Origin of the sequence: Paenarthrobacter sp. MSM-2-10-13 (assembly GCF_011605365.1) — a bacterium.
In the GTDB taxonomy this organism is placed as follows: domain Bacteria; phylum Actinomycetota; class Actinomycetes; order Actinomycetales; family Micrococcaceae; genus Arthrobacter.
Genome location: NZ_JAAOXO010000008.1, coordinates 57,537 through 168,962 on the forward strand (window position 1 = coordinate 57,537; position 111,426 = coordinate 168,962).

General features: G+C 62.4%; 112 protein-coding genes and 1 pseudogene. 52 read left to right on the plus strand and 61 right to left on the minus strand.

All coding sequences use genetic code 11. The features are described 5' to 3' along the window. Window positions 1-192 precede the first annotated feature (192 nt). The 3 genes from HAV21_RS15280 to HAV21_RS22300 form a co-directional block, all read right to left on the minus strand. On the minus strand, window positions 193-888 hold the full coding sequence (locus tag HAV21_RS15280) for an EamA family transporter (RefSeq protein WP_208096941.1): 696 nt from the start codon (window positions 886-888) through the stop codon (window positions 193-195). 518 nt (window positions 889-1,406) lie between these two features. Continuing rightward, complete coding sequence (locus HAV21_RS22295; protein ID WP_243753320.1) at window positions 1,407-1,991, minus strand: hypothetical protein; 585 nt, start codon at window positions 1,989-1,991, stop codon at window positions 1,407-1,409. Between the two features lie 47 nt (window positions 1,992-2,038). Next, on the minus strand, window positions 2,039-2,476 hold the full coding sequence (locus HAV21_RS22300; protein ID WP_243753321.1) for a hypothetical protein: 438 nt from the start codon (window positions 2,474-2,476) through the stop codon (window positions 2,039-2,041). Between the two features lie 233 nt (window positions 2,477-2,709). On the opposite strand from HAV21_RS22300, the gene mpaB reads away from it, so the two are divergent. The 13 genes from mpaB to HAV21_RS15345 all read left to right on the plus strand — a co-directional run bounded on the left by mpaB (window position 2,710) and on the right by HAV21_RS15345 (window position 12,922). Beyond that, complete coding sequence (gene mpaB, locus HAV21_RS15290; RefSeq protein ID WP_166842331.1) at window positions 2,710-3,735, plus strand: daptide biosynthesis RiPP recognition protein; 1,026 nt, start codon at window positions 2,710-2,712, stop codon at window positions 3,733-3,735. Further along, window positions 3,732-5,021 carry a daptide-type RiPP biosynthesis aminotransferase gene (gene mpaD, locus HAV21_RS15295; protein ID WP_166842332.1) on the plus strand — a complete coding sequence of 430 codons (1,290 nt, stop codon included), beginning with the start codon at window positions 3,732-3,734 and terminating at the stop codon, window positions 5,019-5,021. The genes mpaB and mpaD overlap by 4 nt, the downstream gene beginning before the upstream one ends. Further along, window positions 5,018-6,202, plus strand: a complete 1,185-nt coding sequence (mpaC, locus tag HAV21_RS15300; protein ID WP_166842333.1) for a daptide-type RiPP biosynthesis dehydogenase — start codon at window positions 5,018-5,020, stop codon at window positions 6,200-6,202. The genes mpaD and mpaC overlap by 4 nt, the downstream gene beginning before the upstream one ends. Before the next feature lie 32 nt (window positions 6,203-6,234). Further along, window positions 6,235-6,375 (plus strand): daptide-type RiPP, encoded by a 141-nt coding sequence (locus tag HAV21_RS15305; RefSeq protein ID WP_160147628.1) that lies wholly within the window; start codon window positions 6,235-6,237, stop codon window positions 6,373-6,375. Between the two features lie 45 nt (window positions 6,376-6,420). Continuing rightward, on the plus strand, window positions 6,421-6,546 hold the full coding sequence (locus HAV21_RS22505; RefSeq protein ID WP_274595832.1) for a daptide-type RiPP: 126 nt from the start codon (window positions 6,421-6,423) through the stop codon (window positions 6,544-6,546). A gap of 59 nt (window positions 6,547-6,605) precedes the next feature. Then, window positions 6,606-6,743, plus strand: a complete 138-nt coding sequence (locus HAV21_RS15310; RefSeq protein WP_160147629.1) for a daptide-type RiPP — start codon at window positions 6,606-6,608, stop codon at window positions 6,741-6,743. An 83-nt stretch (window positions 6,744-6,826) separates the two neighbouring features. Further along, window positions 6,827-7,645, plus strand: coding sequence for a daptide-type RiPP biosynthesis methyltransferase (gene mpaM, locus HAV21_RS15315; RefSeq protein WP_166842334.1), 819 nt, complete (start codon window positions 6,827-6,829; stop codon window positions 7,643-7,645). Beyond that, window positions 7,642-8,889 (plus strand): YcaO-like family protein, encoded by a 1,248-nt coding sequence (locus HAV21_RS15320; protein ID WP_166842335.1) that lies wholly within the window; start codon window positions 7,642-7,644, stop codon window positions 8,887-8,889. The genes mpaM and HAV21_RS15320 overlap by 4 nt, the downstream gene beginning before the upstream one ends. Then, the gene (gene mpaP, locus HAV21_RS15325) at window positions 8,886-10,559 is read left to right on the plus strand and encodes a daptide biosynthesis intramembrane metalloprotease (protein ID WP_166842336.1); all 1,674 of its coding nucleotides are present in this window, start codon (window positions 8,886-8,888) and stop codon (window positions 10,557-10,559) included. Before HAV21_RS15320 ends, mpaP begins: the two co-directional genes overlap by 4 nt. Next, window positions 10,556-11,266, plus strand: a complete 711-nt coding sequence (locus HAV21_RS15330) for an ATP-binding cassette domain-containing protein (protein WP_166842337.1) — start codon at window positions 10,556-10,558, stop codon at window positions 11,264-11,266. The genes mpaP and HAV21_RS15330 overlap by 4 nt, the downstream gene beginning before the upstream one ends. Before the next feature lie 209 nt (window positions 11,267-11,475). Further along, window positions 11,476-12,012 carry a hypothetical protein gene (locus tag HAV21_RS15335; protein WP_243753322.1) on the plus strand — a complete coding sequence of 179 codons (537 nt, stop codon included), beginning with the start codon at window positions 11,476-11,478 and terminating at the stop codon, window positions 12,010-12,012. Next, window positions 12,013-12,705: a hypothetical protein gene (locus HAV21_RS15340; protein ID WP_166842339.1), complete on the plus strand. Its 693-nt coding sequence runs from the start codon at window positions 12,013-12,015 to the stop codon at window positions 12,703-12,705. 31 nt (window positions 12,706-12,736) lie between these two features. Next, the gene (locus tag HAV21_RS15345) at window positions 12,737-12,922 is read left to right on the plus strand and encodes a SoxR reducing system RseC family protein (protein ID WP_142937930.1); all 186 of its coding nucleotides are present in this window, start codon (window positions 12,737-12,739) and stop codon (window positions 12,920-12,922) included. Between the two features lie 21 nt (window positions 12,923-12,943). On the opposite strand, the gene ggt is transcribed toward HAV21_RS15345, so the two are convergent. Further along, a complete protein-coding gene (gene ggt, locus HAV21_RS15350; RefSeq protein ID WP_166842340.1) occupies window positions 12,944-14,785 on the minus strand; it encodes a gamma-glutamyltransferase in 1,842 nt (613 codons plus the stop codon). 206 nt (window positions 14,786-14,991) lie between these two features. Here ggt and HAV21_RS22045 point away from each other — a divergent pair, with 206 nt between their 5' ends. After that, the gene (locus tag HAV21_RS22045) at window positions 14,992-15,264 is read left to right on the plus strand and encodes a DUF6578 domain-containing protein (RefSeq protein WP_208096943.1); all 273 of its coding nucleotides are present in this window, start codon (window positions 14,992-14,994) and stop codon (window positions 15,262-15,264) included. On the opposite strand, the gene HAV21_RS15355 is transcribed toward HAV21_RS22045, so the two are convergent. Further along, window positions 15,251-16,072, minus strand: a complete 822-nt coding sequence (locus HAV21_RS15355; protein WP_243753323.1) for an SDR family NAD(P)-dependent oxidoreductase — start codon at window positions 16,070-16,072, stop codon at window positions 15,251-15,253. The two genes, HAV21_RS22045 and HAV21_RS15355, sit on opposite strands and share 14 nt — an antisense overlap. A 58-nt stretch (window positions 16,073-16,130) precedes the next feature. Between HAV21_RS15355 and HAV21_RS15360 the strand changes: the two genes are divergently transcribed. Then, a complete protein-coding gene (locus HAV21_RS15360) occupies window positions 16,131-16,712 on the plus strand; it encodes a TetR/AcrR family transcriptional regulator (protein ID WP_166842341.1) in 582 nt (193 codons plus the stop codon). A gap of 80 nt (window positions 16,713-16,792) precedes the next feature. Here HAV21_RS15360 and HAV21_RS22305 read toward each other — a convergent pair whose 3' ends face one another. Next, complete coding sequence (locus HAV21_RS22305) at window positions 16,793-17,251, minus strand: GyrI-like domain-containing protein (protein ID WP_238703347.1); 459 nt, start codon at window positions 17,249-17,251, stop codon at window positions 16,793-16,795. Window positions 17,252-17,443: 192 nt separating this feature from the next. Beyond that, window positions 17,444-17,596: pseudogene (locus HAV21_RS22310) on the minus strand (MerR family transcriptional regulator); the annotation flags it as partial. Between the two features lie 119 nt (window positions 17,597-17,715). Here HAV21_RS22310 and HAV21_RS15370 point away from each other — a divergent pair. Beyond that, the gene (locus HAV21_RS15370; RefSeq protein ID WP_142937934.1) at window positions 17,716-18,150 is read left to right on the plus strand and encodes a hypothetical protein; all 435 of its coding nucleotides are present in this window, start codon (window positions 17,716-17,718) and stop codon (window positions 18,148-18,150) included. 59 nt (window positions 18,151-18,209) lie between these two features. On the opposite strand, the gene HAV21_RS15375 is transcribed toward HAV21_RS15370, so the two are convergent. From HAV21_RS15375 to HAV21_RS15405, 7 genes are all read right to left on the minus strand, one after another. Further along, window positions 18,210-19,163: a hypothetical protein gene (locus HAV21_RS15375; RefSeq protein WP_347877661.1), complete on the minus strand. Its 954-nt coding sequence runs from the start codon at window positions 19,161-19,163 to the stop codon at window positions 18,210-18,212. A gap of 93 nt (window positions 19,164-19,256) precedes the next feature. Beyond that, on the minus strand, window positions 19,257-20,402 hold the full coding sequence (locus HAV21_RS15380) for a glycerate kinase (protein ID WP_166842342.1): 1,146 nt from the start codon (window positions 20,400-20,402) through the stop codon (window positions 19,257-19,259). 1 nt (window position 20,403) lies between these two features. Then, window positions 20,404-21,918 carry a C4-dicarboxylate transporter DctA gene (gene dctA / locus HAV21_RS15385; protein ID WP_166842343.1) on the minus strand — a complete coding sequence of 505 codons (1,515 nt, stop codon included), beginning with the start codon at window positions 21,916-21,918 and terminating at the stop codon, window positions 20,404-20,406. A gap of 96 nt (window positions 21,919-22,014) precedes the next feature. Beyond that, window positions 22,015-23,112 (minus strand): tartrate dehydrogenase, encoded by a 1,098-nt coding sequence (locus HAV21_RS15390; protein ID WP_142937937.1) that lies wholly within the window; start codon window positions 23,110-23,112, stop codon window positions 22,015-22,017. Between the two features lie 133 nt (window positions 23,113-23,245). Beyond that, window positions 23,246-24,154, minus strand: coding sequence for a LysR family transcriptional regulator (locus HAV21_RS15395; protein WP_142937938.1), 909 nt, complete (start codon window positions 24,152-24,154; stop codon window positions 23,246-23,248). A gap of 69 nt (window positions 24,155-24,223) precedes the next feature. Then, a complete protein-coding gene (locus HAV21_RS15400) occupies window positions 24,224-25,126 on the minus strand; it encodes an NAD(+)/NADH kinase (protein WP_166842344.1) in 903 nt (300 codons plus the stop codon). 9 nt (window positions 25,127-25,135) lie between these two features. Further along, window positions 25,136-26,155, minus strand: a complete 1,020-nt coding sequence (locus HAV21_RS15405) for an SPFH domain-containing protein (protein WP_166842345.1) — start codon at window positions 26,153-26,155, stop codon at window positions 25,136-25,138. 104 nt (window positions 26,156-26,259) lie between these two features. Between HAV21_RS15405 and HAV21_RS15410 the strand changes: the two genes are divergently transcribed. Continuing rightward, a complete protein-coding gene (locus HAV21_RS15410) occupies window positions 26,260-26,994 on the plus strand; it encodes an NUDIX domain-containing protein (protein ID WP_166842346.1) in 735 nt (244 codons plus the stop codon). 58 nt (window positions 26,995-27,052) lie between these two features. Here HAV21_RS15410 and HAV21_RS15415 read toward each other — a convergent pair whose 3' ends face one another. The 4 genes from HAV21_RS15415 to HAV21_RS15430 form a co-directional block, all read right to left on the minus strand. Further along, entirely contained in the window at window positions 27,053-27,508 is a 456-nt protein-coding gene (locus HAV21_RS15415) for a hypothetical protein (protein WP_166842347.1), read from the minus strand. Between the two features lie 164 nt (window positions 27,509-27,672). Next, the gene (locus tag HAV21_RS15420; protein WP_166842348.1) at window positions 27,673-28,266 is read right to left on the minus strand and encodes an AAA family ATPase; all 594 of its coding nucleotides are present in this window, start codon (window positions 28,264-28,266) and stop codon (window positions 27,673-27,675) included. 80 nt (window positions 28,267-28,346) lie between these two features. Then, entirely contained in the window at window positions 28,347-29,165 is an 819-nt protein-coding gene (locus HAV21_RS15425) for an enoyl-CoA hydratase/isomerase family protein (RefSeq protein ID WP_166842349.1), read from the minus strand. Further along, a complete protein-coding gene (locus tag HAV21_RS15430) occupies window positions 29,162-30,379 on the minus strand; it encodes a CoA transferase (protein ID WP_166842350.1) in 1,218 nt (405 codons plus the stop codon). The genes HAV21_RS15425 and HAV21_RS15430 overlap by 4 nt, the downstream gene beginning before the upstream one ends. Window positions 30,380-30,506: 127 nt before the next feature. On the opposite strand from HAV21_RS15430, the gene HAV21_RS15435 reads away from it, so the two are divergent. The 6 genes from HAV21_RS15435 (at window position 30,507) to HAV21_RS15465 (ending at window position 35,236) form a co-directional block, all read left to right on the plus strand. Continuing rightward, complete coding sequence (locus HAV21_RS15435) at window positions 30,507-31,271, plus strand: IclR family transcriptional regulator (RefSeq protein WP_142937946.1); 765 nt, start codon at window positions 30,507-30,509, stop codon at window positions 31,269-31,271. Between the two features lie 232 nt (window positions 31,272-31,503). Then, on the plus strand, window positions 31,504-31,662 hold the full coding sequence (locus tag HAV21_RS15440) for a hypothetical protein (RefSeq protein WP_018778776.1): 159 nt from the start codon (window positions 31,504-31,506) through the stop codon (window positions 31,660-31,662). Continuing rightward, on the plus strand, window positions 31,659-31,922 hold the full coding sequence (locus HAV21_RS15445; protein WP_142937947.1) for a hypothetical protein: 264 nt from the start codon (window positions 31,659-31,661) through the stop codon (window positions 31,920-31,922). Before HAV21_RS15440 ends, HAV21_RS15445 begins: the two co-directional genes overlap by 4 nt. Window positions 31,923-32,509: 587 nt before the next feature. After that, window positions 32,510-32,863 carry a hypothetical protein gene (locus HAV21_RS15455; protein WP_166842351.1) on the plus strand — a complete coding sequence of 118 codons (354 nt, stop codon included), beginning with the start codon at window positions 32,510-32,512 and terminating at the stop codon, window positions 32,861-32,863. 115 nt (window positions 32,864-32,978) lie between these two features. Continuing rightward, window positions 32,979-33,572 (plus strand): SRPBCC family protein, encoded by a 594-nt coding sequence (locus HAV21_RS15460; protein WP_166842352.1) that lies wholly within the window; start codon window positions 32,979-32,981, stop codon window positions 33,570-33,572. A 134-nt stretch (window positions 33,573-33,706) separates the two neighbouring features. Beyond that, entirely contained in the window at window positions 33,707-35,236 is a 1,530-nt protein-coding gene (locus tag HAV21_RS15465; protein WP_166842353.1) for a CYTH and CHAD domain-containing protein, read from the plus strand. 69 nt (window positions 35,237-35,305) lie between these two features. On the opposite strand, the gene HAV21_RS15470 is transcribed toward HAV21_RS15465, so the two are convergent. After that, window positions 35,306-36,142, minus strand: a complete 837-nt coding sequence (locus HAV21_RS15470) for an alpha/beta hydrolase (RefSeq protein WP_166842354.1) — start codon at window positions 36,140-36,142, stop codon at window positions 35,306-35,308. Window positions 36,143-36,215: 73 nt separating this feature from the next. Then, a complete protein-coding gene (locus tag HAV21_RS15475) occupies window positions 36,216-37,214 on the minus strand; it encodes an aldo/keto reductase (RefSeq protein WP_166842355.1) in 999 nt (332 codons plus the stop codon). A gap of 160 nt (window positions 37,215-37,374) precedes the next feature. Here HAV21_RS15475 and HAV21_RS15480 point away from each other — a divergent pair, with 160 nt between their 5' ends. After that, entirely contained in the window at window positions 37,375-39,108 is a 1,734-nt protein-coding gene (locus HAV21_RS15480; protein ID WP_166842356.1) for an ABC transporter ATP-binding protein, read from the plus strand. Further along, on the plus strand, window positions 39,105-41,072 hold the full coding sequence (locus tag HAV21_RS15485) for an ABC transporter ATP-binding protein (RefSeq protein WP_166842357.1): 1,968 nt from the start codon (window positions 39,105-39,107) through the stop codon (window positions 41,070-41,072). The genes HAV21_RS15480 and HAV21_RS15485 overlap by 4 nt, the downstream gene beginning before the upstream one ends. 125 nt (window positions 41,073-41,197) lie before the next feature. Here the strand turns inward: HAV21_RS15485 and HAV21_RS15490 are convergent, their stop codons facing one another. Continuing rightward, a complete protein-coding gene (locus tag HAV21_RS15490) occupies window positions 41,198-41,770 on the minus strand; it encodes an MOSC domain-containing protein (RefSeq protein WP_166842358.1) in 573 nt (190 codons plus the stop codon). Between the two features lie 64 nt (window positions 41,771-41,834). Here HAV21_RS15490 and HAV21_RS15495 point away from each other — a divergent pair, with 64 nt between their 5' ends. From HAV21_RS15495 to HAV21_RS15505, 3 genes are read left to right on the plus strand one after another with little or no spacing between them, the layout of a single operon-like run. After that, window positions 41,835-42,233, plus strand: a complete 399-nt coding sequence (locus HAV21_RS15495) for a hypothetical protein (protein WP_166842359.1) — start codon at window positions 41,835-41,837, stop codon at window positions 42,231-42,233. Between the two features lie 35 nt (window positions 42,234-42,268). Next, window positions 42,269-42,460 (plus strand): helix-turn-helix transcriptional regulator, encoded by a 192-nt coding sequence (locus HAV21_RS15500; RefSeq protein WP_166842360.1) that lies wholly within the window; start codon window positions 42,269-42,271, stop codon window positions 42,458-42,460. A gap of 54 nt (window positions 42,461-42,514) precedes the next feature. Next, complete coding sequence (locus HAV21_RS15505; protein ID WP_166842361.1) at window positions 42,515-43,297, plus strand: alpha/beta hydrolase; 783 nt, start codon at window positions 42,515-42,517, stop codon at window positions 43,295-43,297. Between the two features lie 24 nt (window positions 43,298-43,321). On the opposite strand, the gene HAV21_RS15510 is transcribed toward HAV21_RS15505, so the two are convergent. From HAV21_RS15510 to HAV21_RS15520, 3 genes are read right to left on the minus strand one after another with little or no spacing between them, the layout of a single operon-like run. Next, window positions 43,322-43,501: a hypothetical protein gene (locus HAV21_RS15510; protein WP_166842362.1), complete on the minus strand. Its 180-nt coding sequence runs from the start codon at window positions 43,499-43,501 to the stop codon at window positions 43,322-43,324. A 15-nt stretch (window positions 43,502-43,516) separates the two neighbouring features. Beyond that, window positions 43,517-43,888, minus strand: coding sequence for a hypothetical protein (locus HAV21_RS15515; protein WP_166842363.1), 372 nt, complete (start codon window positions 43,886-43,888; stop codon window positions 43,517-43,519). Beyond that, window positions 43,876-44,502: a TetR family transcriptional regulator gene (locus HAV21_RS15520; RefSeq protein WP_166842364.1), complete on the minus strand. Its 627-nt coding sequence runs from the start codon at window positions 44,500-44,502 to the stop codon at window positions 43,876-43,878. Before HAV21_RS15520 ends, HAV21_RS15515 begins: the two co-directional genes overlap by 13 nt. Before the next feature lie 80 nt (window positions 44,503-44,582). Here HAV21_RS15520 and HAV21_RS15525 point away from each other — a divergent pair, with 80 nt between their 5' ends. Next, window positions 44,583-45,362 carry an SDR family NAD(P)-dependent oxidoreductase gene (locus tag HAV21_RS15525; protein ID WP_166842429.1) on the plus strand — a complete coding sequence of 260 codons (780 nt, stop codon included), beginning with the start codon at window positions 44,583-44,585 and terminating at the stop codon, window positions 45,360-45,362. Here HAV21_RS15525 and HAV21_RS15530 read toward each other — a convergent pair. Beyond that, a complete protein-coding gene (locus HAV21_RS15530) occupies window positions 45,357-45,836 on the minus strand; it encodes an NUDIX domain-containing protein (protein ID WP_166842430.1) in 480 nt (159 codons plus the stop codon). The genes HAV21_RS15525 and HAV21_RS15530 overlap by 6 nt on opposite strands. A gap of 476 nt (window positions 45,837-46,312) precedes the next feature. Here HAV21_RS15530 and HAV21_RS15535 point away from each other — a divergent pair, with 476 nt between their 5' ends. After that, window positions 46,313-47,452: a hypothetical protein gene (locus HAV21_RS15535; protein WP_347877662.1), complete on the plus strand. Its 1,140-nt coding sequence runs from the start codon at window positions 46,313-46,315 to the stop codon at window positions 47,450-47,452. Between the two features lie 92 nt (window positions 47,453-47,544). On the opposite strand, the gene HAV21_RS15540 is transcribed toward HAV21_RS15535, so the two are convergent. The 6 genes from HAV21_RS15540 to HAV21_RS15565 form a co-directional block, all read right to left on the minus strand. Then, entirely contained in the window at window positions 47,545-47,721 is a 177-nt protein-coding gene (locus tag HAV21_RS15540) for a hypothetical protein (protein ID WP_165450171.1), read from the minus strand. A 7-nt stretch (window positions 47,722-47,728) separates the two neighbouring features. Continuing rightward, complete coding sequence (locus HAV21_RS15545) at window positions 47,729-48,868, minus strand: glycosyltransferase family 2 protein (RefSeq protein WP_166842365.1); 1,140 nt, start codon at window positions 48,866-48,868, stop codon at window positions 47,729-47,731. A 274-nt stretch (window positions 48,869-49,142) separates the two neighbouring features. Next, complete coding sequence (locus HAV21_RS15550; RefSeq protein ID WP_178994140.1) at window positions 49,143-49,313, minus strand: hypothetical protein; 171 nt, start codon at window positions 49,311-49,313, stop codon at window positions 49,143-49,145. A gap of 205 nt (window positions 49,314-49,518) precedes the next feature. Continuing rightward, window positions 49,519-50,061: a GNAT family N-acetyltransferase gene (locus HAV21_RS15555; protein ID WP_166842366.1), complete on the minus strand. Its 543-nt coding sequence runs from the start codon at window positions 50,059-50,061 to the stop codon at window positions 49,519-49,521. Then, window positions 50,058-51,407, minus strand: coding sequence for an LLM class flavin-dependent oxidoreductase (locus HAV21_RS15560; protein WP_208096947.1), 1,350 nt, complete (start codon window positions 51,405-51,407; stop codon window positions 50,058-50,060). Before HAV21_RS15560 ends, HAV21_RS15555 begins: the two co-directional genes overlap by 4 nt. A gap of 88 nt (window positions 51,408-51,495) precedes the next feature. Beyond that, on the minus strand, window positions 51,496-52,380 hold the full coding sequence (locus tag HAV21_RS15565) for a MetQ/NlpA family ABC transporter substrate-binding protein (RefSeq protein ID WP_166842367.1): 885 nt from the start codon (window positions 52,378-52,380) through the stop codon (window positions 51,496-51,498). Window positions 52,381-52,601: 221 nt separating this feature from the next. Between HAV21_RS15565 and HAV21_RS15570 the strand changes: the two genes are divergently transcribed. The 4 genes from HAV21_RS15570 (at window position 52,602) to HAV21_RS15585 (ending at window position 56,039) form a co-directional block, all read left to right on the plus strand. Then, window positions 52,602-53,705, plus strand: a complete 1,104-nt coding sequence (locus HAV21_RS15570; protein WP_166842368.1) for a methionine ABC transporter ATP-binding protein — start codon at window positions 52,602-52,604, stop codon at window positions 53,703-53,705. Between the two features lie 2 nt (window positions 53,706-53,707). Then, on the plus strand, window positions 53,708-54,367 hold the full coding sequence (locus tag HAV21_RS15575; RefSeq protein ID WP_011776065.1) for a methionine ABC transporter permease: 660 nt from the start codon (window positions 53,708-53,710) through the stop codon (window positions 54,365-54,367). A gap of 19 nt (window positions 54,368-54,386) precedes the next feature. Then, entirely contained in the window at window positions 54,387-55,547 is a 1,161-nt protein-coding gene (locus tag HAV21_RS15580) for an LLM class flavin-dependent oxidoreductase (protein ID WP_166842369.1), read from the plus strand. A gap of 291 nt (window positions 55,548-55,838) precedes the next feature. Continuing rightward, window positions 55,839-56,039, plus strand: coding sequence for a hypothetical protein (locus HAV21_RS15585; protein ID WP_243753325.1), 201 nt, complete (start codon window positions 55,839-55,841; stop codon window positions 56,037-56,039). On the opposite strand, the gene HAV21_RS15590 is transcribed toward HAV21_RS15585, so the two are convergent. From HAV21_RS15590 to HAV21_RS15600, 3 genes are all read right to left on the minus strand, one after another. After that, window positions 56,003-56,467 carry a rhodanese-like domain-containing protein gene (locus HAV21_RS15590; protein ID WP_166842370.1) on the minus strand — a complete coding sequence of 155 codons (465 nt, stop codon included), beginning with the start codon at window positions 56,465-56,467 and terminating at the stop codon, window positions 56,003-56,005. The genes HAV21_RS15585 and HAV21_RS15590 overlap by 37 nt on opposite strands. Window positions 56,468-56,508: 41 nt before the next feature. Beyond that, a complete protein-coding gene (locus HAV21_RS15595; RefSeq protein ID WP_166842371.1) occupies window positions 56,509-57,645 on the minus strand; it encodes an LLM class flavin-dependent oxidoreductase in 1,137 nt (378 codons plus the stop codon). A gap of 111 nt (window positions 57,646-57,756) precedes the next feature. Next, a complete protein-coding gene (locus HAV21_RS15600) occupies window positions 57,757-58,431 on the minus strand; it encodes an SRPBCC family protein (RefSeq protein WP_166842372.1) in 675 nt (224 codons plus the stop codon). Window positions 58,432-58,756: 325 nt separating this feature from the next. On the opposite strand from HAV21_RS15600, the gene HAV21_RS15605 reads away from it, so the two are divergent. From HAV21_RS15605 to HAV21_RS15615, 3 genes are all read left to right on the plus strand, one after another. Continuing rightward, on the plus strand, window positions 58,757-59,119 hold the full coding sequence (locus HAV21_RS15605; protein ID WP_166842373.1) for a metalloregulator ArsR/SmtB family transcription factor: 363 nt from the start codon (window positions 58,757-58,759) through the stop codon (window positions 59,117-59,119). After that, a complete protein-coding gene (locus tag HAV21_RS15610; protein ID WP_166842374.1) occupies window positions 59,116-59,604 on the plus strand; it encodes an SRPBCC domain-containing protein in 489 nt (162 codons plus the stop codon). The genes HAV21_RS15605 and HAV21_RS15610 overlap by 4 nt, the downstream gene beginning before the upstream one ends. Window positions 59,605-59,705: 101 nt before the next feature. Next, the gene (locus HAV21_RS15615; RefSeq protein WP_166842375.1) at window positions 59,706-60,284 is read left to right on the plus strand and encodes an adenylate kinase; all 579 of its coding nucleotides are present in this window, start codon (window positions 59,706-59,708) and stop codon (window positions 60,282-60,284) included. Window positions 60,285-60,294: 10 nt separating this feature from the next. Here the strand turns inward: HAV21_RS15615 and HAV21_RS15620 are convergent, their stop codons facing one another. The 4 genes from HAV21_RS15620 to HAV21_RS15635 form a co-directional block, all read right to left on the minus strand. Further along, window positions 60,295-61,038, minus strand: a complete 744-nt coding sequence (locus HAV21_RS15620) for a glycosyltransferase (protein ID WP_166842376.1) — start codon at window positions 61,036-61,038, stop codon at window positions 60,295-60,297. Between the two features lie 2 nt (window positions 61,039-61,040). Next, window positions 61,041-62,399: a PIG-L family deacetylase gene (locus HAV21_RS15625; RefSeq protein WP_166842377.1), complete on the minus strand. Its 1,359-nt coding sequence runs from the start codon at window positions 62,397-62,399 to the stop codon at window positions 61,041-61,043. Continuing rightward, window positions 62,393-63,478 carry an acyl-CoA dehydrogenase family protein gene (locus HAV21_RS15630; protein ID WP_166842378.1) on the minus strand — a complete coding sequence of 362 codons (1,086 nt, stop codon included), beginning with the start codon at window positions 63,476-63,478 and terminating at the stop codon, window positions 62,393-62,395. The genes HAV21_RS15625 and HAV21_RS15630 overlap by 7 nt, the downstream gene beginning before the upstream one ends. A 105-nt stretch (window positions 63,479-63,583) precedes the next feature. Then, window positions 63,584-65,596, minus strand: a complete 2,013-nt coding sequence (locus HAV21_RS15635) for an FG-GAP-like repeat-containing protein (RefSeq protein ID WP_166842379.1) — start codon at window positions 65,594-65,596, stop codon at window positions 63,584-63,586. Window positions 65,597-66,026: 430 nt separating this feature from the next. Between HAV21_RS15635 and HAV21_RS15640 the strand changes: the two genes are divergently transcribed. Further along, window positions 66,027-68,306, plus strand: a complete 2,280-nt coding sequence (locus HAV21_RS15640) for a bifunctional SulP family inorganic anion transporter/carbonic anhydrase (RefSeq protein ID WP_166842380.1) — start codon at window positions 66,027-66,029, stop codon at window positions 68,304-68,306. Window positions 68,307-68,508: 202 nt separating this feature from the next. Further along, a complete protein-coding gene (locus HAV21_RS15645; RefSeq protein WP_142937970.1) occupies window positions 68,509-69,105 on the plus strand; it encodes a DUF1992 domain-containing protein in 597 nt (198 codons plus the stop codon). 70 nt (window positions 69,106-69,175) lie between these two features. Here HAV21_RS15645 and HAV21_RS15650 read toward each other — a convergent pair whose 3' ends face one another. Together HAV21_RS15650 and HAV21_RS15655 are read right to left on the minus strand one after the other, a co-directional pair. Further along, the gene (locus HAV21_RS15650) at window positions 69,176-70,501 is read right to left on the minus strand and encodes an ammonium transporter (protein WP_166842381.1); all 1,326 of its coding nucleotides are present in this window, start codon (window positions 70,499-70,501) and stop codon (window positions 69,176-69,178) included. 140 nt (window positions 70,502-70,641) lie between these two features. Continuing rightward, the gene (locus tag HAV21_RS15655) at window positions 70,642-71,883 is read right to left on the minus strand and encodes an MFS transporter (protein WP_166842382.1); all 1,242 of its coding nucleotides are present in this window, start codon (window positions 71,881-71,883) and stop codon (window positions 70,642-70,644) included. 151 nt (window positions 71,884-72,034) lie between these two features. Between HAV21_RS15655 and HAV21_RS15660 the strand changes: the two genes are divergently transcribed. Then, window positions 72,035-72,766 (plus strand): glutamine amidotransferase, encoded by a 732-nt coding sequence (locus tag HAV21_RS15660; RefSeq protein WP_166842383.1) that lies wholly within the window; start codon window positions 72,035-72,037, stop codon window positions 72,764-72,766. A gap of 139 nt (window positions 72,767-72,905) precedes the next feature. Here the strand turns inward: HAV21_RS15660 and HAV21_RS15665 are convergent, their stop codons facing one another. The 4 genes from HAV21_RS15665 to HAV21_RS15680 all read right to left on the minus strand — a co-directional run bounded on the left by HAV21_RS15665 (window position 72,906) and on the right by HAV21_RS15680 (window position 76,925). After that, window positions 72,906-74,531, minus strand: a complete 1,626-nt coding sequence (locus tag HAV21_RS15665) for an FAD-dependent oxidoreductase (RefSeq protein WP_166842384.1) — start codon at window positions 74,529-74,531, stop codon at window positions 72,906-72,908. After that, complete coding sequence (locus tag HAV21_RS15670; protein WP_166842385.1) at window positions 74,528-75,589, minus strand: alcohol dehydrogenase catalytic domain-containing protein; 1,062 nt, start codon at window positions 75,587-75,589, stop codon at window positions 74,528-74,530. The genes HAV21_RS15665 and HAV21_RS15670 overlap by 4 nt, the downstream gene beginning before the upstream one ends. A gap of 9 nt (window positions 75,590-75,598) precedes the next feature. Then, window positions 75,599-75,916 carry a YciI family protein gene (locus HAV21_RS15675; protein ID WP_166842386.1) on the minus strand — a complete coding sequence of 106 codons (318 nt, stop codon included), beginning with the start codon at window positions 75,914-75,916 and terminating at the stop codon, window positions 75,599-75,601. 112 nt (window positions 75,917-76,028) lie between these two features. Next, entirely contained in the window at window positions 76,029-76,925 is an 897-nt protein-coding gene (locus HAV21_RS15680) for a LysR family transcriptional regulator (protein WP_166842387.1), read from the minus strand. 101 nt (window positions 76,926-77,026) lie between these two features. On the opposite strand from HAV21_RS15680, the gene HAV21_RS15685 reads away from it, so the two are divergent. From HAV21_RS15685 to HAV21_RS15710, 6 genes are all read left to right on the plus strand, one after another. Continuing rightward, window positions 77,027-77,827 carry an IclR family transcriptional regulator gene (locus HAV21_RS15685; protein WP_166842388.1) on the plus strand — a complete coding sequence of 267 codons (801 nt, stop codon included), beginning with the start codon at window positions 77,027-77,029 and terminating at the stop codon, window positions 77,825-77,827. Between the two features lie 240 nt (window positions 77,828-78,067). Next, on the plus strand, window positions 78,068-79,429 hold the full coding sequence (locus HAV21_RS15690) for an MFS transporter (protein ID WP_166842389.1): 1,362 nt from the start codon (window positions 78,068-78,070) through the stop codon (window positions 79,427-79,429). 133 nt (window positions 79,430-79,562) lie between these two features. Beyond that, window positions 79,563-80,702, plus strand: a complete 1,140-nt coding sequence (locus HAV21_RS15695; RefSeq protein WP_166842390.1) for a Gfo/Idh/MocA family oxidoreductase — start codon at window positions 79,563-79,565, stop codon at window positions 80,700-80,702. Window positions 80,703-80,704: 2 nt separating this feature from the next. Continuing rightward, on the plus strand, window positions 80,705-82,957 hold the full coding sequence (locus tag HAV21_RS15700) for an FAD-dependent oxidoreductase (RefSeq protein ID WP_166842391.1): 2,253 nt from the start codon (window positions 80,705-80,707) through the stop codon (window positions 82,955-82,957). After that, window positions 82,954-83,844 (plus strand): sugar phosphate isomerase/epimerase, encoded by an 891-nt coding sequence (locus HAV21_RS15705; protein WP_166842392.1) that lies wholly within the window; start codon window positions 82,954-82,956, stop codon window positions 83,842-83,844. Before HAV21_RS15700 ends, HAV21_RS15705 begins: the two co-directional genes overlap by 4 nt. Beyond that, complete coding sequence (locus HAV21_RS15710; protein ID WP_166842393.1) at window positions 83,841-85,601, plus strand: FAD-dependent oxidoreductase; 1,761 nt, start codon at window positions 83,841-83,843, stop codon at window positions 85,599-85,601. Before HAV21_RS15705 ends, HAV21_RS15710 begins: the two co-directional genes overlap by 4 nt. A gap of 96 nt (window positions 85,602-85,697) precedes the next feature. On the opposite strand, the gene HAV21_RS15715 is transcribed toward HAV21_RS15710, so the two are convergent. The 9 genes from HAV21_RS15715 to HAV21_RS15755 all read right to left on the minus strand — a co-directional run bounded on the left by HAV21_RS15715 (window position 85,698) and on the right by HAV21_RS15755 (window position 95,713). After that, window positions 85,698-87,878: a transglycosylase domain-containing protein gene (locus HAV21_RS15715; protein WP_166842394.1), complete on the minus strand. Its 2,181-nt coding sequence runs from the start codon at window positions 87,876-87,878 to the stop codon at window positions 85,698-85,700. A gap of 108 nt (window positions 87,879-87,986) precedes the next feature. Next, window positions 87,987-88,487 (minus strand): ATP-binding protein, encoded by a 501-nt coding sequence (locus tag HAV21_RS15720; RefSeq protein ID WP_165450172.1) that lies wholly within the window; start codon window positions 88,485-88,487, stop codon window positions 87,987-87,989. 195 nt (window positions 88,488-88,682) lie between these two features. After that, complete coding sequence (locus HAV21_RS15725) at window positions 88,683-89,648, minus strand: family 43 glycosylhydrolase (RefSeq protein WP_202979307.1); 966 nt, start codon at window positions 89,646-89,648, stop codon at window positions 88,683-88,685. 109 nt (window positions 89,649-89,757) lie between these two features. Next, a complete protein-coding gene (locus HAV21_RS15730; protein ID WP_166842395.1) occupies window positions 89,758-91,341 on the minus strand; it encodes a carbohydrate-binding domain-containing protein in 1,584 nt (527 codons plus the stop codon). Window positions 91,342-91,385: 44 nt separating this feature from the next. Next, on the minus strand, window positions 91,386-92,174 hold the full coding sequence (locus tag HAV21_RS15735; RefSeq protein WP_166842396.1) for a polyphosphate polymerase domain-containing protein: 789 nt from the start codon (window positions 92,172-92,174) through the stop codon (window positions 91,386-91,388). Then, the gene (locus tag HAV21_RS15740) at window positions 92,171-92,899 is read right to left on the minus strand and encodes a DUF4956 domain-containing protein (RefSeq protein ID WP_166842397.1); all 729 of its coding nucleotides are present in this window, start codon (window positions 92,897-92,899) and stop codon (window positions 92,171-92,173) included. The genes HAV21_RS15735 and HAV21_RS15740 overlap by 4 nt, the downstream gene beginning before the upstream one ends. Then, window positions 92,896-94,080, minus strand: a complete 1,185-nt coding sequence (locus tag HAV21_RS15745; RefSeq protein WP_166842398.1) for a bifunctional glycosyltransferase family 2/GtrA family protein — start codon at window positions 94,078-94,080, stop codon at window positions 92,896-92,898. The genes HAV21_RS15740 and HAV21_RS15745 overlap by 4 nt, the downstream gene beginning before the upstream one ends. After that, window positions 94,077-95,063, minus strand: a complete 987-nt coding sequence (locus tag HAV21_RS15750) for a phosphodiester glycosidase family protein (RefSeq protein ID WP_166842399.1) — start codon at window positions 95,061-95,063, stop codon at window positions 94,077-94,079. The genes HAV21_RS15745 and HAV21_RS15750 overlap by 4 nt, the downstream gene beginning before the upstream one ends. A 65-nt stretch (window positions 95,064-95,128) precedes the next feature. Further along, entirely contained in the window at window positions 95,129-95,713 is a 585-nt protein-coding gene (locus HAV21_RS15755; protein ID WP_166842400.1) for a DinB family protein, read from the minus strand. Window positions 95,714-95,882: 169 nt separating this feature from the next. Between HAV21_RS15755 and HAV21_RS15760 the strand changes: the two genes are divergently transcribed. Next, entirely contained in the window at window positions 95,883-96,197 is a 315-nt protein-coding gene (locus HAV21_RS15760) for an MmcQ/YjbR family DNA-binding protein (protein ID WP_142937988.1), read from the plus strand. A gap of 87 nt (window positions 96,198-96,284) precedes the next feature. Then, on the plus strand, window positions 96,285-96,593 hold the full coding sequence (locus HAV21_RS15765; protein ID WP_166842401.1) for a hypothetical protein: 309 nt from the start codon (window positions 96,285-96,287) through the stop codon (window positions 96,591-96,593). A gap of 72 nt (window positions 96,594-96,665) precedes the next feature. On the opposite strand, the gene HAV21_RS15770 is transcribed toward HAV21_RS15765, so the two are convergent. From HAV21_RS15770 to HAV21_RS15785, 4 genes are read right to left on the minus strand one after another with little or no spacing between them, the layout of a single operon-like run. Further along, window positions 96,666-97,478, minus strand: coding sequence for a bifunctional allantoicase/(S)-ureidoglycine aminohydrolase (locus HAV21_RS15770; protein ID WP_166842402.1), 813 nt, complete (start codon window positions 97,476-97,478; stop codon window positions 96,666-96,668). Window positions 97,479-97,492: 14 nt separating this feature from the next. Then, window positions 97,493-98,755 (minus strand): aldolase, encoded by a 1,263-nt coding sequence (locus HAV21_RS15775; protein ID WP_166842403.1) that lies wholly within the window; start codon window positions 98,753-98,755, stop codon window positions 97,493-97,495. Further along, window positions 98,755-100,353, minus strand: a complete 1,599-nt coding sequence (aceB, locus tag HAV21_RS15780) for a malate synthase A (protein ID WP_166842404.1) — start codon at window positions 100,351-100,353, stop codon at window positions 98,755-98,757. Before aceB ends, HAV21_RS15775 begins: the two co-directional genes overlap by 1 nt. Before the next feature lie 34 nt (window positions 100,354-100,387). Further along, window positions 100,388-101,788, minus strand: a complete 1,401-nt coding sequence (locus tag HAV21_RS15785; protein WP_142937992.1) for an NAD-dependent malic enzyme — start codon at window positions 101,786-101,788, stop codon at window positions 100,388-100,390. Between the two features lie 220 nt (window positions 101,789-102,008). Between HAV21_RS15785 and HAV21_RS15790 the strand changes: the two genes are divergently transcribed. Continuing rightward, complete coding sequence (locus HAV21_RS15790; RefSeq protein WP_166842405.1) at window positions 102,009-102,764, plus strand: IclR family transcriptional regulator; 756 nt, start codon at window positions 102,009-102,011, stop codon at window positions 102,762-102,764. Window positions 102,765-102,973: 209 nt separating this feature from the next. Here HAV21_RS15790 and HAV21_RS15795 read toward each other — a convergent pair whose 3' ends face one another. Both HAV21_RS15795 and pucL read right to left on the minus strand, forming a co-directional pair. Continuing rightward, window positions 102,974-104,491 (minus strand): nucleobase:cation symporter-2 family protein, encoded by a 1,518-nt coding sequence (locus tag HAV21_RS15795; protein WP_187697098.1) that lies wholly within the window; start codon window positions 104,489-104,491, stop codon window positions 102,974-102,976. A 176-nt stretch (window positions 104,492-104,667) separates the two neighbouring features. After that, a complete protein-coding gene (pucL, locus tag HAV21_RS15800) occupies window positions 104,668-105,582 on the minus strand; it encodes a factor-independent urate hydroxylase (RefSeq protein ID WP_208096951.1) in 915 nt (304 codons plus the stop codon). 369 nt (window positions 105,583-105,951) lie between these two features. Here pucL and HAV21_RS15805 point away from each other — a divergent pair, with 369 nt between their 5' ends. Beyond that, a complete protein-coding gene (locus tag HAV21_RS15805) occupies window positions 105,952-106,128 on the plus strand; it encodes a hypothetical protein (RefSeq protein ID WP_014922716.1) in 177 nt (58 codons plus the stop codon). 182 nt (window positions 106,129-106,310) lie between these two features. Here the strand turns inward: HAV21_RS15805 and HAV21_RS15810 are convergent, their stop codons facing one another. Further along, window positions 106,311-107,240, minus strand: coding sequence for a type IV toxin-antitoxin system AbiEi family antitoxin domain-containing protein (locus tag HAV21_RS15810; protein WP_166842407.1), 930 nt, complete (start codon window positions 107,238-107,240; stop codon window positions 106,311-106,313). A 153-nt stretch (window positions 107,241-107,393) separates the two neighbouring features. Next, entirely contained in the window at window positions 107,394-108,740 is a 1,347-nt protein-coding gene (locus tag HAV21_RS15815; protein ID WP_166842408.1) for an 8-oxoguanine deaminase, read from the minus strand. A 411-nt stretch (window positions 108,741-109,151) separates the two neighbouring features. On the opposite strand from HAV21_RS15815, the gene HAV21_RS15820 reads away from it, so the two are divergent. Together HAV21_RS15820 and HAV21_RS15825 are read left to right on the plus strand one after the other, a co-directional pair. Beyond that, the gene (locus HAV21_RS15820) at window positions 109,152-109,646 is read left to right on the plus strand and encodes a nucleoside deaminase (protein WP_142937997.1); all 495 of its coding nucleotides are present in this window, start codon (window positions 109,152-109,154) and stop codon (window positions 109,644-109,646) included. Between the two features lie 15 nt (window positions 109,647-109,661). After that, entirely contained in the window at window positions 109,662-111,218 is a 1,557-nt protein-coding gene (locus HAV21_RS15825) for an NCS2 family permease (RefSeq protein ID WP_208096952.1), read from the plus strand. The last annotated feature ends 208 nt before the right edge of the window (window positions 111,219-111,426 follow it).

The window sequence follows — 111,426 nt, forward strand, 5'->3', positions numbered from 1 at the left end:
ATAGGTGGGAAATATCACCTACCGGTCCGCTGCGAAAATGTTATCAACTGACAAATGCGGGGTTTGAAGAATTGGAGCACCGGCACGCAACGTGGAACCCACAGCAGCCACAAACGCATCCCTCTCAGTCCCGGCACGTGTGGAGGAACGAGTCAGACAAGGTGGGTGCCACAGCAATTCATTGGTTTCAACTTATGCTCCTCGTTTTTTAGATTTCAGTTGTCTGCTTGTTTGGGCGCGAGCATCCGTCCAGACGCTAAGTACGGCACACCCGGTGAGAACGATCAGCCCCGTGATCTGTCGGCCGTCCAAGTACTGGTTAAGGCCTAGTACGCCGACGATCGCAGCCAACGCGGGGTCCAAAGCCGACACCATTGCGAAGGGAAGCGCGCGAAGACGCTTCATGGCGAAAAGTTCCAGAGAAAATGGAATAGCTATGGTCAGCAGTGCCACGACAAGCGCCTGGCCCACCCACCGGTCTGCTGTCTGCAAGTCAGGAACTGGGGTTAGGATCTGCCCTGCTAGAACAACTAGGAACGCGACCCACAAAGCCTTGGATAACACTGCCAGCGGATGGGACGCAGTCGGCATAGTCGTCCCCACCTTGATATAAACGCTCAACAGAATCCCGGTAGCCACGGCCCACAGGATTCCCGCGGGATCCGGTCGGCTGGCGTAGTCCACAATGAGGAAAAGTCCTGCCACGGCGCCCAAAACCGCAAGCCGGACCGCCCGAGGGCGCGTACGCAGACAGCCGAGTACCAAGGGGACAATGAATTCAATGGAAACCGCTAGAGACAGCGAAATATGGGAAATTGCTTGATAGAAGCAAAGCTGCATCAATCCCAAAACGACACCATAGCCGACGATGCGGCGCAGGGATACCACAGCGGAGTATCTTACAAACCAGAGGGCAGGAAGGAGTGCCAAAGCTCCGATTCCTACTCTCAGGCACGTCGCAATTCCTGCGCCAGCAGCTCCAATGAGCCCAACGGCCATACCGTTACCGAGCTGAAGCGCGGCCAGGCTCACGGCCACGGCAGCCACACCCGCCGAGGAAGCCCTTGGCTTCCTCATGTAAACCGCGCGAACGACAAAACCACGGCTGCTGTCCCCCATGCCGCCATAGGCCTATATCCCCCAATACGTCGTACCATCTGCCTGCGTACAAGGGAGCCGCTGCTGTATCAGCACAGAAGTGCTGCGCCGACGGTCCGCCTGTAAACCGAACCCAAGATGTCTGAATGCGCTTACAGGGGCGCGTCGATGCTCCCACTATCGAGTGCGTGCAGCTTGGAGTTCGTGACGCAGCTATCCATGCAAACATGCGAGGACGCCGAAGCGTACAAGCTTCTAGGCCGTTTAGGTTTCATCTGACGGGACAACCACTGGCGTCGGCCGCGCAGTTATGTAGTAGAGGGCAGCCCCGCCGCAAACGCCTCTATCCGATCGAACACCTCGGTTTGAGCTAGCTGGGAGGCTCGCCAGTCTTCCGGGATTTGCAGGGAATGATCGGCCCCGGGCACCTCAAAGAACGTCCCGGCACTCTCAGACTTACGTCCGCCGTCCCACAGCTTGTCCAATGAACCGCCGATAAAGAGATCGTCCTTTGAAGACATGCTGATAGTACTTCTGACCCTCTCGTCTGTGAGCAGCGGCGTCAGCCAGATACCCGGGATGCGCTCTTCCTCGGCCCAAGGGATACACAGGGTGCTGAAGGACTTGGCGACAATCAATCGTTGATCGGCGTCTGGTGCGGCCGCGAAAGCCGTCTTAGCGGCAGCCGCCGCGAACTCTTGAGGGCCAGCACCGGGCAAATCGTCAGGAGTCCACCGGACAGCCTGAACATGCCAGCCCAGTGCTCCCAGCATTTCACCAACCCAGAAGAGGACTGGGCCCTCAACCGGGTACCCGGAACCGGGAAGCAGGACGGCTACCTTGGTTCGTGCCGAGTGATCAGTGGAGGGTTTAGCCCAGGTGAAGGATTCCATAAGGCATGCTAACCGGCGACCGATGACGCGAGCCTGACCGCCGGAGATCAGCCTGCGTGCTCCCTTTCCTGATTGAGCGAAAACTCGGGGGCACTCCGATGGAAGTGACCATAACGGCGTAGGCAAAGGTACGTGCCGACGAAGGTGGCAAAGCCCAGAAGTGGCCCGGCCCAGGCGACGATGGGTGAGCCGCGCAGGAACATCGCCACGATGGCAAATGCCGTGGCTGTGATGACGATCGCCGGTTTTTCCGGGGCGAGGTGGTACTGGACCTTCCGGCCGATCTGGCCGTAAAAGAACCCCACGATCAAGGGGAAGACGATGAAAACGCCGCCCACAATCAAAAGCCACGGCATCGCTGCCATGGTGGCGGCGCCGATGGTCAGCCCGTAACAGCCAGCCAGCGTCAGCCAATAGCTGTTGGCACTTTTACCGTGTTTCTTCTTCATGTTCAGACGTCCCCAAATCGGCGAGGGCCCCAGCATAGCGGCTCCCAAGCCGAGCCCGAAGTCATGCAATCAGACGCTGGCTCCGCACACCTAGGCCATCCCAAAACGCCACCTAGTTGCTCCAAATTGACCCCTAATTTCGGCCAAATCACCACCTAGTTTCGCCTTTCCGCCCTGTGGGCCCTGAACCCGCCCATAGTGTCCTTCTCAGAACGCAGCCCCGGATTAAATGCGGAGCTGCCGGTGAAGACAACTATGGGGTTGGGGAAATGAAGCTGAGTCAGCAACAGAGCATTGCCGCCGCTGTGGATCAGTGGATCACAGGGGTACCCGGACGGATACCGGGTCACGTTATTTTTGTAGAGAATCCCGAGCACGCCGATTACGCGAAGACTCTCGCCGGCGAAGGCTCTACGGTTCTGGTTCTGAACGGCGACAAAGCCGACGGCGGCATCGTCACGGCATCGGGGTCATTCGACGCCGCGGGGGAAGAGCTCCTGGTGGACGGCACCCTCAGCTTGGAGATTCAGGACTATGTGGCTATCCCGTTCGTCAATCTGGTGGGTGTGACGGTAGTCAGGATCACCACCAAGGAGGACTGGCAAGCCTTTTTCGACGATGCAGAAGAAGCTGTCCGCTCCGGCCATTTTGTCCAGCAACTCACTGAGGTCAACGCCGTCCTGGCGGAGCGCGGGTTGTTGAGCGGGGCCGCGAAGGACACCCTGTTGCTGACGCGGCTTCACATCACCTGGGATGGTTCCGTCAGGTCCGGTCCCTATGGAACCAAAATCGGCAAGGTAGGTGACTCGCTTCCGGACATCAGAGTCCGGGCCGTTTCTCTGAGGCCGGAGTCCGCCGTTGCCGCTGTCTACTACCCCTGGGCCATTCAGGACTCCCTTGAGGCCAGGACCTGGATCCCGCGCTACCTGGCCGCCTTGGATGCTTGGAAGTTCATTCCCCGTGAAGACCGGGCCACCACAAGCCTGGTCGGATTCGGCACCAGTCTCTACGGCGCCACTCTCAATGACGGCCTCCCGTCAGCGGACGCTCCTTTTATCCTCAAGCGGGCTGCCGAATACACCCTGCTGGACCCTAAGACGGGCCGGCTCTTCAAGATCGGCACGGACGCCGCCGCCATTATTGAGGCCGTCTCCACCATGCGAGACATCCAGGTTGCCGCCAGGGTGGTGGCACCCGCACTCAAGGTTTCAGCTGATGTGGCTGAGAGTGCCGCCAGAGCGGTGGTCACGCATTTTGAACAGCTGGGCATCGACATCATGGGTGCGGGCCGATGACTGTTGAGCCGGTCCTGCCAACCCCGCGGACACAACTTCCCCTCTGGGTTCCGCTAACCACCCAGCATGACTTCGACGAGGCCGGCTACACGGCGGTCAGCGCCAACGGCGTGCACGTCACCTTCGAGGACGGCCAGCAACGGATCTGCGCAAAGAGCGGCCTGTGGAACACCAATCTCGGTTACGGAAACCAACAAATAGCTGAAGCCGTGGCTACGGAACTTCACGCCGCCTCCTACCTTCCGCTGTTCCGCACGTCCCACCGGAAAGCGGTCGAGGCTTCAAGGGCCCTCCTGAGTCTGCCTGCACATGACTTCCAACGAGTGGTGTTCTCCACCTCTGGCGGTGCGGCCAATGACGCAGCGATGAAGCTCGCCCGCCAGTACTTTGTTTTGAACGGCCAGCCCGAGAGGAAGCTCATTGTTGGCCTGAGTGGCAGCTACCACGGGCTGACCTATGGAAGCCAAGCCCTCAGCGGTGATGAACTCGGACAGGCAGTTTACGGCGTGGACCGGCGCAATATCCGCCACATCAGATTCGACGACGACGGCGCGGAACTCACCCGGCTGATGCAAAGGGAAGGGCACAGGATCGCGGCCGTCATCATGGAACCGGTCCTGGGTTCAGGCGCGGAATCAGTGCCGGACGGCTTCATTGAGGAGGTCATCAAACACCGGGACCACCACGGCTACCTTGTGGTCGCCGATGAGGTTGCCACCGGCTTCGGCAGGGTAGAAGGCTGGTTCGCCTCAGATGCCTGGCCTCAACAGCCGGACATTATTATCTCGTCAAAGGGCCTGACCAATGGCACCAGCGCTTGCGCCGCCCTCTTGATAGCCCACCGCGTAACCCAACTCTTTGACGCATCAGAGTCCATCTTTGTTCACGGGGAAACCCAAGCTGGAACACCGGCAACATGTGCCGCGATCCTCAGCACCATCGCTGAGATGAAGCGCTTGGACCACCACACCCTGAACAAGCAGGTGGCTGAGGGTCTCAACACAGTCATTGAAGACCTTCAACACACCCCGGGAGTAGGTAACTCAACGGGTCGCGGCTGTATGCGCGGCCTCAAGCTTCACGCGAAAAACGGCATGCCGCTCTCTTCAGACGGCGTCCTGACTGTAGTGAGGAACATTCATCAAGCCGGTGCCATAGTCCAGCCGGGGCCTGGGCGGATCCAACTGCTGCCTGCCCTGACTTACACGGAGGACAACTTTGCAGAGCTCCGGGACGCCGTAAAGGCAGGCCTGCTCAGTGCCGAACGCGACGGAGTTTTCGAGTGATTGCCGATCACGGGTTGAGGACCCGTTGCGTCATTGCCGACGACGGGACGGCACCAAAGTACGTGGGCGGCCTCACTCGCGGCAGAACGGGCTTGGTAGTCGACCGCGACCTCAAAGTGCACCGAGACAAACTCCTTGAAGGTGACCTCAAAGGTTCAGCTGTCCTGGAACTGACTGCGGAGCCCGTCACCGTGGAAACGCTGAGGACCGTGGGCCGCTTCATCCGCGAAAACGGACTTCAGACGGTGGTGGGACTCGGCGGCGGTTCAGTCCTTGACGCGGTAAAGCTCGCCGCAATCTTTACCGCTGATCCCGCTTTGACCATATTCGCTGAGCGCCACGCCAAGCGCTCCGGACTGTTGGTGTTGCCGCCGATCACCAACCCCAACGATCGTCCCAAGACCATTCTCATGCCGTCCACGGTGGGTACCGGCGCTGAAGTCAGCGCTGTAGCGTGCCTGGACACCGCCGTCGGACGCCGCTTGATTGCCTCGCGTAACTTGGCGGGTGACGTGGCAATGCTCGACGCCGGGCATCTGGCCACCCTGCCCAAGTATCTGGTTTTCGAAGGCCTGCTTGAAGCTCTGCTGAGAGTGGCGGGCACCATGGTTGGCAGCCAGCACAGCATCTTTGACGACGACGGCCATGTCCTCATCCAACGGATGGTCCGGTTGGGAGAGCGGCTGACTCTTTACGATACGGCGGAACTCCGCCTAACTGCGGCCCGCCTCAGCATGGAGACGCACACCGGATGGGCCCTTATGGGCCGCAACCCCTACGGGGCAAGGCACTGGTACCTCGCAAACGAGCTCGCGTACGTGACAGGGGCGAGAAAAATGACGGCGACAGCGTCTGTGATCGGGCCTATCTGGGCCGAAATCACCAACGGTGCAGCAGCCTGGGGCGACCGCCGGAGGCTCCAACAACTGTGGTCCGTGGTCACCGATGCGGTCCCTGAGCTGGACCCGGATCCGGCTCCTGGTATCAACCACCTGATGCGGCGGTGGGGTATCGCCGGACTCGAGAACATCGGCGGCGAAACGCTTCACCTAACCACGGAAGCTGCAATCCGAAACTGGGGCGGATCACTGCCCATGCTCCGCGGCATCGACGCCGCGCAGATTCAGTACGTCCTCCATAGCGCGGCGAGGACACACAGTCTTGTCCGCCCAACCGGGTGATCTACGAGCGACAAGAGGAAGGAGGTGAGTACATGAACAGCACAGCACTCAAAGCCCTGGACCTCAACATCCAAGAGCTGGAGGCCATGGACGTTCCGGACGACTGGGACGAACGCATCAAGGGCATCACGGCAGGACTGGCATTGGTGGGCATCGCGGTGGCCATCACCTGATCGCGCAGCCAACTCAAAACGCGCACTGAAGGGAGGTGAAAACGAATGCAAAATCAGCTCAACATCTCCGTCCAGGAGATCGAGTCGATGGATACCCCGGACTTCAACAACTGGTTCATCGGTGTTTCCCAAGGAGTTGCCATCGGCCTGATCGCCGTCAGCATCACCTAATCAGGGGTCCGCTACACAAGCTCCGCTCCGTATCCAGAGACCTAAGAAAGGAGAAGTCAATGATCGCAGCCTCGAACCTTCAGCTGACCATCGAAGAGCTGGAAAACCTCGACACCCCGGACGATACACCGTGGTACATCCGCGTTGGTGACGTCATCATCATTGCCGGCGTCGTCGTCGGCCTCGCCGCTACCTAAGCAAGTCCACGCGGGTGGTGCCATCTTGGCCACCACCCGCGTGCACCCACACCACCACACCGACTCCCGGAGAGCACGAGCTGATGAACACCGCACCAGATGAGACCGCCGACGCCATTTTGCGGATCCTTGGACACGTCGATCCTCCTGAGGATTTGTATAGCGTTTCGGGATCGAGACTCTACGACCAGATCACCGCCAACGACCTCACCGAGCTTCCCGAGATCCTGGCCGCTGCGCGGAAAACCTCCGGGCCTATCTTGGAACTTGCGGCAGGATCCGGACGGATCACGCGACCCCTCCTTGCCTTGGGGCGTCCGCTCACCGCAGTCGATTCGTCACCGGAAATGTTGGCCATGCTGAAGGAGAAGACAGACACCAAAGCCTTCAACCCCCGCGATGTAAAGGTTGAACTGGTGGAGGCGGACATGTCCCGCTTTGAGATCGACGGCGGTTTCGGTTGTGTGGTTCTCGGTGCCAGTTCCATCACGCTCCTTGATCCGGCGGGGCGCTGGGAGCTGTTCCGCAGAGTGCGCGAATGTTTAACGCCGGACGGTCAATTCCTACTGACGGTCCTGAACGCGGACAACCACCAAGCCCCACTAGGCAGTGTAGGCCGCTGCACGGTTTCAGCTCTGGGGGACGATTCGTTCCTGATCACTGCGGAAGGCCGGGACGCTGCCAACGGAGCGCGTCACGTGACCATGATCCATGTCAGTTTTGGCTTGGACGGGACATATAGATCCTCCGCCTACGCAAGCGACGTCGCCTTCCTGAGCAACAGCCTCCTCGAGGAGGAGATCGCTGCAGAAGGACTCAAGATTATTGAGCGCCGCCCGGTACGGATAGCGTCGCCAAGCCCGGGTTTGAATGATGTGGAGCTATGGGTTTGCGGCAAATGAGCGTAGATCCCGTACGGACGCTGCACCCTTCCCTGGGGCTGGTGTCTGAAGCCTCCATCTATGTGCCCAATGACGTGGGGCTGTGGCGAACCGTGGGGCGATTAGCCAACAGCACACCGGGTGCTCGGATCGCCTCTGCAGTAGGGGCCTTTGATGTCACAAAGCGGGCGTCTCTGACGAGAGGTGCCGGCGAAGCGGTTGAACGATTCGCCCTGGTTCCCGTGCCGGAAGATTCCGAGTATCTGCTGGCCGGGAACGGCAGCCCCGGCACCAGGATTGACTTTGTCGGCGCCGGCCTGGGATGCGCCTCCGCCTTGCACTGGGACTTCCCTTGGTACCGTGCCATCGACTTGCTGACTGGCGAGCCCACGCTAGTTCCCGCCCCTGTTGTGGATTACTCCCCTGGATGCGGACAGACGAAACCGTGGGAAAGGTACTTCGATCCCTCGCCCAACGGTGCGGCGTCCGGACCCTCGGAATCCTTCGCCCAGCGCTCCGGGATCGCAGAAGTCATGGAACGCGACGCCTTTCTTACAGCGTGGCGTCAGAGGATCCCACTGGAAAAGTTCGACGCAGAGAGCATGCCCGTGATGGTGCGCCAGTCATCTGAAACCAGAGGACTTAGTCTGCTCCTTGTGGCTGCCCGGGCAGCCGGTGTTGAGCCCATCCTCGCCTTCATTCCGAGCAACGATGCTCCGCTGTTGACCGCCGTGTGCATCATTACTGAGGAAAACGGTTCAGCCGGATTCGGCGCTGTGGGACTCAAATCTGCCTCGGACCCAGTGGTGGCGTTGGGGGGAGCGCTTCAAGAAGGGCTCCAAATCCGGGAGTTGTTCCACACACGCATGCCTTCTGCCGGGCGGGTCCCAACCGGTTCGGATTCCGGCCGCTCGCCCACCGCAGGGACGTATGCACCCGTGACCGACGACGATTCCCGCGCTGACTTCTGGACGACTGCACCGGCGGTAACCGAATTGCGGCAGTGGGTTGGGTCCTTCATACCATCCAGCTTTCCTGGATGCCGGCCCATGCCCGACGTGGATGGTCTGGTGCAGTACCTGGCCGGACGAAACATTCGCACCCACTGGGTCAACCTCACGCATAGGCTTCCTCGAGCTATCCAAGAGCTGGGTTGGACGGCCGGCAAGACCATCTGCCCGGGGGCTGTTCCCTTGACCATGGACGAGACCAAGGAGCTGTTCGTGATGCCGGGCTGCCCTGCAACGCCTCATCCGTTGATATGAGCAGGCCCGGGAAGGCTGTACATGGCGGGCTCGAGTGGCCGGTGCAGCTCGCGTCGGCAGCTTCCATCGACCGGCCGTTGCAGGAAGGCGGGCCGTGGATTGTCGCCATCAATGGCGTGCCGAAAGCGCGGGTCTCCTCCGACGTCGCCGATGTCTTGAAAGCGGTGGACGGCTCCATGCAACCGGCCCAGATCGCCCAGCTACTGGGACCACTTTGGACGCCTGCGGACGTGGAAGGGATTGTGCGCCAGCTGGCGCACACGGGAATTTTCGACGACGGCGCGGGGCCGGCTGAGACTCGACGGGTCCAGTTGAGACCGCCCTTCACGGTGCAGTTCACCCTTTTCAATCCGGCACAGCTGTTGGAGAGTTTCCGCCCGGCAGTCACAGCCATGATCAGACCTGCAGGCGCCGTCACAGCGTTGCTTCTCCTGCTCAGCGGATTGATCGGTGCGTCTTTTGCGGGGCCCAGCATGTGGCGTGTCCTGTCTACCCCTCTTCCTATGGAGGCCTATCTGTACGTGGTGGCAGCGATGTTCGCGTCGACGTTGCTGCACGAACTGGGCCATGGCATGGCGCTCACCTACTTTGGGGGCACGCCGCGGCGGATCGGGATCATGCTGTTCTACCTCTCACCTGCCTTCTTCTGCGACGTTACCGATGGGTGGCGGCTAAGTTCGCGCAGGCAGCGGGTGCTCGTCGCCCTTGCCGGTCCTTTGGTGCACGTTGCCTTGGGGAGCATTGTGATGGCAGTGCAAGTGTTCCTCCCGGAGTCATCAGTGAAGGACGCAGCTGTTCTCTACGGATTGATTTGCTACGCCGTGGCGGTGTTGAACCTCTTTCCCTTCATCAAATTGGACGGTTACGTGGCTCTGATGTCCGCCGTGGACCTTCCCCATCTCCGGAAGAAATCGATCGATGCGCTGGCCGACGTCGTCAGCTCCCGTGTTCTTGGATCCCGGCGCTGTATCCCGAACCAAGGTCTCTTGCCCTGGTTCGGTCTAGCAAGCTTCCTGTCAGGGATTGCCTTCATGGTGATCGGCTACCAAAGGCTTGTGCCCATCTTTCTGCAACTTGGATATGCGGGGCACCTGGTTGTTTTCGGTGTTCTTTGCCTGCTGCTGGTGATGGCCGCCAAGGGTGTCTTCGGCTTTTTCCGTGCAGCAACCAAGAACGGAAGCCCAGCGTGGAGGCGGGTTCTGGTTGTCGGTTTGGGTGCTGTGGCCGCCGGAGCGCTCATGGCTTCCATTCCAGTAAGACCCGTGACCGTAGCCGGCTACACCTACATAAACGGCGAACTGAATATCGTGGCACCGCTGCAAGGTTCCGGCGCCGCGTTCGAACCCGGCGATCACGTCACACTCCAATCCCAGGGAATGATCATCCACGAGAACCTGGGCCGGGCCACCATTGGTGACCCGCCGCCGTCGAACGCCATGGCAGCGCTGGACACCATCGCCCCGGTTGCACTGGCCGGGAACAACCTGCCGGTACTTGCCTACCCAAGCGAGTTGGAATCAGGCATGAACCTGTCCTCGTCTGGCCGTGCTGAAGTGACAAGCCAGCGGGAGATGAGCTTGGGGGAGTGGCTGCTGGACACGGCCATGAACTCGCCGCTGTGGCCAGTGCAGTCCGGGCAAACCACCGAATCCAAGGGAGGGCACTCATGATTGTCCACGCCAGCTTCGAGGCGTTTAGTAAGAAGAGAGGCCCGCGGTTTGCAGTCGAAGACCTAACGTTCGATGTCCCGGCCGGGCGGGTGGTGGGCCTGATTGGACCCAACGGGGCGGGAAAGAGCACAGCGCTCGCAGGGCTGACCGGCCTTGTGGAGGCCACGTCGGGAAGTGCAACCGTCTTCGGGCGTAACTACCGGACACTGCCCCGGCCCGCCACCAAAGTTGGCGTGAACCTGGACGGAATGGACGTGGAGCCCGGGCTGACAGGACGCCGGCACCTGCAGATCTGCCGGCTGGCCGTGGGGGCTGAGCCGGAGACTGTGGAGCGCGTACTGGAATTGGTGGATCTCGCAGCTGAAGGAAACAAGAAGGTACGGGACTACTCGCTGGGAATGCGGCAACGCCTGGGGATTGCTTCCGCCTTGGTGGGCAGTCCGGAGATGCTTGTTCTTGATGAGCCCGCTAACGGCCTGGACCCTGAGGGTGTCCAGTGGCTCCGGAGGTTCCTCCGGGAATTCGCCGCATCCGGCGGGAGCGCCCTCGTTTCCAGCCATCAACTCATGGAGTTGGAACAGGTTGCGGACGAGGTTGTGGTTCTCAGGCAAAGGACCCTGTTTCGAGGAACCCTCAAGGAGGCCAAAGCGCTCGGTGGGGGCAGCCTGGAATCCGCGTACTTCAAGATTCTGGAGGGCAATCGGTGAATGGAACGGCAGTAAGTTCCATGGGCGGTGGACTCCGTTCAGAGCTCCTGCGGTATGTCAGCGGTTATTCAGTGCTCGGCATTCTGGCTTTTACCGCATTGGTCCCTTGGTTCGTTGCAAACTTCCTGGGCTGGCCAGATAACTCAGAAGGGCTATCCGCCGCGGACAACGTCCGGACATTTTGGACTCTTTCAGCAAGCATTGCACCCGTGGCTACGTTCGCAGGAAGCTATGTGGTCACCCGGGAATCCTATTACGGAACACTCCGGCGCAGTGTGGTGTTGTCAGGGCTGAAGCAGGTGCTGATATCCAAATACTTGGCCGCAGCGATTGTTGGCCTCGCTACGGTCACCACAGGAACAGTGCTTTGGGGCGTAAGTGCGGCGTTTTCACTGCCCCCAGGTGTTCTGGGCAAACTGCTGGCGGCAGAGTCCTGGAACCAGATGCCGGGTGTGGTGCTGGCCGCGACCATGGGTTCATTGTGGGGATGCTCGCTGGGTTGGATCATCCGGCACTACTACGCGACCACCATACTCACCCTGCTGATTCCGCTGGCCGTCGAGGTGCCACTCATGGCAAGTGCACCGGAAGTAGCGCGCTGGCTTCCCTCCGGAGCTTTGGCGGGAATTGCGTCCCTGCCCTTCGACGGACTTCTGGCACCATTTCCTGCTCTCCTTGTATCCCTTGGCTGGCTCATGGCGGCAGGTCTATGTGCCGTGCGTCTTCTCCTAGGGAAGGAGTTCTAGATGGTGTCAGCCTTTCTCTCTGACGTCAGAAGGCCCTGGTTGTGGCTGGGATCAGCCCTATGCGCCCTCTTGGTGGCAGGGCTCGTGGGCGTACTCATTGGCATGGCGCGACTGGAATCTCAAACATCACCGGGGTTCGACCTTGTTCTCCGTCAAGCCAGCATGTCGCTCATGCTCATAGTGGCTGCGGTGATGGGGTCGTTCTCCTTTACCTCGGACTATAGGGCGGGCTGTTTCACGCGCAGGGTCTTGCTGTTTCAGCGCGCACCGGCGTTCACTGCCAGGTTAGTGAGCACCGTCCTGGCGGCGCTCCTTGCGGGAACAACCGTAGGAGTGCTGTTCGGAGTTTCCGGAGAACTTATGGACAGCGCTTGGGGAATTACACCTAATGCAGTTCTGGCTTTCACGGGCACGGCCGCTATGGGATCGATGTGGGGCTTTGCGCTGGGATCCCTCATCCGGAGCCACATGGTGAGCCTCTTCGCGGTGCCGTTGAGCTTGGTACTTCCTGACCGCCTATCAGCCACCTCACGGAACGCCGAACAATTCCTCTTCCCAGTCTTGGCCGCTGACTGGGCTGACCACGTAGCAATCCACATACCAGCCACAGGTTCTTTTCTAGGGGCCATGATCTGGCTTGTAGTGGTTACAGCGGTTGCGTTCGGGATGTTCCTGAAGCGGGATCTGGCATGACATTTCATCTACTTCAACAAAGGAATTCGCAATGAACCGCAGTCCGTTGGTATGGCTCTTTCTGGCATTGGTCCTAGGCGCCTATGCCGTGACCGTTTTCGTCTCCGATTCAGAGCAAACGTGGTGGTCCATCCTTTCCGGGATCTTCATAGCGGCCGCGTCCTTGGTGACACTGTGGAGGTTCAACCGGGAGGTCAGGAAAAACCGCCAACCGTGAATGGATCTACTGCGCCAAGGTTTACTTTCCAGGCTTTGCCGGTTTCACCACCATCGCTGAACCTCCGCCACGGCGTTGGGGCTCGGCTGCCGCGGTCAAAGATCCGTCCGGATTGAACTCGACGGCGGTTGCCGCCCCGATTTCAGCCGCGGACGTGAAAGCGTCCCCGGCCGGAACCAGATCGTGCCCCAACGACTCCAGCGCAGGGCCGTACGCGTCAATGAAGGCTGGCTCCGAACTGATGGTTGCACCATTCCGGGGTGCAGCCCGCGGGGCAGCCAAGGCCTCCGAAACCGTCATGCCCAAGTCCACGCGGTTCAGGATGGTCTGCAGCACAGTGGTGATAATGGTCGATCCGCCGGGGGAGCCCAGTGCCAGGAACGGCTTCTGGTCCTTCAAGATGATGGTGGGCGACATCGAGGACCGCGGCCGCTTGTTCGGTTCGATCCGGTTGGGGTCCTTGGGGTCATAGACGGTGCTGAAATCAGTCAGCTCGTTGTTCAGCAGGAAGCCCCGGCCCGGAACAACGATTCCCGAACCGCCCGTCTGCTCGATCGTCAGCGTGTATTCCACCACGTTGCCCCACTTGTCGGCGACCGTCAGGTTGGTGGTGGAAATGTTCTCTGTATCCGTCTCATTGGCGAGCGGTGCAGCAGCAGCCGGGCACGCGCCGTCGTACGTTTCTACGTTGCCGGGGGCTACTGGCTTGGGAGCTGCCGCCGCCGGATCTATTTCGCAGGAGCGTTCCTTGGCGAAGACGTCGTCCAGCAGCGTGCTGGTGGGGACCTTCACGAAAGCAGGATCACCAACGTAAGCGCCGCGGTCCGCGAAGGCCAACGAGCTGGCCTCGAAGTAGTGGTGCAGGGCATCCACTGGCGTCATGCCCTTGAGGTCGTAGTTTTCCAGGATGTTCAGGGACTCACCCACCGTGGTGCCGCCGCTGCTGGAAGGAGCCATGCCGTAGACGTCGTAGCCGCGGTACTCAACCTTGGTGGGATCCTGGTCCACCACCTTGTAGTTGGCCAGGTCCTTGGTGATCATGGAACCAACGGGGACGGGAAGCTCTGTTGTTGCCGTCTTGGGTGGGGCTTGCACGGTTTTGACGATTTCCTCGGCGAGAGGGCCGCCGTAGAAGGCGTCAGTGCCCTCTTTGGCCAGTTGCCTGTATGTCGCCGCAAGGTCGTGGTTCTTGAAGACACTTCCGACGGCGGGAGCGTCACCACCGGGCAGGAACAGGTCCCGTGTGGAGGTGAACGCGTCGAACCGGAGTTTGTTGTCCAACGTTTGCTGGCGGAAGGTCTGGTCCACAACAAAACCGCGGTTTGCCACCTTGATGGCTGGTTTCAGCGCGTCTCCCAAGTCCATGCTTCCCCAGCGTTCCAGCGCGCGCTCCCACGTGGCGGGCGTGCCGGGGACGCCCACGGAGACTCCGCTGGTGACCAGGTCCGGTGTGAATTTGTAGGGCTTGCCGTCGGGGTCCGCGGGGTTGATGAAGGCGTCCGGCTTGATACCCGCCGGAGCTGTCTCGCGCCCGTCAATAGTTCCCACCTGCTTGGTCTTCGCGTCATAGAAGACGAAGTAGCCACCGCCTCCAATGCCGGCGCTGTAGGGCTCGGTAACACCCAGGGTTGCTGCTGCGGCCACGGCGGCGTCGGCAGCATTGCCGCCCTTTCGTAGTACTTCGATTGCGGCTGCGGAAGCCTCCGGATCTACCGTGCTGACGGCACCGCCGTAACCTGTGGCCGTGGCTGTCTTGTCGGTTTCGCGGGGGTCGGCGAAGGCCGGGCTGGCCATCGCGCCGCTCGTCGCGGTCAGTGCCAATGCTGCCGTGACCGCAGCCAATTGACGTCTCACATGAGTCATGGTGTCTCCCAGAGTTGTTCCAGACGGTGATGTGGTGGACGGTCCGGTCACCCTATCGCGGGGTTTGCCTGGGGACAACGGTTGAATTCAAGGGCGGATTGAGGGTAAGGCGCCGGGCGGCGCGGGGGGTCCCGCCCCCGTTCCTGGCCCCACACGACGCCACATCGTGCACCCTGGACGCTGCCGGTGTCTGCGACGATGGTGGCATGCTTGTGTGGCTCACGGACTGGCAAATTGCGGAAGATCATCTGCTCATCGAAGTGGGCGACTCCGTGGAGTGGACGGTCTACCCAGCCGACCGGGATTGGGTTTGGCGGTTGTTCGGCGATCGCCTGGCGATAGATTGGCAGCTCGATTCGTACGGGGAAGCGGTGGAGCAGCCTTCGCGTCGGGTTTCGGGGAGAGTCGCAGAGCTAAGCAGCGTCCGCTGTCGCCAGGAACGGGCGCCCGAAGGCCGCTTCCGGCTTAGTGATCGCTGAAGCGGGCGTCCCGCTCGTAATCTTCGAAACGCAGTTTCAGCGCCGCCTTCACCTGACCCGGTGCGTCGTCACCAATAAGAAGTCGAAGTCGCGGATCATCTACGTCCCCTACGTGCGCGAGGATCACGGCTGCCACATCCTCTGGTGAAGTTCCCCCGGCGGCTTCCGACGGCGGCCAAGGTACGCTTGCGGTGCCGAACAGTTCGGTTCGCAGTCCGTCATAGGCGGCAAGCGGAGCGCAGAAATGCATGCTGCCGCCGGCCCAGTCTGTATCGATCGCACCGGGCTCGGCCAAGGTGACCCGGATGCCGAACCGGCCCACCTCGGCAGCCATCGCCTCGGTGAATCCCTCCAGGCCCCACTTGGCCGAGTTATAGAGCCCCAGCATAGGCATGGTCCCCACGGCTCCGACAGTTGAGATCTGGACGATGTGCCCACGTCCCTGGTGGCGCATGACCGGAATCGCGGCTTGGCTAAGCCAGAGTGGACCTAGGAGGTCCGTGTCGAGGATGGCGCGTGCTTCGTCCTCGGTTGCTTCTTCTACCGCACCGATGAGGCCGTATCCCGCGTTGTTTACGAGCACATCCAGCCGCCCAAATTCCGCGACGGCCTGATCGACGGCGGCGAAGGCGCCCCGCCGGTCGCGAACATCGAGTTCCTGCACCAGGAGGCGTTGGTGGTCCGGCAGCGAGTGAGCACCTCGTGTCGTAGCAACTACTGCATGACCTGCTTCGAGTGCAGCGAGAGTCAGAGCGCGTCCCAGCCCTCGGTTCGCGCCAGAGATCATCCATGTTTGGGGTGAAGCCATGATTCCACCATATCAATAACTGGACGGACCGTCTCGTTTTAGCGGGTACCCTAGGAATATGGCGCGTCTGCGAACTCGAATATTGGTCTTTGAGGCGGCACTGACCCTGGTCCGGGAAGGCGGCCTCGGAAGCATTTCGATGGAAGGTGTGGCGGCGCGGGCCGGAGTGAGCAAGCAAACGCTGTACCGCACCTGGCCCTCGACCGGGGCGATTCTGTTCGATGCACTCCTGGCGCGGAGCTTCGGCGAGGACGGCATGGTCCACGTCCCCAACTCGGGCGATCTGGCGGTTGACCTGGAAGCACTCGTCGTTGCGACGATCGTAGAGTTGACCAACTCTACGCAGGAGCCCCTTCTGCGAGCCGTCACCGCAGCCATCCAGTCTGATGAGGTGCTGGCCTCCCAATATCGGGAACGGCTGCTGCTGCCTCAACTCAGGGCAATTGCTGACCGGCTTCGTCAAGGGGGTGTCGATGATCCGGACTCAGCTGCAGAACTGCTCTTGGGTCCGGTTTTCCACCGATGGCTCCTTCGCGCCCATGCCTTTGAGCCCGATTGGGCGGGCCTGCACGTCCAACGCGTGCTTCGAGCCACCACACCACGGACGGAATTGTTGCCACCTGTTGCGGGTGGCCAGTGAGCTGCCGAATGCGGCGTCCATAACAGGACTCCGCATTCGGACCGCGTCCACCACTAACTGTGGGAAACCCTCGCGATGCCTCAGGCGCGGCGAACAGGCTGCTGCAGCTCGGTCACCCAGTCGGATTGATCGTCTGACACCGCCCGGACGTACAGTTCCCGGCACGGACCGGAGTGTACGAGCCCCCGGGCGAAGATCTCCGAATGAAGCGCCTGCCAGCTCTCCGCAATGTGTTCCATGGAGCCTAAGTGAACGCCACAGACGGCATTCTCGACCTGGGGCAGTTCAACGATCTCGAAGCCTTCGCGGGCTGGTCCCGAATAGGCATAGCCTGCGATGATTTGCAGGCCGTCTTCAACTGTCTCGTAGAGCGCAACCGGTGTCTCCAACGTTCCACTTTCGCCCCCGATGATCTGCGAGACAGCGTCAAAGGCGGGCCCCACGGTGCCTGCAACCTCGGGTTGTTCGGCTACGACCGCGCGGCGGGCTGCCAAGCGTACGGCCGGCAGGGATTTTTCGATAATTTCAATCTGTGACATGTGATTCTCTTTCTCGATGAGATGGAGCCGGCGTTGCACGTCCAGGAGCCTTGCAGCAGCGATCCGGTGTTCCTGCTCAACTTCTGCGCGGCGAATCCGCAAGAGAGCCGCGATCCGATCAGCCTCGACGCCTTGGTCAAGAATCGACGAGATGTCGTTGAGGCCGAAGCCAAGCTGGCGCAGGGCAACAATGCGGTGAAGCCGCTCAAGTTGAGACGGATCATAGGACCGGTAGCCGCTGAACTCGTCAACGTGGGCTGGTACGAGCAAACCCGCGGTGTCCCAATGCCGCAGCATCCGATGGGTCACCTGCCCGATCTGCGCGAAAGCTCCGATGGATAACATGACTCAGTTCTCTCGTCTTCCACAGTGTCAGAGTCAAGTATCGCCCGAACGCTGCTTTGTTTTGCTGAACATCGACGTCGGTGCGCACAGGATTGCGTTGACGGCGTAGCCTCGGCTTTATGGGGAAATCATGTGGTGTCACTGTTGTGGGCTTGGCCGCGATACTCGCAGGATGCGCGGCCTCACCATCGTCCATTTCCGAGTCTGATTTCAGGGGCGGACTTCCGTCGGAGGCGATTACCGCTGATCTGGATACCCACGCCAAGGAGCCGTACCTTTCCTTGGGTCCAGCGGCCGGATGGTTGGACGCCGGTGCAAAGTTTGCGGTCGCCCTCAGCGGCAGTTCCAGCTGTCCGGCTTTCCCCTCGTCGATTCAGGTGCTCAATTCACAGCACGTGAAGTTGGAGGTCGCGACCCATGATGCACAGGCCTGCACAGCCGACATGGCCCCACATACCTACGTCATCAAGACTCCCGCAGACGTGGACTCATCCCGTGAGGTCACGCTTGACGTCGGTGAGACGCGGGTGCTGCTGCCTCCATTGCCCCGGTAGCCAGAGCAGGAGGCGACTACAACGTCGCCGCGGTAACCAAGAGTCCGCCGGCGGATGCTCTACTGGCTGGCTCCCTGCCGGGAACCCCGGCGGGACAATATTTCCTGGACGCCGACGCCCACCAATCCGATGGCAAGAGCCAGCAGAATCGTGGGCAACGCCCCTCCGTCCGGTCCGAGGACGCGCATGAACACCTCGCGGCCCCTCGACAACATTTCTGGGATGTCCCCGGCCAGCACCCGGGTCCCGAGGACGGATTGGATGGCGGTGAACAGCGCTGGCAGCAGCCACAGGAAGAGAATGTTGAGTGCCCAGGCAACCGCTCGGCGGGCGGGCCGGAGGCCACACCACGCCAGCGCACAACCAACCAGTACGGCCGGAACCCATCGGGCAACAGTAGGCACCGCCGTGGGAACGTTGAGGAAACCCACTACGCTCGCTATCCACACCACAGCCCAGGAAGTGACCGGAATGGCCATGAGGCCAAAGCCGATGGTGGCTTTGACGTGGGATGGGGACGCGATGAGCAGCATGGCCACAAACGACGCAATCACTGAGCCGATCACGCCCGCCAGAAGGCCGCCGAAATAGAGGCTGGACAATGTTCCCGGAGCCAGTCCGTCGTGCAACACGGAGAATGATTGCACGGTGGCCGTGAAGTGCACCGCGAAGACGCCGGCAGCCGCGCACCACATTGCGAGTCGACGGCGGGTTGGTGACCAGATGCGAACGGCCAATCCGGCAAGCGCTCCGCCGACCGTAAGCAGGGCGACGATGGTGGTCGCCTCGTACTGGCTCAGGGGTAGAAGGGCAGGAGGCATCTGAGCTGGCATAACCTGCGTAGCCCACAAATTTTGTAGCGGAAGCGTGGCACCTGTAATCCACCACGGCGCGAGCCCCAGAATGCCGGAGAGTAGGCCGATCAACCATCCCCAGAGGGCGTCCCGGCCGGGCTTACCGGAAGGCTTTATGGCCGGGGCGGGCGTCTGGACAGTGTTCTCGGGGTAGCTCACGAGGCTCCTCAGTGAGTCTGGACATGGAGTGCCCGAGCCTACAGGAGGCGGGCCAGCCACCCATGCTACACCGAGTGGATTAATTGGCTCCCTTCAGGCCCGTGCCATCCCCAACACATCCTCGCTGATCTCCCGCCCAATCACCCTCAGCAACTCTGCCGACAACCCGGGGTCCTTGGAGGAGTCCTTGTCCGTGTAGTCGGTCAGTGCGTAGACGGACGTCAGGGACATTTCGGTCCATTGTTCACGTGCCAGCAGTGAGCGTCCCGCGACGGCGACGATGGGCCGCCCAAGGGAACGGCGGGCGACGGCGGCGGGCAGCTTTCCGGCCAGCGTCTGCTCATCGATGCTTCCTTCACCGGTGATGACCAGATCGCAGGCGTCTTTGCGGGTGTCGAAGTCCAGAAGGTCCAGGAAGTAGTCTGCGCCGGAGACCTGCTTTGCGCCGAGGAGCAGGCAGGCGAAGCCGATGCCGCCGGCGCTTCCGGCACCGGGGTGGTGGGGAAGTCCGGGATCAGCGAGTCCGGCGTCGGTGAGGACCGAAGCGAAGTGGACCAGTCCGGCGTCGAGTGTTGAGACCTCGGCGGGAGTGGCGCCCTTCTGGGGGCCGAAAACGGCCGCCGCGCCGGTGGGCCCGTGCAGGGGGTTGTGGACGTCTGTGGCGAGGATGAGTTCGACGCCGTCCAGCTCCGGGATGAGGGAGCCGGTCACCGAGTGGAGGCGGGGCAGCGAGCGGCCGGTGCCCTCCAGCAAAGAACCGGAGTTGTCCAGGAACTGCAGGCCCAGGGCGGTGAGCATTCCCATGCCGCCGTCGGTGCTGGAACTGCCGCCCAAAGCCAGCACAACCCGGGATGGACCCAGCGTCAACGCGAACCGGACGGCTTGGCCGAACCCACGGCTTGAAGCATCCAGTGGGGCAAGGGCGGAGCCCGGCAAGACGGCCAGGCCACAGGTGTTGGCGACCTCCACCACTGCCGTAACGCCGTCGAACGCTACGGTGGCGTGAACCGACTGCCCGGTGGGGCCGGTGACGGTGACGGAGTGGCGGCAGAAGCCGAAGGCGACGGCGGCGTCCACGCTGCCGTCACCTCCGTCGGCGAGGGGAAGGAGCTCACAGTGGACCGTTCCGGAACCATCCGACCCTGCCGAGCGGAGCCCTGCTGCCAGTGCAGCGGCTACTTCGGCGGCGGTGAGGCTGCCTTTGAATTTGTCGGGAGCAATGAGAACGGTGCGGGTCATCTCAGACGGTCTCCGAGTAGGCGGGGCGGCGGTCGGCTGAGGCGGCTGGCCTCGATGGTCCATGGTCCGAGGCTGGTCCCGCACCAGATGAGGGGTCCTTTGGCCCGTGGTGCCCATACTCGATCAGGTCGTCGTCGATGTCGGTGACCCGGTCAGCGTGGACGGGGTCCCCGGCGGGCAACGGATCTACCGTTTCGCCGCGGAAGACCCGGCGGGCGCGGTCGGCGTCGAGGGTGCGGTCCCACCAGGCGATGAAGAGCGTGGCGACGGCGTTGCCGGTGAAGTTCACCAAGGCGCGGCATTCGGACATGAACTTGTCGATGCCGAAGATGAGCATGATGCCGGCCGCGGGGATGGTGCCAAGGGTGGTCAGTGTTGCGGTGAGGGCGATGAACCCGCCGCCCGCAACGCCTGCCGCGCCCTTGGAGGTCAGGAGCATGACGGCGAGGAGGCCCAGTTGCTGGCCGATGGTGAGGTCCGTGTTGGTGGCCTGGGCGATGTAGAGGGCGGCGAGGGAGAGGTAAATCGCGGCGCCGTCCAGGTTGAAGCTGTAGCCGGTGGGGACTACCAGGCCAACGGTCTCCTTCTTCACGCCGGCGTGCTCCAGCTTGCGCATCAGGCCGGGGAGGGCTGGCTCGGCGGTGGAGGTGCCCAGGATGAGCATGTATTCCTCTTTGAGGTGGCGGATCATGGTGAAGATGTTCAGCTTCAGGAACGCCATGACGGAGCCGAGGACGATCACGACGAACAGGATCGAGGTGACGTAGAACAGGGCGATCAGTCCGCCCATGCTGGTCAGTGAGGAGACCCCGTATTTGCCCACGGCGTAGGCCATGGCCCCGAAGGCACCCAGCGGGGCGGCCTTCATGATGAAGCCCAGAATTTTGAACATCACGCTGGTGAGGCGTTGGACGCCGTCCAGCACGGGGGCACCGACCTTGCCCATGGCGTTCAGGGCGATGCCGAAGATCACTGCGATGAAGATGATCTGCAGGATGTTGCCTTCAACGAAGGGCGAGACCATGCTTTCGGGGATGATGTGCGTGAGGAACTGCCACCATTCCTGGTGCTGGCCGGCGTCGATCAGCTTGGCTGCGGAGTCGGAGGTTTCGATGGTGCTCGCATCTGCGTTTACGCCGTCACCGAGCCGGAAGATGTTGATGGCCACGAGGCCGAAAAGCATGGCGCAGATGGTCCCGATCTGGAAGTAGGTCAGGGCTTTCAAGCCCGTCATTCCCACCTTCTTTAGGTCGGCCACGCTGGCGATGCCACCCACGATGGTCAGGAAGACAATGGGTCCGATGAGCATCTTCATCGCATCCACGAACGTGGTGCCGATCGGTTCCATGGCGATGCCGGCCGCGGGGGCAAGCCATCCGACCAGGATGCCGACAACGATTGCGGTCAATACCCAGAAGTACAACTGCCTGTACCAGCGGGTCTTTGGTGGCGCCTTGGTGCCTGAAGTGGCTGATGTGCCGGAAGCGGCTGCGCCGTGGGTGCTGCTGTGGTCCATGATTCCTACCTCGTTGTGGAATGTCTCTGGAGTGAAAACTGAAGGGAACGTTCGACGGCGGCGGGCCGGCCGCCGTCGAACGTTTGAGTCCGCGCTTTAGACGGTTGCGAGAGTGGTGACCAGTGCCTTGATGATGGCCTCGGTGACATCCTCGGTAGTGGCGTCGCCGCCGACGTCGCGGGTCAAGTGGCCTGAACCGGTGGCGGCTTCGATGGCGGCCTCCACACGGCGGGCTTCCTCATGCAGGCCGAAGTGGTCCAGCATGAGCGCGGCGCTGGCGATCGCACCGATCGGGTTGCTGATGCCCTGGCCGGCGATGTCCGGTGCGCTGCCGTGGACCGGCTCGAACATGGACGGGAAGCGTCGCTCCGGGTTCAGGTTGGCGCTGGCGGCCAGGCCCAGGCTGCCGGCCAGTGCCGAACCGAGGTCCGAGAGGATATCGGCATTGAGATTGGACGCAACCACCACCGACAGGTCCTCGGGCTTGAGGATGAATTTGGCGCTCATCGCATCGACCAGCACGCTCTCGGTCTGGACATCCGGGTAGTCCAGGGCCACGCGGTTGAAGACTTCGTCCCAGAGCACCATGCCGTACTGCTGCGCGTTGGACTTGGTGACCGAGGAAACCTTCTTCACGGTGCGGGTCCGGGCGAGGTCGAACGCGAAACGCATGATGCGCTCGCAGCCCTTTTCGGTAAAGAGCGCAGTCTGAAGGGCGACTTCGTTGCCGGGGCCTCGGCCGCTCAGGTTGCGACCACCAAGGCCGGCATATTCGCCTTCGCTGTTCTCGCGGACAACCACCCAGTCGAGTTCGGTGTTGTCAGCCTTGCGGAGTGGGGACTGGACGCCGGGGAGGAATTTGACCGGGCGGATGTTGGCCCACTGGTCAAAGTTCTGCGTGATGTTCAGCCGCAGGCCCCAGAGGCTGATGTGGTCCGGTACGTTCTCCCAGCCAACGGCTCCAAAGTAGATGGCGTCAAAGTCCTTCAGGGCTTCCAGGCCCTTGGGATCCATCATGAGCCCGGTCTTTGCGTAGTACTCCGATCCCCACGGAAATTCGGTCCAGTCGAACGCGAACTTGCCGTTGGAGTTCTCAGCCAGAGCGTCCAATACGCGGCGGCCGGCGGAAACAACTTCCTTGCCTACGCCGTCGGCGGGGATAGATGCGATGCTGAATTTCTGGGTGGCGCTCATGCCTACCTCCTCGTTGAGTTTGTTAGCAGTGAGCCTGTTAGCCGGGTCACACTGTTCTTCCTCTTCAAGTAGACGGCGGAGGGGTAGTCGGCGTCCAAGACCAGGTTTCGATACGGCTGATAGGTACTACCTATCACTCCCTGGTCCCAGCAGTGCTGGCGGTGTGGGAGGCAGCAACCTGTAGGAAGGCCTTGGCCGCAGGGGTGAGGTTCTCCTTCCGGCTGAGCACCGCGACATCCAGGTAGTTCACCGGTTCCACCAGCAAGGTCCGGAGCCCGGCCTTATGAGCAGTGGGCGCCCACGACGACGGCATCACGGCATGCCCCACACCGGCCAGGACCAGCGGCAATATGGAGGTCCGGTGGGCAACTTCCACCACGATCTCCACCTCCACGCCATGGGCCAACGCATCATCCACGAGCCAGCGCATGAGTGATCCCCGCTGGCTGGCGATCAGCCGGTGGCCGCCGAGTTCCTCGCGCTGGATCGCTGTGTGGGTGGAGGGGAACGTGTCCGCCCGTGGATTGACGATTAGGATGAGCGGTTGCCGCTCCAGTTCAAGGACCTCGACGCCGGGTACCTTCACCGGCGTCGAAGAACCGGCCAGCCCTACCTCGTGGCTGCCGCTGCGCACCGACTCGATCACTTCCTCCGGAGTGAAAGCCGCACCAACATTGAGCCGAACGGACGGATGGCGTTGCGTGAACGCCGAGATCATGGAGGTCAGGGGCTCGATTCCCGGGGAGGGCATGGTGATGATGTCCAGCTTCCCGCTGCGGATCCCCCGCAGGGACTGGACGGCTGCCTGTGCTGCATCCAGGTCCCGCATCACCAGCCTGGCTGGTCCCACCAACTCCTTGCCCGCCTCGCTCAGCACGGCCCGCCTGCCGATGCGGTGGAAGAGCGGAACGCCGAGTTCCTTCTCCAGGCCGGCTATGGTCTGGGACAGCGACGGTTGCGCAATGAGGAGATGCTCGGCTGCCCGGTTGAACCCGTCATGATCGACGACGGCGAGGAAGTACTTGAGCTTTCGCGTGTCCATGGGTTTCCTTCGGATCCTGGGTGGGGGCTCCGATAGTTTATGCCTATCAATCGGCTGGGTCAGTGGATGTCATGCCACCAGCCGCAGAGGCCTCTGCCCTAACTGAATCGCAATCTCCTGTCCCCACGACGCCGTCAGCCGGTCATCTTCCATGCCATCGCCAAAGACCACCAGCTGATCGGAAGCAACGGTAATCCGAAGAACCTCCCCGGCTTCCAGGACACCTTCCGTCAGGGAGGCGCCGGTGACGGGTGAAGGCCATGCTTCGCGGACGAACCACGCAAGCCGCGGATCGCTCGGAGCAGGCAGGGCGCGCCCGCCCCGTTCCAAGGCGATCGAGGCGCACCAGCCCGTGGCGCCGGTGCCCGTGGAAACGATAAGGCCCGACGACGACTGCCGCTCGTTCTGCCCGCCTGGAACCGTGAAGCTCGGAACGGTGATGGAGTACTTGGCGGATTGGTGTGAGGCGTGCCCGATGAAAACCTCGTTGAGCGCCGAAAGCTGCTGACCGTCGTCGAGGGTTGCCGTCACGGTGGTGAGATTTTGGCAGCGAAGGCGGGCAGCGTCGCCACTAGCCATAAGTGCTGCGGCCGCTGCGGGGGTGTGCCGGACCAGTACGCCCGGGTTTGCGCCTGGCTCAGGATCGATGCCGATCACCGGCTGGCCATTCAGGTACTTGGCAACGTTCGCCACGAGTCCATCCTGACCTACCACGGCGATAATGTCCTCGGCGGTGAGCAGGAACCGGCTGAGGTCTGCGCGTTCCACCTCGGCTTGCCGCCAATCAGATGGTACGGAAGCCCTGATGGTTGCCAGCGCGTCAGTCAGGCGGTCGTGCCGGTCCTGTACGTCCTGGATGCTGCGGCCACGGGTGCGGAGGAAAAACTCGGCCTGGCCCCGGGTGGCATGCCGGTCCAGGAGTTCCTGGAGTTCGGTCCGCCGGTGGACGATGACGATGCGCGGGGTTGCCATGACGTGTCCTTACTTGGTGGCTTCTACAGTAGCGACGGGTTCCTTGAACAGTCCGGCAAGTGCTCCGCTGAGCAGGTCCGGGGTAATGGTGAGGTTCCCGATGTTCGGCAGGCTGCCGGCCGCATCCTTGAGTGCCAACGCGAGGAGCGTGGCCTGTTCCATGCCGCGGTAGACCTCCATGGTTGCTGCTTCGCGGGCCGCTGCTGCTTCGCCCACCAACCGGATCTGGTGTGCTTCAGCCTCGGCGCCAATACCTTTTCGTTCAGCTGAACCCTGTGCCTCAATCAGACCGGCGGCAGCTTTCTCTTCGGCGGCGCGGCGGGCGTTGGCACCCTCCTGGGCCACCAAGTTCTCCCGCCGGACGGCGAGTTCAATCTGGCTCGCCATCTCGTTTTCGGAAATAGTGCGTTCGCGTTCGACGGCGACTGCCCGCCTCTCGTACACAGCCCGGTCCGCTTCGGCTTGGAGTTGTTCGCGCACTGGAGTCTGCAGCGCACGTTCGACGTCGGCCTCGGGTCGGATGGCCAGTACCTGCACGCCGAGGATTTCGATGCCGGTGGACTGGAGCCTCGCGTCGGCACGGAGTGCGTCGGTCAGCACCAGACGGAGTTGGCTGACTCCGCGTGCCAATGCTTCGGCCAGTGTGGTGGTGGCGATCTGGTCGATCGCGTGGCTCTGGCAGAGCTGGCCGATGATGGTGGACACCTGCTCGCGTCCGGTTGCAGGTGCTTTGCCGGCGGTCTGGAGCCCGAAGTCGAGTCGGGTGGAGACGGCCACGGGATCAATGAAGCGGTAGGTTACGTTGGCCTGAACGCTGACGTCCTGGTGGTCGCGGGTGATGGCGTGGAAGAGGGTGGGCAGTTCCTGATCGTCCACAGGAACCTCGCTGAGGACGGAGTTTGCGGGGCGGAAGAAGAATGCCTGACCCACGCCCTGGTGCCTGACTGTCCCTTTCTGGAGGTGTACGACGTAACCGGTGGGGCTGCCAAGGAAGTGGCTGATCCAGGGGTAGCGCTTGATGATTGCCATGATGTTCGCCTCTTTCGTTTGTTTCTCGTCAAGTTGACGATAACTAAACAATAGAGTCACCAAGCTTTATTGTCAACATGACGATAACTATCTAGAATTGATGCATGCCTGCATCCCATCCAGCGCCCGAACGCTTCCCGGTGACGGTCGACGTCGTCGCCCTGACTGTGCGCGACGGCGAGTTGAACGTCCTTCTCATCACCCGCCTCATCGAACCCTTCAAGGGCAAGCCTGCGCTCCCCGGCGGTTTCGTTCTCGCCGGCGAGGAACTGTTTGAGGCAGCCGGCCGGGAGCTCGCGGAGGAAACCGGCGTCGAGCATCTTCCGGGACACCTGGAACAGTTGGGCAGTTACGGCCCGAAGGGGCGCGACCCCCGCGGTGACGTCCTCACTGTGGCGCACCTGCTCCTGGCACCGGACTTTCCGGTGTTGTCGGCGGGCAGCGACGCTGAACATGCCGCGTGGTATCCGGTGCGGGACATCCTTGACGGGAAGCTTGAGCTGGCCTTCGATCACGCACGCATCCTTGACGACGCCTTGGAGCGGGCAAAGTCCAAACTCGAATACTCACCCCTGGGCGCCGCATTCTGCGACGAGGAATTCACCATCGCCCAGCTCCGCGCGGTGTACGAGGCAGTGTGGGGGACGCGCCTTGACCCGCGGAACTTCCACAGAAAAGCCACCGGAACGCCGGGCTTCCTGGAGGACACGGGACGAATGACAACGGGCGACGCCGGTCGGCCGGCTGCCCTGTTCAGGCTCGCCCCCGAGGCGCGTCCGACGCCGGGCCAGCCCACCCGCGCGGTACTGAACCCGCCGCTGATGCGGCCGAGAGAATAACGTACCTGCGCACCCACCTGGGTAACAGCAAACGCTCTACTGAGGGCTCAATAGGCCGTCATCTGTCCCTCAGTTTGCCAGCATGGGTCAGGATGGACGCTGCTGTGGACTCGGGGTCCTGCGTGGAGATGAGCCACGTGCGGCTGGGGGTCTCCAGGACGATGGCCGGACCGCCGACCAGCAGCCCCCACGTTCGCTGGCCCAAGTACCGGACGCCGAAGCCTTCGATCATGGAACTGGATGGCGCAGGGGAGGCATCAACGATGTCCTGCAGCGGAATTGTCTTGGAGTAGAACGGCCGACATTTGACCGTCAGGTTCTGGCCTGTCGCTTCGATGGTCACGCTTATTCGGAGTACCGAAACTGTCAGGAGCGCAATCGCCGCAACCAGCGCTGCGCTCATCATCAGAACTCCGCTGGGAATGGCCGTTGCAATGATGAAGAAACAGAGCAGGCCCACCACGCTAGCGATGACCTTTTGAGAGCCGCGACTGATTCGGGCCTCTGAAATCATTGGTGACTTCCATGGGAGTGTTTGCCAAATGTGCGCATGGGGCGAGCCTACTTGTCGTGGAATGGGGAACCAGTCAAGTGGTCACGTGGCCAGAAGGTGACGGGCTGCCCAACTGGGTAGCAGCAGAGCGCGTTTTGAGCCGTCAAAACGCGCTCTGCTGCGACTCAGTTGGGAGAGCGGGCGGGGGGTTTGCTGGCCGAGGTGATGACCCGGTTCAGCTGGGCCAGGGCGTCGCCGGGTTTGCCGTTGGCGTCCACCTCAACAAAGTTTTCATACTCGGGTAGCGAACGGTATGCCTCCCGGAACGCCCGCAGATCCGCCACTGTTTCCTTGTCCGTGCCGCGTGCCATGACCCGCGCGTGGGCAACGGTGGGATCTGCGTCGAAGTGAACGTGAACGTCGGCTGCGGGTAGCTTTTCCAGCAGCCACGGAAGCAGCCGCCCACGCCGCAAGCCGTACGCTTCCCGGAGTGCGAGCTGGCAGTGGAGATGGCGGTCCATCACCACCAAGCCATCAAACTGCCGGGCCCGCGCATGATTGACCAGCACGTTGAACAATCGAACGCCGGTTTCAATGACGTCCAATACGCGTGGTGGCAGCTGCCAACCGAAACGTTCAGACCACAGCGATAGTCGGCGGCGGGCAGCGTGATTACTAAGCAGCAGGGCGTTTCGTCCTTCAGCGCGAGCCGAATCGACCAAGGCACGGGCCGCCGTCGTTTTTCCTGAGCCGTCAATTCCCGTCAGAACAATCAGCATGAGCCCTCCCTTCGTCTTCTGTACAACTCGTTCCATGTACAACGCGGGGAGGGCGCTACTTGTGCCGGTTGAGGTGCAGATCACACCCCAGGGTGGGGCTCAGCCGCTGGTCGCCAGGTGAACTCAGGCTGCTCGCGGTTCAGGAATGCTCTGATGCCGATCCCCATATCCGGGCTGTCCGGCATCGCCGACCAAGCCTCAGCCCATTCCCGATCAACATCCGATGGGGCGGCGTCCATCAGTCTTTTCATGGCGTGCATGGAGAACCGGGAGCGGCTCCGCAGCGTGCTGACAAGTGCTGCGCACTTCTCCTCAAAGAATTCGGAAGGCACGACGTCGGCCGCCAGCCCGAGCGTCCGGGCTTCGGTTGCGCTGAACGTCAGTCCGCTGAGGAGGATGTACTTGGCGTTGGCATGTCCCACAAGCCGGACGAGCCGTTCAATGCCCGGGCGGGGGTAGATAATCCCGATCTTGGCCGGGGTCAAGCCGATCACGGCACGCTCGTTGGCGATAATGAAGTCGCAAGCCGAAGCGATCTGCCAGCCGCCGCCCATGCAGGCGCCATCCACCAAAGCGACAGAAGGCTTGGACAGGGAAGCGATGGCTGCATCGGCCCCACTGAGATGATCCACGGAGGTGCCGTCCGGTTGAGGATCCATCAGCACCGACGAAAGTTCACTGATGGAAGCCCCGGCGCAGAACGTGTCCCCGGCACCCCTCAGCACCACCACCGCAACATCCGGATCGGCGTCCAGTCGTGGCATGAGTTCCTGGATTTCCAAGCACATATCCCGGGTCAGGGCGTTCCGCTGTGCCAGGTTGCAGATCTCCATGGTGGCCACGCCATTAATGATCGAGACGGACATACGGCCCGCCCTGACGTCGGAAACCGTGGTCATCGCTGTGCTCCAATCTTTGCCGACCCGCACATAATGCGGCCTTCGCGCTCAAGCCGGGTGACGTCGTCGTGCGTCATTCCAAACTCCATCAGTACATCCGCGGTGTGCTCGCCCAGAAGCGGTGGGGGCGAGAGGATTTCGCTGGCCTCGCTATCCAAGCTGAGGGGCCCGCGCAGCAGGGGGAGCTCGGATCCGTCCAGGCGCTCGCGGCGTTGCACCAGTCCCAAAGCGGCAACCTGCTCCGAGGCGAGGGCTTGCGTGTAGTCATAAATCGGTCCGCAGGGGATCCCGGCCTGGCTGATCAGCGGAACCCAATCGGCGGCGGATTTGGCCGCGAGGGCTGTTTCGATGAGTTCCGATAACTGATCCCTGTTGGCTGATCTGTCCGCCCCGGTAATGAACCGGGGGTCCTCCACAGCCCCGGGAACACCGATCAAGCCGCAAAATGCCCGCCATTGCTTGTCGCTTCCCACGGCAATATTGATGGACTCCGTGGCCGTGGCGAACATGCCGTAGGGGGCGATCACCGGGTGGTTGTTGCCCTGCGGTGTGGGTGCTTCGCCGAGGCTAAGTGCCTTCTGTCCTTGGAAAGCGGACAAATTCAGCGCAGTTTCCAACAGGGAAGTGGACACCCGGCTGGGACGCTCGCCGTTCCGTGCACCCATGAGCGAGGCCACGATTCCAAAAGCACAAATCATTCCTGAGGTGATGTCCACAATGGGCACACCTACGCGGTAGGCCGAGCCCGGTCCGGGGCCTGTCACTGACATCAGCCCGGACATTCCTTGGATGACCTGGTCCAGGCCGGCGTCGTCCTTGAGGGGACCGGTGTTGCCAAATCCGGTCACGGACCCCACTACGAGCGCCGGGTTCAGCTCTTCCAGCCGGGCAGGAGTGAAGCTCATTTTCTCCAGTGTGCCGGGCTTGAAGTTTTCCACCAGGACGTCCGCGTCGGCGATCAAGCCTGAGAGGATTTCGCGTCCCTCTTCAGAGTAGAAGTCGATGCACACGGAGACTTTGTTGCGGTTAACGGAGTCGAAGTACAAGCTATGGCCGTCCTGGAACGGGGGCCACTGGCGGGCCGTGTCACCGCCGTTGACGCTTTCCACTTTGATGATCCTGGCACCCATGTCGGCCAGGAGCGCGGTGCAGTAGGGGCCGGCGAGGGCACGGCTGAGGTCGATAACGGTTATCCCGCGGAGTGGTTTGAGCATGGTGTGCACCTTTCGTGCCTTAAAACTTGCGCTTGCTTCATCGGTTCACTGGATGAACCGTTGGTTCATTTTGGGAAGTCGCCTGTAATGTAGGGCACTGAGGGAAGTCGGTCAAGCAGGAGTGTGGATGAGTACGCAGAGCGTGGTCACGGCGATTCGTGTATTGGAGGCTGTCTCGGACAACCAGCCGGCAGGCCTGTCCGAGCTGAGCCGCGAGGTGGATGTACCCAAGGCGACGGTGCTGCGCATGCTTAGGACACTGGGTGAATTGGGGTGGGTGACTCAGTCGGAATCCCAGGCCGGGAAATGGGTGCTGACCAACCACGCCTTTGCTGTTGCGAGCCGTGGAAGCAGCGGTTCGGTCATTCGTGACGCCGCCATGGGCCCACTGAACGCGCTGCAGCTGGACACCACCGAGACCGTTCACCTGGCCGTGCCGGACCGCGGATACATGCTGATCATCGAGCGCCTGGACACCCCGCACGTTCTCCGGGCGTTCCTGCCGCTTGGTTCGAGGCTTCCCATGCACGCTTCCTCCACGGGGATGGCCTACCTTTCGGCAGCCGACGACGCATTTGTGGATGAATATCTGGCCGGTCCGCTGGAAGCTTTGACGCCCCAGACCGTAGTAGACCCTGCCCGGCTTCGGGCGATGATCGCAGACACCAGGGCCCGGGGGTACTCCATCAACGAGCAAGGCCTCAGCACAGGAATCACATCAATCGGTGTTCCCTTGTTGGGCACGGGCGGTGTTGCGGCGGGCTCTATCTCCATTTCCGGACCATCAAGCAGAATTGTTCCGGCCAAGTACCAGGAGTACGGCGAGGCGGCGGCGGGGACTGCTTTGGAGATCAGCCGCGCCTTGGGGGCGTTCTCCACAAAGGGCTACTAAGTTTCCTCTCTGAATACTTCGTTCCGGCCTAATGCGCGCCTATCATGATGCTATGTACGTACCCCTTCACGGGCAGAGGGTCCGTTTGAACTAATTCCGTGGGGGTACGTAAGCGATATAGGGAAGAAATTCTCTCATCGGTGCCCGTTGGCATGGGTGGCGCTTCAGTAATGGAGTACCAGCGGACGCCTTCCTGAATAGACAACAGTTATTGAAAGGGATGCGTAGCTCAATGAACACTCTCTTAATAATCGCCGGTGTTATAGCGATCATCTTGCTCTTGGTAGGCGGATTCAATCAGGCCCTCAGCTTCCTGCTGTGGGTGGGAATCATCCTGCTGGTGCTGGCACTGATTGGCTGGGTAGTAGGCCGAGGCCGGTCGCGCGTATGACAACAGACCCAAGCGAAGTTGCAGGTTTTGCCCAAGTTCGCGATGGGACCACCACCCCCGGCAACCCTATTCCCAGGGATCCGGGGACGCCCGGCCAGAGCAGCCAAGTGCCTGCAGGTGATGCTTCGTCGGAAAGTCCGGACGACGCCGTCGATACCGGTCCCAGCGAATCGGCCAGTCCGCCCGGACCAGCCGAAGAAAAGGACGAGAAGACCGCGGACCCGCGTGGTCTGACTACCGAAACAAATCCTACGGATTGATCGGCACCAGCGCGGCCGCGAGCAGGAGATATCCCGTCCGTGGCCGCGCTCTCATGGCAAACCAGGATCTGTGGTTTGCTGCTAATTGCCGGGCCTTGTCTTAGCGATTGGGAAAAAGATGCGAATCGGTTCAATCATCGGGTTGTTGGTGGTGGTGTGGCTCATTATTGGAGCTATTGCTGCCGGTCAGCGGGGATATTTCACATCACCGCCCGCGCAGTGTTCGCAGTTTGCCACCATAGCGCTGAATATCGTTGCCGGCCCGCTGAATTACACAGGCTTGGATCCTCAGGGTGGCTGTGAGATTCCACAGCCGTCATAAGTAGATCCGCAGGACACCTCGTTGGCGCGTTGGCGCCCGCGCGCACTCAAGCCCGCGCCCGCTCAAGCCCGCCCGCTCACGCCGCGCGCGCTGATGGCGCCTGCCGTGATGGCATCCCACCCGCGGCGGCATCCTAGCCCCCGAATAGCCTTTTACTAAGTTTGCTGACTATTATCGTCAAAGGCATGGACATGCCACCAAGGGGCCTTATAGGTTCGAAGTGTTCCATTAACACGTTCCACCGCTCAGGGAAAGGACAGTTCACATGGACAAGCAGAATGCCACACCGGAAGAGGAAGTGGGAGGCTACGGCACTCCTACCGCGGAGCAGGAAGCCGGCGGAGGGCAGGCACAGCCCCGCGTGGAAGAAGACATCGAGGAGGCTTCCCTCGGAGAGGGCACTGGCGCGCCAAACCTCAGCCACCTGAATCCTGAGGACTCAGACAGTGCGGGCGAGCCCGGTGCCGGCCGATTCGGCGGTACTGAGGAGCAGGCCCACGCGGAGCAGTCCTCGTTGCCTGACGGCAATGACGGCAACCTTCCGGACGGAAGCGGAAACGACCTTCCTGAGGAAGAGTCTCCCAACGACGATGACGAAGAAAGTTTCGACGCCGGCTAAGAGCTTTGGCTGGCGCGCTTTAGACAGGCGCGCCACTGGTTAAGCAGCCAGCTGGCTGGCGCGCCACCAGCAGTACAGCATGAGCACCCGAGACGAGATCGAAGGAGCAAAATCTATGGCTACCGTCCATAAATCAGTCGAAGTGGATGTCCCCGTATCTGTCGCCTACAACCAGTGGACACAGTTTGAGGCGTTCCCCCAGTTCATGAATGGAGTGGAGGCCGTACAGCAGATTGACGAGACCGGCCTGCACTTTTCAACCAATGTGGGTGGAGTGAAGCGCGAGTACAACGCGCAGATCATCGAGCAAGTCCCGGATACCTTGGTGAGCTGGGCCAGCGTTGACGGGCCCCGCAACGGCGGCACCGTAAGCTTTGAGCCCCTCGACGCCAGCCGCACGCGGGTGAACGTTGAGATTGTCTGGGAACCCGAGGGCCTTGCTGAGAAGGCGGGTTCAGCCCTTGGTGCGGACAGCCTCCGGGTTGGCGCGGATCTGGACAAGTTCAAGAAGTTCATTGAAGCCCAAGGCCATGAAACGGGTGCTTGGCGCGGCACGGTGTCCGGGGGCGATGTTGATGACACCGGTGAACCTTTTGGTAGCAGGGGAGTGGCAACAGCCGAATTCCCGTCCGTCGACCCGGATCTCTCAGCCCCCGCGGCCAATGAGGGGCCTGCCGAGCCGCCCCAGCCGCGCGCTCCTGGTCTCTAGGCACTCTGGCGCCAGGCTGAGGACTGGCTCAAACTGGATATCGAATCATCAGTAGTCCTAGCGAGGGCCGGCCACCACAAGGGCCGGCCCTCGCGGCATAGCTAAGATCAACGGCAGAAGGAGTTCTGACAGCGATGGCAACGTCTTGGAGTGTGGAAGCTGAGCAGAAATTCGACGCCGAACCGTCCACGCCGCTGCCACGCCTTGACGCGATTGACGGCGTAAGCCGTGTGGGCGAGCCTGGCACGTACAACCTGGAAGCCGTCTACTTCGATACACGGCATTTGGCCCTCGCCGCCCGCGGGATCACGCTGCGCCGCCGCACGGGCGGACCCGATGCAGGCTGGCACTTGAAGCTCCCACATAGCGCGGGACGGCGAACGGAGACTCAGGCACCTTTGGGTACTGCCGATACCGTCCCGGTTGAACTCATGGACCGCATACTGGCCTACACCCGGGGTCATGCAGTGGCCGCCATCGCAACTCTGAACACGGAACGTACCAGCTACTCCTTGTACGGCAAGGATGGCCACCGCATGGCCGACTTTGTGGATGACCGCGTTCGCGCCCGGTCGATGCTCGGCGAACCGCGCGATATGACTTGGCGGGAATGGGAGGTGGAGCTGGCACCGGATGGAACTGACGACGGTGACGACACCCTGCTGGGCACACTGACACAGCAACTTTCCCAGGCCGGAGCAAAGCCGAGCCAGCGTACCTCCAAGCTGGCTACTGCGTTGGGCGATGCTTGGCCTACGTTGGAACAGACAGAACGTGAAGCGCCCAGCGGTAGTAGTCCTGCAGTGACACCAGTGCTCCGTTATCTGGAGGAGCAGGTGGCTGAGATGCTCCTCCAGGACTCCCACGTACGCCTCGCCCGGGACGATTCAGTCCACCAAATGAGGTCCCAGATTCGCCGAATCCGTGCAGTGCTGCATGGTTATAGCGAGCTTTTTGCGCAGGCCGCGGTGAAGGATCTGGAAAGGGAGCTGAAATCGCTTGCAAAGACACTTGGCCGGTACCGCGATGTGGAGGTTTTGCACGAACGGTTGAAGGTCAGCCTCGATCAATTGCCGGGGAAGCTTGTTCTGGGTCAGCTCGGGGACGAGTTGGAAGAGCGAATGACCCTGAGGGCCCGGAATGCGATGTCTGCCGTGAAGAACCGGTTGAACAGCCCGCGCTACTTCACGTTGCTGGACAATCTGGAGTCCTTTCTTAATCATCCGCCGCTGACATCAGAGGCTTCCGCGCCGGCGAAGAAGGCCACGGCAAGGCTCGTCAACAAAGCCGGCAAAAGGCTCCGCAAACGGCATGACGCAGCGGTGGGAGCCGCCGTCGGGCCTCAACGCGACACGGCGTTCCACGAAGTTCGGAAGGCCGCCAAAAAGTTGCGTTTTGCCGCAGCGGCAGTGGAGGCCATCCACGGCAAACCCGCGGTGAAGCTGGAGGATGCCGCCCACAGGATTCAATCGATCCTTGGCGACCATCAGGACAGCGTCGTGGCCCAAACGGAACTGCTGAAGCTGGGGTCCGCGCCAGGCGTCAGCAACGGCGCTTTCACCTATGGAGTGCTCCATGCGATGGAAAGCACCGCCGCTGAAGCGACGCTGGACGAGTACCTGCGGAAGGGAAAGAAGGCGCGAAAGCTTCGCCTTAAGAAGTAGGAGTTTGTGTACAGCAAATGCCCTTAAAACGCCTTCTAAAGGTCATCTGCTGTACACAAACTCCGGGCTTTACTTCTTGAGGAACGCCAGCAAGGCCTGGTTGATTTCGGCGCCGTGCGTCCACAGCAGGCCGTGCGGCGCGCCTTCGATTTCCAGGTACTCGGCGCTGGGAAGGGCGTCCTTGAAACGCCGGCCGGTGACGTCGATCGGGAGGATGTTGTCCGCAGTGCCGTGAACAATCAAGGCCGGCACGTCAATCTTGGGGATGTCGGCACGGAAGTCGGTGAGCCACGTGGGCTGGGCGGCCACCGAGGCGAAGGCCCCGGACTTGCTGGCCAGGTTCCAGCTCGCATTCACGGCTTCCTGACTGAGACGATCCGTGCCCAGGAAGGTGTCGCTGTTGTAGAAGTTCTTGAAGAACTCGGTGAAGAAGGCGTAGCGGTCAGCCTTGACGCCGGCGGCGAGGCCATCGAAGACTTCCTGCGGCACGCCGTCCGGGTTGTCGTCGGTTTTTAGCAGGAAAGGCTCCAACGAACCGAGGAACACGGCCTTTGCAACACGGGCCGAACCGTAGGTGCTGATGTAGCGCGCCACCTCGCCGGTACCCATGGAGAATCCCACCAGAACGGCGTCGTTCACGTCCAGCGTGTCCAGCAAGGTCTTCAGGTCAGCGGCGAAGGTATCGTAGTCGTAACCCTCCGTGGGCTGGCTGGACTTACCGAACCCGCGGCGATCGTAGGTGATGACGCGGTAGCCGGCGTCCAGCAGTGCAGCTGTCTGCTTCTCCCAGGAGGACCCATCCAAGGGGTAGCCGTGAATCAGGACCACTGTCTGGCCGGTCCCATGGTCCTCGTAGTAAAGCTCAATCTCAGTGCTGTTTTCGTTTCCGACGGTGATGTAAGCCAAAACTCAAGTCCCTTCGATGCGGTTCAACACGAACGTTTCCAGCCTACTGTCCGGCTGCGGCGCCGGCACGGGTTTACAGGTTGGTCATCCGCTCGCCAGCCTCGTTGTAGCGGCCACCCTCCACGGTGATTTTCGCCGCGGCCGCCTCGATCTCGTCCAGTTCAGCAGGTGAAAGTTCGACGTCGGCCGCGGCCAGGTTTTCTTCCAGGCGGTGCAGTTTCCGTGTGCCGGGAATGGGAACAATCCAAGGCTTTTGTGCCAGCAGCCATGCCAAGGCGATCTGGCCCGGCGTCGCGCCTTTTCGTTCAGCGATTCCGGCGAGGAGGTCCACCACGGCCTGGTTGTTCTGCATGGCCTCGGGCGTGAACCGGGGGATGGTGCTGCGGATGTCGTTGCCGGATTCGAAGCTGGTGGAAGCGTTGATGGTTCCGGTCAGGAACCCTTTGCCCAGGGGGCTGAAGGGTACAAAACCAATCCCCAGCTCTTCGCATACTTCCAGGACTTCTTCCTCCGGACGGCGCCACCACAACGAGTACTCGCTCTGAACCGCAGCCACGGGAAGGACTGCGTGGGCTCGCCGGATGGTGCCTGCGGCTGCCTCGGACATACCGAAGTGCTTCACCTTTCCGGCGTCTACCAACTCCTTGACGGCACCTGCCACGTCCTCGATTGGCACCTCTGGATCGACGCGGTGCTGGTAGTAAAGGTCCAGTGCGTCCACGCGGAGCCGCCGCAGGGATCCCTCAACTACTTCTTTGATGACGTCGGGCCTGCTGGTGACCTTGCCGCTGGCTTTCCGCGAGGCGGGGTCAATGTCCCAGCCGAACTTGGTGGCAATAACCACCTGATCCTTGAAGGGTGCCAATGCTTCGCCGACGAGTTCCTCATTGGCGTAAGGTCCGTAGATCTCGGCGGTATCGAAGAACGTCACACCTCGCTCCACCCCTCTGCGGATCAAGGAGATCATTTGGTCCCGGTCCGGCCGTTCGCTGTATCCGCCGGTCATGCTCATGCATCCCATGCCAATGGCGGAAACTTCCAGGCCGCCGGTACCGAGTGTGCGCTTTTCCATGATTGGTTTCCTCTGCAGTTCGGGCTGATGATTACTTCGACGTTATGGGGCCGGACCGGGGTGAGGGAGTCCCTGACATTACCCCTCACTTCCCTCTAGTTGCCCACAGCAACCAGACGTAAACTGGCCTTCGGTTCACAACCCTTGGTTCGGAGACCCCATGCTGTGGAAGGTTCTTGTTCGCTTCCTGCGGCCGCATCAGCGGCTGCTGATCGCCGTCGTTCTCTTCCAACTGGCGCAGTCCATTGCGTCGCTGTACCTTCCGACGCTGAACGCGGACATCATCGACAACGGCGTTGCTACCGGAGATACCGACTACATCCTGCGCATGGGCGGGCTCATGCTGCTCATTACCTTGCTGCAGATCGCGTGTGCCGTGGTGGCCGTGTACTTCGGCGCCAAGGCTGCCATGGGGATGGGCCGTGACCTCCGGGATGCCATCTTCAGCAGAGTAGGGGAGTTCTCGGAACAGGAGGTCACCAGGTTCGGGGCGCCCTCCTTGATTACCCGTTCCACCAACGACGTCCAACAAGTGCAGCAACTGGTCCTTATGTCCTGCACCCTGATGGTCGCGGCGCCCATGCTGAGCATTGGCGGCGTGATCATGGCGGTGCGACAGGACGCGCAATTGTCATGGCTGATCGCAGTGTGCGTGCCGGTGTTGCTGGTGGCCGTGGGGCTGATCGTCACCCGGATGGTGCCGCTGTTCCGGAAGATGCAGGTCCGGATCGACGCCGTCAACAGGGTCCTCCGCGAGCAGCTCACCGGCATCCGTGTGGTGCGGGCCTTCGTCCGGGAGGACATGGAAGCCGCCCGTTTTGCCAAAGCGAACGACGACGTCACTGACGTTGCGCTGCGGGCCGGCCGTCTGATGGCTCTCATGTTCCCTGTCGTCATGCTGGTGATGAATGTTTCCTCCGTGGCGGTGATCTGGTTCGGATCCTTCAGGATCGAGGACGGCTCCATGCAGGTGGGCACGTTGATCGCGTTCCTGAGCTACCTGATGCAAATCCTCATGTCGGTCATGATGGCCACGTTCATGGCTGTGATGATCCCGCGTGCGTCCGTTTCTGCCGACCGCATCGGCGAGGTGCTGGACACCGAATCAAGCGTCCAGCCGCCGTCGAAACCTGTCACCGGCGGTATCCGCCGCGGCGAACTGGAGATGCACGACGTCGGATTCGCCTACCCGGGTGCCGAACAGCCGGTGCTGAGCGGGCTTTCTTTCACCGCCCGAGCGGGGGAGACCACCGCAATCATCGGCAGCACCGGCGCCGGCAAAACCACGCTCGTGAACCTCATGCCTCGGCTGTTCGACGCCACCTCCGGGTCGGTTCGGATGGACGGCGTGGACGTCCGCGAACTGCACCCGGATCTGCTCTGGGGCCACATCGGGCTGGTGCCGCAGCGGCCCTACCTCTTCTCCGGAACAGTCCGCAGCAACCTTCAGTACGGCAAACCCGATGCCACTGAGGACGAGCTGTGGCAGGCGCTGTCCGTGGCTCAGGCCCGGGATTTTGTGGAGGAAATGGAAGGCGGACTGGATGCGGTCATTTCGCAAGGCGGCACCAACGTGTCCGGCGGGCAACGTCAACGGCTTGCGATCGCCCGGGCACTGGTGAAACAGCCGGAGCTCTACATCTTCGACGACTCCTTCTCATCCTTGGACACCGCCACCGATGCCCGGCTCCGGCAGGCCCTCAAACGCCACACCAACGGAGCCACGCTGGTGATCGTGGCGCAACGTGTGTCCAGCATCGCGGATGCGGACCAGATCTTAGTGCTCGACGACGGCAGGATTGTTGGGCGCGGAACGCACCATGAGTTACTGGAGACCTCCGAAACCTACAGGGAAATCGTGTCCTCCCAGCTCGCGGCGGAGGAGGCAGCATGAGTGCGGTATCAGCCGGGCCACGCGGTCCTCAACGGCCAGCCATGGGACCGGGCCGCGGAGGACCCTTCGCCGGGATGAACATTCCGGCTGAGAAAGCATCGAACTTCAGTGCCTCAGCCCGGCGGCTATTGGGGACCTTGCGGCCGGAGCGGTTCTGGCTGACGCTGGTGCTGGTGTTCGCCGTGGCCAGTGTTGCCTTGTCTGTCATTGGTCCGAGGCTCCTGGGTGAAGGCACCAACCTGATCTTCGCCGGCGTCGTCTCAAAACAGCTGCCCGCCGGCGCCTCCAAAGCCGACGTGATCGCGGGCTTGCGCGCTTCTGGCGACGACAGCAAGGCCGACATGCTGAGCGCCATGACCCTCACTCCCGGCGTCGGAATCGACTTTGCTGCGCTGTCCTCGGTGCTGCTATGGGCGCTGGCGCTGTATGTCCTGGCCTCAGCGTTCGGCTGGATGCAGGCGTACGTGCTCAACGGCGTTGTCCAACGCACCGTGTACCGCTTGCGTGAACGGATCGAAGCGAAAATACACCGGCTGCCCCTGAGCTACTTCGACAAAATCCAGCGTGGAGAACTGCTCAGCCGCGTCACCAATGATGTGGACAACATCTCCCAAAGCCTCCAGCAATCCATCAGCCAAGTGGTCTCCTCCCTTCTGACCGTGCTGGGTGTGCTGGTGATGATGTTCCTGCTCTCACCGCTGCTGGCCCTGATCGCCTTGGTAACCATTCCGCTGACGCTGGGAACCACACTGCTGATCGCCAAACGCTCGCAGAAATTGTTCGTGGCGCAGTGGAAAAACACCGGCGAACTCAACGGCCAGATCGAGGAGACCTACACCGGGCATGCGCTGGTGAAAGTCTTCGGACGGCAGAACGAGGTGCAGGAAAAGTTCCGTCTCAAGAACTCGGAGTTGTACCAGGCGAGCTTCGGGGCGCAGTTCGTGAGCGGCCTGATCATGCCGGCCATGACGTTCATCGGAAACCTGGTGTACGTGGGGATCGCCGTAGTGGGTGGCCTGCAAGTCGCCTCCGGTTCCATGCAGTTGGGTGACGTCCAAGCCTTCATCCAGTACTCGCGGCAGTTCACCATGCCACTGGCCCAACTCGGCTCGATGGCCAACATGCTGCAATCCGGCGTTGCCTCAGCCGAGCGGGTGTTCGATCTGTTGGATGAGGAGGAAGAGTCGGAGGAGCCCGTTGCTTCTGTTTCCGGGCCGTCGCGCGGGCGGCTCGTGTTCGAGAACGTGTCCTTCCGGTACTCGCCGGACAAGCCGCTCATTACGGACCTCAGTCTGGTTGCCGAGCCGGGGCAGAGCATCGCCATTGTGGGGCCGACAGGAGCGGGAAAAACCACCCTGGTGAACCTCATGATGCGTTTCTACGAGCTGGACTCCGGGCGCATCACCCTGGACGGCGTGGATATTGCGTCCCTCTCGCGGCAGGAATTGCGCTCGCGGATGGGCATGGTGCTGCAGGATACGTGGCTGTTTGGCGGGACTATCCGGGACAACATCGCCTACGGCAGGCCCACGGCTTCCGAGGACGAGATTGTGGAGGCCGCCCAGGCAACCTATGTGGATCGCTTTGTTCGGTCCTTGCCCGAGGGCTACGACACCCTGCTGGACGACGAAGGCGGGAATGTCTCCGCTGGCGAAAAGCAGTTGCTGACCATAGCCCGGGCGTTTTTGTCCAGGCCATCGGTGCTGATCCTGGATGAAGCCACCAGCTCCGTGGACACCCGGACAGAGGTGCTGGTGCAGAAAGCCATGAACGCGTTGAGGTCCGACAGAACCAGCTTCGTGATCGCCCACCGGCTCTCCACCATCCGGGACGCCGATCTCATTCTGGTGATGGAGGCCGGGCAGATCGTGGAGCAGGGGACACACTCGGAGCTGCTGGCCGCAGGTGGGGCGTACTCGCGGCTGTACGAGGCCCAGTTCGCGGCGCCCGTCTCTGAGGTGTGAGGCGCGGCGTACGCTTCTGGCCTGTCGCTTCTGGCCCAACTTTTGACGCCGATGGGCCGCTTTGCAACTAGTATAGGTTGATTTTGGGGTACTGATGGCTCAAAGAAGGGCTGGAAGCGACGGGATTATGGCAACCGCGATGGCCTCAGCACGTTGGCGTCCCCGGCCTTAGCAGGGTCGAGCGGCACGGGGCTGACGAGTACTGCCGGGCCTCGATGCAGCACGCCGCCTGTGATCACCTGGCACCGTACGCCACCCCGCCCGCGCATCGCCTTGTGGGCGCCGGGAGCGAGCATTTCATCCATCCAGGCGCAGGGGTGAGCGGGTCGCCCGGCCTTGAGCCGCACGGTGTCTCCGCCGGACTCAAGGGTGAACTCGTGTCCGAGCAGGGGAGCCAGCTCAACGCCTCGCAGCACCACATTTCGACGGGTCAGGAGAGGGTCAAACGGTCCAGCCCCAAGCTCGGCTGCCATGGACTCAAGTGCCTCCACCGCGAACAGCGTCACGGCAGCATCCATGTGTGCGGCCTTGCCGTAGAATCGGTCGCCAACGATGCCTTTGCCCGCTACCAATTCCGCGTGGTCCGCGTCGGTGGTGGGGACATCTGCAGCTCCCTCGCGGGCGCGGCCGAAGTAGGCGTGTGCCGGCGACACCAAAAGGTGCAGCACCTCGACGTCGTATCTGTGGTCAGCGCTCATCCCCCAACGCTAGCGTCGATGCGCAACCATTGCCTCCACGTGTAAAGGGTGCTTTACTTTAAAGATGAGTAAAGCTTCCTTTACATCCAGGCGGGCGCCGTTCCATCACTACGTCTTGGCGATTATCCTCGGTGCCATCCTGACCGTGGCGGTTTCTGTCCTGGTGGGTGCATCAAACCCGGATGACTTCTGGCTCGCTGCGGCGATTGGAGCCCTTTGTGCCGCCTACCCGGCTATGTCGCTGGGAGCCAAAGTCTTCGTGTCGAACCACACGGTGGCCCGCGATGCCCACGGCGAACAGAGCGTGGAGCTGCAGTGGATGCGCCAAGCCGGCGCCGGAGCTTTCATCGACGTCCTCGTCGCCACCATCGCGGCCGCTATGGTGCTGGTCATCGGACGCATCGCTGTGGATGCCCTTCCGATCCTTCTGGCCCTGGTTGGCTTGAGCGCGGTGGACGCCTGAGCGCGCTACCTTGTCATCCGCTACCGGGCTCTGAAGTGAAGAACAACCTCGCGGAGCGTCGCGCGGAACGGCGCTGGACGCAAGCGGATCTGGCTGCCGCGCTCGGAGTGTCCCGCCAGACGGTGATTTCCATCGAGCGGGAGAAGTTCGATCCCTCGCTGCCGTTGGCGTTCCAGATTGCCAGGACCTTCGACTGCGCCATCGAGGACATCTTCACTGCTGATTGACACACTGTGTCCTGCGCCGCAGCGCTTTGAGGGCGGCCCGGATACTGTGGCACGGTGAACTTTGCTGAGGCCGCCGACGGCGCTGAACTCGCCTGGACGTCCGAAGGCGAGGGCGAACCAATGCTCCTGATCGCCGGACAGGCCACGTCCATGGACGGTTGGGGTCCGACGGCGGAACTTCTGTACCGCTCATACCGCGTCATTCGCTTCGATCACCGCGGGATTGGTCGGAGTGGGAAGGGTGACGCCGAGCGCTACACGACGCGGCTTCTCGCCGAGGATGCCGTAGCCGTCCTTGACGCCGCGGGAGTGGATTTAGCACACGTGTACGGTCATTCGATGGGCGGGCGCATAGCCCAGTGGTTGGCCATCGACTACCCGAAGAGAGTCCGTACGCTGGTTCTTGCCGCAACGAGCGGTGGAAAGTGGCCCGACGCTGTGACCCAGCCGGATCGAGAGGCATTGGACGCCTTGACCAGTGGAGATATGTCCCGGCTGGAGCCGCTCTTCTTCGATGCCGAATGGGCGCAAAGCAATCCTGCGGCGGTTCACACGTTCTTCAACTCCCACGCGTCGGCATGGGCCAAGGCGCGACACTTTAACGCTAGCCGCGAGCACGACGCCTGGAGTCATCTCGGTTTCATCCAAGCCCCCACGCTCTTACTCCATGGAACTGAGGACGTGCTCACGCCCTTGCCCAATGCACTTCTGATGCGCCAGCACATCCGTGGCTCCGTACTGGTGCGGGTTCCTGGTGCAGGGCACGGCCTCCACTTGGACCACCCCGAGACAGTTGAGTGGATCCGGCATTTCATCGCCAGAAAGAGCCGCTCATAATCCGGGGACTCTTGAAGCGGTTTGCTACTTGGACGGTCCAGCCTTGCGCTCTGAAGCAGCGATCAGCTTCTCGGTCTGTTCGAGAATCTTGGCCCGAATTGGGGACGAGACAGTGACTGTCTTATTGCGGGATACCAGGCGCACCTCGTACCGTCCTCCGCTTGATGGTCGGTGGGATGTATCGATTGCTGTTTTCTTAGCCATGTTCATCTCCTTGTTCTAAGTTTGGCTGACGTCCGGCGTGTCGTCTACTCGGCTCTCACCTTCCTCGTCATCAACCTCTTCTTCGAGTTCTTCATCTTGGATTGCTATGGAGACGATTTTCATGAGGTCGGCGTCCTCGGTTGTGGCAAGGTCACTGTCCACCATGTGTACTAGAACACTTACTCCTGTAAGTCTGCGTTGGGGATCTTCCTGATCCAGTGCTGCATCGATTGCCCATTGTGCCCGTTTCCACCATTGGTCCCGCTTGTCGGCCTTGGTTTTCTGGCGGTAAGCGAAGTAAGCCACCAAGGCCACGCCGAACGTCGCCAGAGGTGCCAATGATGCTGCTCCCTTGGCCACATCAAAGAGCACCGCTAGTGCTTCCACTGGCCAGCTCCTGCATTATCTAAAGGAACCTTCAAAACCTCCAGGGCGGCCAGCAGGTACGGGGTCGGATCTGGATCCGCGCCGGCCGCCCACTGCATCCATGCTTCGAAGGTGGCTGCGAGGTACGCGGCGCTCAGGTAGCGGGCAGCAGAGTCGGGCAAGCCATTCTCAACAAGGAAAGCCAGGGCCCTTTCGCGCTGGGGGGCCAGGGACTCGTAGCTGCGGCTGGTCAGTTCAGGGTGCTCGGCAATCAGGCGGAGTCTGCCGCGGGTGACGGACAGGTCCGGCATGACGGCTACTCCGGCGATCGCCGCCGCGCGCAACCCTGCCAGCACGCCGCCGTCGGGCGTTCCGGGGCTGTGGAACGAGCCGAAGGCGAGCGTCGAGGCTTCCACCACCGGTTCGCTTCCGCCCCACACGAGGTCGGCTTTGCTGGCGAAGTAGCGGTAGAGGCTCTTGCGCCCGATTCCGGCAGCCTTGGCGATGTCCTCCATGGAGGTGTTCTCGTAGCCGTGTTCAGCGAAGAGGTCCAAAGCCAGTCCGGCCACGGCGTCGGGGTCAATGGTCGCTGGCCTGCCGCTGGGACGCGGGGGTTTGGCATCGTCCGAAGTCATTTCTCCAGTATTCACTCTTACATAATGACACAGAGTGTCATAAGATGGGCGGACCACTCAGCAATCATCGGAAGGACATCATGGGCAACGACGCTTCATGGCAGGAGACCATTACCAACGGCCGTTTCGCCGGCAAGACCATCATCGTCACGGGCGCAGCCTCGGGAATCGGCCAGGCGACAGCCTTGCGGATAGCCAAAGAGGGCGGCAGGGTGGTGGCTGCCGACATCAGCAAGGAGCGTCTTGACGCTCTTGTGGAGGAGAACGCCGACCTGGACCTGATACCGGTGGCGGGCGACATCTCCACTGAAGAAACGGTGGCTGCCGTCGTCGCCGCTGCGGACGGGCGTGTGGACGCCTTGGCCAACGTTGCGGGAATCATGGACAACTTTGCGCCGATTCACGAGGTTGATGACGAGCTCTGGGAGCGGGTTTTCCGGATCAATGTCACGTCCCTCATGCGCCTCACCCGCGCAGTGGTACCACTGATGCTCGATGCCGGAACGGGCTCCGTCGTGAACGTTGCTTCCGAGGCAGGCCTGCGTGGTTCGGCCGCCGGGGCCGCCTACACCGCGTCCAAACATGCGGTGGTGGGCCTGACCAAGAATTCTGCCGTGATGTACGGGCCCAAGGGGCTTCGCTTCAACGCTGTGGCTCCGGGGCCAACCATCACCAACATTGTGGCGAACTGGGGATCGCAGTTGGCTGCTGAACGCTTGGGTCCCCTGATGCAGGCCACTGTTCCCACCCCCGCAACCGCAGCACAATTGGCTGCTTCCATCACCTTCCTGCTCAGTGACGACGGCACCAACGTCAACGGCGCCATTCTGGCGTCCGACGGCGGCTGGTCGGCCTTATAGGGTTTTCTCACCAAGGTGCCGGACCAGTGCGTCCACAATGGGCAATTGCCCTTTGACGAGCTTGGTCCGGGCCACTGTTTCCTCAAACCACCTGGCGTCGTCGATCTCCGGGAAATCCTTGATGGCACCCGAGCCCTTGGGCCATTCCATGGGGAAGGTGTTGCTGACAATCTTTTCCGGTTGAAAGTCGCTGGCTTCTGCTGTGAACGCGGTGATCAGCTTTCCGGAGGGCTGTTTAAAAACGCCCAAAAGTTCGTAATCCGCCAACGGTGGCGGTGTTCCTATTTCTTCAGTGAATTCCCGCTGGGCGGCATCCAATGCGTCTTCGTCCTCAGGGAATTCTCCCTTGGGAATGGACCAAGCGTGTTCATCTTTGCGGGCCCAAAAGGGTCCGCCCATATGGGCTATCCAAAGCTCCAATTGCCCGGCCATGTTTCGCCGGTGAAGGAGGATGCCAGCGCTGCGGATTGTGATGTTCCCTCCAGGGTTCGGCGATGCGGCAAAAGTCTCTCGGACACGTCAAGGCTACTCGCGGATTTGGCGCCGTTATCCAATTGATGTCGGGCCAATGATTATTGCTTGTTCATTTTCCTTCCGACAGGGCCCTTGCTACTTGATAATCGAGGACAGGCGTTCCTCGGGGGTGGAACGTCGTTGCGGTCACCGGCATCAGCCGTTGACGGGTCTGGGCGCATCAGCAGGAGGAAACAGCTATGGCATTGTCAGTGAGGCTCCTTCCACATGGGGGAAGAAAAGCAACGGGGTTGGCCGTCATCGTTGCGGTCGGTTTATCGATGTTCACAGGAATAGGTCCATCACATGCGGCGGACACCACGCCCATGGCTGAGGATTCCGGCCCGGTGGGAAGTTTTGCCTGGAAAGGTTTCAACTGGCAGAAGCGTTTTTGGGGCGGGGCGCCCATGTATAACGCCAGTTGGGATGCGAATAATGTGACTAACCCGGATGCCAACGGGTACGTCAAGCTCTCCATCAGCAACCCCACCGGCTCGGCTCCGAAGGGTGCTGAGTTCCAGTCCACGCGTGAAGGTTTCGGGTACGGAACGTACAGCACTACCGTGGAAAAAGACGTCAGTTCCCTGCAGAAGGAAGTGGTGTGGGGTTGCCTGTTCACGTACGATCCCAATGCCGAGCCCGGATACACGGAGATTGACCTTTGTGAGGCCTCGGCCTGGGGCGGGGGCGCCGCGTACGGTGAGGATTGGCCGGTGACCCAAGGGCATGGATATTGGTTTGACGCCACCTTGCCGCCCGGACAGGGAAACAACACTGTCACCTTCGATGTCACCAATGCTCCAATTCTCACTCACAGGATGGTGTGGGAACCGGGCAAGCTGACGTATGAGACGTTTGCAGGCGAGGGCTACGACGGAACCCTCCTGAAGCGGACTGTCCTTGAAGGTTCTACTGTCCCGCTTCCGGCAAAGGAGCAAATTCACTTCAACCTGTGGGTCACCGGTGGTGGCGGAGGGGACGCCGCACACGTTTCTCCTGAAACGGTGACCATCCGTGACTTCTCCTTCGTGCCTGCAGATCAAGGTCAGCTCACCGCACCAACGCCCACCGTCTCAGGCACGGCCGCTGTGGGCTCAACGCTGACAGCAGCACCGGGAACCTGGACCACAGGAACCGCCCTGAGCTACCAATGGTTCCGGAACGGCACAGCAATTGCCGGCGCAACCGGTGCCGCCCGGGTCCTTGCAGCAGCCGACCAAGGTAGCACTCTGACGGTTCGTGTAACGGGAACCAAAGCCGGATATGCCACAGCCATCAAGGAGTCCGCACCCACGGCAACCGTGGTGGCAGGGACGCTGGTAGCCCCAACCCCCGTCATCACCGGAACGCTCGCCGTGGGTTCTACGCTCACGGCCAACCCCGGAACGTGGACGTCCGGGAGCACCCTGACGTATCAGTGGTACCGGTCGGGTGCGGCAATCGCCGGAGCTACCTCCAGGAGCTACAAGCTGGTGAGCGCTGACCAGGCTGATTCCATGAGTGTGCGGGTAACAGGTTCCAAGGCCGGCTACACCACGGTGGCTAAATTCTCGGCCGGCACGGCACTGGTTCTGTAGGCCGTTAGTCCGGATGCACTCAGCCCGCAGTCGTGTCGCGCTGGGGGTAGCGACACAACTGCGGGCTAAGTGGCCGGCCTGGATGCTCCGGCCTAGCCCTTTTGGGCCCGGACAGGGACGATCCTCTTGATGGCAAGGCCGAGCGCCAGCATGGCAAAGGCTGCCAATGCGAACCAGAACAGGTCCCCGGCTCCGGTCAAGGCGAGCGTTCCGGAACCCATTCCGGCTGCTGCTGCCCCTGTCACTGGGGCTACTGGGTTGTTGTACATGAGTCAGTTACCAAACTTTCTTTCTGTTGAATGCTGCATCCAGGTACGCCTTGGCGTGAACAGCCTGGAGGAAGATATCGATGACGGTTTCGTACATGGTTGCGGCAAGGAGCATGTACCTCCAGCCCCGGAAACGCACAGTGACTATGCGTTCCAGGATGAAGATGCCGGTGACGGTGATCCAAAACGGCTGAAGATTCAGGCCCATCCCGGATATCAGCGCGAACAGGATGGAACCGAAGTAGGCCAACGTCACTACGACGCCGATCATGGAGAGGAACTGGCGTCCCCAGTAAGGCCGGGTCACTTTGGTCCATCCGTACTGCACGCAGTTCTCCACCGCGCCGCGCTTCCACCGGAGCCGCTGGGACCACAGTTCACGCCACGTGGGCATGACCTCTGTGACCAGCGTGCAGTTCGAGGGAGATGCTATGCGGTAGCCCAGGGTCAACAGGGCAAAGGAGAGTTCGTTATCTTCGGTCAAAACCGACGTATCGTAGACGCCGCCCTTGCCGTTGCCGGGAGGGAGTGTGCCCTTCAACCGGGCGGCTACGACGTCGCGCAATGTCTTGACCCGGAAAAGGGCTGCTGTGCCGGTGACCACCAGGCACTTGCCGTGAAGCCGCTTCACGTCCCGGGCGTAGCGGGCGTATTCGTTGCGCTGGAGGTGGCCCACAAAGCCGCCGCCGGGGCCGCCGCTGAACACTCCGCCAACGGCGCCGAGCAGTTCGTCGGCCAGCAGGTTCTTGGTGGCGTTTTCAATGAAGTCCAGGGCCAGCTGTGAGTCGGCATCCTGTACCAGGACCAAGTCCTCGGGGTCGGCATCAGGAAGGAGCTGACTGAGGGCGAAGTTCAGGGCACCGGCTTTTTTGTCCTTGTTCCCCACGGTGCGGATCACCTCGGCACCCTGGGCCAGTGCAAGTTCTTCAGTGTCGTCAGTGCAGTTGTCTGCCACCACAATGACGCGATCCGGGCGATGGGTCTGGTTGTTCAGGGAGTGGAGCGTCTCGGTGATGCCGGCGGACTCGTTGTGCGCCGGAACCAGGACGGTGACTACCCCGCCAGCCGCACGGTGGGATCGGCGACGCCTGGTTGCAGTGTCCGGGGCGCTTGCCGGGGCAGGTGCCGCTGTTGTTTCCGTGAGCATTGTGATCCCTCCGTTCGTGCCTTGAAGCGTTGACTCACTTAGAGTTCCAACGCGAACGCAAGATCAGGGGAGGGAAACCATCAAGGAAGTCTCAAGGTTTGCTCAGGACTTTCTGAGCGCCGTCACGTTTCGGGGTCGGGGCCCACTTGTACTGACTTTTGGGATGGCTGTACTCATTTGGGGTGGGTGTACTGACGTGGCGTGGCGCGCTTTAACGAAAGAGGACGACGTCGGGGCGTCCCGGCGTCGTCCTCTTTCGTGGAGCTTGAGCTGCTTAGCGGTTCAGGCTGACCGTGAAGGTCTTGGGGCCGCTAAGGGTTACCGCGATTCCGCAGTTTTCGGCGGCAGCGCGGTGGGAGAGGGATTCAATGGCGGCATCGATCGTGTGGTCGATTGCCGACTTGTCCCAGATTTTCAGCGTGATGGAGTCAGTATGTGTCGTCATTGTCAGTACTTTCACTCAGGCCGGTGACAGCCCCAAGCTTCTTCGCCCGGGGCCCGCATCCTCGTCGGTGAGGATTGCTGATTCAGCTTGTGCGGGAACGAATTCCCTCATTCATGGTTCATGCTGCCCGGCGCCGTTGACAAGTCAATCCGGCTAAGTGTGACCGATTACACGTCGCTCGTGACGCCGTGTATCGCCGCTGGAGTCACCTCGATGCAGCCAGTTCCAGCGTGTAAACAACCAGTTGGACCTTCGGCGCAGGGCGCTCCTTTTCACGCTCCAGCCGGCGGACGTAGCCAAGGCGGCGGTAGAGCCGCTGGGACGGTTCATTATCGACGGCGGTGTCCAGGACTACGCGGTCTGCGCCCCGGGCGGCGGCAATACGGGCGGATTTATCCAGGAGCCGCTGGCCAAGCCCCGCGCGGCGGGCCTCCGGGAGCACGGCCAGCAGCCTGAGCTCCACTTCACCTTCTTCGGCCTGCCGGCTCAGGTACGAACCGAACGGCAGGAGGCTGGCAGTGCCCACAAGTCGTCCGGTGTCAGTGTCCTCGGCCACCAGCAGCACGCCCTCGCGGGCGCGGGCTTCAGCGTCCAACAACAGAGCGAGCCGCTCGCCGTCGGGCTGACGCGAGCCGGGAAGATGATGACCGAAACCTTGGTACGTCAGCCGCCCTACGGCGTCGTACTCCTCGTGGCGGGCCTCGCGAATCACGTAGGTGCCGGTGGCAACGGTTGCTTGGGTGGTCATGATTGTCCTTTCGGCTGCGGATGAAGTCCCAGGTGCGATTTCAGGGTGGTGCCCGCATATTCGGTGCGCGCAAGGCCGCGTTCCTGAAGCAGGGGAATAACGCCGGTGGCGAAACGCTCCAGGTCCTGGGGGAGAAGGGAGAACATGAGGTTGAAGCCGTCCGCGGCGCCTTCGGCGTGCCAGCGTTCCAAGGAGTCGGCCACATGTTGCGGGGTCCCGATGAAGTCGTGATTCCGTTTGTCGCCGGTGAGGATCGAGTAGAGGTCCTTGAGCGTCACCTCATCCTCCCGGCCGCGAATCTGTTCGCCAGCGGAGCGGAAATCGGTCCTGGGCTGCGTGATGCCGGGGATGCCGGACTGGGCCACGGTGGCATCCGCTCCGAGCCCGGTGAAGTCGAGCTGCCCGGCGAAGTATTCCTGCAGGAAATCCAGCACCTGCTGATCGCCAATGAGGCTGTCCAGCTCCCGGATGCGTTCCAGAGCTTCTTCCCGGCTGTCCGCCACAACCGGCGAGATGGCCTGGTAGACGTAGAGCTCGTCGGGATTCCGGCCGAACGCCTTCGCCTGGGCCCGGATGGATTCCCTGTACTGACGCGCTTGAGGAACGTCGGGGTGGCTCGCGAAGAGGGCGTTGGCGAAGCGTGCCCCTAGCTTCTGGCCCGGCACGGAAGTGCCTGCTTGGGCCAGCAAAGGGGAGTGCTGCGGAGAGGGCCCGATGTTCAGGGGGCCGGCGACCTTGAAGAACTCGCCTTGGTAGTCCAGCCGGCTGAGTTTGCGGCGATCAAAAAAGCGTCCTTGCGCTTTGTTGTAGAGGAAAGCGTCCGCGTCCCAGGAATTCCAGAGCCCTTGGGTGACCTCCACGAATTCTTCAGCGCGGCGGTAGCGGAGGCTGTGGTCGAAGTGCTCAACGGCGCTGAAGTTGCCGGCTGTGCTATTGGTGAGGTCCCGCGTGGTGACGATGTTCCAGCCAACACGGCCGCCGCTGATGTGGTCAGCTGTGAGTGCCGCCCGGGCAAAGTTGAAGGGCTCGTCATAGGACGTGGAGGACGTGGCGATGAGGCCGATGTTACTGGTGACCGCGCCAAGGGCCGTGACCAGGCCGATGGGGTCGAACCTGTTGAGGATGCCCGGATTGGAGGTCTCGTCAATCGCGAGGGAATCCCCCAGAAAGATCGCGTCGAATCTGGCGGCCTCGGCAGTTTTGGCGAGCTGTACCTGGTGGGCGAAATCGATGCTGGCCTGGGGAAAGGCTGTCTCGTGGCGCCATGAAGCCAGATGGATGCCTGTGCCCACAAGGTAGGCGAAGAAGTGAATCTGTTGGCGTTCACGGATGAGTGTCTGGTTCATGGGCCTGTTTCGGTGCTGTTGCTTTTTGGGGTCAGGAAGGTTGAGGGGCGGCGGCACTCTGTGGCGCAGGGCCGCCGCCCCTCAAGTGCTATTTGCTCTTCTTGATGGCTGCTTCTTCAGCAGTGAGGACTTCCTGCAGCTTCGCAGCGGTCCAGTCAGCCTTGAACTGCAAGTTGCCGTCGTTGAGCCTGGTCACCGAGGCCTCAACTTCGGGGGAGTGGTAGGCATCAACGATCTTCTTCCACGTGGCGTCGTCCTTACGGTCGGCCTTCACCACGAAGCCGTTGATGTACGGGGCCAGGGACTCGGAGTTCAGGTCTTCCTTGAAGATGATCTTCTCGTCACCCAGTCCACCCTTCTGGGCTTGGGTGTTGTTCACGACGGCGGCGTCCGTGGTTCCCTTGAGCGCGTTCACCGTTTGGTTGCTGTCAACGGGGACAACCTTGATCTTGCTCGAGGTGATCTCAGCCGGAGTGGACAGCGAGTTGCCGCCATCCTTGAGCTGCAGCAAGCCGGCGGTCTGCAGGTTCAGCAGTGCGCGGGCCTGGTTTGTGGGGTTGTTCGGAATCGCAACCTCGGCGTCCGCCGGCAGCTCACCAACGGATTTGAATTTCTCCGAGTACAGAGCCAGCGGGTAAACGGCGGTAGCGCCTACCGGGACCAGCGTGCCATTGCTGTTGACGTTGAACTGGGACAGGTACTTCAGGTGCTGGAAGAGGTTGATGTCCACCTGGCCCTGCTGGGTTGCCGTATTGATCTGCGCGCCATCTGTGAAGTTCTTGACCTCAAGATCAACGCCCTGATCTTTGAGCTTGTTCTTCAGGATGGTCCAGTGCTCCTCGGCACCGTCGTCCACGCCGATGACCACCTTGGTGTTCGCAGAGGTTGTGGAACCACTTGACGCACCCCCGCATGCCGAGAGCGATAGGGCGGCGATCAGGCCGACGGCGGCGACTAACAGGCGGTTCTTCATGATGCTTCTCCGTACAAAGGGTCTTGATGCGAATGGAAGGTACGGGGTGTTCCCCCTGCCTCACGCTAGGCAGTTGCCATGGTGGGAATCGAACGCCTTCGCAACACTCCGACGCGCGCCGTCAAGGAAAGAAACCGCAGGTCACAGGGGTTCATGAGGTTCGATCGCCCGGCGGCCGCGCTGCTGGAATGGGCATTCAAACAACCCCGAAGGAGGCTCCGGTGAGCGCGATCGTTTCCCTGCGCGGAGTCAGCAAGCTGTTCCCGGTCCAAGGAAGCAAGCGCAGCCAACGCACCGATCCAGTGCGGGCCGTTGATGACGTCACCCTGGACATTGAAGAGGGCACGGTGGTGGGCATCGTGGGATACTCCGGTGCCGGAAAATCCACGCTGGTCCGCCTGCTCAACGGCCTGGAACGTCCCACCGAGGGCCAGGTTTTCGTCAAGGGCCAGGACATCTCGTCGCTCCCCGAAAGCCAGTTGCGCACAGTCCGTGCCGGCATCGGCATGATCTTCCAACAATTCAATCTCCTGAAGTCCCGCACCGTGTTCGGGAACGTCGCGTATCCGTTGAAGGTGGCAGGGTGGCCCAAAGAGAAGATCAAGCCGCGCGTGGAGGAGCTTCTTGAGTTCGTGGGTATCGCGGACAAGGCAGGCTCCTACCCCCGCCGGCTCTCCGGAGGGCAGCAGCAACGCGTAGGCATTGCCCGTGCGCTGGCAAACGCCCCGGACATCCTCCTCGCTGACGAAGCAACCAGCGCACTGGACCCGGAAACCACCCGCGACGTCCTGCGCCTTCTACGCCGCATCAACAAAGAACTCGGCACCACCGTTGTGGTGATCACCCACGAGATGCACGTTGTCCGGGAGATCTGCGACACCGTAGTGATGATGGAATCCGGCCGGGTAGTTGAATCCGGGCCTACATACTCCGTGTTCGCCGACCCCCAGAGTGACTCCACCCAACGCTTCGTCTCCACGGCCGTCCACGGCACCCCGGGACCGGACACCGTCAGCCGCCTCGCCGCGGCACACCCGGGCCAGCTCGTCTCCATTGGCATCTCAGAGGCAGCGCCCACCCCTTTGGTTGCGGCCACGTTCGAGCGCCACGGCGTGGGATCCAGTGTGGTGTTCGGCGGCGTCACCGAGATCCAGAACAAGATCCTCGGCACCCTCACCTACGAGCTCACGGGCAGCGACGCCGCGATTGACGCCGCGCTCGCCGAGCTAGGTGACGTTACCGCCGTCGAACGTGAATTCCCGACGGCGGCCCCCGCCGATAGTGCCGTTCCGCACCTTCCCGTCCCCGCGAACGCAGGAGAATAGCCATGACCGACTGGACAACCCTCCTGCCCGTCCTGGGCGAATCCTTCCAACAGACCATCTACATGGTGGTCATCACCGTCCTGCTCAGCGGCATCGCCGGACTGGCGTTGGGCGTCACCCTTTACGCCACCAGGCCCGGAAACTTGTTCGCCAATAAGGCCGTGTTCTCGTTCCTGAACTTCCTGGTGAACATCATCCGGCCCATCCCGTTCATCATCTTCATCACGGCCATCGCGCCGCTGACCTTGATCATCATGGGCACCACTATTGGCACTACTGCCGCGATCCTGCCCATGGCGTTGATGGCCGGTGTGGTGATTGGGCGGGTAGTGGAGCAAAACCTGGTGGCGTCAGATCCCGGCGTGGTTGAGGCCGCTCGGGCCATGGGAGACAGCAGGCTGCACATCCTGTGGTCCGTGGTGATTCCAGAGTCGCTCGCGCCGCTGATTCTGGGCTACACGTTCATGATCATCGCGATTGTGGACATGTCTGCCATGGCCGGGTACATCGGCGGCGGTGGGCTGGGCAACTTCGCCATCATGTACGGCTACCAGCAGTTCAACTGGGAAGTCACCCTGGTGACAGTCCTGATCATCATCGTCATGGTCCAGGCCGCGCAGTTGCTGGGTAATTTCCTGGCCCAGCGCATCCTTCGCCGCTAAGTCTTTTTGGAGAATTATTATGCCTATCGAGTTCCTCGGCATGGGCGCCGGCAACGACTCCACGGAGACTTCGCCTGCCACCACGTCTTTCTTCGACCCTCAGTACGCGGCCCGCATTGCGCGGATCCACGAGGACAACAACTGGGACCACGTACTTTTTGCGTACAACTCCACCACGCAGGATCCCTCTGTCCATGCGGCGTGGGTGGCTGCGAATACGGAGCGAATCCAGCTGCGGTTGGCGCACCGGCCCAACGTTTCCCATCCGACGTTCGCCGCACGGTCCTTCCTGACGCTGGACCACATCGCGCAAGGGCGGCTGACCGTGCACTTCATTACCGGTGGAAGCCAAGCGGACCAGGCCCGCGAAGGCGATTTCCTGGCCAAGGATGCACGGTACGGACGGACACAGGAGTACATGCAGATCGTTCGACGGGCGTGGTCCGGGGAATCGTTCAGTTGGGACAGCGAGCATTACCGCTTCCAAGACTTTCAGTCCGGTGTCGAGCCTTTCGCTGGCAAGAGGCCGGGTATTTCCTTTGGCGGATCCTCCGAGGCTGCGTGGTCTGTGGGCGCCGCTGAAGCTGACATCTATGCCCTGTTCGGTGAACCCTTGGCCGACGCCGCTTCTCAGCAGCAGCAGATCCTGGCGCGGGCCGCTGCTTTGGGCAGAGTTGAACCGTTGCGCTGGCAGATCGCCTTCCGGCCCATTGTTGCTGCCACCGACGAATTGGCGTGGGAGAAGGCACACGCCATCCTTGGAACGTTCGAGGCGCGACGGTCTGCCGGCGAGGTCATTGATCCTGTGCGCCACTACAACCAGAAGCCTGAAGCTGCCGGCACCCAAAGGCTGCTCGCTGCCGCGGAACGTGCTGACCTGCACGACCGCGCCCTCTGGACGGCCCTCGCCAAAGCAGCAGGCGGCGGAGGCGGAAGTGCGACGGCGTTGGTTGGCAGCTACGACACCGTCACCCAAGCGATCCTGGACTACCACGACCTCGGATTCGAGATCTTCGGCCTCCGCGGTTACGACTTCGTCCCGGACGCACTCGAGTTTGGCCAGCACGTCATCCCGCAGTTGAAGCAGGAAGTGGCGCATCGGGAGCAGGGCCGGACCGCCGAGGAGCTCCGGGCAGGCCAAGCCGCCGCCCGAGCGCGGGTGCTGGCCCGCACTTCCTGACCCTCTCTCACATCCCGCGGGTTTTTTGGCGTCCCTCTCTCACATCCCGCGGGTTTTTGGGCGTCCCTCTCTCACGAACCGCTTTCCCTTCAGGTGCAATGCCGCCCGTCGTTCCCCGCCGACGCTATGATCCGCCGACAAACGGCACTCCGGATGCTCTATTCGGGAGTGTCCGTTTAATGGTGGATTCGGGCCGTGGGTGTTGATTCACCCACGGTCATGCGGTTCCTGCAGGCACACGGCGCCGCCACCGGCCTAGCTTCCTAGGACGCCTTCCACCAGGGCATCGTCATGTGCCGCATTTTTCTGGGAGTCGCCCCGCTCGCCGCTGGAATCGACTGGCTTGGTGAGGCGCGGGATCGCGCAAAGACAAGTGCCGCCGTCGTGACTTCCGGAAAGGAAGCCGCGACGACGGCGGTGGTGCTGACGCCGGAAGGCCCGACGGCGGCAGGTACTCAGCGCTCGGAAGCCACCGAATCGGTGGACGCCTGAGTGGTGGCTGCGGGCGGAGTCGCTTCGACGGGCGGGGCGGTGGGCCCGGTGGTGGGGACGCCGGCATCGCGGAGGGCCGGGAAGCCGCCGTCCACGTGGACAGCGTTGGTGTAGCCGAGGACCTTGAGTTTTTGCGCGACGGGTCGTGAACCGTTCACGGAGCCGCAGAACACCACGATTTTCTGGTCGGTGCCGCTGAGCTGGGCGAGGCGGTGTGCGGATTCAGGGCTGAAGTCTTCGTCCACGTGCTCGCGGTTCACCACCACAGCGCCGGGGACTGCGCCGGTGTTGGCGCGGCCGCCTTCGCTGCGGACATCGATCAGCAGGGCACCTTCTTTGATGAGCTTGGCCGCGGCATCGGCGGTGATCAGTTGGGTGTCCTGGACTGATTCCTGGACGGGTTCCTGGACGGCGGTTTCGTTGGACATGGTGCTCCCTTGCTAGGTGGTGGTTGGAAAATCGGAAAAGGCTAGAGGCCCCAGGCTTCGGCCAGCAGCTGGTAGGAGTTCTGACGGTCGGCGGGGTCATGGGCAATGGTGGTGATGAGCAGTTCCTGGGCGCCGGTGGCTCGCTGCAAGGTACGGAGACCTTCGCTGACCTGGTGGGGATCGCCCACGAACCGTGTGTCCAAGCGGTCCTTGATGAGGTCCTTGGCTTCCGCATCCAGGGTGAGCTCCAACGCATCGTCTGGTGACGGGTACGGGATGGCGCCGTGGCCGCTGCGGATGCCGTGCACCCAGTGTTCGTAGCCGCGGGCCAAGCGCTGGGCCTGGCGTTCGTCCGGAGCTACCAGCACGTCCGCGGAGACGATCACATGCGGTTCCCGCAAGGCTGCGGAGGGTTCGAAGTGGGCCCTGTACTCGGCAATGGAGTCCAGAACCCCCGCCGGTGCCACGTGGTAGTTCGCGCCGAAGGGGAGGCCCAACTTGCCGGTCAGCCGTGCACTGGGTCCGGCTGTTGAGCCGTGGACCCAGAACTGCGGCGCGTGGCCGAGGGCGGGTGTAGCAGTGACTTCCTCGCCGTGTTTGGTCCTGTACTCGCCGGTGAAAAATCCGATGATGTCCTGGATGTCGTTCTCGAAGTTGTCCGTGTCCCCGGGGAAGCGGCCCAGCAGTTCACCCTGCAGCCGGAACTTCCTGGGCAGGACAGCGCCGAAGATGGGGCGCGGCGCGGGGATCAGCAGTCCGTCAACCACTCGATCGGTGACGGCCTCCGCCGCGGGCACGACTCCGGGCGCGGGTTCGCTGGGCGACTTGGGCGGGCCGGAGCGACCGAAGCCAAGGTCCACGCGGTCCGGGAAAACGGCGGCGAGCGTTCCAATGCTCTCGGCAATCTGGAGCGGCCTGTAATTTCCCAGCAAGGTGGCCGCGGTCCCCACCCTAATGGTCGTGGTGGCGGAGGCAACCAACCCGGCCAGAATGTGCGGGGCTGACCCCGCAACGCCTGTGTTGAGGTGGTGCTCGGCCAGCCAATACCGCGAGTAGCCGGAAGCCTCGGCAGCAGCGGCCAGGGCAAGAGTGCTCCGCAAGGCATCGCCCGGAGTCTGACCGGCAGATACGGGACTCAGATCGAGGACGGAGAGCGGAGTGGCTGAAGGCTTCGGCATGGCTCGACACTACGGAGCGAGGTGCCTGCGCCCAAGCCGGTCTGTCACCCCGCTCAACCGTGCTAAATTCTACGAAACGCAGCGAAACGGGTCGTCACAAGGGAGGAGCGATTAGTGCTGCCCAGGCAGGAAGCCGCTCTGTGGCGGTATGAAGCCCGGTCCGCGGTCCTCGTCCTGCTTCCGTTCTGCGGCACTGCGCGTGTCGCTCTCGGCGGTTTCGTCGGAGTCACCATCCACGTCGGCCAGGCCGTTGGTCTGATCGAACGGGTGGCTGATGGGATCCACGATCGGTGTCGAGTCCGAGGCGGGGGTAGCCGACGCCCCGGCAGCGGCAGTCCCTAGCCTGGGGTTCTCGTCGCCGGTCTCCGGTGCCTGCTTTTCGATGTACTCCTTGAACTTCTTCAAGTCTGACTCAGCCTGCCTTTCAACAATGTGCAACTTGTCGCCCAGGAACTCGAGGACGCCGTGCGGTTCGTATTCCAAGGACAGATGCAGTGACGTCTGGCTTGGGCCTGCTTCTTTGAAATCAACCCAACCTGCGTTCTTGGCACCCTCAACGGCGGCCCAGGCCACCGCTCGGTCCAGGTCCTGTTGGACGATCTTGGCTTCCCAGCGGCGATGGACGCCCGCGATTTCGGCCACCCATTCCAGCCGGTCGTCACTGAGCCGTGTCACGCGCTCAACGCCGCCCATGAAGTGTGGAAACTCCTCGAACTTGGTCCACTGCCTGTAGGCCGTACTGACCGGGACATTGACCATGATTGTCTTGTTCACTTTCGTGGTCACTGTGTCCTCCTCTTAGTCTTGCCCGATAATAATCAGCATACTTACATTGTCGGTCTTTGAGGAGGGAAATAACAGGCCCGGTCAGCCCAAGCGCTCTCTCACATAACAGCCCCTTCCGCCCAACGCTCTATCACCCGGTGATAGAGCGTCGGCGGAAATGGCGCGTTATGTGAGAGAGCGCCGGGAAGGCGATTGGTGGTGCGGGTGGGCGGCCCTGGTGAATGTGCGTGTCGCCTGCGAACTGGCGCCGGCGAACTGTCGCCGGCCAGTTGTCGCGTCGGTAACCCGTTGACACCCTTACGAGTCAGCGATATCGTACAACCAAATGGTTGTAGATCAGCTCCGTACACACCTCTCCGACGCCGAGATCGACCGGATCTTTCAGGCTTTGGCCGATGCCACCCGTAGGGACATCGTGGCCCGGGTGACCGAGGGGGAGTATTCGGTCTCCGGGCTTGCTGCGCTCTACACCATGAGTTTCGCGGCCGTACAAAAACATGTTGCGGTCCTGGAACGGGCCTCCCTGGTGACCAAGGAGAAGCGTGGGAGGGAACAGATCGTGCGGGGAAACCATGAAGGACTACAGAAAGCCCGCCATCTGCTGGATCAACTGGAAATGATCTGGAGGCAACGAGCCGACCGGATTGCGGACATACTCGCCGAAGATGATGAAAGGGATCTGCCATGACTGTTGTCAGCGTAAACAAGGATGTTGAGGCCCTGAGCTTCAGCATTGTTTCTGAATTCGATGCCGACGTGAAGCGCGTCTGGCAGGTTTGGGAAGACCCCCGGCAGCTTGAGCGTTGGTGGGGACCGCCCACCTGGCCGGCCACTTTTGAGACGCACGAATTCACCGTTGGCGGGAAGGCCGCGTACTACATGACCGGTCCGGACGGCACCAAAGCGCGGGGCTGGTGGAAGTTCACCGCCATCAACTCCCCGGACCACCTTGAGTTCGACGACGGATTCGCCGACGAACAAGGCGAGCCGGTAGATGACCTGGGTATCACCCACGCCACCGTGAAACTTGAGCCCCTGGAAAACCGCACCCGCATGACCATCACGTCCACCTTCGATTCCGAAGAACAGATGCAGAAGATGGTCGAGATGGGCATGGATGAGGGAATGCGGGAAGCAGTCGGGCAGATCGACGCCATGCTTGCCAATGCCTGATCACTGAACCCAAAGCAAAAAGATGCCGACGACGGCGGGTGCCTCCCGCCGTCGTCGGCGTATGGTTAAGTCCCTGTTGCCTCTCGAAACGGACCAGTGTCATGGCGCGAATGATCATCATGGGTCCTCCCGGTTCCGGTAAAGGTACGCAGGCAGAGCACATTGCCCGGCATTTTGGGATCAACGCCATTTCCACTGGTGAGCTGTTCCGTGACCACGTCCGCGACAAAACGGAATTGGGGGCAGAAGCCAGCGGCTATATGGATCGCGGGGAGTTTGTGCCGGATCACGTCACCACGGCCATGCTGAGGGCGCGGCTTGATGAAGAGGACGCGGCGGCCGGGTTCCTGTTGGACGGCTACCCACGGACGGTCATCCAGATCGGCGCCCTGGACGAGATCCTGGCCGACCGTCAGCAAACCCTTGAAGTAGTTCTTGAGTTGACCGCATCAGACGACGAATTGCTTTCCCGGATGCTCCGCAGGGCGCAGGAACAGGGACGCGCCGACGACACCGAACCCGTGATTCAGCGGCGGCTTGAGCTGTACCGGGACCAAACGCAGCCAGTGCTGACGGCATACTCGCATCGTGGGATTCTGCTCAGCGTTGACGGAACGGGCGAACGCCGAACGATCACGAAGGCTGCGATTGCCGCGTTGGAGGGGGCGTTGGCGGTTTAGCCGCTGGCTGTCAGCCGCTGGCGGGAGTCGGAAGCTCGGCTGCGAGGGAGCGTAGATACGCGGCGAACCCTTCCGGCGCGCGGGAATGTGTCCGCCCAGAGGTTACAACGCGGATGGTGTCCGTGGCTGACACTGCGAAACCTCGGTGACGGAGCCGTTCCACCAGAACGCGGTCCTCGTGGGAGCGCAGCCCGGGGAAGCCTCCCGCACTGATATAGGCCGAGGCCCGGATTCCCAAGTTGGCGCCGTAGATGTGCTGGTGGTCCTCCCGGAACGGATGGAGTTCCATCCAACGACGATGGATGGCCGGGTCCATGTCCGCCGGGTCGGGTTCCACGGACCCAAGGAGGGCGTCCGCTCCGGCGTTGGCCAATTCCACTTGCCGCGTCAGCCAGTGCCGGGGAACAACGGAATCGGCGTCCGTGGTGGCCAGCCAGATACCGGCGGTGTCATTAGCTCGCAGGCTTTCCAAGGCAGCGCGGAAGCCAAAGCCCCGGCTCGCGCCCGTGCTGCGCAGGTTCACGTTGACCACGCTGAAGCGGTTGTCGCCGGAGGTGTGCGCCGCGGCAATCTCCGCAGAGCGGTCGGTGCAGTGATCCAGGACCACCACCATCCTGGCCTCCACGCCTGGGCAATCACGGTTGAGTGCGTCCGCGGCGTCCTTTAGTGCCACCAGTGCCTTCCCGATGTGTTGGTCCTCGTTGTGGGCGGGCATGACCACTGCCACGCTCTTGATCTCCAAAGGCCCGGTCATGGTTATGGCGTCCTCTCAGGTGCCAGAAGGATCTCCAACATGAAGTCTTTCTCACGGTAGAGGCCGTGCGTGGGCCAGCCGAGCTGGGTGCGTGCCATCGAATGGACCGCTTCGGCGTCCAGTTGCCAGCCCGAAATGGGGTGCCGCCAATGGCACAACACCAAGGTGCCGCCGTGCCGCGTGGTCGCCTCAATCCGTGCCAAGAGCTCAGAGAGTTCATCCGGCGAAAGGTAGTAACCCGTCTCGGACAACACCACAAGATCGAACGTTCCCTCAGGCCATTCACCGGGCATGGTCAGGTGCTTGGCATGGGCGGAGGGGAATCGGGCCAGCCGTTTAGCTGCCTGAGCAAGGGCTGCGCTGCTGGCGTCCACTCCAAGGAACTGTTGGCAGCGCTGGGCGAGTTCCTCGCTGAGAGTGCCAATGGAGCAACCCAGTTCCAGCCCGGATTCATATGATTCCTCCGGCAGCGCGGCCAAGGTCAGTGACCGTTTGCGCCGTTCGTACCAGCTGGTGGTGTAACTCCAGGGATCTTCCTCCCTGGAGTGGACCTTGTCGAAGATCCGCTCGGCGTCTGCGGCACTGTTGCTCCCGGCCGCGGAAGGATGCCAAGAGAAGGTCTCCCATGGCCTTCTGAAGTGTGCAAGGAACGTATCTGAAAGGAGCGTCTCATCTCCGGGTTGATCGGACAGCGGCTTCGTTTGGGAGAGGTGGGCGCCCATTGCCCGTTGTTTGGCGCGCTGATCCTGATCCGCTAACGGCACCCGCACCCACGAGTTCCATGTGGAGTCATCCGGACCAGCCCACAACCAGTACCAGATGGGATACTCCAGCAGGCCATGGCCGCCCTGTGCCGCGACGTCCGCGGCGATGCTGCCAAGGGTGTCATGGTCGATGTGCCCGTCATGGCGATAGGGGGCAATAATCGTGACGCTGTCGGCCGGCCTTCCCGCAACCGCTGCCCGAAGAGAGTCCGCGATCCTCTCCGTACTGGCCGCGAGCTGCCCATCGGCAAGTTCCAGGAACCGCCACGTGGCGCTGGGATTCAGCCCGGACACTGCCGAGTCGAACTCCGTGAGCCTGACAGCGGCAAGCTGTTCCGGCGTCGTGGTTTGCGAGTCAGGATGCGAAGCTTCGCCGGCGGTGCACAGCAGAACCTCCACTGCAGCTCCGGCTTCATGAAGTTTGGCAAGGAAACCGCCTGCGCCCAGTGTTTCGTCGTCCGGGTGGGCCGCGAGAACTACGAACGTCATGTCAGCCAGTTCGTCTGCGCTCAGGGGCAGTTCGGGCAAGGCAGCAACCCCGCTGGCAGCCCATTCCGACTCCGACGTGCCGGTGTCCGTGTGCGAGAAAGCTACCAACTGCGGTCCCCTTTCAGAGCCAGGGCGCCCAACTGGGCGTCGTCCCGCAAGGCGTGATGCTGCCTGATGTACAGCGACAGGTCCGCCATGCGCTTTCCATAAGCTTCGTCGAAAGCCAGCGGGCCGGGGCCCAGGTTCTGGGTCACCAAGGTTTGGACACGCTCGACGGCGGTGGCAACAGTTCCGCGGATACGGAGGGCTTCGGGCCAGGGGCTTGGTCCGTCGGGATCTGAGCCCTCCAGATCACCGGCGTCGATGCGTTCCGCGGTCTGGGCGAGGTGGCTCGTGGTGGTGGCAAGGATACGGTCGATCTCGCCCAGGGAAGCCAGCGCAATCTGGTCCGGTTCGCGGCCGTTGGCTGCGGCCTTGGTCAACGCATCCGTGTAGTCTCGCGCTACCGCGACGGCTCCGCCTAACCAACACGCAGCCACACCCATGCCGCCCCAAGCGAAACCCGGGCGCTGGAAATACCAGTTTCCGTGGTTGACGGGCCGTGCTTCCACTTGGTCAAAGTGGACTGTTCCGCTGGGGATTTCCTGCAGGCCGCGACTGGTCCACGCAGGTGTCTCCGCTGTCACGCCTTGGTGCTTTAAGTCAACGGCGAAGGCCGCTCTGGTGTTGTCTTCCGTGTGGGCGGTGATGACGGCGCCGTCCAGCTGCGCGGCCAGTGAGCACCACGGCTTGGATCCGTTGAGGACGTAGCTGCCGTTTGCGGTTCGCTTGGCCTCGAGCTTTGTTCCGGGGCCTTCCGCTGCGAAGACTCCCCATGTTCCTTCGTGTTCGCCGTCAGCCCCGGCTTCGACTCCGGCCTGGGCGAGTATCGCGAGAGCGTCGAGGTGCGGTTCGAGGACTCGTCCGGCCGCGACGTCCACGGCTGTCACGGAGGCCAACAGTTCCCACAGCTTGGCGGTGTTTCCTTCTCCGGGCTTTGGGGCGGTCCGGCCGATGTCCTCGGCCAGGGTCAGCAAAGTCGGCACGTCGCCCACTGCTGCCCGCACTTTTTCGAGCACAGGCTCCAAGGCTTGCAGCTGCGCAGGTTCGGAACTGATGCGGACGGGCTGGGCTTCGGAATAGCTCATGATGCCAAGCCTAAACTAAGGAACCTTAGGTTATGTGTGCGGAAAGCAAACGGACGACGGCGGGAGGTTCCCGCCGTCGTCCGCTTTGCTTTGTTTCGTGGTGCGCTAGATGATCAGGTTCATGGCGTTCCAGCCGGAGCCGACCAGGCCTCGGGGGTGCCAGCCTCCCTGGCCGTTGCTCGGGTAGAGCCAGAGGGCCCCGCCTGCGTCGCGGGCCAGGAGGTCCACGTTGCCGTCGCCGTTGAAGTCACCGGGGCCCACGATTGCGGTCATGGCGTTCCAGCCGTTGCCTACGGTGGTGGGGCCGGTGAAGTACGAATGCACTCCCCACTCATACCGTGTCTGGTGACCTCTGTATTCCTGCAATGCTCCGGGGCCGTCAGTAGCCAGAAGATCGGGAACGCCGTCCTTGGTGAAATCGCCGGGCCCCATCATCGCAGTCAATACCTGCCACCCGTTCCCCATCCGGCTCGGCGGAAGCCAGCCACCTTTTCCGTTCCCTCGATAGAGCCAGAGGTAGCTGTCCGCGTCCCTGGCTACCAAGTCGGCACTTCCGTCAAGGTCGAGGTCTCCGACTGCTGTGACAGCGCTCATCGAATTCCATCCCTGTCCCACTTGGACTCGAGCAAACCAACCGCCTCCGCCGTTGCCTGGGTAAAGCCAGAGTGCGCCGCCGCCATCACGCGCCAGAACGTCGGCATTGCCGTCCCCATTGAAGTCTCCGGGGGCAACCATGGACGTCATCACGTTCCAGCCTTGGCCAACCTGAATCCGCGGAAGCCAGCCACCGTTGCCCTGACCGGGGTAAAGCCACAAGTTCCCGTTTCCATCGCGGGAAAGGACATCGGGCTTTCGGTCTCCGTTGAAGTCGTGCCCCACGCTAGCCGCTTTGATCGTGATGGTCAGGAGTGCGCTGATCGCATCTGAACCGTAGCCATTAGTGGACGCGACGCGGAACGTGTAAGTGCCTGGTGTGGTGGGAACGCCGGTTAGCACCCCGCCAGGATTTAGTGATTGCAGAGTGAGGCCGGGCGGTAATGAGCCGCTTGCAACCTTGAACTGGGGTACCAGCGAGCCGCTAGCCGTGAAGTAGTGCTGGTACCGGACCCCGACAGTCCCTGCGTTTGGCGGGTTACCGGAGGTGAAGACCGGCGCAACGTTCTTCCCGTCAATGATCCGGATTTCAGCGGCACCTGAGTCGAGGACATAGATCTTGTTCGTGGCCTCGTTCACGGCCAGGTCAGCCGGATTATTGAAGTCCCTGACATCACCCAGCAGGTTTGCCTGCGAATCAAATACCGTTACACGGTAGTTGTAAAGATCAGATGCATAGACCTTATTGGTGGTTTCGTTGACTGCCATGCTCTGATAATTGGTGTCGTCCACCGGGGTATTAGTAACTTTCAGGGTGGCACCGTCGAGCGCCGTCAGGTACTGGCCGCCTTCATCTGAGGCATAGACCATGTTGGCTTTGCGGTTGATGGCCATGACCCCGGGACGCGCATCTGTTCCAGTTGGAGCAACAGTCACAGCATTGGTTTGTCCATCGAGAACCGCAAATGCCTTGGCGGCCGGGCAGGCAAAGAAAATCTTTTGGGCAGCGCTATTCAAGACCATGGACTGGGCGACACATCCAAGGTCAATGGTGCTGAAAGTGTGGTTAGCTCCGTCGAGAACCGCAGTCTTCTTACCGACCCAATCCGTGACAAAGATCCGGTTCGCTGTCTCATCAATGGCCATTGATTCAACAGCCAAGGGCGAAGGCAAAAGAGTAGCTGTCCGAGTGGACCCGTCGATAACTGAGAGTCCTGCGCCCCTGTGGCTAACGTAGATCTTGTTGGTTGTGCTGTTGACGGCGAGAACCGATGGGCGTGCCGCGAGAGCGATGGTCGTCGTCACTTCAGATGCGCCGTCGATTACTGTGACCACTTTGCTGCCAGCATGGGAGACGTAAATCTTGTTGGTAATTTCATTGACGGCAATTTCCTCGGGAAATTCGGTAACGGCGATCGATTTCGAGGTCATGGTGTTTCCATCAACGACCATCACCGACTTGGCGGTGTAGTTCGTTACGTAGATCTTGTTGGTCTTGGCATTCAACACTTCGTCTATAGGCATGCTGCCTTTGAACTTTTGGTCAGTCAGAATGTCAGCCTGCGCCGACCCGGCTCCCACTCCGACCAGGATGCTCGCCGCCGTGAGCAGCACAAGAAGCCCGGCAGCAAGACGCCTCCCCGCGGCACCGACAAAAGACCTGGATATACCCCGAGCAGCCAAGGCTCAACCCCAATAAATTCGATGAGCGACTATCGCTTCAACCAGCGAAGTTTACAGCCGGCCGAGCATTGGATGTGATCCGGGTCCCAATGTTTCGTCCAGCGGCCAAAGCTTCGGACCCCCAACGCGCTCAACCCCCGCCAAAGTTCCCATTGGTCCCAACATGAAGCGCATCTTCACAGCTTTTGTCACGCTTGTCACATCTCGTTGTCATTAACGGTGACAAGTTCCGTAGCTTGGAAAGGTCAGCAGTCCAGAGCTAGGAGTTCCCATGCCGCAGTCCAACGAATCCGCCACCGTTCCCGCCGACTCACACAGCCCGCCAGGCCCCGAGGCCCGTAAGACCAGCCTCCTGAGCAACCTGGGAGCAGACCTACCCGCATCGCTCGTCGTCTTCCTCGTAGCACTCCCGCTTTCCCTCGGCATCGCCGCCGCCTCAGGTGCTCCGATCATGGCGGGCCTCATTGCCGCAGCCGTCGGCGGCATTGTTGCAGGCAGCCTGGGCGGCTCCCCACTGCAGGTGAGCGGCCCAGCCGCCGGTCTGACCGTCGTCGTTGCCGGTCTGGTAGACGAGTTCGGCTGGCAGGTGACATGCGCAATCACCGCTGCTGCCGGCGTCGTGCAGCTCCTCATGGGTGTCAGCCGCATCGGGCGTGCTGCGCTGGCAGTCTCGCCGGTGGTAGTCAAGGCGATGCTCGCGGGCATCGGCATCACCATCATCCTGCAGCAACTCCACGTACTTCTTGGCGGTCAGGCCGCTGGATCTGCCCTCGAAAACCTCACAGCGCTCCCCGCAGCCATCACCAACGTCGAGCTGCACTCGGCGTTGCTGGGCGTGGCCGTCGTCGCGATTCTACTGACGTGGAAGTTCCTCCCCGCCGCAGTCCGGAAGATCCCCGGGCCGCTTGCCGCCGTCGTCGCCGTGACGGCGCTGTCAGTTGCGGTTGCGCCAAGCGTGGAGCGCATCAGCTTCAGCGGCTCCATCTTCGACGCCATCGCCCTCCCAAGCCTGCCCGACGGAAACTGGCGCGCCGCGGCCATGGCCGTCATCACGGTGGCACTGATCGCCAGCATCGAGTCGCTCCTGTCAGCCGTCGCCGTAGACAAAATGGGCGGCTCGCGCACCAACCTCAACCGGGAACTCGTGGGCCAAGGCTCCGCGAACGTCGTTTCCGGCATGCTCGGCGGACTGCCCGTCACCGGTGTGATTGTCCGCAGTGCCACCAACGTAGAAGCCGGAGCGAAGAGCCGTACCTCCGCAATCCTGCACGGCGTGTGGGTCCTGGTGTTTTCGGCCCTCTTCGCCGGACTCATCCAACTGATTCCGCTGGCCGTGCTCGCCGGGCTCCTGCTGGTGATCGGCGCCAAGCTCATCAAAGTCGCGGACATCCGCACCAGCCTCCGCACGGGAGACCTCCTCGTCTACAGCGTCACCCTGGTCTGCGTGGTGGCCCTCAACCTCCTTGAAGGCGTCATCATCGGCCTCGCACTGGCCGCCCTCTGCGTACTGTGGCGCGTTCTCCGGGCACAGATCCATGCGCACGCTCCCTCTGCAGAAGCACTGCCGTGGCGCGTGACCATCGCCGGCTCCTGCAGCTTCTTCGCGCTGCCCCGGCTCAACCGCGTCCTCCATTCCGTGCCAGAAGGCCAGGATGTGGTGGTGGAACTCAACGCCGACTACCTTGACCACGCCTTCCGCGAAGCACTGGTCGCTTGGCAGAAGCAGCAGCGCAACACCGGCGCCTCCGTGATCCTCGAAGAGCACGGAACCACTGCATTCAGCGACGCCGCGGACAACACCCCGCAGCGCCAAGACCCGCGCGAATTCCCGCTGCCGCCCCGTACGTCCTGGTTGCCTGCCGGTGTCACCCCAGCTCACGACGACGGCGGGCGGCTGCCGCTGCGGTCAATCCTCTTGGGCATCGATAAGTATCACCGGCGGCACGCAGACAAGGTCCGGCCCCTGGTTCAGGACCTCACCGAAGGGCAGAATCCGGACACGCTCTTTGTTGCCTGTGTGGACTCCAGAGTCAATCCCAACCTGATCACCAGCAGCGGGCCCGGCGACCTCCTCACACTCCGGAACATTGGCAACGTGGTGTGCAATGACGGCAGCGATGCTTCGATCGACTCTGCCCTGTCCTTCGCCGTCAAGGGCTTGTCCGTGGACTCGATGGTGGTCTGTGGGCACTCCAACTGCGGTGCGATGAAAGCTGTCATTGCCGATGCTGAGGGAGCTGCGCCGGCCATGGGCAAAGGCTTTGATACGTGGCTGGAGCACGCCCGGCCGAGCTACTCTGCCCTGATGACCGGCCACCCTGTAGCGATTGCTGCAGCGGCTGAGGGTTACAGCCGGCTGGACCAATTGAGCATGGTGAACGTGGCCCTCCAACTCCGGAAGCTGGAAGAACACCCGGTCACCGGGCCTGCCTTGGCGTCCGGTCAACTTGAGGCCACTGGCTTGTTCTACGACATTTGCTCGGCCCGGGTTGTCCTGGTGACGCCGGAGGGCATCGAGCAACTGGACCCGAGCATGGCGGTTCGCGCGTAGCTCCACGTGCCCCAGACTGGCCCCATCCACCCACTTTGGGAGGACAACAGCCCCGACACTCCGCTTCGGCGGCGTGTCGGGGCTGTTTCAGTTTTAATGTGGGTGGTGGAGGCCCGGGCCACCCACAGCGTGCGCAATACTGGACTCAGAGACCACGATTTCCGGCAGGCGAGGGCTGCCGTGTGAGGAGGTGGCGGGGAACGTGAATGCCGAGAACAACGCCTTCAGACGGAAGCTCGAGCGGGGCGCGGAACTGCGGGCAGTACGGTCTTGGGGCGGGAATGCCGAAGAAGACGCAGAGCTTGAGGCCGCGGATGCCGAAGAACGCGAGAAACGCCGCAAGGTGGATGACGCTGCACGGGTTGAATACCTCATCCGCGATGCCATGAACCAGGGCAAGTTCGACAACCTGAAGTACGCCGGCAAACCAATCCCCGGTTTGGGGGAGCACTACGACCCCGACTGGTGGGTCAAGGGGCTCATCCAGCGTGAACGGCTCAGCGGCATCGGGCCGCCCGCCATCTTACTGCGGATTGAGGACTCGGAACTCGACGCCAAGGTGGACCTGCAATACACCGAGAAACAAGTCCGGGATCTGCTGGAGGACTTCAACAAACGCGTGGTGGAGGCGCGGCGGCAATTACAAGGCGGCCCGCCAGTGATCACTAAGCTCCGCGACGTGGAGGCTGAAATTGTAAGGTGGCGGGAGCGCAGGGCCGCAGCAGCCCCACCCGAGCCGGAGCCTGACCCGCCCGGCAAACGAACGTGGTGGCAGCGACTCTGGAACGGCCCCGGGTGAGGGGCACACAACGGCAGCCGACGGCGAAACCTAAGTTCCGCCGTCGGCTGCTGTTCTGTGTGAGAGGACTTTAGGCGAAGCTGTCTTCCTTGGCCTCCGGGGCAGCTGGAGCCGGTTTCCGGGCGATCAGGGCTGAGAGGTGAGCTTGCTGCTGGCGGAAGTGGCCGTGGGCGGTGAGGCCAAACTCGTACGCGGACTCTGCGTGCTGGGTGAGGTCCACGCCGGTGACTTCGTGCTCCAGGGGAACCCGGAATCCGATGGTCTTGTGGATGATCCGGCCGATCACCAGTGTGCCCAAACCGGACAGGACGATGGTGATCAGTACGGCAACTGTTTGGGCAATCAGCTGCTGCGGGCCGCCGCCGTAGAAGAGGCCGCCGGCCGTGCCCTCGGTGGGGAACGCGATGAAGCCCAGGGAGAGCGTGCCGATGACGCCCGCACCGAAGTGCACGCCCACCACGTCCAGGGAGTCGTCGAACCCGAACTTGTACTTCAGGTCCACGAACACGGCGCAGGCGGCGCCGGCAACCAGGCCAAGTCCCAGTGCGGCAAGCGGACTGATGTTGGCGCAGGAAGGCGTGATGGCCACCAGGCCGGCCACGACCCCGGACGCCGCACCCAGCGATGTCGGGTGACCGTGACGGACTTTTTCTACAATGAGCCAGCTGAGCATTGCTGCTGCCGGTGTGACCAGGGTGTTGATCCAGATGAGGCCGGCTTGCTCGGCGGTGGTTGCTGCGCCGCCGTTGAATCCGAACCAGCCGAACCAGAGAATGGCCGCGCCGATCATGATGAACGGCACGTTGTGCGGGCGGTGGTTGGGGTCTTTGGCGAATCCGTGACGCTTTCCCACGATCAATGCGAGGACGAAAGCGGCGGTTCCGGAGCTGACCTCAACCACTGCGCCACCGGCGAAGTCGATGACCTGGCCGAAGATTTGCGTCACGGCACCACCGGCGCTCATGAGGCCCCCGCCCCAGATCATGTAGGCCAGCGGGCAGTAGACCACGGTGATCCAGATCGGTACGAACACTGCCCAGGCGCCAAACTTGGCACGGTCGGCAATTGCTCCGCTGATCAGGGCCACGGTGATGATGGCGAAGGTGGCTGCAAAGCCGGCCTTGATGAGGTCAGGCGACCCGATCAGGTCCTGCAAGCCGAAGTGCGCGAAAGGGTTGCCGAACAGGCCGAGGAAGCCGTCGCCCGTGGTCATGGAGTAGCCCCACAGGACCCACACCACGCCAACAATTCCCGCCGAGATGAAGCTCATCATGATCATGTTGAGCGCTGCCTTGGCACGGGTCATGCCGCCGTAGAACAGGCCGAGGCCGGGCGTCATGAACAGCACCATTGCCGCCGACAACATCATCCAGACGTGTTGCGCAGAGATCTCCACCTGCGTTCCCTTCTCGTTGAGTCCAACCCCCCGATCAATATTCGGTGAGCTATGTTTCCGACTCAGAAGAGCTAAGTTGCAGCTAAGTTACAGAAATCCCGCGTTCGTGAAGATCACGTCACTGCCATGTTTCAGGAATGTTAACGGCGCTTCTCGCGTGGCCCGGAGGGGTAGCCTCCGCGACGGCTGGCGATGATGATCACCAAGGCGATAGCCGTGGGCAGGGCCGCGGCCAGAGGCACCAACTGTGCCCCCACCGAGGTGAGGGCGAAGGCGCCGTAGACAGCCCCAACGGCGATACCCAGCTGAATGGTCACCACGGTGAGGCCGTTGGCAGCATCCTTGTGCTCACCACCGGCACGGAGAATCGCGGCCTGATTATAGATACCCACGGCGCCGAAAGCGATGCCCCAGAGCGTCATCAACCCGAACGCGCCCACCCAGGTGCCGCCCAGCGCGGGAAGCAGGGCGAACGCCAGCGTCAAGAGTACGACGGCGGCAATCACCGAGGTGCGCGGGCGGGAGTCAGCGGTCATGCCGGCAATCCAGATGCCCACCAAGCTGGCAATTCCCACCACGGACAGCGAGATGCTGGTGGCGGACTCCGGCAGTCCTGATGCGAGGAGGAAGGGCGCAACGTAGGTGAACAGCGTGAAATGGGCCAGCAACAAGAGTGGCCATGCGATGGCGATTGCGACCACGCCGGGCAGCTTCATGGCCGCCCGGAGGGAAGGGGTTTTCTGGCTGGCTTGGTCGTGGGCGCCGGGGAGGAGCCAGAAAGCCAATACGGCCAGCAGGACGCCCACCCCGGCCAACACCAGGAACGAGGCACGCCACGTCATAAGTGAACCCATGAGCGTTCCGATGGGAGCACCCACGGCCAGCGCGATGCTGTTGCCGCTGAACACCACAGCCATGGCCTTGCCTACTGAATGGGCGGGAACGATGCGGGCCACATACGGGGCCATGCTGGACCACAACATGCCATGCGCGATGCCGCCAAGGAGCCGCGCCCCGATTGCCCAACCCAGTGTCGGGCTCAAGGCCAGGAGAACGTTACTGAGGGCAAACGCCAGCACGGTGGCGATCAGCAGCGTCTTGCGGGGGACCCGTCCAGCGAGGAACCGGGAAAGCGGCAGGGCAGTGAAAACGATAATCGCAGCGTAGACAGCAGTCAGGGAACCCACGGCCGATTCGTCCACGCCCAGATCACGGCTGATTTGGGGGAGCAGGCCGGAGGGCAGGAGCTCGGTGGTCACGGCGGTGAAACCTGCAGCCGCCAAGACCAACAGCCCGCCCCACGGGATCTTCTTCGGTTGCTGCGTTGCAGCACGTGACGCCTCGGCAGATGGCGTTCCGACAACCGTGGGGTCCTGCTTCAAAAGGTGGCTCCTCTGGGATGAGTCATGAGTTATGTCATGGGGTTCCTACAACGTTATGCAGCCACGGCGATGCGAGGGAGTCTCTGTCAGAAACCCCCTCCGGTTAGCAACACACTTTGTCCGTCAGTCATTCCTCGCGCAGACTGGGCCTGTGAAGCCCTTTCTCTTGCTGGCCACCCGAGCCGAAGACGCCGCAGCCGATGACGAGTACCAGGCCTACCTCCGGTACTGCGGTCTGGAACCGGAGGAATTGGTCCGGATTCGGCTGGAATCAGGGCCTTTGCCGGCTCTTGAACTGTCCGACTATTCCGGCGTGATCGTGGGCGGCAGCCCTTACACCTCCAGCGATCCTGTGGAGGAGAAGAGTGCAGCCCAGATCCGGGTTGAGGCGGAACTTTCATCCTTGCTGGATCGGATCGTGGCCGAGGACTTCCCGTTCCTGGGCGCCTGCTACGGCGTCGGTACACTTGGCGTGCATCAGGGCGCTGTCATTGATCGTCGGTTTGGTGAGCTCGTGGGGGCGACTCAGATCACGCTCAGTGCAGAGGGCAAAGGAGACCCGCTTCTGCGCGGAGTCCCGCAGTCGTTCGAAGCCTTCGTAGGACATAAGGAGGCGTGCAGCGAACTTCCCGAACATGCAGTGTTGTTGGCCAGTTCGGCGGCCTGCCCGGTGCACATGTTCCGGATCAAGAACAACCTTTACGCCACGCAGTTCCACCCCGAACTCGACGCCGACGGGCTGATCACGCGCATCGACATCTACAAGAACGCTGGCTACTTCCCGCCTCACACGGCCGACGAGCTCATCCAGTCGGCGCGCCAATCATCCGTGACGGAGCCGATGCGGGTGCTCAGGAACTTCGCGGAGCGCTACGCCCGCTAGCCCGTGCGTTGTGGGGCCTGCTTTGCGCCCCTTGCGCACGAAATTGGCGCAGAGCGGGCCTCGCAACGCCCAACGCTCGACGGCGGTAGTCGCCGTCGAGCGTTCGTCCCCCAAAACGTTGTTGTCCCCTAAGGTGCGGCTACGTGAGCCGGGCAGCCAGGTCCTCTCCAACAGCGAAGGCACGCGTGATCGCCGAGCCCAGTGTGGCGCCCCCGCCGGGGTAATTGTTTCGGAACACACCGGCTGATACGTTGCCTGCCGCGTAGAGCCCCGGAATGGGCGATTGCCGATGGTCAAGCACCCTCCCGTTGGCGTCCGTGGCAAGCCCGCCGGAAGTGCCCAGTACCCCGGCGTGGATAGGAACGGCGTAGAACGGTGCCGCAAGTAGAGGCGCAAGGCAGGGGTTGGGAGTGTTGCCGGCGTCGCCCAGGAAACGGTCCTGTGGGGTGGCGCCGCGTCCGAACTCCGTGTCCACGCCCAAGGCAGCGTCTGCATTGAACCGGGCAACCGTTGCGTCCAGCCCGGCCGGGTTGATGCCCAGATCCAGTGCCAACAACTCAAGGCTCGGTGCGGACACCATCCACTCGGCTGCCAAACCCGGAGTGGAACCCGCCACGGGGTACTTGGCTAAGTAGGTGGAGTCGAACACCAGCCATGCGGGGTTGTTCTGTTGCCTGCCCGTATGCGGGTTGATGGACGCGAAAACCCGGCTGGCATCGTGATAGTTGAGGGCTTCGTTAACGAAACGCTTGCCGTCGCTGTTCACGGTGATGGACCCCGGGAGTGTCATCTCGACGTTCCCCATTCGGCCGGAACGCTGCCCAGCGTACTGATGCGCCGCCGTCGATATGACAGGAACGCCCCACACAGCGGACATGTCCTCCACAGCCGCTCCGGCTTTAAGTCCCAGTTCCAACCCGTCGCCCTCGTTGGACGGTGCGCTGATGGGCGTCATCGGATACGGCAGGAAGGCGCTGCGGAGCCGCGGGTTCCATTCGAACCCTCCGGAGGCGAGTACGACGGCGGTCGCGGCCACATGCGCTCCGGCGCCGCCGCCGAGACGCACGTTCCATCCGGTGCCGGACGGCGACAAGTCCTCCACAGGACTGGAGGCAACGATGTGAACACCACGATCCAAAGCGCTCGCCACAAGGCTGCCCACCAGTGCACCGCCCATGGTCCGGATCCCTGAGGAGGCCCGGCGCGACAGGAGCGCCGGATCGGCCGCACGGCCATTGAGTTCATCGCGCTCGGTCATAGTGAGCAGCGGGAAATAGGAGGACGGCCGGATCAGTTCCGAAAGGCCTGGATAATCCTGGGGATCGAACGCGTTGTTATCCAGGCCCCGGCCCCCATCTGCGGATCCCTTCCACTCCATGTGGTAATCCGGACGGGCGATCGGAACCATGGAAACCTTCGTGTTCCGGTTGAGGAATTCCACGGCCCGCGGCGCAGTGGACACGTACCATTCGATCTCCTCGGCCGTCATCACGTGCCCGGCCGCCTCGGAAAGGTACGCGACGCCGTCGGCATGGCTGTCCTGGTATCCCGCAGCCTTGGCGAGATGGTTGTTGGGCGCCCACATCACGCCACCCCCAGCCGCCGTGGTGCCTCCCAGCAGGTCAGCCTTTTCCACAACCAGGACGCTGAGGCCGGCGTCGGCCGAGCGGACGGCAGCCACCAGCCCGGCGGCGCCACTGCCCATGATGACGACGTCGTAGCTTGCGTTGAGTTGCTCGGGTGCGGTGAGGATGGGGGTGCTCATGCGGTGGTTCCTGCTGGCATCTCGATAAGGATTTTGCCGATCTTTTCCGTGCGTCCCTGCATCAGGCGGTATGCCTGTTCCAAGTCCGCGAAGGCGAAGCGGTGGGTCATGAGGGCCCTGGCCTGCTTTGGGTGTCTGGCCAAGAGGGCCAGACCGTCAGGGATGAGGTTGAGACTCATGCGGCTTCCCATGATGTCCAGTTCCTTATAAGGGATGTCCTTCATGGACACGTTGGCCTGTCTGGGCGAAATGCCTACTTGGACGATTCTCCCGGCACTGGCCACAAGCCTGATGGCGTTCTCCAAAGACGAAGGGACGCCTGTGGCCTCGATGACCAATTGAGGTCCGTAGCCATCGGTGAGTGCATCCAACCGAGGTCCCTGATGTGCGTCCGGGAAATCGCTCCCCGGGGACACCAACAAAGTGTCCGTGGCGCCGAACTCCATGGCAAGGTCCAAACGGTGCTGCTCGGTATCGGCGCAGACCACGGTGACTCCCAGCTCTGTCAGATACAGGGTGGCCAACAAGCCGATGGGACCGCTGCCCAGCACCAGCGCGGTTTCCCCGGCCTCAGGCCGGCCCCGGTTGACTGCCTGCATGGCGATGGATGCTGGTTCTCCCATGGCAGCGATATCCAACGGGAGCTCGTCCGGGACCGGGCAGAGCTTGTCCAGTGGGACGCTGATCAGTTCAGTGAGCGCTCCGTCCGAGTAGCATCCCAGGCAGCCCACGTTTTGGCAGACGTTGTAGCGGCCCGTCCGGCATGGGCGGCACTTGCCGCAGTAGATGATGGGGTTGACGGCCACGCGATCGCCGATGCTGATGGCAGCGTCGTCGTTTGAGACCTCGCCGGGCGTCAGGGCCTCCACGATCCCGGAGAATTCGTGACCTTGGATGAGCGGCAAGTCTGTGGGGTAGTCGTCTTCCCAGATGTGGAGGTCGGTGCCGCAGAGGGTGACGTTGTGGACTCGGACCAGGGCGTGGCCTGGTTGAAGGGTGGGCTTTGGGGAGTCCCGGAATTCAATGGTTTCTTGGGAGACGGTGACAGCGGAGAGCATTCCCGGACCTCAGTTCTGAACGGCCGGCGCTGCGGAAACATCGGTGTCAGCGCCAAAGAAGATGTTCCACTGGCGCACGGTGCGTTCCTGGATGAGTCCGGCCTGCTGGAAGGGATCCTGGTCCATGAGGGCTTCGACGTCGGCCTTGGAATCGCCGGAAATGATCAGCAATGCGCCGGGAGTTTCCTCGGGACCGAAGGGTCCGCTCTTCAGGAGGCGACCGCCGTCGAACTGGGCTTTGAGGAACTCGACATGAGACGGACGGATCGTATCCCGGCTGGCGGATGTTGTGGGGGAGTAAGCGTAGGTAACGGCGAAAGTGGCCATGAGGGTGTCCTCTTCATTGAGTGAGTGGGGGCTTTCCTCAATGCTGGGCAAACTATTAGCTCTTGTCCAATACTTAATTGCTCTCTCACTATGTGCTAAAAACACATAGTGATCAGGGTGCCGGTGTGGGGAGCACTTCTTCGGCCAACCGCAGGGCTGCACGGATGGCTGGCGACGTTGCTGCCGGGTTCCACGCGAGACCTGAAAACAGCAGGACATCCTCCCCTGCCAAGGAGAGGAACACGGTGCCCGCCGGCATGATTCTTTGGATGGATTCGGGCATCAGGCTGATTCCCACGCCGCCTGCTACCAAGGAAAGGGCTGTGTACGGATCGGCCACTTCCTGGCTGATACGGGGCCGGAATCCAGCAGCGGCGCAGGCTGCGAAAGTGACGTCCCGGAGTGTGGACCCTTGAGCGGCAGGCATGGTGATGAACGGGTCGCTTGCGAGTTCGGCCATCTCCACCGAGGTCTGCCCGGCCAACGGATGGTCCGCGGGAACTGTGACCCCCAGACGCTCCGTGGCAATCCGGCGGGTGGCTAACGACGGCGAGTCGATGGGGAGGCCGATGAAGGCCAGATCCAACACGTTGTTGCCCAACTGATGGAGTGCTTCCTGGGTGAGCAGCCCGCCATGCAGTGTCACCTCCAGTTGCGGGTAATGCTGGCGAAGAGCGCGCGCCAGAGGGGGAAGCGTGGTGTGGTTCAACGCCCCGGAAAAGCCAATGGCAAGCTTGCCGTAAACGGTCCCGGTTCCGGCGTTCACTGCCCGGCGGGCCAAGTCCACTTCGTCGAGGATTTTCCGGGCGTGCGGCAGTAGTGAATGCCCCGCTGCCGTTAGCGTGACAGACCTGGTGTTGCGTTCGAACAGCGCTGACCCCAAGTCCTTTTCGAGCTTTTTGATGGTTTGGCTCAGTGGTGACTGCGCCATCCGGAGCCGCTCCGCCGCGCGGCCGAAGTGAAGTTCTTCGGCCACCGCCAGGAAGGCCTCAATTTGCCGCAGTTCCACGTTGCCTCCCACATTTTCAAGGTCAAGTGCAAGGCTATATTGGGTTCACGTCCGGGATGGCCGGGGTGGCCGGGATTGCCGGGAAGCTATCGGGAGGCATCATGGCTAACTCAGCGTCGGGGGAGTCCGTCATTGAGCGCGTCGTCAAGATCATGGATGCGTTCTCCAAAGGCCAGCCGTGGCTTCCCTTGAAAGAATTGGTCCGGATTACCGGGATGTCCAGCAGTACCGTGCATCGGCTTGCCATGGACTTGGCGTCCAGTGGACTCCTGGAACGTAATGCTTCAGGGGAGTTCGGCGTGGGCATGAAGATGTGGGAGCTGGCCTCCCGCAGCAACCCCTTGGAGGAGTTCCGCCGTCGAGGTTTGCCGTTTTTGGAAGGCGTTCATGCGGCCGTCCGGGAGCATGTGTCGTTGTCCATACCTGACGTCGAGAACAACAGCGTGCTGTATCTGGAGCGTCTGGACCGGCATGGAACGGTCATGAACCTGGCCGAGGTGGCTGGCCGGCTGGACATCCACACCACCTCCTCCGGGATGGCCATGATGGCGCACATGCCGGGCTGGGTGCAGGACCGATTCCTGGCCGGGGCGTTGGAGAAGACCACTCCGGCTACGGAAACAGATCCCGCAAGGGTCAGGGCCAACCTCGCGCTGATCCGGGAGCGCGGCTACGCCCGGTTGGTCGGCGTCCTTGTGGAAGAGAACACCGCCTACTCCGTTCCCGTATTCGGCCAGGGCCATGCGGTCATAGGTGCGATTTCCGTCGTCGTGCCCTCCGTTGACGAGGACGCCGGGCTGATTCTTCCGGTGCTGGTGGCCGCTGGCCGTGGCCTGTCACGGACCATGGGTGCTGAGCGTCGGCCCTACGGATCCCGCCCCTGGTTGTCTGCCACTGACTAAGCCAGGCACGCCTGTCCCGTTCAACGGGAAGTTTCCCCTCGGCCTGTGACCTGGGTCCTACAGTCGATCCCAGAGGAACTATCGCCAGTGACCTGGACCACACATCCTGAATTCGTTATCAACGGCCACAGGATGGACTGCCCAACAAATCGGCAGCCGGCGATTCGTGACTCATCTAATTCTTTGCCGGGCAAGGCACCATGGCGGTGCCACTTCCCGCGCACTCAATGAGGAGACAGTATGGGAAACGTGCAGCAGCACTCGCCCTCGGACGTCAACCCGGCAGCGCCGGTTGAGCACGTCAAAATGCCCAAGAAGGCGGCCCTTGCCTCCTTCCTGGGATCCACTTTGGAGTACTACGACTTCTTCATCTACGGCACCGCCGCCGCCCTGATCTTCCCCAAGATCTTCTTCCCGGGTGGCGACCCCGTAGTGGCACTCCTTGGAGCGATGGCTACGTTCGGCGTCGGGTATCTGGCCAGGCCGCTGGGTGGCTTGGTGATGAGCCACTACGGCGACAAGATCGGCCGCAAACAAGCGCTGATGATCACGCTGGTGATCATGGGCGTGGCCTCCATTGGCATAGGATTCCTGCCCACGTACGGGCAGATCGGGTACTGGGCAACGGCGCTGTTGCTGGTAGGCCGTTTGGCCCAAGGATTCTCCGCCGGCGCCGAAGCCGCAGGTGCGTCAACACTCACCATGGAGCACTCACCGGAAGGCCGCCGCGCGTTCTTCACCAGCTTTGTGATGACCGGATACGCCTCGGGAATGGTGCTGTCCACCGTCGTCTTCATTCCGCTGGCCGCACTGCCTGAGGATCAGCTCCTCAGCTGGGGTTGGCGTGTGCCGTTCTGGCTTTCGGTAGTGGTTCTCGCTGTGGCTTACTGGATCCGGACCCGCCTGGATGAGCCGCCTGTGTTCGAAGAGATCGTGGAGCACAACAAACCCAAGGCGATCCCCGCCGTCGCGGTTTTCAAAACGCAGTGGCGCGACGTCCTGCGCGTCGGTGTGGTGATGCTGTTCTCCGTTATGCAGACCACCTTCACCGTGTACGCCCTGGCCTACGCCACCGGACCGGCCGTGGGCATCGACCGCACCCTCATGCTTACCGTGAACGCCGTAACCATCGGTCTCTCCATGGTGACCATTCCCATCTCCGCCATGATCTCGGACCGCATTGGCCGCAAGAAGGTTCTGTTGGTGGGAGCCCTCGGCTGCGCTCTGACCACCATTGGCTACTTCTGGGCCATCAGCGGGCAGAACATCCCCCTGATCTTCCTGTTCGGCTTCCTGAACATGACCGTCTTCTACTCCTGCTGGAACGGTGTGTGGACGGTCTTCTTCCCGGAGATGTTCCCGGCAGCAGTCCGATACTCGGGCATGGCGATCGGAAGCCAGATCGGCCTCATCCTCGCCGGGTTCGCACCCGCAATCGCAACGCTCCTTGCGCAACCCGGTCCCAACGGTTGGTGGCCGGTAGCCGGCTTCACCATCCTTTGCCTGGCAGCCTCGGCCATCGCCATCATGACGGCCCGCGAGACTTACAACGTCCCGCTCGAGGACCTCGGCAAGCCGCGTAGCGCGCAGGTCAACAGATAGAGCACGACGCCGGGCGGCGGCACCCAGCCGCCCGGCACCCGTTCGCCTCCGGGCAACCCGCCGCGCCCCTGACTCCGGCGCTCGCCACATCAGCACAAACCCCTACGACTCATGCCCTGAAAGTTGGATACCCATGACTTCGTCAGCCACCGCACCCCGTACCTTCCGCGTTGGAATCGCGGGTTGCGGCGCCATTTCCCGAAACCACCTGGAAGCGTTCCGTGCCCTGGACAACGTGGAGATCGTGGGCGTCTGCGATGTGGATGCGGACCGGGCAAAGGCCACAGCGGAAGCGTGGGACATACCGAACGCTGTAGCAAGTGTGGAGGAACTCCTCACCCTGGGACTGGACGTCGTCTCCGTTTGCACACCCCACCCCACCCACGAGGAAGTGGTGCTCCAAGCTGCGGCGGCCGGGGTGAACGTCCTTTGCGAGAAGCCCATCGCCACCAGGCTGGAGTCTGCTGAGCGCATGGTGGAGGCCTGCGAGAACGCCGGGGTCCAACTAGGGGTTTTGTTCCAGCGCCGCTTCTGGCCGGCCTCTCAGAAGATCCGCGCCGCGATCGACGACGGCACGTTGGGCAAGGCAATCCTGGCCCAGTGTTCGGTCATGCTGCACCGTGCCCCGGACTACTACAACCGCGACGCGTGGCGCGGCACGTGGGAGAGCGACGGCGGTGGAGTCCTCATGTCACAGGCGGTCCACCAGATCGACCTCCTCCAGTGGTATCTGGGAGACGTGGCCGAGGTTTACGGCAAGGTCAACACCTACCGTCACGCCGACTATATAGAGGTAGAGGATTCCGCAACGGCGGTAATCACTTTCACCTCCGGAGCCATGGCCACGCTGGAAGCCTCCACGGCAGTGTCTCCCAACCTCGGAATCCAGCTCCGCATCACCGGCGAAACAGGGGCTTCGGCTTCCCTCACCGAGTTTCCGGAAGGCAGCGACGGCCGGCTGGACCTGTGGGCGGTAGGCGAGCAAATCGTCGTCGAGCCTGTCCACCCGGAAGGCGTGGAGCCGAACGTCGATCTGTCCGTCATCAACGGCCAGCTGATCCCGTTCCACAAACTGCAGGTCCAGGACTTTGTCCAGGCACTGGAAAACGGGACGGAACCGGCAATTACCGGCAAAGACGCCCTGAAATCCTTGCGGATACTCCTCGCCGTTTACGAATCTTCACGCACCGGCCAACCCGTCCGCTTCGCACCAGCCCAGCCCTCCCACGCAGCCATTCCCGAGCTGCGCGGCCGCGAAAAGGTGGCTCGCTGACCATGCCTCCCACCACGCCCGCAGCGGGAATGCCCCTGACCCTGGGTCGCAACGGCCGCACCCCCAAGACCCTTCGCAACCGCCTGGCCTCCGCACCCATGGAACGCAACTATGGCACCACGGATGGCTTCATCACCGAGCAATACATCGACTACCTCGTGACCCGTGCCAAGGCCGGCCTCGGCATGGTCACCACGGAGGCCACCTACGTCCGCGCTGACGGTAAGGGCCGCACCCACCAACTCGGCCTGCACACCGATGACATGATCCCGGGGCTTCGCCGCCTCACCGACGCCCTGCACGCCGAAGGTGCGTTGGCCGCCGTCGAACTTAATCACGGTGGCCGTACCGCCCAAGCGGCAGTCTCGGGCTTCAAGAACCTCGCGCCGTCGCCGGTTCCCTGCCCGACGGCGGGTGGTGAGGTTCCGCGGGAGCTCACCGCCGCTGAGTGCTACGAACTCGTGGACGCTTACGCGGCTGCGGCCCGCCGCGCGGTGGCCGCCGGGTTCGACGTGATCAACCTGCACGGCGCCCACGGTTACCTGATCCACCAGTTCATGTCGCCCATTTCCAACCACCGCACGGACGAGTTCGCGGCGCCGGAGTTCTTCATGAACCTGGTCATCGACGCCGTGCGACAGGCCGTACCGGACACGATTGTGGGAATGCGTGTCTCGGTAGTGGAAGGTCCGGCAGACGGCATCAGCGCTGAGCAGCAAGTGGCCATCATCGCCAAAGCCCACCTGGAGAAACTCGACTTCCTGGATATTTCCGCTGGCAGCTACGACGCCGGCGAATGGATCGTCCAGTCAGGGGAGTGGAAGCCCGGGATCCTTGCCGACTACGCCAAGGCCTACCGTCAGTTCGGACTTCCACTGGGTATGGCCGGGCGACTCAACAGCCCGGAAATCATCGAGGAAGTCCTATCCCAGGGAACTTGCGACTTTGTGAGCCTAGCGCGCGCCATCCATGCCGATCCTGCCTTCGTGGGCGGGGTGCTGCGGGGCGAACGGTACCGGCCCTGCATCGCGTGCAATGTGTGCATAGATAACCTTGGCCTCGGTCAGGTCACCTGTACGGTCAATCCGGCAGTTGGCCGCTCACGTGTTCCCGTTCCCACGCCCGTTGTTCGCCCGGACTCCCGGGTGCTGGTGGTCGGGGCCGGGCCTGCGGGCCTCACCGCTGCCCGCGAACTCGCCGAAGCCGGTGCCAGCGTGACGTTGATGGACGACGGCGTGCGGCCGGGTGGGCGATTCGCGCTCGCTGAGCGGATGAAATCGACGCCGGATTTCCACCGCTTTGCAGATTGGTCCAGCGCGGAAAACGAGCGGCTGGGCGTTGAGGTTTGCCAGGGAGTCCACGTGGACACGTTCGACGTCGGCTCGCTGGCCCGCGACTTCGGCGCAGACGCAGTGGTGGTGGCCACGGGCGGGGTGCGCCCTGCTCCCGGGTTCATCGGCGGCGACTCGCCCCGTGTTTCTGACATCCGGGATTGGCTAGCCGCGCATCCTGAGGTCCTTGACGGCAGCGTGTCCAGGCCCTCAGGAAGCGGGTCCGGTCCCGTGGGGAGCTCGTCCGGGTTGTTGGTCAGTGCGGACGATTCTGTGGGCAGTGCGCCGGAAGCAGTGACAATTTGGGGTGCGGATTCTGTTGCCATGAGCGTGGCAGACACCCTTGCAGCACTTGGTATTGCCGTGCTGATCATTGGGCCGCAGGAAGCCCTGGCTCCTGAATCCGGCCGTCGAGCCAAGATCCTCGCAATACCCCGGCTTGAAGCCAATCCGAAGGTGCGGATCTTCCTGTCCAGCACTATCGAGGAGTTTGACGGTACTGGTGAGCCTGGCGTCAATAGGGTTCGGATCAGGCGCTCGGGTGTGGAGGACGAGTGGATTGATGCCCCGGGCGATCTTTTGGTTTCGCGTTCGGTGCTGCCGCTGGACGGGCCGCCCATGCTGGAGCAACCGCTGACATTGGAGCGACGGGAAGCCGAGCTCAGCTTTGCGGCTTCGCTCCCCATTGCCCTCGCCGGAACGGTCGTGGACAAGGCACCGGCCATTGTGTCCAACGCGGTCAAGAGCGGTTACGACGCAGCCCAGCGCATTGCCGCGGCACTGGCCACCCCCTCCGCCGACACCCCCTTCGCCGAGATCGCTGGAACAGTGCCGGATCGCCGGAGAGTTCCGGCGAATTCGCAGCATTCCAGCGACCTCGCCGACACCCAGCATGACTTCACCGTGAACGGAGCCCGAAAGTGACCACACCTACGCGTCGGCTGGGAATCGCCCAGCTCTCCCTGGTCGGAACCGCACCACCGGATTTGGTGAGCATCGCGGCACAGGCCGGCTTCGACTTCATCGGAGCACGCGTCCGGCCTGTCACCGCCACGGAGCGGCCATACGATCTCCAGCCCGGTTCCCACCTGCTCAAGGAGACGCTGCAACGGATGGCGGATACAGGGATCACGGTTGAGGATGTTGAGTTTCTCCTCTTGGACGGAACTGGCCTGCAGGGCGGGCAGGATCAACGCGAAGCCTGGCTGCGAATGATGGAGGCCGGCCAAGCCCTCGGGGCATCAACACTGACGGTGGCCTGCGCAGACCCGGACCTTGACCGTTTCGGTGACCACCTCGCGCAGATGACCCAGGACGGTAAGTCCTACGGAATCATGCCGACGCTGGAACCCATCGCCTACCAAACCGTTCGTTCCCTTCCCCAGGCAGTGAAGCTGTCCCGGCGGGCGGGCTGCAAGATTGTTGTTGACGCACTCCACGTCAACCGCTTCGGCGCAACTACGGCTGAGCTCGAAGCGGCCACGGATCTGGTTCCTTTGGTCCAACTCTGCGATGGTCCTGCTGCTGCGCCGGAAAACAGGGAAGCCCTGATTGTCGAGTCGCGCTCGGAGCGAGGCGTACCCGGCGACGGTGAATTCCACCTAGCGAGCATACTCGCGACCTTCGCCGCAGGAACCCCGGTCAGCATCGAAACGCCATCGGACAAAAGGGCGGCCGAGATGGGCGAACTGGCATGGGCCAAACATCTCAAAGCGGCGGCAGATTCCGTCCTCACCACCACAGCAGTCACCACCGCAGCAGTCAACAGCCCAGCACACAAAATCTCAGCACTTACCGGGAGCAACAAATGATGGACAGTACACCTAGCCCCGTGGACTGCGACGTCCTGGTTATCGGCTCAGGCGCCGGTGGCATGTCTGCAGCTGTCACAGCAGCCTTCCACGGAATGAAGGTGATTGTGGTGGAGAAGGCAGAGGTTTGCGGCGGTGCAACCTCCTGGTCCGGAGGTTGGGCTTGGGCACCGGGCAACCCATTGGCGAAGGCTGAAGGGGTCAATGAGGACAAGGAAACCTTCCGCACATACCTCCGGGAGGTTCTCGGGGACGACTACCAGGCTGACAGGGTGGATGCCTTCCTTGAAGCTGCCCCGCACATGGTGGGCTTCTTCCACAACAAGACGTCCCTGCAGTTCGTTCCCGGCAGCAAAATCAACGACATCTACGGTGACCTTCCAGGTGCAGGAACTGGCAATCGTTCGGTCGGTCCTAAGCCTCTGAACGCCCGCACCTTCAAGCCTGGACTGAGGGCGAAGATGCGTCATCAGCTCTACGAAACCTCGTTCCTAGGCATGGGAATCATGGCCGGTCCGGACCTTGGTAAGTTCCTGTCGGCATCCCGGGGCAACCCCAAGGGCCTGTTCCACGCAGGCTGGCGCTTCGGATTCCACCTCCTGGACCTGCTGACGCACCGGAGGAACATGCAACTGGTCAACGGCACAGCGTTGACCGGAAGGCTCATGAAATCCGCTGACGATCTCGGAGTGGACATCCGGGTCGCCACGCCGGCCACAGCGCTGCTCAGCGATGAAAACGGCAAGGTGACCGGCGCCGTCGTGCGTTCTACCGAAGGTGAGGTGCAGATCAACGCGAGACGCGGCGTCGTGCTGGCAACCGGCGGCTTCCCCAACGATGTGCAGCGGCGCAAGGAGCTGTTTCCGAAGACGCCCACGGGCCGGGAGCACTGGACGCTGTCCCCGGCGGAAACCACCGGTGATGGCATCAACCTGGCGCAGGCCGTGGGTGCACGCTTCACCACCGCAGTGCAGTCGCCGGCCGCTTGGTGCCCGGTGTCCTTGGTGCCGTACCGCAACGGCCGGACGGGCGTGTTCCCCCACATCATGGACCGTGCGAAGCCGGGCAGCATCGGCGTCCGCGCGGACGGGAAGCGGTTTGTGAACGAGGCCAATGGCTACTACGACTACGTCCAGGCCCTCCTCGCAGCGACTCCCGACGGTGAAACTGTGGAATCGTGGCAAATCGCGGACAGCCGATTTGTCCGCAGGTTCCCTCTGGGCATGGCCAAGCCGCTGCCCGTGCCGCTCTTCCCGTACCTGCGCTCCGGGTACCTCATCAAGGGGCGAACGCTGGAAGAACTTGCGACCAAATGCGGTATTGACCCCGCGGAGTTGCGCCGGACGGTGGCGCGCTTCAACGCGAATGCCCGTTCCGGCGTCGACCCGGACTTCGGACGCGGCGAATCCGCGTTCAACCGCTACGGCGGCGACGCCACGCACCGGCCGAATCCGTCATTGGGGCCTATCGAGAAGGGGCCGTTCTATGCGGTGCGGGTTGTGCCAGGGAGCTTCGGGACATTCGCGGGCGTGGAAACTGACGGCCGAGGGCGGGCGCTCAACAACCAAGGCCACCCCATAGATGGCCTCTACGTAGCCGGCAACGATCAAGCCAGTGTCATGGGCGGGCATTACCCCGCCGGCGGCATCAACCTGGGACCCGCACTGACCTTTGGCTACATCGCCGGACGGGACCTCGCCGGCGTCACTACATATGAGGACGACGGCACGCAGGCGGAGATGGAGCTCGCACTGTAGAAGTTCGTTGTGGGGCCTGCTCTGCAGGGTTTGGCCTTGGAATTGTGTGGAGAGCGGGCCTCGCAACGCGAGGCAAGGTGGGTGCAACGCGTGGGGTCAGCGGCGCGTGGGCTGCGGTGTCGACGGGGTGGGCGCTGGGGGAGGGGCCGGTGCCGGGAAAGGCCCGCTCGGGTATAGGGACGTGGCTGTCATCATGTAGTTGGCCCACTGTGGGCCGGCGATCATGTAGCCATCCAAGGACTTGTAGAACTTGCCGTTGATGGTGACGTTTTGCCCGGCTCGCTGCTGGCCCGCCGTCGTGTCCCCGAAGAACGACGCCGTTGCAAGAGTTGTGGTGTAGCCGGCCACCCAGGTGGCGCCGTTGTTATTGGACGTGCCTGTTTTTGCCGCCACCGGAGCCTGACTCTGAACTTTGGGTTCGATATAAACGCCCGAGCCCATCTTGAGAACATCCTGCAGGACGGCGTTGACGCCCCGCGCCACGGCTGGCTTCACTGCCTCCCTGCACTCAGGGGTCTGGGCTTGGAACTGGCGTCCTTGGGCATCGCTGATCTCGGTGATGGCAATGGGCTTGCAGTAGGTGCCGTCGTTGGCGAAGGTGGCGTAGGCGCTCGCCAGGACCACAGGGGCCACTCCAATGGAGCCAAGGAGATTGCCGATCTGGTGCATGTTGACCGGTGCGTTGTCCAAGCCGCTGTGCAGGCCCACGGTGTCCACCATTTTTTGGATCCCGCAGAAATCCAATTGGGCTGCGGTGGCGAAAGTGGCCGTGTTGATGGAGTTGTAAAGGCCGTAGTTGATGGGCATTGGCCGGTAGTAGCCGGCGTCGTTGTTTTGCAGGTCGTCATCGGCGCCAAGGTTCTGGGCTTTCTGCGCGGTGCTGTAACCCCCAAGGACCCTGCCGCAGCTTGAGCGCCACGGGAAACCGACTGGATAGACCCGGCGGGAAGCGTCAACAACTGCAGTGGGATTCTTGCCTTCATTGAGCCATTCGGCGTAAATGAACGGTTTCATGGTGGAACCGGGCTGGAAGCCGCCTGCGCCATTGAGGTCGTAGCCGTTCTCGTCTTTGGCATCGACGTTGAAGTTCAGTTGGGTATCGTATTTTCCTTCCTGGGGAACGAACACCGTGTTTTGGGCCATCGCAAGGATCTTGCCTGTGCCCGGCTGGACGGTGCTCATCGCGGCGCCCCATTTATCCGGGTTGTCGCCGGCGGAGGCGTCAACTTGCTCCTGCGCGGCGTTCTGGAGCCGGCTGTCCAAGGTGGTGGTGATGGTCAATCCGCCACGGTAGAGGAAGCGTTCACGTTCCTCCACGGTGTCACCGTAGGCCTCGTCGTTAAGGATGAGGTGGGAGACGTAGTCACAGAAGTAGGTGGCAAACGAGGTACCCGCGCAACCTTGCAGGGACGGGGTGACGTCGAGCTCAAGGGGAGAGGCTACAGCGACGCCGTGATCCACAGCCGTGATCTTGCCCTGTGCCAGCATCCGGTCCAGCACCAGGTTGCGCCGGTTGAGTGCAGCCTGAGGATCCACAATGGGGTCGTAAATGCTGGGGCCATTGACCAGACCAGCCAGGAGGGCTGCTTGCGGCAGGGTCAGGTCCATCGCGGAGGTGCTGAAGAAATAGCGGGATGCAGCTTCGATGCCGTAGGCGTTCCGGTTGAAGAACACTATGTTCAGGTATCCCTCCAGAATCTGATCCTTGCTGAACCGCTTTTCCAGCTCAAGTGCGAGCTTCACTTCGCGCAGTTTGTCACCCACGGTCTTCTGCCCGCTGAGCACCACATCCTCCGGACGCCCCTCGGATAAGCGGGACTCGTTGAGCACATTGGTGACGTACTGCTGCGTCAAGGTGGAGGCGCCTTGCCGGGTGCCCTGTGTCAGGTTGGAACTCAGCGCCCGCATGATGCCTTGGGCGTCCACGCCCGCGTGCTCGTAGAAGCGGTTGTCCTCAATGGCGATGATCGCTTCGCGGATGAACGGGGACATCTCCTCCAGCGGGACCTTTACCCGGTTCTCCGCATAGAAGGTGGCAATGAGCTGCCCGTCCGCGGAGACCACGGTGCTGGAAAGCGAAGGTGAATCAACGTTCAGCTCGCTCGGCAAACTTTGATAGAACCCGAGGGAACCGCCCACGGTGGTGCTGGTGAAAGCAACCACGGGTGCCAGGAATCCTGTGATCAGAACTCCGCAGAGGGTGCTCACGAAGAAGAACCCGAAGACCCTCAAAAGGACCTTGCCAAGACCTATCTTTGGACCCTTGTTCCGCGCCATTTTCGTGCCAATCCGTAGGGATAACCCCGCTGAAAAGTAGCTATAGAATACGTCCGGCAAAGCTGCGCGGCTACGGGTTGGGCGCCCGAATATGGTCCCAAATAGGACTCAATCCAGCGGCAGAGTGACCCTCACACTGGTGCCCCGCCCAACCGCGGAGTCGATGTCTACTGTCCCGCCGGCGTCGTGTACTGCTATGGACATCAGAAGCAATCCGAATCCGTGCCTGCGGCCGCTGGGCGCGGCGTGGATTTCGAAACCGCAGCCGTCGTCCGTGATGGTGAGCTGGATGCCGTGGTAGACGGCGTTGAGTCGGACCGTGAGCTCGCTGGCATTGGCGTAATTGAGGGTGTTGCTGAAGGTCTCCTGAGCCACGTGATACAGGAGGGCGGCGGCTGAGGAGGAGATCTCGATGCCGTGGTGCGGGGTGTGCCAATGGACGGTGACGCCCTCGCGCCGAAGCGGTGCAGCAAGCCGGTCGATGCATCCGGCGACACCCAGCGCATAGAAATCCACGGGGTGCTGGTCCTGGATGATGCCTTTGATGGCTATCACCTCGGTGAGTGCTGATGCCTGTTCCATTGCTTCCCCCACATCGTTGTGTTTCATATCTGGAATTCGTTGCCGAAACCCCTTGGTATTGGTGCTTCGTGCTTCCAGCGTGGCGCTGCTATATCAAGGAAGCTTTTCGATTGGCTCAAGTTCGCATCAAGTTTGCGGGTGCGGTTTATTAAGGGCGGATTGCTCGTGCGGGAGCGCCCGACGGCGGCACGTCGCTTACCGTCGTCGAGCCCTGTTGCGAAGCTACGCGCTCTCGGGCTGCTTCAGTACCAGCAGGCTGTCCGCGTTCCGATCGCACTGCAGCACGCCCTCATGGACGGTGAGTTCGGCAACGAGCACCGATGACCGCCGGCTCTCGACAGTCGGGTGGCTCGCACCGGCGCGGCTGGGGTGCGTGAAGTAGAAGATCCATCCGCGGCCATGGTTGACAACCACGTCTGCGTGGAGACCCGGCCCCACATCATCGGTCCGTGCGAAGGTGTCGCCGATGGCTGCGTCCAGGATGACCCCTTGTTTCTCCCATGAATCGAGATCGTCAGAGCGGTACACTTCCTGGCCGGACCACGTGTCCACGATCATCCAGTACCAGCCGCCCAGGCGGAAAACGTTGGCCCCTTCGTGGCCCGAGGGTGTGGTCAGTACGTGGCCCCGGACCTTCCAATCGAAGAGGTTGTCGCTGTCCGCCGCCCAGGTTTCCGAGCCTTGCACCTCGTCCTTAAACCACATGCGGAATCCGCCGCCGGGGTGTGGGTGCACGCAGGCGTCGATGACCCGGTTGGAGCTCAGCGGAACTAATCCGTGGTGGGTCCATGCCAGAAGGTCCGGGCTGGTGTAGTGGTGGATTTCCATGGAATGCGGATTGCCGTGGGCGGGGATGCCGCGGATGTAGCTGACGTACATGTGGAAAGTGCCCGCGTGCTCGAAGACTTCGGGTGCCCAGAAAGTGTTGTGGCCCCATTCGAAGTCAAGGCCCTCAAGGGTTCCGCGGTAGTCCCAGTGTGTGCCGTCCGTGGATGATGCAACTCCGAGCTTGGAACCGTAGAGCCAGCTGAGTCCGTCCTCGAACGGGACCGTGGTGCGGCGGTTGGTGTAGATCATCCACCAGGCCTGCTCGCGCGGGTTGTAGATGACGGTGGGATCTGCGGCACCGTCCTCGATGGGGTCCCTGAAGAGTGGTGACTTCACCGGGGATTGGGTTTGGTTGCTCACGTAGTTCCTTGCTGATGGGCTGTGTTAGCGCTAACAAATTAAACCTAAGCAACACTCTGAAACACGTCAATGGGGGACTGGTCCGAAATCCAGTCCCCCATTGTCTGACTTACCAGCGGCCGCCGCCACCACCGGGACCTTGGGCCTGCGTGTACTGGCCCGCGGTCGCGGTGCCTTGTTCTTCTGCGCCGCCGATGGAGCCTGTGGTGACGCCGGCTTCCGTGTCAGCACTGCCTCCCGTGTACACCGTGTACGTCGCACCGTCGGTGATCGCGGCGGAGGAGAACACCAGGGATGCGATGGTTTTGGTGGTCACGAATGTCGCCACCACCGCTCCCGTGGCGTCGACGATGTGCACAGGCGTGCCGGAAGACACCGAAGAGTCGAAGGTCAACTGCACACCGGACTGCGTGGAAGAGGTACCCGGGGTCACCGCCATTCCGGCACTGCCTGCCGCTGCTACGGTGCCGCCGGTCACGGTCAGTTCACCGTTCACATCCAAGGCCCCGTTGCCGTCGTTGGTGGGGCCGTTGACCACCACGGTCCCGCCGGAAATGCTGGCGTTGCCGTTGGAGTCCAGGCCGTCACCTTCTGAGTTGATGGTGAGGTTTCCGCCGGAGACGTCCACGGTGTAGTCGCCAACGGTCTCCCCGCCGCCCATACCGCCACCCATTGGACCTCCGCCGCCTGCCGTGCCCGCATCGGTACTGGTCGAAGAGCCACCCGAGGCGTTCACGCCGTCGTCGTTCGCTGTGACGGTGACGTCGCCGCCGGAGACCACAATGTGCTGCGCTTCCAGTCCTTCCTCCGACTCGGCCACGGTGACTGTTCCGCCGGAAACGGTGAGGGTGTTGAACGCCTTCACGCCGTCGTCGCCCGCGTTGACTGTCAACGAGCCGCCGCTGACCAACAGCCACCCCCGCCCCTCGTCGGTGTCGTTGTCTGCCTTCACGCCGTCACCGCCTGCGGTCACCTGGTACGCGCCGTCCAGCAGCACTGTGTAGTCCTTGCCGCGAATGCCGTCGTCCACGGCGTCCACGGTGACCTTGCCGGCAGCCATCACCAGGCCGTCCTTGGAAACGATGCCGTCGTTGGATTTCCCGTTGACGGTGAGGGCACCGGTCCCGGCGATGGTCAGGTCCGCCATGGAGTAGAGGGCTGCGTTGGGGGAGTCCTCGCCCTGGTCGGCGTAGGTGGTGGCATCCGTTAACGTGTTGGTGCTGCCCTCGTCCAAGTACACGATCGCTTCGTCGGCGCTCTGCACTACAAACGGCGAGCCGGTGGAGTTGCCCAGTTCCACGCCGTCCAGAATGATGCGAACCGTATCCTCCTCACCGGCTGCAACCACGATCTGCCCGTCGCTCAGCGAGCCGCTGAGGCGGTACGTTCCCGCGGCGCTGATGGTGACGGTGTTGCCGTCTACAGCCACGCCGGTGGAGGACGACGACGTCACTTTACTGCCGCCGTCGGACAGGCTGATTGCCACTTCCGTTGCGGCGTCCCACGTGAGGTCGTCGCTGTCGTAGTGGGTGTCTTCTTCAATGGTCCCGGCCGTTACGGCCTGCTGGGTGGTGCTGGTTGACGTGCCGGTGGTGCCGGTGGACGTTGAGCTGGTGGCGGCCGTGGAGCAGCCGGCCAAGGAAATGGCCAGGGCGACGGCGGCAACGGAAAGGGAAGTGCGGAAGGAGCGCATAGTGGATTCCTAAGTCTGTGGAGGGAAAGTCTGTGGAGGGAATGTCAGTGGAGGGGGCGCAGGGGCATCCTGCGTCGAAGGGTTTGATTCCAGCGGTTGGCCGGAAGCTCGGGGTGGAGTGCGGCCATGCCGGTGGCGAACTTGGAGATGCGGCAAGGCCGGACGCCGTGTGCCCACAGGTGCTTGTCCAAAGGGCCGGGCGCTGAGCCGGACTTCGTCTCCACCACCACCGCGTTGTCCAACACCCAGGGATGGCCGTCTGGGCTTTGCCACGTGACGTCGGAGTCGATGGTCGCGCGGCTTCCGGACTCGGGGAGGAAGAGTGTGGTGCGGTCGTAGCGGGTGGAAAGCACCGGCTCCAGCGGTCCGATGCTCATGTCACCGATGGCCGCGGCCAGCGTCTCATTCACGTAGGCCAGGCCCTCTTCCGTGAGCCGGTCGCGGTCGCCCATCTCATAGGGGATGCGCTCCTTGACGGTGGCCTCGCGAGCGCCTTCGGTCTTCACTTCCAGGAAGCTGACCGCGCTGTCCAGGTAGGTGCGGGTACGGATCTTGAACCGCCTTCGCCTGCCGTGTGCGGCGAGCATGTAGCTGTCCAACTCGGCGGTGTCGAAGTACACGGAGTCGTAAGCGAACGTGCGGTTCCCGTCCATGTCCAAGACCCGGGCCTCGGAGCTGAAGGTGCTCAGGACCTTGCGTGCCGTTGCCGAAGGAACCAGATACTTTCGGTCCACCCGGGTCAGCAGGGCGGCTTCGGTAGTGAGCTCTTCAAGCCCGACGGCGGGAAGCTGGCTCAGTTGCGGGATGATCGGTTCGGCGTCGATGCGGCTCATGCGACACCGGCCGAGGTGGGTACGGATTGCTGGGTGTGCTGGGGTGCTGGCTGAGCGGAGTGAGCCGGCTGAACCGGCTGCGCGGACTGGGCCGGGAGTTCCTCCGGAGCCGGGGTCAACGCACCGGCTGGTTGGTTGAAGCCAAGCTGGGCGTGCCGCGGCTGGGATAGGTCCTCATGGAGGGGCCGCACCGCGTATCGTACGTCCACGATCGTTTTGTCGTTCACCAGGTCCAGTTCCTGAATGGTGGCCGAGTGGACAGTGCCGTGGAGGACTTCTTCCAGCCGGGCGTAGAGCTCGGGTTCGTTGTTGATGGCCCGGTCCAGCACCACCACCTGGTGGCGGTAGGCCGGGAGGACCCGGGGGTTGTCGCCGACGAACATCACCAGCAGGACCAACGCCATGAGGGACAGCGTCAGCCAGAGAGGTTCGACGCCGATGCCTGCGATCAAGCCCAGCGCCAACGCCGAGAAGTAGTAGGCCACCTCGTGCTGGGCCAGTTCCGTGGACCGGAGCCGAATGATGGAGAGAACACCAAACAAACCCAGCCCCAAGCCAACGCCTGCGGCCGAACCGGACAATGCCGTGGCGACTGCCAGGACGCCGACGTTCATGCCCAGGTAAGAAACAACCAGGTCGCGGCGCCTGTGCCGGCGGAGGTAGAGGGCAAGCGTCAAAATGGTGATGGCGGCCAGGTCTGCCGCGATGAGGATGATGGTGTTCATCGGTTACTCCGGAATCTCTTGGGGGATTGATCTCCACTTTTCCCGGCCATGCTGTGCTGAAACTGTGCCGGGACCAAGGCTGGGATATGTGTTTCGACCACGGTCGGTTCCAATGGTTTGGGCCCTGTTGTTTGGGCGGCGTGAACCGTTGACGCGGCATGTCCCTTGCGCGCAAACAGGAAGCGCTGTTGTACTGCATAGCTGACTCCCAGCAGCGTCATCTCGGTGGCAAGCTTAGCCAGCACGTCTGGAACGGCGAGGGAGGTGAGGGTCCACATAGCGGCGTAGTTTGCGGACAGGAGGACCACAACCAGCGCAACGTATCCTGTGGCGGCGGCGCGGAACGAGGTGTCCCTGCCGTGCTCAAAGACCATCCGGCGGTTGATGAGGAAATTCACCGTGGCACTGACCAGACGGGCTCCCACCACCGCCAGAAGCAGCGAGTCCGTGAGCGCGCTGAAGATCAGGAACATCACCAGGTCCACCACGAATGCGGACAGCGAGGACCCCAGGAACTTCAGCAGCGGGGCGTAGATCCTGATGGAGTCGGCGATGGGCCGGAAATGCGAGCCCGAATTGTGGTCCAGGTAGACGGTTGCGATCTCCACTGTGACGATGCCGTAGCCGGCTTGCTTCGACTCGAGCAGCAGGTTCAGCTCGTACTCGTAGCGTTCGCCGCGCACGGTCAGCAACCACGGGAGCATGTCAGCCCGGTACCCGCGGAGGCCGGTTTGCGTGTCCGTGATCCCTTGGCCGGTGGCGAGCCTGAACAGACCCCGGGTCACTGTATTGCCGAATCGGCTCCGGGCCGGGACGTTACCTGTGAAGTTCCGGCAACCCAGGACCATTGCAGCCGTGACGTGACGGACGCGGTCGGCAACGGCAAGAATGTCGGCCACTCCGTGTTGTCCGTCGCTGTCAGCACAGACCACGTCTTGGCCCGGGAAGTGCTCGGCGATGAAGGCGAAACCGCTCTTCAGGGCGTGGCCCTTGCCGCTGTTCACGGCGTAACTGAGCACATGGCACCCAAGCCGCGCGGCGTCGTCGAACGTTTCTTTATGGGCAGGCCCGGAACCGTCATCCACCACCACGATGGTGAGCCACGGATCGGCCTCCTGAAGGTTACGGACAAGGGCAGGGAGGTGGTGGTCCGGCTCGTACGCCGGTATCAGGATGATCATGACTGGGCGATGTAGAGGATGTCCGAGGTGCCGCGCTCTTTGTTTTCGCCGAGCGGGTTGTTCACCAGGGAGCCGTTGAAGTACATGGTGGAGGAGCCGCCGCCGTCCATGTTGTACGCGGTGGTGGCGCCCAGGTCCTTCATGATCTGGGCCAGGCCGGACATGGTGACGCCGGAGCTGTAGCCGGGGCTGCGGCCATCCACCACCACGAACACCAGGTGGTTCTCATCGATGACACCTACAGCGGTGCGCGGCTGTTCGCCCTGGATGGAGTGGTTGCCGAAGTTCGTATCAACCTCCACGTCCTCGATGCCGGACGCGATCTGACCGTTGTCCAGCAGCGACGGCCCGAACGAGAGCGTGTTCCACACGCCGTCCGCGATGAGCTGATCAGCGGTAGTTGTGGTCTCGTCGTAAACCTTGACCGTGCCGTCCTTGTAGAACGCCAAGCCCTGCCGCGCGCCCTCGTCCCGGTACACCACGCCGTTACGGATCACGATGCCGGTGTCCCGGAAGCCGTAATAGTCGCCGTTGATCGCGAAAATGGCGTTATGGTCCTCGGCGATCGCGGATGTAGTTTCGGTGATGTTCTCGCCGTACGTGTCCTCGGCAAACGCCGACTTCAGCGTGGTGGCATCATCAAGCACGACGTCGGCAACGTAGTACGTCACGGTGTCGTCACCGGTGCCTGTGGTCACCGTGGAGATGGTGACCCCCGTGTCCCCGGAGGCGTAGGACGTATCGGTGACCACGGCGCTCGCCGACGTTTCTGCGGAAGCCTCATCCGCCGTCGTTGTTGTTGTGGTGCCGGCCTGGCTCGCCTCGTATTCGGAGACGTTGGTGATCTCAGCGTGTGGGACCACAAACCGGTCCAGGGCCCAGGCGGCGGCACCCCCGGCAGAGAGAGTGACCGCCAGAACGGCGGAGATCACGGCGCGCCGTGTCCGGCCGCCCTTACGGTGTTCAGTCTGCGGAGAAGTCATGCCTCATTTCTACGGAGCGAGGCTACGCCGGAGGTTTGCCCAACATATGCGGGGGCTGTGAAGGTTTAGATCTTGTTGCCCGCCTCCAGGGCTGCCTGTTCAATGCGTGCACGGTGGGCTGCCCATTCTTCCGTGGTCCGGCTGGGGATGTTCGGATCCCCAGGCCCCTGCCCCATGGAGCCGTCAATTAGTTCGCGGATGATGTCCGCGTGCCCAGCGTGCCGGGCTGTCTCAACACACATGTGAACCAGAATCTGGTGCAGCGTCACGTTCTTCTTCTCCTCCGACCACCATGGCACCGCACCCGGCGCATCCAAGGGGAGGGATCTGATGGTTTCATCGCTGTGTTTGGCGGAGAAATAATGGAGATCCAGGATTTCCTCGCGGCTCTCCGTTGCCGGAACCCACATGTCCGAATCCGGTTCGGCATCATCGGCCAACCAGGGCAGGTCGCGCCCGCTTGGCCGGCCGAAAGTCTCCCCGAAATACCCCAACTCCACACTGGCTACGTACTTCACGAGCCCCAGCAGATTGGTCCCCGTGGGGGTCATGGGTCTCCGGGCATCGTATTCACTGAGGCCGTCCAATTTCCCCAGCAGGTCCGCCCTGCGGAGTCGCAAATAAGTGAGCAGCGTGGCTTTGTCATCCATGGGTGCACTCTACCCAAGGCCCACACCAGCCCCACCCGCCCCCGCGCGACTTCGCCGGAGCAGTGCGACTTCGCCGGAGAGGTCCGGCGGTCTCGCACACCTCCAGCGGTCAAGCACGTTTCCGGCGAAGTCGCTTGCGGCAGCATGAACGCCAATGCCACAGTGAACCATGGCCACAGAAGAGGATGTCAGGAGAATCTGCCTGGACATGCCGGGCGTCAGCGAACGACTGAGCTGGGGGCAGCCGGCATGGTTTGCCAAGTCCCTCATGGCACGGATCTGGGAAGAGGGGGTTGTCACGGTCAAGACTGATGAACGCGAGGCGCTCGCAGCCATGGAACCGGATACCTTCTTCTGGACCCCGCATCACGAGCAATCCCCGAAGCTCCTGCTGGTCCGGCTCGAACGAATCGAGACGGACGAGCTCGACGAACTGCTCCAGGAGTCTTACAGAATCGCCGGCGCCCCCGCCAAACCCAACTAGGTCGCAGCAGAGCGCGTTTAGAGGACTCAAAACGCGCTTAACTGCGACTCAGTTGGGTAGGTGGGGACGCATACTAGACTCGGGCACATGGGGGACAACAACACACTTGGGGAACACAACACACCGCGGCCTGCACGCAGAGTCTCTGCCGTCGTCGTGCCTTTGCTGGGCTTGATAGCCGTGATCGTGGGGGTGGTGGTGGCGTGGAACAACCAGAGCACGGACTTCGGCTGGTTCGCCTATGCGCCGCTGAGCGAGACAGTGTTCATCGGGAACGGCGCGGCCATGGTCAGCCAAGGGACGCAGCTCGGGCTCGCCGTGACAGTCCTGGGCCAGTTGGTCCTCGCGTTCTGGGCCGGGCTCGCTGTGGGCCGCCGCCGTCACCAGAATCGCTGAGTTCGCCGGAGAAACGCGAAATCGCCGGATAGCTCCAGCGAACTGGCAGCTTTCCGGCGATCTCGGCGCACATCAGGTGAGCTTCACCTGGCGGTTCATGTCCTTGTACAGCAGGTAACGGAACTCGCCCGGACCACCGGCGTAGCAAGCCTGCGGGCAGAACGCGCGCAGCCACATGAAGTCGCCGGCCTCCACCTCAACCCAGTCGTTGTTGAGCAAGTACATGGCCTTGCCCTCCAGGACGTACAGGCCGTGCTCCATGACGTGCGTCTCCGGGAAGGGGATCACACCGCCGGGCTGGAACGTGACGATGTTGACCTGCATGTCGTGGGCGAGGTCGCTGGAGTCCGTGAAGCGCGTGGTCTTCCATACGTCGTTGGTGTCCGGCATGGAGGTGGGCTCCACGTCCTTCTCATTGGTGACGAAGGACTTGGCCTCGAAGCCTTCAAGCCGCTCGTAGGCCTTGCGGATCCAGTGGAAGGACACGATGTCGTCGGACACGTTTTCCAGGCCCCACTCTGCTCCGGCTGCGAGGTAGGCGTAGCCGCCCTCTTCAAGGTGGTGCAGCTCGCCGTCGAGGGTGAGGTTGACCTGGCCCTTGGTCACGAAGATGACGCCTTCAACGCCGGACTCGAACTCGGCCTTCGGTGCGCCGCCACCCGGGGCGATCTCCACGATCAGCTGAGAGAACGTGGTGGCAAAGCCGGAGATTGGCCGCGCGATGATCCATGAACGCGTGTTGGAGAAGCCCGGCAGGTTGCTGGTGACGATGTCCGTCATGACGCCCTTGGGGATCACCGTGTACGCCTCGGTGACGATTGCCCGTTCCGTGGTCAGGTGGGTTTGCGGCGGCAGGCCGCCTTGTGGGTAGTAGTAGTTGCCCATGCGAGATGCTCCTGTCAGTGGGAAGTCGGTTGTGCGAGCCGCGGGTGCGCCAGCGCGGTCAGCTGTGAAAGTTCGACGCCGGCAAGCGCCTTGACCTCGTCGGTCCCCACTGCGCCACACTGGACGCCGCGGAGGACGAAGCCGGCCAACGCGCGGGCCGTGGCGGGCTCGTCCATGACGCCGCCTTCTGTGCGCTCCACGTAGTTGCGGAGGCGCAGGGCCGCGGTGGGCAAGCCTTCGCGGTAGAAAGCGTACGACGCCGAGAAGCGGCTGGGCAGCTGCGCGGCGTGGAGGTCCCAGCCCTGGTAGTAGCCGTTTTCCAGTGAGCGGCGGACCAAGCGGCCATGCAGCTTCCAGGCGTCTTCAACAGCGTCACCCACGGGGATGATGTTGGTGGAACCGTCGGACAGGCGGATGCCCGTGCCGGCGACAGCGAGCTGCATGACCTGCTTGGCGAAGTCGGCCACTGGGTGCTCCATGGACTGGTATTCCGCGGAAATTCCGAGCGAAGCGCTGTAGTCGTAGGTCCCGTAGTGCAGGGCGCTGATGCGGCCCGGAACCACGTGGGGGAGCTGCGCCACGGGAGAGTTCCCGTCTGCGCCGATGATGAGCTGCGGCGTTTCCACCTGCACCTCAAAACGGAGCCGGCCAGCGGGGAGTCCCAGGACTTCCTCAAGGCGGGACACTGCGAAGTCCATGGCCTGCACCTGGGCCACGGTGGTGACCTTGGGCAAGGTAAGGATCAGCCCTGCGGGGAGCTCCCCGGCGGCAGCCAACGTGGAGACGAAGAGGTCCAGCGTGCGCAGGCCACGGGCCCGAGTGGGGGCTTCGAAGCATTTGAAGCGGATGCCGATGAACGGCGGAGCTGTTCCGGCCGCAACTGCAGCGGCAACAGCCTGGGCGGCAGCAACGGCGTCGGCGTCTTCTGCCTCGTCGCCGCGGTCACCGTAGCCGTCTTCGAAGTCCAAACGCAGGTCCTCGATCGGTTCGGCAGAAAGCTTCGCAGCTACACGCTCCGCAACGGCGGCAGCCAAGTCAGGCTCCTGCCCCAACAACTGACCGAGCTTTTCCAGGCCACCGTGGGCTTCCGCCGTCGCGAGCGCCTGCTTGCCCCAGTCCGCCACGAAGGTGGGCGTGAAGCGATCGGCCGGGATGTAGACGGTGTGGATGGGCTGGCGCGAGCCGTCGTCGCCGGGGTAGTTGCGGTCCAGCAACTGGTCGGTCGCTTCAAGCTGCGACTCGATGTGGGCCAGGTCTGCGGGCGTCAAGGAACTCATCAGCCCACCAACTCATACGCGGGCGTGGTGAGGAAGTCCGTGTAATCGTCGGACAAGCAGATGTCCTCGACCAGCTTGGACGCAGGCTCGTAGTACTTTGCGAAGTTTTCGTCGCCGAATTCAATGCGCAGGCGTTCGGTTTCCTCGCCCAGGATCCTGGTCACCAGTTCGCGGGTAACAGTGTTGCCCGTGTCCGCCAGGATGGACTTGTTCCGCAGCTGCTGCCAGACCTGCGAGCGGGAGATCTCCGCCGTCGCTGCGTCTTCCATCAGGTTGTGGATGGCAACTGCGCCGCTGCCGGAAATCCACACGCCGGTGTAGGCGACGGCGACGTAGAGGTTCAGGCGCAGGCCTGCCTCGGTGACGGTGCCGCCGGCGGAGGCGACGTCGATCAGCTGCTCAGCGGTGACGTTCACCTCGGGGCGCTGCTTGTCCAGCTGGTTGGGCCGGTCGCCCAGCACGGAGTCGAAGACTTCACGACAGGTGGGGACCAGGTCCGGGTGGGCTACCCAGGAGCCGTCGAAGCCGTCGTTTGCTTCGCGGGTCTTGTCGGCGCGGACCTTGTCGAAGGCTGCGGCGGTGACGTCCGGCTGCTTGCGGTTGGGGATGACGGCGGCCATGCCACCCATGGCGAAGGCGCCGCGCTTGTGGCAGGTCTTGACCAGGAGTTCGGTGTAGGCGCGCATGAACGGCGCTGTCATGGCAACGGTGGCGCGGTCCGGGAGCACGAACTCTTCGCCGGCATCACGGAAGTACTTGATGATGCTGAAGAGGTAGTCCCAACGGCCGGCGTTGAGGCCGCTTGCGTGGTCACGCAGTTCGTAGAGGATCTCGTCCATTTCGAACGCTGCCGGAATGGTTTCGATCAGCACGGTGGCGCGGACGCTGCCCTGGGGAACGCCGAGGTAATCCTGGGCGAACACAAAGACGTCGTTCCAGAGGCGTGCCTCCAGATGGCTCTCCATCTTGGGCAGGTAGTAGTACGGGCCGTGACCGTTTTCCAGCAACTGCTTGGCGATGTGGAAGAAGTGCAGGCCGAAGTCCACCAGCGCGCCCACGGCGGGGGAGCCGTCCAGCAGTATGTGGCTTTCCTCCATGTGCCAGCCGCGGGGGCGGGCCACCACAACTGCCAGGGGAGCGTCCGTGCGGAGGCGGTATTCCTTGCCCTCGGGGGAGGTGAAGCTCAAAGTGCCCCGGGCAGCGTCGCGGAGGTTGAGGATGGCGTCGATGACGTTCGGCCACGTGGGCGTGCTGGCGTCTTCGAGGTCAGCCAGCCACACCTTGGCGCCGGAGTTCAGCGCGTTGATGGCCATCTTGGCCGGGGTGGCCGGTCCCGTCATCTCAACGCGGCGGTCCTGCAAAGCTGCCGGTGCCTCAGCGACCTTCCAGTCGCCGTCGCGGATGTCCTGGGTTTCCGGAAGGAAATCAAGGCGGGAGGTGTCCGCAACCTGCTGGCGCGTGGCCTTGCGGGCCTGCAGAAGGTCATTGCGGGTGCCGGCAAAGCGGGTGTGCAGTTCTTCGATGAAGGCCAGTGCCTCCGGGGTGAGGATCTCCTCGGCGCGATCGATCGGCCGGGGATCAGTGACTGTAATAGCCATGTGAGCGGATTCCTTTTTCTAGGGTGCGCTGGTGCTACAGCGCGCTGGCGGCGTTTGCGTGCGCGGCGGCTGCCACCGCAGCAGCAACATCGGCAGCAACATGGGGATCGAAGACGCTGGGGATAATGTAACTCGCGTTGAGCTCATCGTCAGCCACCCGGTTGGCAATTGCTTCGGCGGCGGCCACCAGCATGTTCGGGGTGATGTCCGAGGCCCCTGCGTCCAGCAGCCCGCGGAAGAAGCCGGGGAAGGCCAGCACGTTGTTGATCTGGTTGGGGAAGTCGCTGCGGCCGGTAGCAACCACGGCTGCGTGCTTGGACGCTACAACGGGGTCAATTTCCGGGGTCGGGTTGGCCATGGCGAACACAATTGCGTCCTCGGCCATGGAGGCAACCTGCTCTTCGCCGATCACGTGCGGGGCGCTGACGCCGATGAACACGTCCGCACCCTTGAGGGCGTCATGCAGGCTTCCGGAGAAGCCTTCTTCGTTGGTGTTCGCGGCGATCCAGCTGCGGTGCTCGTCGCCGTATTCTTCGCCGGAGTGGATGGCGCCGGAGCGGCCGGCGGCGATGATGTGCTGCGCGCCCTGGGCCTTGAGGAGCTGGATGATGGCCGAGCCGGCAGCGCCGACGCCCGACACCACGATCTTCACCTCGGAGAGCTTCTTGTCCACAACGCGGAGTGCATTGACCAGGGCAGCGAGGGTGACAATCGCGGTGCCGTGCTGGTCATCGTGGAACACCGGGATGTCCAGTTCTTCGCGGAGGCGGTTCTCGATCTCAAAGCAGCGCGGTGCGGCGATGTCTTCGAGGTTGATGCCACCGTAGACCGGGGCCATGGCCTTGGCGATCATGATGATTTCCTCGGTGTCCTGGGTGTCCAGGCAGACCGGCCAGGCGTCAACGTTGGCGAACTGCTTGAACAGTGCGGCCTTGCCTTCCATCACGGGAAGGGCTGCGGCGGGGCCGATGTTGCCCAGGCCCAGGACGGCCGAACCGTCCGTGAGGACGGCGATGGTGTTGCGCTTGACCGTCAGGTTGCGGGCGGCAGCCGGGTCTTCTGCGATCGCCATGCAAACGCGGGCGACGCCGGGAGTGTAGGCACGCGAGAGGTCGTCGCGGTTGCGCAGGGCTACTTTGGGGACGACCTCGAGCTTGCCGCCGAGGTGCATGAGGAAGGTGCGGTCCGAAACGTGCTGGACCGTGACGCCGTCGAGGGCGTTCAAAGCGTCCTTCACGCGGGCTGCGTGGTCGTCATCGGTGGTGTTGCACGTGACGTCAACAACGATCTTCTCGTGGTGGGATTCCGTGACGTCCAGCGCGGTGATTGCTGCACCGGCGGCGCCGACTGCTGCGGCAAGTTCGCTGGTTGCGGTGAAGCTCGACGGTGCGGCGACGCGCAGGGTGATCGAGTTTCCGGGGCTCGGATTCGCCATTGAAATTCCTCCTGTTAGGCCCGTTCCCGGGCCGCCGTTCCAACTAAATGTTTTCGTATTATGGATATTATTATCTACAAAGTGGAAACACAATCCCCTGCTTGGTCATGTTCGGTGTCATCGCGCAGCTTGCACGCGTGCTGTATGTTGGGTGTTCTAAGCAATTCTTTTCACGATGCGGATAAGAGTTGTCGGAATCTAAGTCATTGGAGACAAGGGAATGGCTGAAAAAGCCTCCGGAGGCGTGCAGTCCGTTGAGCGCGTCTTTGAACTGCTGGAACTGATCACGGACGCGGGCGGAGACGTCACGTTGAGCGAACTCTCGTCGTCCACTGACCTGCCCCTGCCCACCATCCATCGCTTGCTCCGCACGCTGGTCTCGTTGGGCTACATCCGTCAGCTCCCCAACCGCCGCTACGCCCTGGGGCCGCGCCTCATCCGCCTCGGCGAAGGTGCCAGCAAGCAGCTCGGCGCCGTGGCCCGTCCGCAGCTGAAGATCCTGGTGGAACGCCTCGGTGAGACCTCCAACATGGCCGTCCTGGACTCGGACATGGTCATTTACGTGGCCCAGGTCCCGTCCATGCACTCCATGCGCATGTTCACCGAGGTTGGTCGGCGCGCCCACACGCACGACACCGGCGTGGGCAAAGCAATTCTCGCCCAGCTGGATGACGAAGTGGTCCGTGGCATCGTGGCCCGCACCGGCATGCCCACTCCCACGGCCAAGAGCATCGGTGACATCGACTCCCTGCTTGCGGACCTGGCACTGATCCGTGAGCGTGGGTACTCCATCGACGAGGAAGAGCAGGAACTGGGCGTCCGGTGCTTCGCCATGGCCGTTCCCAACGCACCCACGCCGACGGCGATCTCCGTCTCGGGCCCGATCACACGCGTTGACCAGAGCTTCGCGGACCGCGCCGTGCCCATGCTGCGCGAGGCTGCCCTGGCGATCTCCGCGGAGCTCAACCAAAACTAACCCCCGCCTCCCGCGCGCGGAATGGCAAAAGATGGCAACGTTTCCCAGAAACATTGCCATCTTTTGTCGTTTCGGCGAGGTCCTGGAGCGGGCTAGTGGCCAAGCCGCAGAGGCGAGTGCCGCCGTCGTACATTCCATGCAAAGGCGACAACAGGCGGCAGTGTCCCCCAAGGAAAACACTGCCGCCTGCTGTCATCTGCGGAAGGGTGCTAGTGCTCAGAAGCGCTGGACGTCTTGAGCGGGACTTCCTTGCCGTCGGCGTCAATCAGCTTGCCGTTCTCAAAGCGGTCGCCTTCGCTGAGGCACTTGATGTCCTCTTCGCTGACAACGCGGTCAGTGCCCGCCACAAACACCGACTGGTTGTCCGAGTTGCCGGCCTTGAAGTGGTTGAAGAGGATGTTCAGCAGGATGGCCATGACCGCTGCCGAGCTGATGCCGGAGTGGAAGATCGTGGCGAACCAGGAGGGGAACTGGTCGTAGAACTTCGGGGCGGCGATCGGGATCATGCCGAAGCCAATCGAGGCCGCCACGATGATCAGGTTCATGTTGTTCTTGTACTCAACCTTGGCCAGGGTACGGATACCGCTGGCGGCCACCGTACCGAAGAGCACGACGCCGGCGCCGCCCAGGACGGGCGTCGGAACCGCTGCGACTACTCGCCCAAGAATCGGCAGGAGGCCGAGGATCACCAGGATGAGGCCGCCGGCGCTGACCACGAAGCGGCTCTTGATGCCCGTGATGGCCACGAGGCCGACGTTCTGGGCGAAGGCACTCTGCGTGAAGGAGTTGAACAGCGGGGAGATGGCGCTGGAGAGCATGTCTGCGCGGAGGCCGTCGCCGATGCGGCGTGAATCAACCTTGGTGTCCACGATCTCGCCCACGGCGATGATGTCCGCGGAGGTTTCGGTGAGGGTCACCAGGATGACGATGAGCATGGAGATGATCGCGGCGATTTCAAACGTGGGAGCGCCGAAAGCGAACGGCGTGGGGAATGCGACGATGTCGCCCTGGCCAACCTTGGAGAAGTCAGCCATGCCCGCAATCAACGCGATGATGGTGCCGATGACCATGGCCAGCAGGATGGAGAGCCGGGAGATGGCGGCGTTGCCAACCTTGCTCAGGAGCAGGACAACACCCATGGTTGCTGCGGCCAGGCCGATGTTGGCCATGCTGCCGTAGTTGTCAGCCTTGGCGTTGCCACCCATGGCCCAGTTCGCGGCCACCGGCATCAGGGTGAGCCCAATGGTGGTGATGACTGTGCCGGTAACTACGGGCGGGAAGAATTTGATGATCTTGGAGAACAGGGGTGTGATTGCCAGGCCAATCAACGAGGCAACAATCACTGATCCGAACACCGCTTGGATCCCGCCGCCACCTTGGACGATCGCCACCATGGTGGAGACGCCGGCGAACGACACGCCCTGGACCAACGGCAGCTGCGAGCCGAACCACGGGATGCCCACCGTTTGCAGGATGGTGGCCAGGCCGCCAACGAACAAGCAGGCGGCGATCAACAGGCCGATGTCCTGTGAGTTCATGCCGGCCGCCGCGCCGATGATCAGGGGCGGGGCAATGATTCCGCCATACATGGTGAGGACGTGCTGGAAGCCGTAAGCGAAGGTGCTTCCGATGGAGAGTCGCTTGTCCTCGGGCCGCTCGGGTCGTCCTGCGCGTTCTGCGCGGGACGAGGTGGTATTCGCGGGGCGGGACTTCTTCTTGATGTTCATGGCAGACTTTCTGGGTTCATGGCAGACGTCTTCGTCTGGCTAACTGTGTCTGGCTAACAAATCTTTGGTTTTTGGGGTTGGCATTGTGTGCAGGTCCGGCCTTTACGGGGCGCCGTTGGGGGGACCTGCACACAAACCCTTGAGATGGTGCGGCTTAGTCCGCGTTTGGTGCGGGTTTAGCAGAAGCCGGCGATGCCGCTCCATGCCACCGGTGCAGCCTCGATGTTCTCGCGCTGGACCGTGGCTTCGATGAGGCCGTACGGGCGATCCGCGGCGAAGAAGACCTCGTTGGGGTTGTCCAGGCCGAACGGGCTCAGGTCAACCAGGAAGTGGTGCTTGTTGGGCATGGAGAACTTGATCTCGTCCACTTCGCTGTGTGCTTCCAGGACCTTCTTGCCCATGTCGAACAGCGTCTGCTGCAGTGCGTGGGAGTAGTTCTCGGTGAAGCCTTCAAGCAGGAGTGCCTTGATGTCCTCGTAGCTCTTGTTGAAGTCCGTGCCGGCGAAGTCCAGGTTGGTGTTGTAGCGCCAGCGGGCGGATACATCGGTGGCCAGGATGCGGTCGGTGGTCTCCGGCAGGGTGGTGTACTTGTCGCGCGGGTAGCCGATAAAACCGGACTGCGTGGTCTTCAGGACGGTCAGGTCCTTGAGGCCGCTGATGACGTGCGTGGTTGCGCCATCACGGACGACGACGGCGGTACGCACCTCTTGCCCGTTGCGGACGAAGCTGTGGTCGTGTCCCTCGCCGTGGGCCTGGATGCGATCCCAGCTGTAGGCTTCGGCTTCCCAGCGGCCACCGGTAACCCAGTCGAATCCGCCGGTGAAGTGGTCTGCGAGGCGAAGCAGGAAGGACTCGGGTGAGCCGATGCCTTCACGGGCGAAGGCGTAAACCGTGTTCTTCTGGGTGTCGGTGGCAACGACGTGGCCGTTGTCGCCTTCGAGGTGGGCCGCCTGGAAGTCACCGCGCAGCTGCGAGGTGACGTTCAAATCTTCGATGTGGTGGCGGTCGGTATCCCGGGTGACCTTGACGACGCGGACTTCTGCTTTGCCGTACTGGTTTTCGCCGAGGACGATGTTGTTGCTCATGGTCATATCCCAACTTCTGTGAGGTGGAACCTAGGTTCCATCAATGAAATTAAGCGCGTGTTTCCACTGCGTTTCTGGTGGAGCCGACCCAACAAAAAAGAGCCGACATCCATTGATGCCAGCTCATTACGACCCTGCCTGCTGCTCTCAGGTTACGTGACCTACGCCACGAACTCATTCGAGAGTAGCGCACTATTTCGTCTTGTGTATACGGGCTCCCGTGGATCGTTATGAACCATCCAAATGTGACCGGGGCAACTCGGTATGGCTTCTCGGGGGTCTTGACGGCTCGTTTACCGACTGCCTACACTTTCCACATAACAATAAAAGTTTTCCGAAGAGCGGAAACTGTTGCATGAGAAAGAGGAGGAACAGATGGACTCGAAGGATACGAACAACGTCGTGGAATTCCCGGCGCCGGGTCAGGAGCTGTACCTGCCTTTCGGTGCGACAGATCCGGACTTCTACATTCCGGCCGACTGCGACCGCAAAGCCGGCGGGTTCTCCCGTTGGCTGCGCGCGCTCCCTGTGTTCGGTCGGCAGCGCCCCTAGGCACTTAGGGGCGCGGACTCTGCGCAACAGAGCCAAAGAGGCGGGCGATACCTGGGGAGGTATCGCCCGCCTTTCCGCATGCTGCCTGCCCCGCCTCCGCTCCGCCGCCCGTTTCGACCCTTCACTGTGTAGGACGCCGTGCGCGACATCGAGTGCGCAGCGAGCCCACGAATTGGGTGGCCCTATCCCCGGAGAGCGCGCAGGAGTCGAACCTTGAACTCGTGCTCGCGGAAAAGGTCCTGCCACGTGATCCGGATGAACCTCCAGCCGAGTTCCATGAGGGCCTTTTCGCGCTGGCGCTCCCGGTAGATCACTTCGTCGGTGGGGGCGTAGTCGAAGTACTTGACCTTCCCGTCAAACTCCAACGCCAACCTCTTCGCACGCCACGCGAAGTCCAGGCGGTGTTTGCCCTTATTGGTAATTACCTCAACTTGCAGCTCAGGCATGGCGATTCCCAGCCGTTGGATCAGTTCACGGGTAAGCGTTTCACCTGGTGATTCCGATTTTTGATCGGCATTCTCCAGAGCCCTTCGAAGATTAATGACGCCATTCCGCCCACCCAGGCTGTGGCACATGTCCTGCAAAACAAGGGCGTTGGCACCCATCCTGAGCGCGTGGTCCACCACGATGAGGCATTGCTTGAAGTTGAGCATGAGGCAACAGTCCACGACGGTTCGTTCCAGGGACGTGCATGGCATGCCCTGCACGGTTTCCACCTCTAGGGGACTCAATGCCCGCGTGTGTGGAATAACGTCAACGCCGTGCGAAGTGCGGGATGGGGTTGTCACGGTGTTGATGTGTACGCGGTCATCCACATCCCAGAGAAACAAGCCGTGGAGGCGGGCGGCGGAGGTGTGGCTGTAGACAAAGCCGCCGGCCGCCGTCGTGAGTGTTCCGTGGGCATGTGCGGCAATCAGCTGACGGCTTCGAATCCAGGGTTTCTGCGCCTCCCAGGTGCTGCCGCGGATGTAACAGCCTCGGCGAAGCCGGACCAAAACTCCGCTCCGCACCAAGGCTGCAATTTTCCGATCATTGAATCCGGCAGCGTGAAGTTCTTCTGTTCGCCACAGATCCATACCTTCAGGGAGTTTGCGCTGGGTAATCCTCGTCATCTGACCAGCCTCGAAGGTGCGCGGCTCGGGGAAAAGGATCCAATTGCCCTATGTGGAAAACGCCCGATTCGTGGAATCGCTGCGTGCTGTGCCGAACGCACGGCATAGTACGCAGCGAACCATCGAATCGGGCGAGGCCTCAGCGCCCCGGAGCTACCCCGCCACCAGCTTCCGGGCCGCGGCCGAGTGCTCAGCGATCAGCCCGGCCACGTCCAGCCCGGGAATCGCGCCATCAACAACCCGCCAAACACCCCCAACCATCACGCGATCAGCACGGTCAGCCCCGCAGAGCAATAACGCTGCCACGGGATCGTGGCTGCCGGAGAAACGCAGCTCGTCCGGCTTGAACAGGGCGAGGTCTGCTTGGAGACCCGGAGCCAACTGGCCAATGTCGGAGCGCCCCAGGACTGCGGCGGAGCCACGGGTGGCCCAGCCGAGTGCACGTTCCACGGGAACGGACGCTCCGTAGCGGAGTCGCTGCAAATACAGGGCCTGCCTGGCTTCAAGGATCATGTTGGAAGCGTCATTGGACGCCGAACCATCCACTCCCAGCCCCACGGGAACACCCGCAGCCTCGAGTTCCAGGACCCGCGCGGTGCCGGATGCCAGGCGCATGTTCGACGTCGGGCAGTGGGCCACCGCTGTTCCGGCAGCACCCAACCGCGCAATTTCTTCGTCGTTGAAGTGGATGCCGTGACCCAGCCAGGTGCGTGATCCCAGCCAGCCCACGGACTCCAGGTAGTCCACGGTCCGCAGCCCAAACATGGACTGGCAGAAGTCTTCCTCGTCGATCGTTTCGGCAAGGTGGGTGTGGAGCCGGACGTCGAACCGTTCGGCCATGGCAGCGCTTTCGGCCATGATTTCCTTGGTCACCGAGAATGGCGAGCAGGGGGCGAGGGCGATCTGAACAACTGCCCCGTCACCCGTCTCGTGATACTTGCGAATCAGCCGTTCGCTGTCCGCAAGGATCGCCTCAGGTGACTGGACCGTGGTCCTGGGCGGCAGCCCGCCGTCGTCCTCTCCCAAGGTCATGGAGCCGCGGGTCAGCGTGGCCCGCATCCCCATGGCTCTGACCGCGGCCACCTCGATGTCGATTGCGTCTCCCATGCCGTCGGGGAAGAGGTAGTGGTGGTCGGCGGCGGTGGTGCAGCCTGAAAGCAGCAGCTCGGCCAGTGCCACTTGCACGGCTAGTTCGAGGCTGCGCGGGGTGAGCCGGGCCCATACCGGGTAGAGGTTCTGCAACCAGGGGAACAGGGGCGCGTTGGCCACGGGACCCCAGGCGCGGGTGAGGGTTTGGTAGAAGTGGTGGTGCGTGTTGATGAGCCCCGGGAGAACCACGTGCCCGGATGCATCAAAAACGGTTGCGGGAGAAGAAGGTTGCCCGCCCGAAGGCACCAGCTCAATGATGGTGCCGGAGTCGGAAACCACCAGGCCGCCGCCGGCGTCGTGGTCATTTGCGGTGAAGATACCCAGCGGGTTCTTGATCCAAAGAGTGGTCATTACAGGTTCCTTGTCTGGTCGGCATGTATGCGTTCCAGCTCAGTTAGGCCCTGTCTGCTGATCCAGGTTGCCGGACCGTCAGAACGCGGCCCAGTCCGAAAAGCGTAAAATGCTCGACGGCGGCAGTCAACGCTTGCGGGCGGGCTGCGGTCATATTCGGGCACCAGGACCGCAGAGCAAGTAATTTCGCATGACGAAATTAAGTTTTCAAAAAACTATGGCGCGGCTCACAAACTGGTGCTACGCTCTAACTGCCAAAGGCGGGCACCCGGACCCCGGGAAGCTATCTACCAGGCGCAACTTAACCTTCATCGCACATGCTGAAGCCTGGTAACCAAGCTAACTGGAGCTCATCTCTGTGGCGCCCCCAAACAGGTCACCTGGCTTCCTCAGCACTAAGGAAGTCGCAACATGAGTACAACCGTCACGGCCGAGCAATTCCTGGCCACATCCATTGAGCTGGCAACAGCCAATGTCCTCAACAGTGGGGGCCCCTTCGGCGCCGTCATTGTCACCGCGGACGGACGAGCCTTCGAAGGCGTCAACCGCGTCACCGCCACGAACGATCCCACCGCACACGCAGAAGTCACGGCAATCCGTAACGCCTGCCGCGAACTGGGTACCTTCGATCTCAGCGGAGCAACCCTCTACACCAGCTGCGAGCCATGCCCCATGTGCTTGGCCTCCGCACTCTGGGCACGCGTGGACCGCGTGTTCTTTGCCGCAGACCGTCACGACGCCGCATCCGTTGGCTTCGATGACGCAGTCTTCTACGAATACTTTGAGAACGACAACCGGGACGCGCTGATGCCGGTAGCCAAGCTGGAACTGGGCGACCCCCAGGCTCCGGAGGCCCTCCAGCCGTTCACCACATGGAACACGCTTGATTCCAGGATTGACTACTAGGGCCCGGTGGCTGACATGACAATCCTGGACAATTCAGCTGAGAAGCAGGCTGCACTCTTTCCCAAGGGAGACGGCGCAGAGCCCACAGCTGCAAAGCACACGGCAACCGGCCTGGCGGATGGCAACAAGAAGCCTCCGGTGTCGAACTCCTTCCTGGATAAGTTCTTCCAGATCTCCAAGCGTGGCTCCACGTTGGCCCGCGAATTCCGCGGCGGCTTGGTCACCTTCTTCACCATGGCGTACATCGTCATCCTCAATCCGCTCATCCTGGGTGGTTTCTCGGCAGACAACGCCCCTGTGGACGTTGCCGGGGGGTGGCTGTCGGCTGCGCAAGTAGGCGCCGTCACCGGCCTGACTGCCGGCGTCATGACCATCGTTTTCGGATTGGTGGCCAACCTGCCGTTCGGCCTTGCCGCCGGCCTGGGCATCAACTCGTTCCTCGCCGTCGCGGTCATTCAGGAAGTCACGTGGCCCGAAGCCATGGGCCTGGTGGTTATCAACGGCATCCTGATCGTCATCTTCGGTGCCACCGGAGCCCGGACGGCGATCTTCAAGGCAGTCCCCAAGGAGCTCAAGGCCGCCATCACCGTTGGCATCGGCCTGTTCATTGCCTTCATTGGCTTCGTGGACTCCGGCTTTGTCCGCGCCACCACAGGCGGACCGCCGGTTCAGCTGGGGGACAACGGCTCCATCACGTCCATCCCCACCCTCGTCTTCATTGTTGGACTGCTGACCATGGGCATCCTCGTGGCACGCAAAATCCAGGGCGGCCTGCTGATCGGCATCGTCGCCACCACTGTCCTCGCCGCTGTAGCCGAGGCCGTGTTCCGGATTGGTCCCGGAAGCGCCCAGAACCCCGGCGGCTGGCACCTGAATGTCCCCATCCTGTCCAGCCAACTGGTTTCGGTCCCGGATCTGAGCCTGGTAGGCCAGTTCGATCTGTTCGGCTCCTTCGCCAGGATCGGCGGATTGGCGGCCACCATGTTGGTCTTCACTTTGGTGTTCACCAACTTCTTCGACGCCATGGGCACCATGACGGGCCTGGCCAAGAGCGCTGGCGTGGCACACAAGGACGGTACGTTCCCCAAGCTGAAGTCGGCCTTCATTGTTGAAGGCATGGGCGCAGTGGTGGGCGGCGCAACGTCCGGTTCGTCCAACACCGTGTACATCGACTCGGCGGCGGGCATCGGCGAAGGCGCACGCACCGGCCTGGCCTCGGTGGTCACCGGCTTGCTGTTCCTGGGCTCCATGTTCTTCACACCGCTCACCTCCGTGGTTCCGCTGGAAGTTGCAGCTGCAGCCCTGGTGGTAGTGGGTGCCATGATGATGGCCCAGATCCGGGAGATCAAGTTCACCAAGTTCTCCATTGCCCTCCCGGCCTTCCTGACAATCGTGACCATGCCGCTGACGTACTCCATCGCCAACGGCATCGGCGTAGGGTTCATCTCCTTCGCGGTCATCAGCGCGGCGTCGGGCAAAGCCAAGAAGGTCCACCCGCTGATGTGGGTGGTCACGGCAGGCTTTATCATCTACTTCGCCCGCGGCCCGATCAACGCCCTGATGGGCGTCTAGCCCGGAGCCGAACCCCGCGCCGGCGGGCACCATTCCGGCACTCTGATCGACGGTCCGCCGGAACCCACCGCACGAATAGGCGTCCGCCGTCGCGGTCCTTCCCGAACTTTACGGACTGGAAAAGGCACGACGGCGGGCGGCGGCTGGTTACCGCGCGCTCCGTCAGGGAACGGGGCAGGGAGATGAAGCCCTTGCCCCCGTTCCTATG

Excerpts from the sequence above, each read along its gene's own strand:
- HAV21_RS22295 (WP_243753320.1), bottom strand. The coding sequence starts at position 1,991 with ATGGAATCCTTCACCTGGGCTAAACCCTCCACTGATCACTCGGCACGA.
- HAV21_RS22300 (WP_243753321.1), bottom strand. The coding sequence starts at position 2,476 with ATGCTGGGGCCCTCGCCGATTTGGGGACGTCTGAACATGAAGAAGAAA.
- mpaB (WP_166842331.1), top strand. The coding sequence starts at position 2,710 with ATGAAGCTGAGTCAGCAACAGAGCATTGCCGCCGCTGTGGATCAGTGG.
- mpaD (WP_166842332.1), top strand. The coding sequence starts at position 3,732 with ATGACTGTTGAGCCGGTCCTGCCAACCCCGCGGACACAACTTCCCCTC.
- HAV21_RS15305 (WP_160147628.1), top strand. The coding sequence starts at position 6,235 with ATGAACAGCACAGCACTCAAAGCCCTGGACCTCAACATCCAAGAGCTG.
- HAV21_RS22505 (WP_274595832.1), top strand. The coding sequence starts at position 6,421 with ATGCAAAATCAGCTCAACATCTCCGTCCAGGAGATCGAGTCGATGGAT.
- HAV21_RS15310 (WP_160147629.1), top strand. The coding sequence starts at position 6,606 with ATGATCGCAGCCTCGAACCTTCAGCTGACCATCGAAGAGCTGGAAAAC.
- mpaM (WP_166842334.1), top strand. The coding sequence starts at position 6,827 with ATGAACACCGCACCAGATGAGACCGCCGACGCCATTTTGCGGATCCTT.
- HAV21_RS15320 (WP_166842335.1), top strand. The coding sequence starts at position 7,642 with ATGAGCGTAGATCCCGTACGGACGCTGCACCCTTCCCTGGGGCTGGTG.
- mpaP (WP_166842336.1), top strand. The coding sequence starts at position 8,886 with ATGAGCAGGCCCGGGAAGGCTGTACATGGCGGGCTCGAGTGGCCGGTG.
- HAV21_RS15330 (WP_166842337.1), top strand. The coding sequence starts at position 10,556 with ATGATTGTCCACGCCAGCTTCGAGGCGTTTAGTAAGAAGAGAGGCCCG.
- HAV21_RS15340 (WP_166842339.1), top strand. The coding sequence starts at position 12,013 with ATGGTGTCAGCCTTTCTCTCTGACGTCAGAAGGCCCTGGTTGTGGCTG.
- HAV21_RS15345 (WP_142937930.1), top strand. The coding sequence starts at position 12,737 with ATGAACCGCAGTCCGTTGGTATGGCTCTTTCTGGCATTGGTCCTAGGC.
- ggt (WP_166842340.1), bottom strand. The coding sequence starts at position 14,785 with ATGACTCATGTGAGACGTCAATTGGCTGCGGTCACGGCAGCATTGGCA.
- HAV21_RS22045 (WP_208096943.1), top strand. The coding sequence starts at position 14,992 with ATGCTTGTGTGGCTCACGGACTGGCAAATTGCGGAAGATCATCTGCTC.
- HAV21_RS15355 (WP_243753323.1), bottom strand. The coding sequence starts at position 16,072 with ATGGCTTCACCCCAAACATGGATGATCTCTGGCGCGAACCGAGGGCTG.
- HAV21_RS15360 (WP_166842341.1), top strand. The coding sequence starts at position 16,131 with ATGGCGCGTCTGCGAACTCGAATATTGGTCTTTGAGGCGGCACTGACC.
- HAV21_RS22305 (WP_238703347.1), bottom strand. The coding sequence starts at position 17,251 with ATGTCACAGATTGAAATTATCGAAAAATCCCTGCCGGCCGTACGCTTG.
- HAV21_RS15370 (WP_142937934.1), top strand. The coding sequence starts at position 17,716 with ATGGGGAAATCATGTGGTGTCACTGTTGTGGGCTTGGCCGCGATACTC.
- HAV21_RS15380 (WP_166842342.1), bottom strand. The coding sequence starts at position 20,402 with ATGACCCGCACCGTTCTCATTGCTCCCGACAAATTCAAAGGCAGCCTC.
- dctA (WP_166842343.1), bottom strand. The coding sequence starts at position 21,918 with ATGGACCACAGCAGCACCCACGGCGCAGCCGCTTCCGGCACATCAGCC.
- HAV21_RS15390 (WP_142937937.1), bottom strand. The coding sequence starts at position 23,112 with ATGAGCGCCACCCAGAAATTCAGCATCGCATCTATCCCCGCCGACGGC.
- HAV21_RS15395 (WP_142937938.1), bottom strand. The coding sequence starts at position 24,154 with ATGGACACGCGAAAGCTCAAGTACTTCCTCGCCGTCGTCGATCATGAC.
- HAV21_RS15400 (WP_166842344.1), bottom strand. The coding sequence starts at position 25,126 with ATGGCAACCCCGCGCATCGTCATCGTCCACCGGCGGACCGAACTCCAG.
- HAV21_RS15405 (WP_166842345.1), bottom strand. The coding sequence starts at position 26,155 with ATGGCAATCATCAAGCGCTACCCCTGGATCAGCCACTTCCTTGGCAGC.
- HAV21_RS15410 (WP_166842346.1), top strand. The coding sequence starts at position 26,260 with ATGCCTGCATCCCATCCAGCGCCCGAACGCTTCCCGGTGACGGTCGAC.
- HAV21_RS15415 (WP_166842347.1), bottom strand. The coding sequence starts at position 27,508 with ATGATTTCAGAGGCCCGAATCAGTCGCGGCTCTCAAAAGGTCATCGCT.
- HAV21_RS15420 (WP_166842348.1), bottom strand. The coding sequence starts at position 28,266 with ATGCTGATTGTTCTGACGGGAATTGACGGCTCAGGAAAAACGACGGCG.
- HAV21_RS15425 (WP_166842349.1), bottom strand. The coding sequence starts at position 29,165 with ATGACCACGGTTTCCGACGTCAGGGCGGGCCGTATGTCCGTCTCGATC.
- HAV21_RS15430 (WP_166842350.1), bottom strand. The coding sequence starts at position 30,379 with ATGCTCAAACCACTCCGCGGGATAACCGTTATCGACCTCAGCCGTGCC.
- HAV21_RS15435 (WP_142937946.1), top strand. The coding sequence starts at position 30,507 with ATGAGTACGCAGAGCGTGGTCACGGCGATTCGTGTATTGGAGGCTGTC.
- HAV21_RS15440 (WP_018778776.1), top strand. The coding sequence starts at position 31,504 with ATGAACACTCTCTTAATAATCGCCGGTGTTATAGCGATCATCTTGCTC.
- HAV21_RS15445 (WP_142937947.1), top strand. The coding sequence starts at position 31,659 with ATGACAACAGACCCAAGCGAAGTTGCAGGTTTTGCCCAAGTTCGCGAT.
- HAV21_RS15455 (WP_166842351.1), top strand. The coding sequence starts at position 32,510 with ATGGACAAGCAGAATGCCACACCGGAAGAGGAAGTGGGAGGCTACGGC.
- HAV21_RS15460 (WP_166842352.1), top strand. The coding sequence starts at position 32,979 with ATGGCTACCGTCCATAAATCAGTCGAAGTGGATGTCCCCGTATCTGTC.
- HAV21_RS15465 (WP_166842353.1), top strand. The coding sequence starts at position 33,707 with ATGGCAACGTCTTGGAGTGTGGAAGCTGAGCAGAAATTCGACGCCGAA.
- HAV21_RS15475 (WP_166842355.1), bottom strand. The coding sequence starts at position 37,214 with ATGGAAAAGCGCACACTCGGTACCGGCGGCCTGGAAGTTTCCGCCATT.
- HAV21_RS15480 (WP_166842356.1), top strand. The coding sequence starts at position 37,375 with ATGCTGTGGAAGGTTCTTGTTCGCTTCCTGCGGCCGCATCAGCGGCTG.
- HAV21_RS15485 (WP_166842357.1), top strand. The coding sequence starts at position 39,105 with ATGAGTGCGGTATCAGCCGGGCCACGCGGTCCTCAACGGCCAGCCATG.
- HAV21_RS15490 (WP_166842358.1), bottom strand. The coding sequence starts at position 41,770 with ATGAGCGCTGACCACAGATACGACGTCGAGGTGCTGCACCTTTTGGTG.
- HAV21_RS15495 (WP_166842359.1), top strand. The coding sequence starts at position 41,835 with ATGAGTAAAGCTTCCTTTACATCCAGGCGGGCGCCGTTCCATCACTAC.
- HAV21_RS15510 (WP_166842362.1), bottom strand. The coding sequence starts at position 43,501 with ATGGCTAAGAAAACAGCAATCGATACATCCCACCGACCATCAAGCGGA.
- HAV21_RS15520 (WP_166842364.1), bottom strand. The coding sequence starts at position 44,502 with ATGACTTCGGACGATGCCAAACCCCCGCGTCCCAGCGGCAGGCCAGCG.
- HAV21_RS15525 (WP_166842429.1), top strand. The coding sequence starts at position 44,583 with ATGGGCAACGACGCTTCATGGCAGGAGACCATTACCAACGGCCGTTTC.
- HAV21_RS15540 (WP_165450171.1), bottom strand. The coding sequence starts at position 47,721 with ATGTACAACAACCCAGTAGCCCCAGTGACAGGGGCAGCAGCAGCCGGA.
- HAV21_RS15545 (WP_166842365.1), bottom strand. The coding sequence starts at position 48,868 with ATGCTCACGGAAACAACAGCGGCACCTGCCCCGGCAAGCGCCCCGGAC.
- HAV21_RS15550 (WP_178994140.1), bottom strand. The coding sequence starts at position 49,313 with ATGACGACACATACTGACTCCATCACGCTGAAAATCTGGGACAAGTCG.
- HAV21_RS15555 (WP_166842366.1), bottom strand. The coding sequence starts at position 50,061 with ATGACCACCCAAGCAACCGTTGCCACCGGCACCTACGTGATTCGCGAG.
- HAV21_RS15560 (WP_208096947.1), bottom strand. The coding sequence starts at position 51,407 with ATGAACCAGACACTCATCCGTGAACGCCAACAGATTCACTTCTTCGCC.
- HAV21_RS15565 (WP_166842367.1), bottom strand. The coding sequence starts at position 52,380 with ATGAAGAACCGCCTGTTAGTCGCCGCCGTCGGCCTGATCGCCGCCCTA.
- HAV21_RS15575 (WP_011776065.1), top strand. The coding sequence starts at position 53,708 with ATGACCGACTGGACAACCCTCCTGCCCGTCCTGGGCGAATCCTTCCAA.
- HAV21_RS15580 (WP_166842369.1), top strand. The coding sequence starts at position 54,387 with ATGCCTATCGAGTTCCTCGGCATGGGCGCCGGCAACGACTCCACGGAG.
- HAV21_RS15585 (WP_243753325.1), top strand. The coding sequence starts at position 55,839 with ATGTGCCGCATTTTTCTGGGAGTCGCCCCGCTCGCCGCTGGAATCGAC.
- HAV21_RS15590 (WP_166842370.1), bottom strand. The coding sequence starts at position 56,467 with ATGTCCAACGAAACCGCCGTCCAGGAACCCGTCCAGGAATCAGTCCAG.
- HAV21_RS15595 (WP_166842371.1), bottom strand. The coding sequence starts at position 57,645 with ATGCCGAAGCCTTCAGCCACTCCGCTCTCCGTCCTCGATCTGAGTCCC.
- HAV21_RS15605 (WP_166842373.1), top strand. The coding sequence starts at position 58,757 with ATGGTTGTAGATCAGCTCCGTACACACCTCTCCGACGCCGAGATCGAC.
- HAV21_RS15610 (WP_166842374.1), top strand. The coding sequence starts at position 59,116 with ATGACTGTTGTCAGCGTAAACAAGGATGTTGAGGCCCTGAGCTTCAGC.
- HAV21_RS15615 (WP_166842375.1), top strand. The coding sequence starts at position 59,706 with ATGGCGCGAATGATCATCATGGGTCCTCCCGGTTCCGGTAAAGGTACG.
- HAV21_RS15620 (WP_166842376.1), bottom strand. The coding sequence starts at position 61,038 with ATGACCGGGCCTTTGGAGATCAAGAGCGTGGCAGTGGTCATGCCCGCC.
- HAV21_RS15630 (WP_166842378.1), bottom strand. The coding sequence starts at position 63,478 with ATGAGCTATTCCGAAGCCCAGCCCGTCCGCATCAGTTCCGAACCTGCG.
- HAV21_RS15635 (WP_166842379.1), bottom strand. The coding sequence starts at position 65,596 with ATGCCTATAGACGAAGTGTTGAATGCCAAGACCAACAAGATCTACGTA.
- HAV21_RS15640 (WP_166842380.1), top strand. The coding sequence starts at position 66,027 with ATGCCGCAGTCCAACGAATCCGCCACCGTTCCCGCCGACTCACACAGC.
- HAV21_RS15665 (WP_166842384.1), bottom strand. The coding sequence starts at position 74,531 with ATGAGCACCCCCATCCTCACCGCACCCGAGCAACTCAACGCAAGCTAC.
- HAV21_RS15670 (WP_166842385.1), bottom strand. The coding sequence starts at position 75,589 with ATGCTCTCCGCTGTCACCGTCTCCCAAGAAACCATTGAATTCCGGGAC.
- HAV21_RS15675 (WP_166842386.1), bottom strand. The coding sequence starts at position 75,916 with ATGGCCACTTTCGCCGTTACCTACGCTTACTCCCCCACAACATCCGCC.
- HAV21_RS15685 (WP_166842388.1), top strand. The coding sequence starts at position 77,027 with ATGGCTAACTCAGCGTCGGGGGAGTCCGTCATTGAGCGCGTCGTCAAG.
- HAV21_RS15690 (WP_166842389.1), top strand. The coding sequence starts at position 78,068 with ATGGGAAACGTGCAGCAGCACTCGCCCTCGGACGTCAACCCGGCAGCG.
- HAV21_RS15695 (WP_166842390.1), top strand. The coding sequence starts at position 79,563 with ATGACTTCGTCAGCCACCGCACCCCGTACCTTCCGCGTTGGAATCGCG.
- HAV21_RS15700 (WP_166842391.1), top strand. The coding sequence starts at position 80,705 with ATGCCTCCCACCACGCCCGCAGCGGGAATGCCCCTGACCCTGGGTCGC.
- HAV21_RS15710 (WP_166842393.1), top strand. The coding sequence starts at position 83,841 with ATGATGGACAGTACACCTAGCCCCGTGGACTGCGACGTCCTGGTTATC.
- HAV21_RS15715 (WP_166842394.1), bottom strand. The coding sequence starts at position 87,878 with ATGGCGCGGAACAAGGGTCCAAAGATAGGTCTTGGCAAGGTCCTTTTG.
- HAV21_RS15720 (WP_165450172.1), bottom strand. The coding sequence starts at position 88,487 with ATGAAACACAACGATGTGGGGGAAGCAATGGAACAGGCATCAGCACTC.
- HAV21_RS15730 (WP_166842395.1), bottom strand. The coding sequence starts at position 91,341 with ATGCGCTCCTTCCGCACTTCCCTTTCCGTTGCCGCCGTCGCCCTGGCC.
- HAV21_RS15735 (WP_166842396.1), bottom strand. The coding sequence starts at position 92,174 with ATGAGCCGCATCGACGCCGAACCGATCATCCCGCAACTGAGCCAGCTT.
- HAV21_RS15740 (WP_166842397.1), bottom strand. The coding sequence starts at position 92,899 with ATGAACACCATCATCCTCATCGCGGCAGACCTGGCCGCCATCACCATT.
- HAV21_RS15745 (WP_166842398.1), bottom strand. The coding sequence starts at position 94,080 with ATGATCATCCTGATACCGGCGTACGAGCCGGACCACCACCTCCCTGCC.
- HAV21_RS15750 (WP_166842399.1), bottom strand. The coding sequence starts at position 95,063 with ATGACTTCTCCGCAGACTGAACACCGTAAGGGCGGCCGGACACGGCGC.
- HAV21_RS15755 (WP_166842400.1), bottom strand. The coding sequence starts at position 95,713 with ATGGATGACAAAGCCACGCTGCTCACTTATTTGCGACTCCGCAGGGCG.
- HAV21_RS15760 (WP_142937988.1), top strand. The coding sequence starts at position 95,883 with ATGGCCACAGAAGAGGATGTCAGGAGAATCTGCCTGGACATGCCGGGC.
- HAV21_RS15765 (WP_166842401.1), top strand. The coding sequence starts at position 96,285 with ATGGGGGACAACAACACACTTGGGGAACACAACACACCGCGGCCTGCA.
- HAV21_RS15770 (WP_166842402.1), bottom strand. The coding sequence starts at position 97,478 with ATGGGCAACTACTACTACCCACAAGGCGGCCTGCCGCCGCAAACCCAC.
- HAV21_RS15775 (WP_166842403.1), bottom strand. The coding sequence starts at position 98,755 with ATGAGTTCCTTGACGCCCGCAGACCTGGCCCACATCGAGTCGCAGCTT.
- aceB (WP_166842404.1), bottom strand. The coding sequence starts at position 100,353 with ATGGCTATTACAGTCACTGATCCCCGGCCGATCGATCGCGCCGAGGAG.
- HAV21_RS15785 (WP_142937992.1), bottom strand. The coding sequence starts at position 101,788 with ATGGCGAATCCGAGCCCCGGAAACTCGATCACCCTGCGCGTCGCCGCA.
- HAV21_RS15790 (WP_166842405.1), top strand. The coding sequence starts at position 102,009 with ATGGCTGAAAAAGCCTCCGGAGGCGTGCAGTCCGTTGAGCGCGTCTTT.
- HAV21_RS15795 (WP_187697098.1), bottom strand. The coding sequence starts at position 104,491 with ATGAACATCAAGAAGAAGTCCCGCCCCGCGAATACCACCTCGTCCCGC.
- pucL (WP_208096951.1), bottom strand. The coding sequence starts at position 105,582 with ATGACCATGAGCAACAACATCGTCCTCGGCGAAAACCAGTACGGCAAA.
- HAV21_RS15805 (WP_014922716.1), top strand. The coding sequence starts at position 105,952 with ATGGACTCGAAGGATACGAACAACGTCGTGGAATTCCCGGCGCCGGGT.
- HAV21_RS15810 (WP_166842407.1), bottom strand. The coding sequence starts at position 107,240 with ATGACGAGGATTACCCAGCGCAAACTCCCTGAAGGTATGGATCTGTGG.
- HAV21_RS15815 (WP_166842408.1), bottom strand. The coding sequence starts at position 108,740 with ATGACCACTCTTTGGATCAAGAACCCGCTGGGTATCTTCACCGCAAAT.
- HAV21_RS15820 (WP_142937997.1), top strand. The coding sequence starts at position 109,152 with ATGAGTACAACCGTCACGGCCGAGCAATTCCTGGCCACATCCATTGAG.
- HAV21_RS15825 (WP_208096952.1), top strand. The coding sequence starts at position 109,662 with ATGACAATCCTGGACAATTCAGCTGAGAAGCAGGCTGCACTCTTTCCC.